General features: G+C 67.0%; 109 protein-coding genes and 1 pseudogene (1 of these 110 only partly in view). 61 read left to right on the top strand and 49 right to left on the bottom strand.

Annotation, left to right across the window (positions count from 1 at the left end; translation table 11 throughout):
• Positions 1-699, bottom strand: partial view of a PLP-dependent aminotransferase family protein gene (locus ABE434_RS00550; RefSeq protein WP_346477395.1) — the 5' portion only. The gene continues 669 nt to the left of window position 1, outside the view; 699 of the gene's 1,368 nt are visible here — the first part of the coding sequence; it begins with the start codon at positions 697-699; its stop codon lies off the left edge, out of view.
• A gap of 190 nt (positions 700-889) precedes the next feature.
• Between ABE434_RS00550 and cyoA the strand changes: the two genes are divergently transcribed.
• Genes cyoA through ABE434_RS00515 form a run of 7 tightly spaced genes read left to right on the top strand, consistent with a single transcriptional unit; the run spans position 890 to position 7,383 of the window.
• The gene (gene cyoA / locus ABE434_RS00545; RefSeq protein WP_346477393.1) at positions 890-1,864 is read left to right on the top strand and encodes a ubiquinol oxidase subunit II; all 975 of its coding nucleotides are present in this window, start codon (positions 890-892) and stop codon (positions 1,862-1,864) included.
• 2 nt (positions 1,865-1,866) lie between these two features.
• Positions 1,867-3,846, top strand: coding sequence for a cytochrome o ubiquinol oxidase subunit I (gene cyoB / locus ABE434_RS00540; protein WP_346477392.1), 1,980 nt, complete (start codon positions 1,867-1,869; stop codon positions 3,844-3,846).
• Positions 3,843-4,481: a cytochrome o ubiquinol oxidase subunit III gene (gene cyoC, locus ABE434_RS00535; protein WP_346477391.1), complete on the top strand. Its 639-nt coding sequence runs from the start codon at positions 3,843-3,845 to the stop codon at positions 4,479-4,481. The genes cyoB and cyoC overlap by 4 nt, the downstream gene beginning before the upstream one ends.
• Positions 4,478-4,801, top strand: a complete 324-nt coding sequence (cyoD, locus tag ABE434_RS00530) for a cytochrome o ubiquinol oxidase subunit IV (protein ID WP_346477390.1) — start codon at positions 4,478-4,480, stop codon at positions 4,799-4,801. The genes cyoC and cyoD overlap by 4 nt, the downstream gene beginning before the upstream one ends.
• Positions 4,798-5,280, top strand: coding sequence for a copper chaperone PCu(A)C (locus ABE434_RS00525; protein ID WP_346477389.1), 483 nt, complete (start codon positions 4,798-4,800; stop codon positions 5,278-5,280). Before cyoD ends, ABE434_RS00525 begins: the two co-directional genes overlap by 4 nt.
• Positions 5,277-5,846, top strand: a complete 570-nt coding sequence (locus tag ABE434_RS00520) for an SCO family protein (protein WP_346477388.1) — start codon at positions 5,277-5,279, stop codon at positions 5,844-5,846. Before ABE434_RS00525 ends, ABE434_RS00520 begins: the two co-directional genes overlap by 4 nt.
• A 37-nt stretch (positions 5,847-5,883) precedes the next feature.
• Positions 5,884-7,383 (top strand): MFS transporter, encoded by a 1,500-nt coding sequence (locus ABE434_RS00515; RefSeq protein ID WP_346477387.1) that lies wholly within the window; start codon positions 5,884-5,886, stop codon positions 7,381-7,383.
• 35 nt (positions 7,384-7,418) lie between these two features.
• On the opposite strand, the gene ABE434_RS00510 is transcribed toward ABE434_RS00515, so the two are convergent.
• Together ABE434_RS00510 and ABE434_RS00505 are read right to left on the bottom strand one after the other, a co-directional pair.
• Positions 7,419-8,252 (bottom strand): methyltransferase domain-containing protein, encoded by an 834-nt coding sequence (locus ABE434_RS00510; RefSeq protein WP_346477386.1) that lies wholly within the window; start codon positions 8,250-8,252, stop codon positions 7,419-7,421.
• Between the two features lie 83 nt (positions 8,253-8,335).
• A complete protein-coding gene (locus tag ABE434_RS00505) occupies positions 8,336-9,676 on the bottom strand; it encodes an Nramp family divalent metal transporter (protein WP_346477686.1) in 1,341 nt (446 codons plus the stop codon).
• Between the two features lie 132 nt (positions 9,677-9,808).
• On the opposite strand from ABE434_RS00505, the gene ABE434_RS00500 reads away from it, so the two are divergent.
• The 6 genes from ABE434_RS00500 (at position 9,809) to cml (ending at position 15,234) form a co-directional block, all read left to right on the top strand.
• Positions 9,809-10,579: a hypothetical protein gene (locus ABE434_RS00500; RefSeq protein WP_346477385.1), complete on the top strand. Its 771-nt coding sequence runs from the start codon at positions 9,809-9,811 to the stop codon at positions 10,577-10,579.
• A 50-nt stretch (positions 10,580-10,629) separates the two neighbouring features.
• Positions 10,630-11,607 (top strand): zinc-binding dehydrogenase, encoded by a 978-nt coding sequence (locus tag ABE434_RS00495; protein WP_346477384.1) that lies wholly within the window; start codon positions 10,630-10,632, stop codon positions 11,605-11,607.
• Positions 11,608-11,725: 118 nt separating this feature from the next.
• Positions 11,726-12,145 carry a cupin domain-containing protein gene (locus tag ABE434_RS00490; RefSeq protein ID WP_346477383.1) on the top strand — a complete coding sequence of 140 codons (420 nt, stop codon included), beginning with the start codon at positions 11,726-11,728 and terminating at the stop codon, positions 12,143-12,145.
• Between the two features lie 77 nt (positions 12,146-12,222).
• A complete protein-coding gene (locus ABE434_RS00485) occupies positions 12,223-12,879 on the top strand; it encodes an SDR family oxidoreductase (protein WP_346477382.1) in 657 nt (218 codons plus the stop codon).
• Between the two features lie 76 nt (positions 12,880-12,955).
• A complete protein-coding gene (locus tag ABE434_RS00480; RefSeq protein ID WP_346477381.1) occupies positions 12,956-13,885 on the top strand; it encodes a M14 family metallocarboxypeptidase in 930 nt (309 codons plus the stop codon).
• A 149-nt stretch (positions 13,886-14,034) separates the two neighbouring features.
• Positions 14,035-15,234: a CmlA/FloR family chloramphenicol efflux MFS transporter gene (cml, locus tag ABE434_RS00475; RefSeq protein WP_346477380.1), complete on the top strand. Its 1,200-nt coding sequence runs from the start codon at positions 14,035-14,037 to the stop codon at positions 15,232-15,234.
• 9 nt (positions 15,235-15,243) lie between these two features.
• Here the strand turns inward: cml and ABE434_RS00470 are convergent, their stop codons facing one another.
• Positions 15,244-16,107: a LysR family transcriptional regulator gene (locus ABE434_RS00470; RefSeq protein WP_346477379.1), complete on the bottom strand. Its 864-nt coding sequence runs from the start codon at positions 16,105-16,107 to the stop codon at positions 15,244-15,246.
• 293 nt (positions 16,108-16,400) lie between these two features.
• On the opposite strand from ABE434_RS00470, the gene ABE434_RS00465 reads away from it, so the two are divergent.
• Together ABE434_RS00465 and ABE434_RS00460 are read left to right on the top strand one after the other, a co-directional pair.
• Entirely contained in the window at positions 16,401-16,772 is a 372-nt protein-coding gene (locus ABE434_RS00465) for a multidrug efflux SMR transporter (protein ID WP_346477378.1), read from the top strand.
• Positions 16,769-17,089 carry a multidrug efflux SMR transporter gene (locus ABE434_RS00460; RefSeq protein WP_346477377.1) on the top strand — a complete coding sequence of 107 codons (321 nt, stop codon included), beginning with the start codon at positions 16,769-16,771 and terminating at the stop codon, positions 17,087-17,089. Before ABE434_RS00465 ends, ABE434_RS00460 begins: the two co-directional genes overlap by 4 nt.
• Positions 17,090-17,095: 6 nt before the next feature.
• Here ABE434_RS00460 and ABE434_RS00455 read toward each other — a convergent pair whose 3' ends face one another.
• The 5 genes from ABE434_RS00455 to ABE434_RS00435 form a co-directional block, all read right to left on the bottom strand.
• Positions 17,096-17,920, bottom strand: coding sequence for an isocitrate lyase/phosphoenolpyruvate mutase family protein (locus ABE434_RS00455; RefSeq protein WP_346477376.1), 825 nt, complete (start codon positions 17,918-17,920; stop codon positions 17,096-17,098).
• Positions 17,921-18,005: 85 nt separating this feature from the next.
• Positions 18,006-18,428 (bottom strand): hypothetical protein, encoded by a 423-nt coding sequence (locus ABE434_RS00450; RefSeq protein ID WP_346477375.1) that lies wholly within the window; start codon positions 18,426-18,428, stop codon positions 18,006-18,008.
• A 112-nt stretch (positions 18,429-18,540) separates the two neighbouring features.
• Positions 18,541-19,689, bottom strand: coding sequence for an MFS transporter (locus ABE434_RS00445; RefSeq protein ID WP_346477374.1), 1,149 nt, complete (start codon positions 19,687-19,689; stop codon positions 18,541-18,543).
• A 12-nt stretch (positions 19,690-19,701) separates the two neighbouring features.
• Complete coding sequence (locus ABE434_RS00440; RefSeq protein WP_346477373.1) at positions 19,702-20,481, bottom strand: DeoR/GlpR family DNA-binding transcription regulator; 780 nt, start codon at positions 20,479-20,481, stop codon at positions 19,702-19,704.
• A 177-nt stretch (positions 20,482-20,658) separates the two neighbouring features.
• The gene (locus ABE434_RS00435) at positions 20,659-21,567 is read right to left on the bottom strand and encodes a LysR family transcriptional regulator (RefSeq protein WP_346477372.1); all 909 of its coding nucleotides are present in this window, start codon (positions 21,565-21,567) and stop codon (positions 20,659-20,661) included.
• Between the two features lie 101 nt (positions 21,568-21,668).
• Here ABE434_RS00435 and ABE434_RS00430 point away from each other — a divergent pair, with 101 nt between their 5' ends.
• From ABE434_RS00430 to ABE434_RS00420, 3 genes are all read left to right on the top strand, one after another.
• Positions 21,669-22,430 carry an SDR family oxidoreductase gene (locus ABE434_RS00430; RefSeq protein WP_346477371.1) on the top strand — a complete coding sequence of 254 codons (762 nt, stop codon included), beginning with the start codon at positions 21,669-21,671 and terminating at the stop codon, positions 22,428-22,430.
• Positions 22,431-22,655: 225 nt separating this feature from the next.
• A complete protein-coding gene (locus ABE434_RS00425; protein ID WP_346477370.1) occupies positions 22,656-22,967 on the top strand; it encodes a DUF3817 domain-containing protein in 312 nt (103 codons plus the stop codon).
• A 367-nt stretch (positions 22,968-23,334) separates the two neighbouring features.
• On the top strand, positions 23,335-26,328 hold the full coding sequence (locus tag ABE434_RS00420) for a TonB-dependent receptor (protein WP_346477369.1): 2,994 nt from the start codon (positions 23,335-23,337) through the stop codon (positions 26,326-26,328).
• Between the two features lie 52 nt (positions 26,329-26,380).
• Here the strand turns inward: ABE434_RS00420 and ABE434_RS00415 are convergent, their stop codons facing one another.
• From ABE434_RS00415 to ABE434_RS00400, 4 genes are all read right to left on the bottom strand, one after another.
• Positions 26,381-26,704 (bottom strand): thioredoxin family protein, encoded by a 324-nt coding sequence (locus ABE434_RS00415; RefSeq protein WP_176988796.1) that lies wholly within the window; start codon positions 26,702-26,704, stop codon positions 26,381-26,383.
• Positions 26,698-27,162, bottom strand: a complete 465-nt coding sequence (locus tag ABE434_RS00410; RefSeq protein ID WP_346477368.1) for a flavodoxin — start codon at positions 27,160-27,162, stop codon at positions 26,698-26,700. Before ABE434_RS00410 ends, ABE434_RS00415 begins: the two co-directional genes overlap by 7 nt.
• 13 nt (positions 27,163-27,175) lie before the next feature.
• Positions 27,176-28,216, bottom strand: a complete 1,041-nt coding sequence (locus tag ABE434_RS00405) for a ribonucleotide-diphosphate reductase subunit beta (RefSeq protein ID WP_346477367.1) — start codon at positions 28,214-28,216, stop codon at positions 27,176-27,178.
• 125 nt (positions 28,217-28,341) lie between these two features.
• A complete protein-coding gene (locus ABE434_RS00400) occupies positions 28,342-30,738 on the bottom strand; it encodes a ribonucleoside-diphosphate reductase subunit alpha (protein WP_346477366.1) in 2,397 nt (798 codons plus the stop codon).
• A gap of 411 nt (positions 30,739-31,149) precedes the next feature.
• Here ABE434_RS00400 and ABE434_RS00395 point away from each other — a divergent pair, with 411 nt between their 5' ends.
• The 7 genes from ABE434_RS00395 to ABE434_RS00365 are packed head-to-tail and all read left to right on the top strand — an operon-like array spanning position 31,150 to position 40,751.
• A complete protein-coding gene (locus ABE434_RS00395; protein WP_346477365.1) occupies positions 31,150-32,349 on the top strand; it encodes an MFS transporter in 1,200 nt (399 codons plus the stop codon).
• Positions 32,346-33,524 (top strand): isochorismate synthase, encoded by a 1,179-nt coding sequence (locus ABE434_RS00390; protein ID WP_346477364.1) that lies wholly within the window; start codon positions 32,346-32,348, stop codon positions 33,522-33,524. Before ABE434_RS00395 ends, ABE434_RS00390 begins: the two co-directional genes overlap by 4 nt.
• 16 nt (positions 33,525-33,540) lie before the next feature.
• The gene (locus ABE434_RS00385; protein WP_346477363.1) at positions 33,541-35,193 is read left to right on the top strand and encodes an AMP-binding protein; all 1,653 of its coding nucleotides are present in this window, start codon (positions 33,541-33,543) and stop codon (positions 35,191-35,193) included.
• Positions 35,193-35,828: an isochorismatase family protein gene (locus ABE434_RS00380; RefSeq protein WP_346477362.1), complete on the top strand. Its 636-nt coding sequence runs from the start codon at positions 35,193-35,195 to the stop codon at positions 35,826-35,828. The genes ABE434_RS00385 and ABE434_RS00380 overlap by 1 nt, the downstream gene beginning before the upstream one ends.
• A complete protein-coding gene (locus ABE434_RS00375; protein ID WP_346477361.1) occupies positions 35,825-36,076 on the top strand; it encodes a phosphopantetheine-binding protein in 252 nt (83 codons plus the stop codon). Before ABE434_RS00380 ends, ABE434_RS00375 begins: the two co-directional genes overlap by 4 nt.
• The gene (locus ABE434_RS00370; protein WP_346477360.1) at positions 36,073-39,984 is read left to right on the top strand and encodes an amino acid adenylation domain-containing protein; all 3,912 of its coding nucleotides are present in this window, start codon (positions 36,073-36,075) and stop codon (positions 39,982-39,984) included. Before ABE434_RS00375 ends, ABE434_RS00370 begins: the two co-directional genes overlap by 4 nt.
• Positions 39,981-40,751, top strand: a complete 771-nt coding sequence (locus tag ABE434_RS00365; RefSeq protein ID WP_346477359.1) for a 2,3-dihydro-2,3-dihydroxybenzoate dehydrogenase — start codon at positions 39,981-39,983, stop codon at positions 40,749-40,751. The genes ABE434_RS00370 and ABE434_RS00365 overlap by 4 nt, the downstream gene beginning before the upstream one ends.
• On the opposite strand, the gene ABE434_RS00360 is transcribed toward ABE434_RS00365, so the two are convergent.
• Positions 40,718-42,097 (bottom strand): hypothetical protein, encoded by a 1,380-nt coding sequence (locus ABE434_RS00360; protein ID WP_346477358.1) that lies wholly within the window; start codon positions 42,095-42,097, stop codon positions 40,718-40,720. The two genes, ABE434_RS00365 and ABE434_RS00360, sit on opposite strands and share 34 nt — an antisense overlap.
• A gap of 374 nt (positions 42,098-42,471) precedes the next feature.
• Between ABE434_RS00360 and ABE434_RS00355 the strand changes: the two genes are divergently transcribed.
• The 7 genes from ABE434_RS00355 (at position 42,472) to ABE434_RS00325 (ending at position 46,499) form a co-directional block, all read left to right on the top strand.
• The gene (locus ABE434_RS00355; RefSeq protein ID WP_346477357.1) at positions 42,472-42,921 is read left to right on the top strand and encodes a pilin; all 450 of its coding nucleotides are present in this window, start codon (positions 42,472-42,474) and stop codon (positions 42,919-42,921) included.
• Between the two features lie 111 nt (positions 42,922-43,032).
• Positions 43,033-43,716: a hypothetical protein gene (locus ABE434_RS00350; protein ID WP_346477356.1), complete on the top strand. Its 684-nt coding sequence runs from the start codon at positions 43,033-43,035 to the stop codon at positions 43,714-43,716.
• Between the two features lie 2 nt (positions 43,717-43,718).
• The gene (locus tag ABE434_RS00345) at positions 43,719-44,264 is read left to right on the top strand and encodes an ATP/GTP-binding protein (protein WP_346477355.1); all 546 of its coding nucleotides are present in this window, start codon (positions 43,719-43,721) and stop codon (positions 44,262-44,264) included.
• A gap of 7 nt (positions 44,265-44,271) precedes the next feature.
• Positions 44,272-44,667, top strand: coding sequence for a roadblock/LC7 domain-containing protein (locus tag ABE434_RS00340; protein WP_346477354.1), 396 nt, complete (start codon positions 44,272-44,274; stop codon positions 44,665-44,667).
• A gap of 95 nt (positions 44,668-44,762) precedes the next feature.
• Positions 44,763-45,089, top strand: a complete 327-nt coding sequence (locus tag ABE434_RS00335; RefSeq protein ID WP_346477685.1) for a hypothetical protein — start codon at positions 44,763-44,765, stop codon at positions 45,087-45,089.
• A 114-nt stretch (positions 45,090-45,203) separates the two neighbouring features.
• Complete coding sequence (locus tag ABE434_RS00330; RefSeq protein ID WP_346477353.1) at positions 45,204-45,674, top strand: pilin; 471 nt, start codon at positions 45,204-45,206, stop codon at positions 45,672-45,674.
• Positions 45,675-45,689: 15 nt separating this feature from the next.
• Positions 45,690-46,499 (top strand): AraC family transcriptional regulator, encoded by an 810-nt coding sequence (locus tag ABE434_RS00325; RefSeq protein ID WP_346477352.1) that lies wholly within the window; start codon positions 45,690-45,692, stop codon positions 46,497-46,499.
• Here ABE434_RS00325 and ABE434_RS00320 read toward each other — a convergent pair.
• Complete coding sequence (locus ABE434_RS00320) at positions 46,496-48,904, bottom strand: ATP-binding protein (RefSeq protein WP_346477351.1); 2,409 nt, start codon at positions 48,902-48,904, stop codon at positions 46,496-46,498. The genes ABE434_RS00325 and ABE434_RS00320 overlap by 4 nt on opposite strands.
• A gap of 190 nt (positions 48,905-49,094) precedes the next feature.
• Here ABE434_RS00320 and ABE434_RS00315 point away from each other — a divergent pair, with 190 nt between their 5' ends.
• Positions 49,095-49,340, top strand: a complete 246-nt coding sequence (locus ABE434_RS00315; RefSeq protein WP_346477350.1) for a hypothetical protein — start codon at positions 49,095-49,097, stop codon at positions 49,338-49,340.
• Between the two features lie 8 nt (positions 49,341-49,348).
• Here the strand turns inward: ABE434_RS00315 and ABE434_RS00310 are convergent, their stop codons facing one another.
• From ABE434_RS00310 to mdcA, 9 genes are all read right to left on the bottom strand, one after another.
• Positions 49,349-50,068: a GntR family transcriptional regulator gene (locus tag ABE434_RS00310; protein WP_346477349.1), complete on the bottom strand. Its 720-nt coding sequence runs from the start codon at positions 50,066-50,068 to the stop codon at positions 49,349-49,351.
• 75 nt (positions 50,069-50,143) lie between these two features.
• A complete protein-coding gene (locus ABE434_RS00305; protein WP_019184589.1) occupies positions 50,144-51,487 on the bottom strand; it encodes an SLC13 family permease in 1,344 nt (447 codons plus the stop codon).
• 87 nt (positions 51,488-51,574) lie between these two features.
• Positions 51,575-52,492, bottom strand: a complete 918-nt coding sequence (mdcH, locus tag ABE434_RS00300) for a malonate decarboxylase subunit epsilon (protein ID WP_346477348.1) — start codon at positions 52,490-52,492, stop codon at positions 51,575-51,577.
• Positions 52,489-53,355, bottom strand: a complete 867-nt coding sequence (mdcB, locus tag ABE434_RS00295; RefSeq protein ID WP_346477347.1) for a triphosphoribosyl-dephospho-CoA synthase MdcB — start codon at positions 53,353-53,355, stop codon at positions 52,489-52,491. Before mdcB ends, mdcH begins: the two co-directional genes overlap by 4 nt.
• Positions 53,352-53,990: a malonate decarboxylase holo-[acyl-carrier-protein] synthase gene (mdcG, locus tag ABE434_RS00290; RefSeq protein WP_346477346.1), complete on the bottom strand. Its 639-nt coding sequence runs from the start codon at positions 53,988-53,990 to the stop codon at positions 53,352-53,354. The genes mdcB and mdcG overlap by 4 nt, the downstream gene beginning before the upstream one ends.
• A 3-nt stretch (positions 53,991-53,993) precedes the next feature.
• Positions 53,994-54,698, bottom strand: coding sequence for a biotin-independent malonate decarboxylase subunit gamma (gene mdcE, locus ABE434_RS00285; RefSeq protein ID WP_346477345.1), 705 nt, complete (start codon positions 54,696-54,698; stop codon positions 53,994-53,996).
• Entirely contained in the window at positions 54,689-55,585 is an 897-nt protein-coding gene (locus ABE434_RS00280) for a biotin-independent malonate decarboxylase subunit beta (RefSeq protein WP_346477344.1), read from the bottom strand. Before ABE434_RS00280 ends, mdcE begins: the two co-directional genes overlap by 10 nt.
• Complete coding sequence (gene mdcC, locus ABE434_RS00275) at positions 55,582-55,902, bottom strand: malonate decarboxylase acyl carrier protein (protein ID WP_346477343.1); 321 nt, start codon at positions 55,900-55,902, stop codon at positions 55,582-55,584. Before mdcC ends, ABE434_RS00280 begins: the two co-directional genes overlap by 4 nt.
• Positions 55,903-55,912: 10 nt before the next feature.
• Entirely contained in the window at positions 55,913-57,556 is a 1,644-nt protein-coding gene (mdcA, locus tag ABE434_RS00270; RefSeq protein ID WP_346477342.1) for a malonate decarboxylase subunit alpha, read from the bottom strand.
• Between the two features lie 142 nt (positions 57,557-57,698).
• On the opposite strand from mdcA, the gene ABE434_RS00265 reads away from it, so the two are divergent.
• Both ABE434_RS00265 and ABE434_RS00260 read left to right on the top strand, forming a co-directional pair.
• Entirely contained in the window at positions 57,699-58,100 is a 402-nt protein-coding gene (locus tag ABE434_RS00265; RefSeq protein ID WP_346477341.1) for a hypothetical protein, read from the top strand.
• A 59-nt stretch (positions 58,101-58,159) separates the two neighbouring features.
• Positions 58,160-58,597, top strand: coding sequence for a hypothetical protein (locus ABE434_RS00260; RefSeq protein ID WP_346477340.1), 438 nt, complete (start codon positions 58,160-58,162; stop codon positions 58,595-58,597).
• A 9-nt stretch (positions 58,598-58,606) separates the two neighbouring features.
• Here ABE434_RS00260 and ABE434_RS00255 read toward each other — a convergent pair whose 3' ends face one another.
• From ABE434_RS00255 to ABE434_RS00240, 4 genes are read right to left on the bottom strand one after another with little or no spacing between them, the layout of a single operon-like run.
• Positions 58,607-59,212: a DUF2894 domain-containing protein gene (locus ABE434_RS00255; protein ID WP_346477339.1), complete on the bottom strand. Its 606-nt coding sequence runs from the start codon at positions 59,210-59,212 to the stop codon at positions 58,607-58,609.
• Positions 59,202-59,849, bottom strand: coding sequence for an OmpA family protein (locus ABE434_RS00250; RefSeq protein WP_346477338.1), 648 nt, complete (start codon positions 59,847-59,849; stop codon positions 59,202-59,204). The genes ABE434_RS00255 and ABE434_RS00250 overlap by 11 nt, the downstream gene beginning before the upstream one ends.
• On the bottom strand, positions 59,846-62,251 hold the full coding sequence (locus ABE434_RS00245) for a DUF802 domain-containing protein (RefSeq protein WP_346477337.1): 2,406 nt from the start codon (positions 62,249-62,251) through the stop codon (positions 59,846-59,848). The genes ABE434_RS00250 and ABE434_RS00245 overlap by 4 nt, the downstream gene beginning before the upstream one ends.
• 10 nt (positions 62,252-62,261) lie before the next feature.
• Entirely contained in the window at positions 62,262-62,939 is a 678-nt protein-coding gene (locus tag ABE434_RS00240; RefSeq protein WP_346477336.1) for a DUF3348 domain-containing protein, read from the bottom strand.
• Positions 62,940-63,163: 224 nt separating this feature from the next.
• On the opposite strand from ABE434_RS00240, the gene ABE434_RS00235 reads away from it, so the two are divergent.
• The 7 genes from ABE434_RS00235 (at position 63,164) to ABE434_RS00205 (ending at position 70,446) form a co-directional block, all read left to right on the top strand.
• Positions 63,164-64,249, top strand: a complete 1,086-nt coding sequence (locus tag ABE434_RS00235) for an alpha/beta hydrolase fold domain-containing protein (protein WP_346477684.1) — start codon at positions 63,164-63,166, stop codon at positions 64,247-64,249.
• Positions 64,250-64,365: 116 nt separating this feature from the next.
• Positions 64,366-64,782 carry a host attachment family protein gene (locus tag ABE434_RS00230; RefSeq protein WP_346477335.1) on the top strand — a complete coding sequence of 139 codons (417 nt, stop codon included), beginning with the start codon at positions 64,366-64,368 and terminating at the stop codon, positions 64,780-64,782.
• Positions 64,783-64,793: 11 nt separating this feature from the next.
• Positions 64,794-65,123 (top strand): thioredoxin family protein, encoded by a 330-nt coding sequence (locus ABE434_RS00225; protein ID WP_346477334.1) that lies wholly within the window; start codon positions 64,794-64,796, stop codon positions 65,121-65,123.
• 288 nt (positions 65,124-65,411) lie between these two features.
• Entirely contained in the window at positions 65,412-66,899 is a 1,488-nt protein-coding gene (proP, locus tag ABE434_RS00220) for a glycine betaine/L-proline transporter ProP (RefSeq protein ID WP_346477333.1), read from the top strand.
• Between the two features lie 190 nt (positions 66,900-67,089).
• Entirely contained in the window at positions 67,090-69,384 is a 2,295-nt protein-coding gene (locus tag ABE434_RS00215; RefSeq protein ID WP_346477332.1) for a GH92 family glycosyl hydrolase, read from the top strand.
• Between the two features lie 93 nt (positions 69,385-69,477).
• The gene (locus tag ABE434_RS00210) at positions 69,478-69,819 is read left to right on the top strand and encodes a type II toxin-antitoxin system prevent-host-death family antitoxin (RefSeq protein WP_346477331.1); all 342 of its coding nucleotides are present in this window, start codon (positions 69,478-69,480) and stop codon (positions 69,817-69,819) included.
• Positions 69,820-69,822: 3 nt separating this feature from the next.
• Entirely contained in the window at positions 69,823-70,446 is a 624-nt protein-coding gene (locus ABE434_RS00205; RefSeq protein WP_179458840.1) for an AAA family ATPase, read from the top strand.
• Positions 70,447-70,449: 3 nt separating this feature from the next.
• On the opposite strand, the gene ABE434_RS00200 is transcribed toward ABE434_RS00205, so the two are convergent.
• Positions 70,450-71,067: a LysE/ArgO family amino acid transporter gene (locus tag ABE434_RS00200; RefSeq protein ID WP_346477683.1), complete on the bottom strand. Its 618-nt coding sequence runs from the start codon at positions 71,065-71,067 to the stop codon at positions 70,450-70,452.
• A gap of 101 nt (positions 71,068-71,168) precedes the next feature.
• Here ABE434_RS00200 and ABE434_RS00195 point away from each other — a divergent pair, with 101 nt between their 5' ends.
• On the top strand, positions 71,169-72,062 hold the full coding sequence (locus ABE434_RS00195; RefSeq protein WP_346477330.1) for a LysR family transcriptional regulator ArgP: 894 nt from the start codon (positions 71,169-71,171) through the stop codon (positions 72,060-72,062).
• 15 nt (positions 72,063-72,077) lie between these two features.
• Here ABE434_RS00195 and ABE434_RS00190 read toward each other — a convergent pair whose 3' ends face one another.
• The 4 genes from ABE434_RS00190 to ABE434_RS00175 form a co-directional block, all read right to left on the bottom strand.
• A complete protein-coding gene (locus ABE434_RS00190; RefSeq protein ID WP_346477329.1) occupies positions 72,078-73,157 on the bottom strand; it encodes a catalase family protein in 1,080 nt (359 codons plus the stop codon).
• Between the two features lie 91 nt (positions 73,158-73,248).
• Positions 73,249-73,746 (bottom strand): ferritin-like domain-containing protein, encoded by a 498-nt coding sequence (locus ABE434_RS00185; protein ID WP_346477328.1) that lies wholly within the window; start codon positions 73,744-73,746, stop codon positions 73,249-73,251.
• A 93-nt stretch (positions 73,747-73,839) separates the two neighbouring features.
• Positions 73,840-74,403 carry a M23 family metallopeptidase gene (locus ABE434_RS00180; protein WP_346477327.1) on the bottom strand — a complete coding sequence of 188 codons (564 nt, stop codon included), beginning with the start codon at positions 74,401-74,403 and terminating at the stop codon, positions 73,840-73,842.
• A gap of 17 nt (positions 74,404-74,420) precedes the next feature.
• Positions 74,421-75,041 carry a DNA-3-methyladenine glycosylase gene (locus ABE434_RS00175; protein ID WP_346477326.1) on the bottom strand — a complete coding sequence of 207 codons (621 nt, stop codon included), beginning with the start codon at positions 75,039-75,041 and terminating at the stop codon, positions 74,421-74,423.
• Between the two features lie 181 nt (positions 75,042-75,222).
• Here ABE434_RS00175 and xth point away from each other — a divergent pair.
• Together xth and ABE434_RS00165 are read left to right on the top strand one after the other, a co-directional pair.
• Positions 75,223-76,005: pseudogene (gene xth, locus ABE434_RS00170) on the top strand (exodeoxyribonuclease III); the annotation flags it as partial.
• Positions 76,006-76,103: 98 nt separating this feature from the next.
• Complete coding sequence (locus tag ABE434_RS00165; protein ID WP_346477325.1) at positions 76,104-76,901, top strand: helix-turn-helix transcriptional regulator; 798 nt, start codon at positions 76,104-76,106, stop codon at positions 76,899-76,901.
• Here the strand turns inward: ABE434_RS00165 and ABE434_RS00160 are convergent.
• Positions 76,858-77,538 carry a hypothetical protein gene (locus tag ABE434_RS00160; RefSeq protein ID WP_346477324.1) on the bottom strand — a complete coding sequence of 227 codons (681 nt, stop codon included), beginning with the start codon at positions 77,536-77,538 and terminating at the stop codon, positions 76,858-76,860. The two genes, ABE434_RS00165 and ABE434_RS00160, sit on opposite strands and share 44 nt — an antisense overlap.
• Positions 77,535-78,758 carry an MFS transporter gene (locus tag ABE434_RS00155; RefSeq protein WP_346477323.1) on the bottom strand — a complete coding sequence of 408 codons (1,224 nt, stop codon included), beginning with the start codon at positions 78,756-78,758 and terminating at the stop codon, positions 77,535-77,537. Before ABE434_RS00155 ends, ABE434_RS00160 begins: the two co-directional genes overlap by 4 nt.
• Positions 78,759-78,990: 232 nt before the next feature.
• Here ABE434_RS00155 and ABE434_RS00150 point away from each other — a divergent pair, with 232 nt between their 5' ends.
• Positions 78,991-80,385, top strand: a complete 1,395-nt coding sequence (locus ABE434_RS00150; protein WP_346477322.1) for a serine hydrolase domain-containing protein — start codon at positions 78,991-78,993, stop codon at positions 80,383-80,385.
• A gap of 10 nt (positions 80,386-80,395) precedes the next feature.
• Here the strand turns inward: ABE434_RS00150 and ABE434_RS00145 are convergent, their stop codons facing one another.
• Both ABE434_RS00145 and pip read right to left on the bottom strand, forming a co-directional pair.
• Positions 80,396-81,148: a sulfite exporter TauE/SafE family protein gene (locus tag ABE434_RS00145; RefSeq protein WP_346477321.1), complete on the bottom strand. Its 753-nt coding sequence runs from the start codon at positions 81,146-81,148 to the stop codon at positions 80,396-80,398.
• A 9-nt stretch (positions 81,149-81,157) separates the two neighbouring features.
• Positions 81,158-82,105 (bottom strand): prolyl aminopeptidase, encoded by a 948-nt coding sequence (gene pip / locus ABE434_RS00140; RefSeq protein WP_346477682.1) that lies wholly within the window; start codon positions 82,103-82,105, stop codon positions 81,158-81,160.
• A gap of 233 nt (positions 82,106-82,338) precedes the next feature.
• Here pip and ABE434_RS00135 point away from each other — a divergent pair, with 233 nt between their 5' ends.
• Together ABE434_RS00135 and ABE434_RS00130 are read left to right on the top strand one after the other, a co-directional pair.
• A complete protein-coding gene (locus tag ABE434_RS00135) occupies positions 82,339-82,797 on the top strand; it encodes a prepilin-type N-terminal cleavage/methylation domain-containing protein (RefSeq protein ID WP_346477320.1) in 459 nt (152 codons plus the stop codon).
• 203 nt (positions 82,798-83,000) lie between these two features.
• Positions 83,001-83,459 (top strand): prepilin-type N-terminal cleavage/methylation domain-containing protein, encoded by a 459-nt coding sequence (locus ABE434_RS00130; protein ID WP_346477319.1) that lies wholly within the window; start codon positions 83,001-83,003, stop codon positions 83,457-83,459.
• A 63-nt stretch (positions 83,460-83,522) separates the two neighbouring features.
• Here ABE434_RS00130 and ABE434_RS00125 read toward each other — a convergent pair whose 3' ends face one another.
• From ABE434_RS00125 to ABE434_RS00115, 3 genes are read right to left on the bottom strand one after another with little or no spacing between them, the layout of a single operon-like run.
• Entirely contained in the window at positions 83,523-83,774 is a 252-nt protein-coding gene (locus tag ABE434_RS00125) for a hypothetical protein (protein ID WP_346477318.1), read from the bottom strand.
• A complete protein-coding gene (locus tag ABE434_RS00120; protein ID WP_346477317.1) occupies positions 83,771-85,117 on the bottom strand; it encodes a TFIIB-type zinc ribbon-containing protein in 1,347 nt (448 codons plus the stop codon). Before ABE434_RS00120 ends, ABE434_RS00125 begins: the two co-directional genes overlap by 4 nt.
• Positions 85,118-85,138: 21 nt before the next feature.
• Entirely contained in the window at positions 85,139-86,278 is a 1,140-nt protein-coding gene (locus tag ABE434_RS00115) for an SPFH domain-containing protein (protein WP_346477316.1), read from the bottom strand.
• 163 nt (positions 86,279-86,441) lie between these two features.
• Between ABE434_RS00115 and ABE434_RS00110 the strand changes: the two genes are divergently transcribed.
• Positions 86,442-87,068, top strand: coding sequence for a sigma-70 family RNA polymerase sigma factor (locus ABE434_RS00110; protein ID WP_346477681.1), 627 nt, complete (start codon positions 86,442-86,444; stop codon positions 87,066-87,068).
• Positions 87,065-87,739: a ChrR family anti-sigma-E factor gene (locus tag ABE434_RS00105; RefSeq protein WP_346477315.1), complete on the top strand. Its 675-nt coding sequence runs from the start codon at positions 87,065-87,067 to the stop codon at positions 87,737-87,739. Before ABE434_RS00110 ends, ABE434_RS00105 begins: the two co-directional genes overlap by 4 nt.
• On the opposite strand, the gene ABE434_RS00100 is transcribed toward ABE434_RS00105, so the two are convergent.
• The 3 genes from ABE434_RS00100 to ABE434_RS00090 form a co-directional block, all read right to left on the bottom strand.
• Positions 87,729-89,456 carry an EAL domain-containing protein gene (locus ABE434_RS00100; RefSeq protein WP_346477314.1) on the bottom strand — a complete coding sequence of 576 codons (1,728 nt, stop codon included), beginning with the start codon at positions 89,454-89,456 and terminating at the stop codon, positions 87,729-87,731. The genes ABE434_RS00105 and ABE434_RS00100 overlap by 11 nt on opposite strands.
• A 125-nt stretch (positions 89,457-89,581) precedes the next feature.
• On the bottom strand, positions 89,582-91,168 hold the full coding sequence (locus tag ABE434_RS00095) for an SDR family oxidoreductase (protein ID WP_346477313.1): 1,587 nt from the start codon (positions 91,166-91,168) through the stop codon (positions 89,582-89,584).
• 171 nt (positions 91,169-91,339) lie between these two features.
• The gene (locus ABE434_RS00090) at positions 91,340-91,591 is read right to left on the bottom strand and encodes a hypothetical protein (RefSeq protein ID WP_346477312.1); all 252 of its coding nucleotides are present in this window, start codon (positions 91,589-91,591) and stop codon (positions 91,340-91,342) included.
• Positions 91,592-91,773: 182 nt separating this feature from the next.
• Here ABE434_RS00090 and ABE434_RS00085 point away from each other — a divergent pair, with 182 nt between their 5' ends.
• Genes ABE434_RS00085 through ABE434_RS00070 form a run of 4 tightly spaced genes read left to right on the top strand, consistent with a single transcriptional unit; the run spans position 91,774 to position 96,668 of the window.
• Positions 91,774-92,319: a sugar dehydrogenase complex small subunit gene (locus ABE434_RS00085; RefSeq protein ID WP_346477311.1), complete on the top strand. Its 546-nt coding sequence runs from the start codon at positions 91,774-91,776 to the stop codon at positions 92,317-92,319.
• A gap of 46 nt (positions 92,320-92,365) precedes the next feature.
• Positions 92,366-94,006, top strand: coding sequence for a GMC family oxidoreductase (locus ABE434_RS00080; protein ID WP_346477310.1), 1,641 nt, complete (start codon positions 92,366-92,368; stop codon positions 94,004-94,006).
• Positions 94,003-95,400, top strand: coding sequence for a cytochrome c (locus tag ABE434_RS00075; protein ID WP_346477309.1), 1,398 nt, complete (start codon positions 94,003-94,005; stop codon positions 95,398-95,400). The genes ABE434_RS00080 and ABE434_RS00075 overlap by 4 nt, the downstream gene beginning before the upstream one ends.
• Positions 95,397-96,668, top strand: coding sequence for a carbohydrate porin (locus ABE434_RS00070; RefSeq protein WP_346477308.1), 1,272 nt, complete (start codon positions 95,397-95,399; stop codon positions 96,666-96,668). Before ABE434_RS00075 ends, ABE434_RS00070 begins: the two co-directional genes overlap by 4 nt.
• A 178-nt stretch (positions 96,669-96,846) precedes the next feature.
• Here ABE434_RS00070 and ABE434_RS00065 read toward each other — a convergent pair whose 3' ends face one another.
• On the bottom strand, positions 96,847-97,332 hold the full coding sequence (locus tag ABE434_RS00065) for a hypothetical protein (RefSeq protein WP_346477307.1): 486 nt from the start codon (positions 97,330-97,332) through the stop codon (positions 96,847-96,849).
• A gap of 464 nt (positions 97,333-97,796) precedes the next feature.
• On the opposite strand from ABE434_RS00065, the gene ABE434_RS00060 reads away from it, so the two are divergent.
• Positions 97,797-98,381, top strand: coding sequence for a hypothetical protein (locus tag ABE434_RS00060; protein ID WP_346477306.1), 585 nt, complete (start codon positions 97,797-97,799; stop codon positions 98,379-98,381).
• Here ABE434_RS00060 and ABE434_RS00055 read toward each other — a convergent pair.
• Complete coding sequence (locus tag ABE434_RS00055) at positions 98,349-98,759, bottom strand: response regulator (RefSeq protein WP_346477305.1); 411 nt, start codon at positions 98,757-98,759, stop codon at positions 98,349-98,351. The genes ABE434_RS00060 and ABE434_RS00055 overlap by 33 nt on opposite strands.
• A 167-nt stretch (positions 98,760-98,926) precedes the next feature.
• On the opposite strand from ABE434_RS00055, the gene ABE434_RS00050 reads away from it, so the two are divergent.
• On the top strand, positions 98,927-99,283 hold the full coding sequence (locus ABE434_RS00050; protein WP_346477304.1) for a YkgJ family cysteine cluster protein: 357 nt from the start codon (positions 98,927-98,929) through the stop codon (positions 99,281-99,283).
• A 29-nt stretch (positions 99,284-99,312) separates the two neighbouring features.
• On the opposite strand, the gene ABE434_RS00045 is transcribed toward ABE434_RS00050, so the two are convergent.
• The 4 genes from ABE434_RS00045 to ABE434_RS00030 are packed head-to-tail and all read right to left on the bottom strand — an operon-like array spanning position 99,313 to position 103,967.
• Entirely contained in the window at positions 99,313-100,425 is a 1,113-nt protein-coding gene (locus tag ABE434_RS00045) for an ABC transporter permease (protein ID WP_346477303.1), read from the bottom strand.
• On the bottom strand, positions 100,422-101,609 hold the full coding sequence (locus ABE434_RS00040; RefSeq protein ID WP_346477302.1) for an ABC transporter permease: 1,188 nt from the start codon (positions 101,607-101,609) through the stop codon (positions 100,422-100,424). The genes ABE434_RS00045 and ABE434_RS00040 overlap by 4 nt, the downstream gene beginning before the upstream one ends.
• The gene (locus tag ABE434_RS00035; RefSeq protein WP_346477301.1) at positions 101,606-102,622 is read right to left on the bottom strand and encodes an efflux RND transporter periplasmic adaptor subunit; all 1,017 of its coding nucleotides are present in this window, start codon (positions 102,620-102,622) and stop codon (positions 101,606-101,608) included. Before ABE434_RS00035 ends, ABE434_RS00040 begins: the two co-directional genes overlap by 4 nt.
• On the bottom strand, positions 102,615-103,967 hold the full coding sequence (locus tag ABE434_RS00030; protein WP_346477680.1) for a TolC family protein: 1,353 nt from the start codon (positions 103,965-103,967) through the stop codon (positions 102,615-102,617). The genes ABE434_RS00035 and ABE434_RS00030 overlap by 8 nt, the downstream gene beginning before the upstream one ends.
• Before the next feature lie 341 nt (positions 103,968-104,308).
• Between ABE434_RS00030 and ABE434_RS00025 the strand changes: the two genes are divergently transcribed.
• The 5 genes from ABE434_RS00025 (at position 104,309) to ABE434_RS00005 (ending at position 112,086) form a co-directional block, all read left to right on the top strand.
• Positions 104,309-105,328 (top strand): alpha/beta hydrolase, encoded by a 1,020-nt coding sequence (locus ABE434_RS00025; RefSeq protein ID WP_346477300.1) that lies wholly within the window; start codon positions 104,309-104,311, stop codon positions 105,326-105,328.
• Positions 105,328-106,947 (top strand): D-aminoacylase, encoded by a 1,620-nt coding sequence (locus tag ABE434_RS00020; RefSeq protein WP_346477299.1) that lies wholly within the window; start codon positions 105,328-105,330, stop codon positions 106,945-106,947. The genes ABE434_RS00025 and ABE434_RS00020 overlap by 1 nt, the downstream gene beginning before the upstream one ends.
• A 37-nt stretch (positions 106,948-106,984) precedes the next feature.
• Entirely contained in the window at positions 106,985-108,427 is a 1,443-nt protein-coding gene (locus tag ABE434_RS00015; RefSeq protein WP_346477298.1) for a serine hydrolase, read from the top strand.
• 184 nt (positions 108,428-108,611) lie between these two features.
• On the top strand, positions 108,612-109,610 hold the full coding sequence (locus ABE434_RS00010; RefSeq protein ID WP_346477297.1) for a dipeptide epimerase: 999 nt from the start codon (positions 108,612-108,614) through the stop codon (positions 109,608-109,610).
• 244 nt (positions 109,611-109,854) lie between these two features.
• The gene (locus ABE434_RS00005; protein ID WP_346477296.1) at positions 109,855-112,086 is read left to right on the top strand and encodes a TonB-dependent receptor; all 2,232 of its coding nucleotides are present in this window, start codon (positions 109,855-109,857) and stop codon (positions 112,084-112,086) included.
• Positions 112,087-112,185 lie beyond the last annotated feature (99 nt).

Below are 112,185 nucleotides of genomic sequence, written 5' to 3'. Positions count from 1 at the left end.
CGCGGTCGGGTTGAGGTAGATCAGCCGTGCGCCCTGCTGCTTCGCGGCGCGCGCCAGCGCGTCCGGACGCATGCCGTGCGCGTCGCACTCGACGACGTGCAGCCGTCGCTCCAGCACCCGCGCGGCGTGCAGCAGTCCCGGATAGACCAGGGGCTCGCAGAGGATCGTGTCGCCGGCGTCGGTCAACGCCAGCAGCAGGGCCGACAGCGCCGCCTGCGCGCCTTCGGTGACGACCACGGTATCGGCATCGACCTTGCCGAGGATCGGCTTGAGCCAGTGCTGGGCCGCCCGGTGATCGGCGCGGCTGCCGCCGCCCACGTGATACGTCATCAGGTTGTCCGCATCGCTGCGGGTCAGCACGGACGACAGGCCACGCCGCAACACGTCGGCAACCTGGCCGCCGCCGGGGCTGGGCGGCAGGTTCATGCTCAGGTCGACCAGCTGGGTGAGCTCCACCTGCGGAGGTGCGACGAACGAGCCGAGCGGGCCGCGCGCATCGATCAGACCGCGCTTGCGTGCCTCGGTGAAGGCGCGGGTGATGGTGGTCAGGTCCACGCCGAGTTCGGCGGCGAGCGCGCGCTGTGCGGGCAGGCGCTCACCGGGGCGCAGCGCACCCGACCAGACCGCACGTTCCAGCGCCTGCACGATGCGCAGGTAGACCGGCCCGTGGCCGTCGGCGATGAGGGGGCTCCATTCCATGCGCGCATGGTACGCGCGGCGCTGGGCCGGGCTGCGACAGTGTGTCGCATCATGTATGGATCATGTCGTTGCCTAACGTACGCGGCTGCGGCGGGCACCCCCCATGCATATCGGTCATGCAGGGGGGTGTTCGCCACTTTTCATGATCCGGGCCGCCCGGCCCGGCACTGCGTTGGAAGGGCCGTCACGCATGAACCCCGCTACACATCCCGCTCGCCGCGCCACCCCGGCCGGTCGAGCCCGCGCCGGACGCTGGTTCGGCCTGGCAGCGCTGCTGCCACTGCTCACAGGGTGCAAGAACCTGGAGCTGTTCAACCCCATGGGCAGCATCGCCGAGCAGGAAATGCAGCTGATCCTGGTCTGCACCGGCCTGATGCTGCTGGTGGTGATCCCGGTGATCATCCTCACGCTGTACTTCGCGTGGCACTACCGCGAATCGAACAAGAGCGCCACGTACGCGCCGACCTGGTCGCATTCCACCGCGATCGAAGTGGTGGTGTGGACGATTCCGTGCCTGATCGTGGTCGTGCTCGGCGTGTTGATCTGGAAGAGCACCCACGCACTGGATCCCTACCGCCCGATCGCGTCGGACAAGCCCGCACTGCGCGTGGAAGTGGTCTCGCTCAACTGGAAATGGCTGTTCATCTACCCGGACCACAACGTGGCCACGGTCAATGAGCTGGTGATGCCGGTCGATACGCCGGTGGCGTTCAAGCTGACCTCCGAGTCGATGATGAATGCCTTCTTCGTGCCGCAGCTGGGCAGCATGGTCTACACCATGCCCGCGATGCAGACCCGCCTGCACCTGATCGGCCATACGCCGGGCACCTATACCGGCATGTCGTCCGCCTACAGCGGTTCGGGCTTCTCGGACATGAAATTCGACGCGCGGGTGATGACCGAGGCGGACTTCACGCAGTGGCTGGCGCAGTCGCGTGGCACCGCCGCGCACCTGGACCAGGCCCGCCTGGCCGAACTGGAGAAGCCGACCCACGGTGCGCCGATGCAGCGCTTCGCCAGCGTGGATACCGGACTGTTCGACAGCATCCTGCGCCGTTACGGCGGCATGCCCGATGACGAGATCTGCCTGCCCGGCGAAGAACCCGGCGCGAAATCCCAACTCGTAAGCCTGGCCGCGTCTGCCAGCCGTACCGCGGAGAACTGATTGTGCTTGGAAAGTTGAACCTCGAAGCGATTCCCTACCACGACCCGATCATCATGTCGGCGCTGGTGGGCTCGCTGCTGCTGGGCGTGGCGATCGTCGCGGCCATCACGTATTACAAGAAGTGGGGCTATATCTGGACCGAGTGGATCACCTCGGTGGACCACAAGAAGATCGGCGTGATGTACATCATCCTGGCCCTGGTCATGCTGGTGCGCGGCTTCGCCGACGCGCTGATGATGCGTGCCCAGCAGGCCATCGCCGCCAATGACAGTGCCGGCTACCTGCCGCCGGAACACTACGACCAGATCTTCACCGCGCATGGCGTGATCATGATCTTCTTCGTGGCCACGCCGCTGATCGTGGGCCTGATGAACATCGTGGTGCCGCTGCAGATCGGCGCGCGCGACGTCGCCTTCCCGTTCGTCAACTCGCTCAGCTTCTGGCTGTCGGCGGTCGGCGCGGTGCTGGTGATGCTGTCGATGTTCGTCGGCGATTTCGCTGCGACCGGCTGGGTCGCCTATCCGCCGCTGTCCGGGATCGAGTACAGCCCCACGGTGGGCGTGGACTACTACATCTGGTCACTGCAGGTCTCCGGCATCGGCACCACGCTGACCGGCCTGAACTTCATCGTCACCATCCTCAAGATGCGTGCACCGGGCATGGACCTGATGAAGATGCCGGTGTTCACCTGGACCGCGCTGATCACCAACATCCTGATCGTGGCGATCTTCCCGGTGCTGACCGCGACCCTGGCGCTGCTGACCATGGACCGCTACTTCGGGATGCATTTCTTCACCAATGACGCCGGCGGCAACGCCATGATGTACGTCAACCTGATCTGGATCTGGGGCCATCCGGAAGTCTACGTGCTGATCCTGCCGTGCTTCGGCGCGTTCTCCGAGATCATCGCCACGTTCTCGGGCAAGCCGCTGTTCGGCTACCGCTCGATGGTCTACGCGACCTCGTCGATCGGCATCCTGTCGTTCTTCGTGTGGCTGCACCACTTCTTCACCATGGGCTCGGGCGCGAACGTGAATGCCTTCTTCGGCATCATGACCTCGATCATCTCGATCCCCACCGGCGTGAAGCTGTTCAACTGGCTGTTCACCATGTACCGCGGCCGGATCCGCTACCACTCCTCGACGTTGTGGACGATCGGCTTCATGGTCACCTTTGCTCTGGGCGGCATGACCGGCGTGATGCTGGCGATCCCGGGTGCGGACTTCGTGCTGCACAACAGCCTGTTCCTGATCGCGCACTTCCATAACGTGATCATCGGTGGCGTGGTGTTCGGCTGCCTGGCCGGCATCAGCTTCTGGTTCCCGAAGGCGTTCGGTTTCACCCTCAACGAGCGCTGGGGCAAGATTTCGTTCTGGTGCTGGCTGGTCGGTTTCTACCTGGCCTTCATGCCGTTGTACGTGCTGGGCTTCAAGGGCATGACCCGCCGCATGAACCACTACGGCGTGGAGGGCTACCAGCCCTGGCTGATCGTGGCCGCGATCGGTGCGCTGGTGATCGCCGCGGGTATCGCCGCGATGTTCATCCAGTTCTACGTCAGCGTGCGTGACCGCAAGGCCAACATGGACCTCACCGGCGACCCGTGGAATGCGCGCAGCCTGGAATGGGCCACGTCCTCGCCGCCGCCGTTCTACAACTTCGCCAAGCTGCCCGCGATCACCTCGCTGGAACAGCACTGGGACGACAAGCAGCATGGCCGGGCCTGGCAGCACCAGGACAGCTACGAGGACATCCACATGCCGCGCAATACTGCAGCGGGCGTGGTGATCTCGGTGTTCAGCCTGGTCCTGTGCTTCGCTCTGGTCTGGCACATGTGGGTGCTGGCCGGCATCGGCCTGATCGGTGTGATCGCCACCTTCGTGCTGCGTTCGTACGACCGTGACGTGGACTATTACGTGCCCGCCGCCGAGGTGAAGCGCATCGAAGACGCGCACTTCGCGCAGATGGAAGGAGTCAAGGCATGAGCGGCGATACCCTGACCGCTGCCACGCAGCACGGGCAGCTCGCGGCCGGTCATCACGACCACGCCGACGAGCACCACGACGACGGCAACAAGACCGTCGTCGGGTTCTGGATGTACCTGATGGGCGACTGCCTGATCTTCGCGGTGCTGTTCGCCACCTTCGGCGTGCTGCTCAACGGCACGGCCGATGGCCCCAGCGGCAAGGAGCTGTTCAAGCTGGGCTTCGTGCTCTCAGAAACGGTGGTGCTGCTGCTCAGCAGCTTCACCTTCGGCCTGGCGATGCTCGGCCTGCAGGCTGGCAGGCGCAACCAGGTGGTGGGCTGGCTGGCCGTGACCGGCGTGCTCGGTGCGGTGTTCATCGGCATGGAGCTGTATGAGTTCGCCGAGCTGATCCATGAAGGCGCCACCCCGGACGTAAGCGCGTATCTGTCGGCGTACTTCACGCTGGTGGCCACGCACGGCCTGCACGTCACCTTCGGCCTGCTGTGGCTGGCCATCATGATCCACCAGGTGCTGAAGTTCGGCCTGGACGGGATCGTGCGCCGCCGCCTGGCCTGCCTGAGCCTGTTCTGGCATTTCCTGGATCTGATCTGGATCTGTGTGTTCACCTTCGTCTACCTGCGGGAGTTCGTATGAGCGGCCACGCCACCCTGAAGGGCTACATCCTCGGCCTGCTGCTGTGCCTGGTGCTGACCGGCGCCTCGTTCGCCGTGGTCATGACCGGGCTGGTACCGCAGCCGCTGCGGCTGACCGCGATCGTGGTGCTGTGCGTGGTGCAGCTGGTCGCGCAGCTGGTGCTGTTCCTGCATATCGGGGCAGGGCGCAGCCAGCGCGAGAACACCGGCATCTTCCTGTGCACCGCCTTCCTGATCGCCATCGTGGTAGCCGGCTCGCTGTGGGTGATGCACAACGCCAACCTCAACATGATGCCGATGCAGATGTCGGGCACGCCATGAGCAGGTCCCGCACGGGCGCCCTGTTGGTCGGGCTGCTGTTGACGAGCCCCCTGATGCCGGTGGTGGCTGCGGCCGCGCCGACCCACGCCGCGGCAACGGTGTCGGTCAGCGATCCGTGGATCCGGCTGCCACCACCGGCGGCGAGCGTGGCGGCCGGCTATGTCCAGCTGCATAACGGTGGCGGGCCGGACCGGCTGCTGTCCGCCTCGTCCGCGGCGTTCGCCGAGGTGCAGATCCATGCCATGCGCATGGACGGTGAAGTGATGCGCATGCAAGCGCTGCCCGATGGCCTGGCCTTGCCGGAAGGCCAGACCGTGGCACTGCACCCCGGCGGCTATCACCTCATGCTGTTGAAGCCCAAGCGGCCGTTGTCGGCCGGGCAGACGGTGCGGATCAGACTCCGGTTCGCCCACGGTGCCGAACAGGCGGTGGACTTCAGCGTGCGCGACGGCTTGGTCGCGCAGGGAGCGGCGAAGTGAGCCGTCGGCTAGCCGCGGGCCTGCTGGCACTGATGCTGCTGGCCGGCTGCGCGGACGGCCAGGCACCGGTAATGGGCCAGGCGGCCTTTGCGGCCGTGACGCTGGAGGGCAGCGACGGCCGCACGCTGACCCTCCGGGATCTGCAGGGCAGGCCGACGCTGCTGTTCTTCGGGTTTACCCATTGCCCCGAGGTGTGCCCGCTGAGCCTGGTCAAGGCGGTGCAGATCAAGCGCCTCCTGGGCCCGGCGGCAGAGCAGCTGCAGGTCGTCTTCGTGACGGTCGACCCGCAGCGCGATACACCGGCGCACCTGCGCGAGTACCTGGCCGCCTTCGATCCGGGCTTCCTCGGCCTGGCCGGTGACGAGGCGGGCACGCGTGCCATCGCCGAAAGCCTGGGCGTGAGCTATCGCCGGGTCGGCGAGGGCGACGCCGCGACCTTCGAGCACACCGCGTCGTGGTTCCTGCTCGGCGCCGATGGACAGCTGCAGGATGTGTACGGCTACGCGATGAGCGAGCAGGCGATCGTGGAGAAGCTGCGCGATCGGCTGGCGGCGGCTGGCACATGAGGCCGTTGACGGCCACGTTCCGAGGGCGGGCACTGCGATGAGCCGTACTGCGCCGCACCGTGCCGACGCCGTGCTGCTGCTCGGCTCGGCCGGCTGCGCGCTCACCGTGCTCGACACCAATGTGGTCGGTGTGGTGCTGCCGACCATCGCGCGCGATCTGTCGGCCTCCTTCGCGGACATCGAGTGGGTGGTCAGTGCCTACGTGCTGTGCTTCGCCGCGTTGCTGCTGCCGGCGGGCACGCTGGCCGACCGCATCGGTCGCCGGCGCCTGTTCCTGATCGGCTTGAGCCTGTTCGCGCTGACCTCGGTGGCCTGCGGCATCGCCGGCACTGCGATGGCCTTGTACCTGGCACGGGCCGGGCAGGGCGCGGCGGCCGCGTTCATGCTGGCACCGGCGCTGTCGTTGATCGGGCATGCGCACCAGACCGGCCCCTCGCGTGCGCGTGCCTGGGCGATCTGGGGTGCGATCATGGGCCTGACCATGGTGCTCGCGCCCTTGATCGGCGGCGCCATCGCCACCTGGTTCGGCTGGCGCTGGGCCTTCCATATCAATCTTCCCCTGTGCCTGCTGCTGGCCGGCCTGGCGTGGGCGTTCGTGCCGGAATCGCGCGATCCGGTCAGCCGCCGCATCGACGTGCCGGGCGTGCTGCTGTTCGCGGGGAGCATGCTGTCGTGGACCTGGGCGCTGATCCGTGGGCCGGTGGAAGGCTGGGGCAGTACCGCGGTGCTGCCGTGGCTGCTGGCCGGGACGGTGCTGGGCGCGGGCTTCATCGTGGTCGAACAGCGCCGCGCACAGCCCATGCTCGACCTGCGCCTGTTCCGCGCGCCGGCGCTGGTGGGCGCAGTGCTGGCGATGTTCGCCTACGCCGCCTGCGTACAGGTGATGGCCTCGTTGCTGCCGCTGCTGCTGCAGAACGCCCGCGGCGACAGCGTGCTGCAGGCCGGCGTGCACATGCTGCCGTTTGCGCTGGCGATGCTGCTGCTGCCGTTCCTCGGTCGCCGCCTCGGCACGCGATGGGCTTCCGGCCAGATCCTGGCGCTCGGCCTGGGCGTGGCCGTGATCGGCAACCTCGGCATCGCCGTGGCGCTGTGGCAGCACAGCAGTGCGGGCCTGCTGCTGGCGATGGCCGTGCTCGGCAGTGGCGGTGGGCTGCTCAATGGCGAAACGCAGAAGGCGATCATGAGCGGGATCCCGCCGGACCGCGCCGGCATGGCCTCGGGCATCAGTACCACCGCGCGTTTCTCCGGCATCCTGATCGGGTTCGCCACGCTCGGCGCGGTGCTGTCCAGCCATGTCCGTGACGCCGCCCGCGGTGCGCTGACCGAGGCCGGGCAGGCATGGACGCCGGCGCTGATCGAGCGCGTGGTGGTGGGCGAGCTGTCCGTGCAGGGCGCGGCCAGCGACAGCCTCACGCGGCTGGCCCGCCATGCGTATGCGGAGGGGGCGGCCTATGCGTTCGTGACGGCCGCCGCGATCGCACTGGTGGCGATGCTGCTGACCAACACGCTGATGGCGAGGCGCTGTTCGCAGGGGTAGAGCGCCGGCGGGTCGCATCCACGCAATGCGTGGATCTACCAGGCGCGGGCGCGCACATCCCAGCAGGCGGCGGTGAACGTCACCGCATCGCCTTCAACGAACGGCGCGAAGGCCTGCAGTACCGCGTCCATCACCTGCGACCGTGCCGCCGCATCGAGTGGCGCATTCCGTAACGCGCTTCCGACCGGTCCCAGCAAGGTCACGTAGGTCGCCAGGTCCGCACGGTCGATCCGGCAGACCACGTCCAGTGGCAGGATCTCGACATCCTCCCAGCCCGCGGCTGTCAGGATCTGCTCGACCTGCGCACGGTCGGCGAACGCGAACTGCCCCGGTCCCCCGGGCTGGCGCGCGGGCAGGGTCAACCACGGTGCGGCCGCGCGCTCGGCCGTGGTCATGAAGGCGTTCTCGTCGGGGCCGCGCCAGGCCAGGGCCTGCAGCACGCCGCCACATTTCGCCGCCCGCTGCAGCTGCACGAAAGCCTGCACGGGATCATCGAAGAACATCACCCCGAAGCGCGACACGATCCGATCCAGGCTTCCCGCTGCGAACGCATGCTGCTGCGCGTCGGCGACGATGAACTCCACGGCCAGCCCGGCACGTTGCGCGCGCTCACGCGCCAGCGCGATCATCGGGGCCGAGATGTCGACCCCGGTAACGTGAGCATCCGGACCCAGCGGCCCGGCAATGGCAAGCGCCACCGCGCCGGTCCCGCAGCCCACATCCAGGACGTGCAGTTCGTCGCCGGGCGGGATCGCCTCGACCAGGTGGGTGGCAAGCGGCGCGAACATCTGGTCGAGAATGCGCTGCGCCTCCACCCACGCCTCACCGGCGGGGCCGTTCCATAGCGCATGCTGCGAGGTGTCGGTCATTGCGGGCTCGATCTGGGATTGCCAGTGGGATGAGGAGCTCGCACTGTGCCACCTCAACCATCGTTGAGGTCAAGGGGGGATGCTCAGCCCCGCCACACATCCACCAGCAGTTTTACGTTCAAGACGATGATCAGGCCGCCGATCAGCCATGACAGCGCGATCAGCCAGCGCGGCGCGACCAGGGCCCCCATCTTGGCCTTGTCCGACACGAACCGCACCAGAGGTACGACCGCGAACGGCAGCTGCATCGACAGCAGCACCTGGCTCAGCACCAGCAACCGCGCGGTGCCTTGCTCGCCGTAGATCGCGGTGACCACCACCACCGGCACGATCGCGATGCCACGGGTGATCAGGCGCCGTGCCCACGGGGCAATCCGCAGCCGCAGGAAACCTTCCATCACGATCTGCCCGGCCAGCGTGGCGGTCACCGTCGAGTTGATCCCCGAGGCGAGCAGGGCGACCGCGAACAGGGTGGAGGCCAGCCCTACGCCGAGCATCGGCGCCAGCAGCTCGTATGCCTGCTCGATCTCCTGCACGTCGGTACGGCCGTGCGCATGGAACACCGCGGCCGCCAGGATCAGGATCGAGGCGTTGATGAAGAGCGCCAGCATCAGGGCGATGGTGCTGTCGGTCACCGCCCAGCGCAGCGCACTGCGGCGCCCGGCATCGGTGCGCGGGTAGGCGCGGGTCTGCACGATGGAGGAGTGCAGGTACAGATTGTGCGGCATCACGGTGGCGCCGATGATGCCGATCGCCAGGTACAGCGCCTTGGGGTCGGTCACCACCTGCGCGTGCGGGATGAAGCCGGCCAGCACGGCCTGCAGCGGGGGGGCGGCGATGAAGATCTGGATCGCGAAGCAGCCGAAGATCACCAGCAGCAGCGCGATCACGAAGGCTTCCAGCGCGCGGAAGCCGCGGTTCATCAACAGCAGCACCAGCACCACGTCCACCGCGGTGATGATCGCGCCGGCCAGCAGCGGGATGCCGAACAACAGCTTCAGCGCGATCGCGGTGCCGATCACCTCGGCCAGGTCGCAGGCGATGATCGCGATCTCGCACAGCAGCCACAGGCCCAGGTTCACCGGCCGCGAATAGTGATCGCGGCACGCCTGCGCCAGATCGCGCCCGGTCGCGATGCCCAGCCGCGCGGACAGCCCCTGCAGCACGATCGCCATCAGATTCGAAAGCAGGATCACCGACAGCAGCAGATAGCCGAACTGCGCGCCGCCGGCGATGTCCGTGGCCCAGTTGCCCGGGTCCATGTAGCCGACCGAGATCATGTAGCCGGGGCCGAGGAAGGCCAGCAGCCGGAACCACCAGTGGCCGCCGCTGGGCACCGCCACGCTGGCGTTCATCTCACCCAGGCTGGGCGTGTGCCCGGCCGAGGAAGGCCAGGCAGGGGAGTTCCCGGGGCGGCGTTGAATGTCCACGGCCGCAATATAGCAGAGGCTATGTTAGTAAGTCTTTGCAATCTGCGGCCTCCGCGATGTGTTGTCTCCCAACGTCTTAACCCTGAACCGCGTATCGTCACCGCTCTTTTCAGCTGGAGTGGATGCATGCGTTGGATCGTGTTGTTGGCCGCATTGGCGATGCCCGTAGTGGCGTGGCTCTCACAGACCGGCATGTTCGGCCCGACCAACGGCGCAGTGTCCGACCAGTATCCGACGCTGCTGGTGGCGGCCGGGTACGCCTTCGCGATCTGGGGCGTGATCTTCCTGTGGGACGTGCTGTTCGGGTTCTGGCAGCTGCGCCTGCGCAAGCCCGACATCACCGGGGTGCGCCCGTGGGCCGCGGCCGGTTTCGCGCTGACCGCCGCCTGGATGCCGGTGTTCTCCAACCAGTGGTTCCTGCCGGCGCTGGCGATCATCTGGGCGGCCTTGATTTGCCTGATCGTGGCCGCCTACCGCGCCTCGCCGATCACCGCCCCGGGCGGTCAACGCGCCTGGGCCGCCTATCCGCTCGGTCTGCATGCGGGCTGGCTGTCGCTGGCCGCCTTCCTCAACACCGCGCAGGTGATCGTCGCCTACCGCTGGCTGCCGACCGACAACATGCTCGGCTGGAGCCTGGTGCTGCTGGTCCTGGCCACGCTGCTGGTGCTGGTGGTCAACCAGCTGCTGCGCGGGCATTTCGCCTATCCGGCAGCCGTGATCTGGGCGCTGGCCGGCATGTACGTCAAGCAGTCCGGTTGGGACCTGCCGGGTGCGGGCAACATCGCCACCCTGGCCCTGGTGCTGATCATCATCGTGGTGATCCAGACCGTGTGGCTGCGCGTACGCGCGTACCGCCAGCCGCGCGCGATCGCCGCCGCGCACCGTCATCGTCGTTGATTCCCGTTGCAGGAGACCCCCATGAACATCGTGAAGAAGGAGCGTTGCTGATGCGCGCTGCGATCCATACCACCTTTGGTGACCCCGCCCAGGTACTGCACGGCGGCGACGTGCCGCAGCCGACCCCGGCGGCCGGCGAGGTGCGCATCCGCACCGTGCTGGCGCCCATCCACAACCACGACCTGTGGACCGTGCGCGGCCAGTACGGCTACAAGCCCGAGCTGCCGGCGATCGGTGGCAGCGAAGGGACCGGCGTGATCGACGCGCTGGGCGAGGGCGTCGAAGGCCTGAAGATCGGCCAGCGCGTCAGCGCCGCCTCGGTGCATGGCACCTGGGCCGCGTCCTTCATCGCGCCGGCACGCATGGTCATTCCGATGCCGGACAGCATCGATGACAACACTGCCGCGCAGCTGATTGCCATGCCGCTGAGTGCGCTGATGTTGCTGGAATTCCTGCAGGTGAAGGAAGGCCAGTGGATCCTCCAGAACGCGGCGAACGGCGCGGTCGGCAAGGCGCTGGCGATGCTGGCCAAGGCGCGCGGCGTGCACTGCATCAACCTGGTGCGGCGCGACGCGGGCGTGGCGGAGATGAGCGGGCTCGGCATCGAGAACACGATCTCCACCGCGCAGTCCGATTGGATGGCGCAGGTGCAGGCCGCGACCGGCGGCGCCTCGATCGCCGCCGCGGTCGACTCGGTCGGCGGGCGCGCGAGCAGCGAGCTGATGACGCTGCTCGGCGATGGCGGCACGCTGGTCTCGTTCGGCTCGATGACCGGCGAGCCGATGCAGCTCAGCTCGGGCGACGTGATCTTCAAGCAGGCCACGGTGAAGGGCTTCTGGGGCAGCAAGGTCAGCCAGGCCATGGCCCCGGAGGACAAGCGTCGGCTGGTCGGCGAACTGCTGCAGCTGGCCGCCCGCGGTGGATTGAGCCTGCCGGTGGACGGCGTGTTCGGGCTGGATGAGGTCGGCGATGCCGCCAAGGCCAGCCTGGAGCCAGGCCGCAACGGCAAGGTGTTGCTGCGCCCCTGATCCATTGATGAACTGGGCTCATGACTGCATGCCGGTTGTGGCGGCTAGTCCCGGTGCGGCCGCGCCCCTACAGTGAGGGGCCGCGGCGAGCTGCGCCGTTCCTTCAGGAGATCGCGCCATGCCCACCGAAACCGCGCCCATCCGCATCACCAGCGCGGGCACCGCCGCCTCGGCGGCTGGTCCGGCGGACTATTTCACCGGCAAGGTGCGCATCGATGCACCGTTCCAGACCGATGCGCCCGCACGGGTCGGCGGAGCCACTGTCACCTTCGAGCCCGGCGCACGCACCGCGTGGCATACCCATCCGCTGGGCCAGACCCTGATCGTCACCGCCGGCGTGGGCAGCGTGCAGGAATGGGGCAAGCCCGCGCGCGACATCCGACCCGGCGACATCGTCTGGATCCCGCCGGGCGTCAAGCACTGGCATGGCGCGAAGGCCGCTACCGCGATGACGCATATCGCGATCGCAGAAGCGGTCGACGGTTCGCCGGTGACGTGGATGGAGCAGGTCAGCGACGCGCAGTACAGCGGCGGCTGAACGCCGGCGCGCGTCGGGACGGTCGTGTCACATCCGCCTGCGTACCCTTGCAGGTCGATTGAAACAGGAGAACCGTCTTGAGCACTGTCTTCATCGTCGGCGCGGCCGGCAAGGTCGGCCGCCATCTGGTCAAGCAGCTGGCCGAGAAACAGCATCGCGTGCTCGCACTGCATCGCCGCGCCGGGCAGGGCGCTGAACTGGAGGCACTGGGCGCTACGCCGGTCACCGGTGATCTCACCAGCACCGACGTGGCTGCACTGGCCGCACAGATGGCCGGCAGTGACGTGGTGGTGTTCACCGCCGGTGCGGGTGGCGCAGGCGTGGAAGTGACCAACGCCATCGATGGCCGCGGCCTGGAACTTGCCGTCGATGCCGCCCGGCAGGCCGGCGTGCGTCGCTTCCTGCTGGTCTCGGCATTCCCGGAAGCGGGCCGCAACAAGGGTATGGGCGAGGGCTTCGAGAATTACATGGCGGTCAAGAAGCGCGCCGATGTGTATCTGGCCGCCACCGATCTGGACTGGGTGATCCTGCGCCCGGGCACCTTGAGCGATGCGCCGGGCACGGGCCACGTCAGCGCCGGCCCGGCGATTGCGTACGGCGATATCCCACGCGCCGATGTGGCTGCCACGCTGGTCGCGCTGGTCGAGCACCCCGAGGTGCGCCGCACGATCATCGAGCTGACCGAAGGCGACCGGCCGGCGGAGGACGCCATCGCGCAGCTTGCCCGGACGTAAGCGGGCAGTCCTGCGCGTCGCGGCGGAAGGCGATGGTAAAATCGCCTTTCCACACCGCAACACAGACGAGCACGACATGAACGACGCCTCCTTCTATCCCATCGGCACCCCCGGCCAGCCTTGGGGCGCAGCGGAGAAGTCGCAGTGGCGTGCCCGCCAGGTGCCGCAACGGCGTTATGCCGATGATGTCCTGCCAGCGGTCGACGCGCTGCGCGATGCGTTCGATGTGAGCCAGTACGGCACGCTGGACTACGCGCCGGACCAGTACCCGCTGTTCGCGGTGCGCAGCCGCGACTGGAATCCGACGCTGCCGACGATGCTGGTCACCGGCGGCATCCATGGCTACGAAACCAGCGGCGTGCAGGGCGCGCTGCAGTTCCTGCAGACCCGCGCAGCGGAGTATGCCGGCCGCGCCAACCTGCTGGTGGTGCCCTGCGTCAGCCCCTGGGGTTACGAGCGCATCCAGCGCTGGAACGCCGATGCGATCGATCCGAACCGCTCGTTCATGGCCAACAGCCCGGCGGCCGAATCCGCGGCGCTGATGGCCCTGGTCGCGCCGCTGCGCGGCAGCATCGCGATGCATATCGACCTGCACGAAACCACCGACACGGATGAGACCGAATTCCGCCCGGCCCTGGCCGCACGCGACGGCAAGCCGTTCGAACCGGGGCTGATTCCCGATGGTTTCTATCTGGTCGATGACAGTGAGAACCCGCAGCCTGCGTTCCAGACCGCGGTCAATGCGGCGGTCGAGCGGGTGACCCATATCGCCCCGGCCGACGACAGGGGCGAGATCATCGGCTCGCCGGTGGTGGCGTCGGGGGTGATCGAGTATCCGCTGGAAAAACTGGGCCTGTGCGCCAGTGTCAGTGGCGCGAGGTATACCACCACCACCGAGGTGTACCCGGACAGCCCGCGTGCCACGCCGCAGCAGTGCAACGACGCCCAGGTGGCAGCGATCTGCGCGGCGATCGATTACGCTATCGCACATCCAGTCGGCCGCTGATCCGGCCTGGGAGTAACTGTATGGGAAACGCCAAGTCCTCGGACGAGTAAGCCGCAACAACCCTGGTCGTTGTTGCGGCGCTCTGTCGAACGGCATTGCCTGATAGGACAGACGCTGCGCTGTGTTCTTCACTGCGCGGAGGTTTACGCATGTCTGCTCGAAATCCTGTCTGGACCCATACCCTGCCTGCAGCGCTTTGGCTGATGGCACCGTTCGATCTCCTGGCCTCGCTGGCGATGGATATCTATCTCCCCGTGGTACCTGAGATGCCGGGGGTGCTCGGCACCACGCCGGCAGTCATCCAGCTCACCCTGAGTGTCTACATGGTGCTGCTGGGCGTGGGGCAACTGTTGTTCGGCCCGCTGGCCGACTGGCTCGGCCGGCGCCCGGTCCTGCTTGGAGGAGGAGCGCTGTTCGCAGTCGCCTCGATTGGCATGGCCGCCTCCTCGGACGTGCCGATGTTCATCACGTTCCGCGTGCTGCAGTCACTGGGCGCCTCGGCGATGCTGGTCGCGACCTTTGCCACCGTGCGCGACGTCTACGCCCATCGTGAAGAAGGGACGACGATCTACGCGGTGTTCAGCGCGATGCTTGCCTTCGTCCCGGCGTTGGGACCGATTCTCGGCGCGTTGCTTGCCGGGGGGTGGGGCTGGCGCGCGATTTTCATCGCTCTGGGGTTGGTTGCGTCACTTGCGCTGGCGAATGCAGCACGTGGCTGGCATGAAACCCGCCCCAGCCGGGCCGATGCGTCGCCGCGACACGTCGGGCGGGTGCTGCGCAGCCTGCGGTTCTGGACCTACACGCTCGGCTTCAGTGCCGCGATGGGCACGTTCTTCGTGTTCTTCTCCACCGCGCCGCGTGTCCTCATCGAGCGCGCGGGCTACGCACCGCTGGCCTTCAGCTTGGCGTTCGCCACGGTGGCGTTGGTGATGGTGGTCACTACCCGTTGGGTCCGTCGTGGCGTGATGCGCTGGGGCGAGGGCGGCTGCCTGGCGCGTGGCATGGGACTGCTGGCCATGGGGGCGGTCCTGCTCGTCGCGGGGCAGTGGCTGGATCGGCCGTCATTCGTAACGTTCATCCTGCCGATGTGGGTGTCGGCCGTCGGCATCGTGGTCACCGTGGCGGTGACCGCCAATGGGGCGTTGAAGGCGTTCGACGACATGGCGGGCCTGGCTGTCGCGGTGTACTTCTGCGTGGAGAGCCTGCTGGTGGGTGTAGCCGGCACCGCGGTGGTGCTGGCGTTGCCCGGGGACACAGCGTGGCCGCTGATCGTATTCCCGCTGGGGATGGCCGTCGTCGTGCTGCTCGCCCTGGCGGCGCTGCAGCGCAGGGAGCATGCAGCGCCCTGAGGGGGCGCGTCAGGGGGCCGGCAGCAGGAATTGATCCAGCAGCCATAGCGCCGCCGGCCCCAGCGGCGTGCCCTTGTGCCACACCGCATCGATGGAGACCAGCCGCGGCCACCCGGGCAGCGGCAGTTCAACCAGCATGCCCCGGCCATAGCGCGTCACCAGCGAGCGCGGCAACGCCGCCCAGCCGAACCCGTCCTCGGCCATCTCCAGCACCATCAGGTAATCCGACGCCGACCAGGTGCGGCCGCGTGCGTGGCCCTCGCGCTCCGCATCGCCGCTCAGGCAGATCTGGCGGTGGCTGGCCAGATGCGATTCGTCGGGCGCAGGCAGCGCCGCCAGCGGGTGGCCGGTGGCGACGAAGATGGCCATGTCCGCGCGCAGGGGCAGGGCACGCACGGCCAGTTCGGACGGGTAGGCCGGCTGATGCGGGATCAGCCCGAGATGGGCGCGCCCCCGTTGCACCACGTCCAACACATCGCTGCCTTCGGCATCCAGCCATTCCAGCTCGATATCCGGGAAGCGCTGCTCGAACCGGCGCAGCAGATGCTGGTCGGGGTTGAGTTGGTAGATATCCGAGAACACCAGGCTCAGGCGCGGTTCGACCTCGTCGGCCAGCCGGATGCTGAGCTGCTCCAGGCGATCGGCGGCGGCGAGGATTTCCTGCGCATGGCCGAGCACTTTGCGGCCGTCTTCGGTCAGGACCGGGTAGCGGCCACTGCGGTCGAACAGGGTGAGGCCCAGGTCGGCCTCCAGCGTGGCGATCGCGGTGCTGATCGTCGATTGGGTCTTCTTCAGGCGGCGGGCGGCGGCGGAGAACGAGCCGAGTGCGGCGGCTTCGACGAAGGCGTGCAGGGATTCGGGGCCGTAGCGCATGGATGTATCGCCTTTGTCGATGGATTCCATCTTTGGAGTGATGGAAAAGGCGATGATAATGGGCGCGTCGTTTGGGTGCCATGGCCCGGCTGGCGTGTACCGACCAACGGTCGGTACCTACCGGTCGGGTGCCGATGCGGTGCCGACGGTGCCGACGGTGCCGCCAGTGCCGACCGGGTGTCGGCAGCCAGGTCACCCGGCCAGCAGCGACGCACGTGCATCCGCCATCCCGGCCGATGCCCCGGTGCCCGGCGTTCCGCCGGTGTGTGCCGGCCGCAATCAAGGAGCTTTCCATGCACACACAGGTGCATTCGCAACCCCGTGCCCGTGGCGGTCTGATCGCCTGGGCCTGCCTGACCGTGGCGATCGTCGCCGAAGTGGTCGGTACCTCGTTCATGGCCGATGCCGCCCGTCATGGCGGCCATCTCGGCTATGTCGTCATGGCCGTCGCCCTGGCCATTTCGTATTGCTTCCTGGCACTGTCGGTGCGCGGCATCGCGGTCGGTGTGGCCTACGCGGTGTGGGAGGGCCTCGGCCTGACCCTGCTCACGCTGGTCGGCATTGTCGTGTTCAAGGACAGCCTCTCGGTGCAGCAGATGATCGGGCTGGTGATGGCGGCGGCCGGCATCGTCTGCGTCACCCTCGGCGAGGAGCACACGTCATGAATCTCACCGCGTTCCTGTTCGTGCTGTGCTCGGCGCTAATCGACATCGCCGCAAACATGATGGTCGCCAAGTCCGATGGCTTCCGTAAGCCGGCGTGGGGTGTTGCCGCGATCGGGCTGGTCTGGATTGCCTTCGCGTTGCTCGGCCAGGCGGTCAAGACCATGGACCTGGCCACGGCCTATGCGATGTGGGGCGCCATCGGGGTGATCGGCACCGCCCTCTGCGGGCGCGTGCTGTTCGGCAACCGCCTGCGCCCGATCGGCTGGGTGGGGATCGCGCTGGTCACGGGTGCGGTGGTGGTGCTGTCTAGCCATTGAGCCTGATCAGCGGAACAACTGATTCAACACCGCCCCGGAGGCCGCGTCGGCGAACCCGTCGAAGCGGCCCTCGTCCATCAGCAACTGCGAGGCGCGCATCATTCCGCCCCAGGCCGTACGCGCCATCGCACCGCCCACGCTGACCCGGCGCACGCCCATGCCGGCGATATCCTGCAGGGTGAAGGGCAGTGCGCTGCCGACCAGCAGGTTGACCGGACGCGGCGCCACCGCAGCCACGACGGCCTCGATCTGTTCGCGGGTGCTGATGCCCGGTGCGTACAGACAGTCCGCGCCGGCGTCGGCATATGCCCGCAGGCGGGTGATCGCATCGTCCAGATCCGGGCGGCCGACGAAGAAGTTCTCGGCGCGGCCGATCAGCAGCACGTCCTCGCCGGATGCGTCGATCGCACGGCGTGCAGCCCGTACCCGTGCGACGGCATCCTCCAGCGTGCGCAGCGGATGGGCGGGATCGGGGCCGGCGTCTTCGATGGAAATGCCCGCCACCCCGGTGGCGATGGCGCGGGTGACGTTGCGGCCGACATCCTCCAGCGTGCCGAAGCCATCGCCGAAATCGGCATTCATGGGGAGCGGGGTCGCGGCGGCCAGGCTGTGCAGATGCGCGAGCGTTTCGTCCAGGGTCAGCGTGCCATCGGCGTGCGCCTGGCTCCACGCATAGCCGGAGCTGGTCGAGGCCAGCGCCTGGAAGCCGAGGCTGTGCAGATAGCGTGCGCTGCCGGCATCCCACGGATTGGGCAGCACGAAGCAGCCGTCCTCATGCAGTGCGCGGAACGCCGCGCGGCGCGGGCGGGGATCGAAGGGCAGGGCCGTCATGGTGCGCATCCGGTGGGCAGTTACCCCCGATGGTAACGCCGCCCGTCGCGACGCCCATGCTGCACCGCGCGGCTGCAGATAAGGCTCAGGTAGTCTGGAAGACGTCCTGCTCCGCTGCGTAACGGGCCTTGCCTTGTGCCACCAGCCGCTGCCAGACCTTGGTCGCGGCCGGCTCACGCGCATTTCCCTCGGGACTGTCCATGGTGGCGGTGTTGGAGCGGACGGGCATGTTCAGTGCGGTGGCGGCATGCAGGATCGCGGCTTCAGCGATCCCCTTCTTTGCATAGTACGGTTCACCCTGATTGTTCATCAGCACGACACGTGCGCTTGGCTCTGATATGTCCACCGTGAGCTCGAACTGGATATCGGTGGAGCCATCCTTCGGCCCGACATGGAACGCGGCATACGGGTGACGGATCAACGGCCCCTGCACGGTGAACTCATGGCCTTGCCCATCGACATCAACGGTGCGGAGCGTGGCGGTCTGCATTGGAATGTCCTTGTTCACTGATGGAACATCAATCTTCCATCGCTGTGTGCGATACACAAGGTGCAAAAGCGACAACAGTCGAATTCGCAGTGTGTTCGCGTTATTTACGACACGGCGCGGAGCTCGGCTCTCAGGCCCGCACCCACCGTGCCGCAAGCCCGATGCAGACCAGCGTCACCGCCACCGCACTGAAGGCGAACACCAGACTACTGGCCTGCGCAACGAAACCGATCAGGGCCGGGCCGGCCAACACGCCTGCATAGCCGAGCGTGGTGATCGCCGGAATGGCCAGGCTTTCCGGCATGACCTTCTGGTTGCCCGCCATCGAGAACAGCGCCGGGACGATGTTCGCGCAGCCGAGGCCGACCAACGCGTACCCGCACAGGGCCAGCGGCATCCAGGTCGCAAACGTCGCCAGGCCGAAGCCCGATGCCGCCACCAGGCTGCCGATCAGGATCGAACGATGGCGCCCGAGCCGGGCCACCACGCCGTCGCCGACCAGCCGGGTCACGGTCATCGCGATGGCGAAGGCCAGATACCCCAGGCCGGCGCGGGAGGGGTCGACCTGCTGCACTTCATGCAGGAACACCGCGCTCCAGTCGAGCACCGAGCCCTCGGCCAGGAACGCCACGAAACACAGCACGCCGATCGCCAGCACCACCCCGTGCGGCACCGCGAACATCGGCGCATCGCTGGGGGCCTTGTCGGTCCGCCAGTACGGCAGCGAGATCGCCAGCAGCGCCGCCATCACGGCCGAGGCCAGCAGGCACACCAGCCACGGCGGCAGATGGACCGTGAGCAGGCCGGTCATCGCGCCGGCACCAACCGCGCCGCCGATGCTGTAGAAGGCGTGGAAGCCGGACATCATCGGCCGGCCGCTGTCGCGCTCGACCATGATCGCCTGCATGTTCATCACGCAATCGCAGGCGCCGACGCCCGCACCGAACACGAACAGCACCGCCCCCAACGTCAGCGGCGAGGGCGCGATGGCCAGCAGGGGCAGGGTGGCGATCACCATCACCAGCGTGGCGATCATCACCGCACGGCAGCCGTGGCGTGCGGCGAGCATCCCGGCGATCGGCATCGCCAGCAGCGAACCGGCGCCCAGGCACAGCAGCACCAGGCCCAGCGAGCCTTCATCCAGGCCCGTGCGGTTCTTGGCGAACGGCACCAGCGGCGCCCAGGCGGCGGTGGCGAAGCCGGGCAGGAAGAAGGCGGCGCGGGTGGCGTGCTGCTGGCCACGGGCGAGGAGGGACGAAGAAGCAGAACGCGTCGACATGGATTCCGGACCTCAGTGCTGCGCGGCGTGCTGGAGGGCGACACCGCGGCGCTCGAACGCCGCGACCTGTGCCGCCGGCGCGTCCGCTTCCACGACCAGCAGGTCGATCTGATCCACATCGCCGATCCGGTGCGCGGCCTGCGCGCCCAGCTTGTCGTTGGTGGCGACGACCACGCAGCGGCTGCTGGCGGCAATCAGGGCGCGCTTGAGTGTCGCCTCCTCGCCATCCACCGCCCAGATGCCCGCCTCGGCATCCACCGCGCAGGTGCCGACAAAGCACACGTCCACGCGCAGCGAACGGATCGCGTCCAGTGCCTGCGCGCCCACGGTCGCGCCGATGCGCGGGTCCATGCGGCCGCCGATCAGCGTGACCTCGATGCCCGGGCGGCTCATCAATGCCAGCGCGATATCCGGGGCGTTGGTCACCACGCGAATGCCCTGATGCTCGGGCAGGCAGGTGGCGATCACCGTATTGGTCGAGCCGGCGTCGAGGAAGACCAGCTCGCCGGGCAACACCTGGGCGGCCGCGATCCGCGCCAGGGCGCGCTTGCGCTCGTGGTCCTTTTCGTGGCGCTCGGCCAACGCCGGGAACGTCGGCGTCGCCGGCAGCGCACCGCCATGCACCTTGCGGCACAGGCCCTGCGCGGCCAGTTCGCGCAGGTCGCGGCGTATCGAGTCTTCCGAGACCTGCAGCTCGACGGCGAGCTGCGCCGACATCACGCGGCCGTGTTCGCGCAGCAGGCGGAGGATGGTCTGTTGGCGTTCGCCCGGCAGGGCGTCCTGGGTGGTCATGGGTAACCTCGGGTCAGGGCGGAGGCGGTTCATCACGTTGCACGAATGTGCAGCTATGTGCGTTGGAGTGCCTGTATGTGGTCCGCACTGTAGCAGAGTCTGCCGATGTGTCTGCTTAAATATGCACGTATATGCCGATATGTGCTGGATCGTTCAGCCGGCGCCCGTGCCTCCCGCTCATGCCATCGGCAACAGCTCCGGCCGGATCACCGCCGCCGCCCAGTCCATGAACGCGGCCACCCGGCGCGGCAGATGACGGCGCTGGGCATACAGCAGCGTGACCGGCATGGGCTCGGCCTTCACTCCGGTGAGAATCTCCACCAGCGTGCCCGCCGCCAGGGCCTGGCGCACGCCCAGCCGTGGCACCTGGATGATGCCCAGCCCGGCCAGCGCCGCCGCGGTGTATCCATCGCCGCTGTTGACCGTCACCGCGCCCCCCATCGGCAGGCTGCGATAGACCTCACCGTCGGGGTACTCGAACCCGGGCGAGCGCTGGCCCAGGGTGCCGACATAGTGGATCAGGGCGTGGCCGGCCAGATCGTCCAGCGTCGTGGGTGTACCGCGCGCGGCCAGATACGCCGGGCTGGCGCAGTTGATGATCGGCAGATGCCCGAGCGGGCGGGCAACCAGCGTGTTGTCATCCAGCGGGCCGACCCGCAGCACGCAGTCGAAGCCTTCGCGGATCAGATCGACCCGGCGGTCGGTACCGCTCAGCTCGATCTCCACCCCCGGATGCCGGGCCAGGAAATCCGGCAGCTGCGGAATCACCAGCTGCCGGGCCAGCCCACTGGACATGTCCACGCGCAGGCGGCCCTTCAACTGGCTGGTATCGATCCGGAACATGCCCTGCAGGTCGTCCATCTCGTGCAGCAGATCGTGCGCGCGCGCCTGGAACTGGGCGCCATCGGCGGTGAGCTGCACCCGGCGCGTGGTCCGGTGCAGCAGCTGCACGCCCACCTCCGCTTCCAGCCGTTGCACGGCGAGGGACACACTGGCCTTGTGCAGGCCGAGGCTGTCGGCCGCGCCGGTGAACGAGCCCAGTTCGGCGACCCGCAGGAAGCAGCGCAGTTGATCGAGGCGATCCATGGATTGTTCGTGAAGTATGGACAGTCAAATCAGCATCCGCTGATTTATGCCGGTCTGCAATGCCAATACGCTGACCTTCCTTATCCAAGCAGGTGACTGACATGCGCAACGCACGCCGAATCGTTCTGATCACCGGCGGCAGCCGTGGCCTCGGCCGCAATGCCGCCCTTGCGCTGGCCGCCGATGGCGCCGACATCGTGCTCACCTACCGCAGCCAGGCCGAGGCAGCCCAGGAGGTGGTCACCCGGATCGAGGCGCTGGGGCGTCGCGCTGCGGCCGTTCCGCTGGACATGGCCGACAGCGCCGGGTTTGCTGCCTTCGCTGGCCAGGTCCGCACCGTGCTGGACGGGTGGGGCGAGACCCACCTGCAGGGTCTGCTCAACAACGCCGGCGAAGGGCTGCACGCGATGATTGCCGACACCACGGTCGCGCAGTTCGACGCGCTGGTCGCCGTGCATCTGAAGGGCCCGTACTTCCTGACGCAGGCGTTGTTGCCGCTGATCGCCGACGGCGGCCGCATCCTCAACGTCTCCAGCGGACTGGCGCGCTTCTCGCTGCCGGGCAGCTCGGCCTACGCGATGATGAAGGGCGGCATCGAAGTGTTCACCCGCTACCTCGCGAAGGAGCTTGGCGCACGTGGCATCAGCGCCAACACACTCGCGCCGGGCGCGATCGAAACCGACTTCGGTGGCGGCCGCGTGCGCGACGATGCGCAGGTCAACGCGATGGTGTCCGCGGTCACCGCGATGGGCCGGCCGGGCAAGCCCGATGACATCGGCCCGGTGGCGGTGGCGTTGTTGTCGCCGCAGACCGCATGGGTCAACGCGCAGCGGGTGGAGGCATCGGGCGGCATGTTTGTCTGAAGGTCTTGCGGCGGCGCTGCGACCGGCCGCGCCGACATCGCGCGTCCAACGGTAGGTCACGACCGTTGGTCGTAGCGCCCTAAACGGTGGGTCACGACCGTTGGTCGCGACGCCCTCATGCATGGCTGAGAATGATTCGCATCACTCGCCGTCACTGGCTATGATGCGGGTCCTTTCCGTTACGACCCCGAGCCCCTCTTGAAGCATGCGTCGCCAATCAGCCCCATGGGCCGCGTATTCGCCACGGTCGCCTTCGTTGAAGCCTTGACCTGGGCCGGCCTGTTGATCGGCATGTATCTCAAGTATCACGCGGCCGATCCGACCCCGGTCGGGGTCAAGATCTTCGGGCCGGTGCACGGCGTGGCCTTCATGGTCTACGTCGTTGCGTCGGTGCTCGCCGCCATCCGTCTGCGCTGGCCATGGTGGGCGGCACTGTTGGCGCTGGTCGCGGCGGTACCGCCGCTGGTCACACTGCCGCTGGAGTGGTGGTTCAAGCGTCGCGGGTTGTTGTCGGCGCCGATCGCACGGAAGAAGTGAAGCGCGCGCGTCCGCAGCATTGATGGGTGGTCATCCAGTGGTTGACCATCTGTCGCCTCGAAGACTGGTTGAACGCGACGCCTGACAACCTGCGCAGAGATGCGGCGACGCAGCAGCGACGCCGGGAGAAATGCGCGACGTCGCAATCGCAATGAGTCTGCCGTCACGGGTGCAGGCTGAAACCAGTGCGATTTCCAAACGACGATCACAGCATCGCATCTATCAATCGAACCATCGCGCGCCTACAGGACAGACAGGTCTACGTTCATGCCCCCTTGACCAGCTTCGGCTGGATACCCATGGAGGCGCATCAATGCACGTTACGTCCGTTATCCCTGATCGTGTTGTCCGCAGGAAAGGCCTGCGCATGCTCCTGCTCACCTCATCCCTGCTGAGCGCGCAGGTATTCGCACAGAGCACAGTAGGTGACATCAGCGGTCTCGCTCCTGAATTCACCGGTGGCGAGGTGCGTGTCCGCAACCTGGACTCGGGTGTGACGCGCGAGAGCTCGATCAGCGCCGACGGCAGGTTCCGTATCGGTGCGCTGGGTGCGGGTCGGTATGAGGTCGAGGCAACCGGCACCAATGGCGCTGCACGCACCCTCGTGGTCACGGTGATTGCGGGCCAGACCACCAGTGCGGACATGGGCCGTGCGGCAACGCTCGATACGGTCAACGTTCGCGCCCAGCTGGGGGCGACGATTGATCTGGGGAGTGTCGAGTCCAGGACGACGTTCACTGCCGAACAACTGAACGCATTGCCCGTCGGTCGCGACATCACCAGCGTCTCTCTGCTCACGCCCGGCACGGTGGCCAGCAGCGGCTACTTCGGGCCCGCCTCGTTCGGCGGCGCGTCGGCCGCCGAGAACAGCTACTACGTCAACGGCTTCAACGTAACCAACCTGTTCGACAGCCTCAGCTTCTCCGAAGTCCCGTTCCAGGCGATTGATCAGCTGGACGTCCAGACGGGCGGCTATGGTGCCCGTTATGGTTTCTCCACCGGAGGCGTAACCAGCGTCAACGTCAAACGCGGTACCAATGAATGGAAGGGCGGCTTCAGCTGGACCACGGCCCCGGATGCGTGGCGGAGCAATGAGCCGGACACCCTGCGCGCAGACGGCACCTTGCTGCGCTCTTACGACAATAACAGCCAGAACAGTGACGTCGCCTCTGCGTGGGTAGGCGGCCCTTTGATCCAGGACAAGCTGTTTGTGTTCGCGTTGGGGAGCATGAGTCGCTCCGAACGCGAAACCTACGGCGGGCGAACGGGCAGCGGGCCGCGGTCGCCCCAGGATCCGACCAAGCCTCGTCCACCCTCGTCGCTCTCAACCACCGCGGAGGAGTACACCTCCAAGGATCCCTACTGGCTGATCAAGCTGGACTGGTATCTCAATGACGACAACCACCTTGAGTACACCGGTTTCGGCAACCGTCGCCGCTACCATTACGACAATTACACGGCTGCCTACGACAGCGATGAGCCGGGCGCTGAAGCCACCAAGAAGGATTACCTGGGCCGGCTCTACCGCGAGCGCGACGGCACGACGCATATCCTGCAATGGACGAGCTATCTCAGTGACGCGCTGACGGCCAGCATCCGCTACGGTCAGATGCGCAACAAGAACGCCGATTACACGATCAGTCCGGATGGGAGGCGTTCGGACTATGACGGCGATATTTCCAGCCCCGATGGCGATTGCCCCTACGTGGTGGATAACGTGCTTGGCAAGCGGGTGGGTTGCGCGGTCACCAGCCAGATCGACATCAAGAATGGGACCAATGAGCGGACCAGTGCCATGGTGGATCTGACGTGGCAACTGGCGGAGCATCGGCTCGGATTCGGCTACAGCAACGATGAGTGGAACTCCCGCCAAGGCACTGCGTACTCCAGTGGTGCCTACTGGCGCCTCTATGAGAATTTCGCCCGGAAGACCAACTTCCGCACTGGTGGCACCATCGGGATCAAACAGCGCTCCTGGTACCTTGAAGATCACTGGCAGGTCAATGATGTCTTCATGCTCTACGCCGGCCTGCGTAACGATTCGTTCGACAACCGGAACAGCGATGGTGTGTCCTTCGTGAAGCAGGACAACATCTGGCAGCCGCGCGGGGGCTTTGCATGGGATGTGATGGGCGACGGCAACAGCAAGCTGTTTGGCTCGCTGGGGCGATACTCACTGCCCATTGCAGCGAATGTGTCGCTGCGCGCAGCGTCGGCATCCTATTACACCGATGAGTTCTTCACCTACGATGGCTATGACCCGGTCACTGGCAAGCCCAACATCACCGGGTCCTACCAGGGGGGCAGCCGGGACAGCGTCATCAACGGCGCAGATGGCTCGGCGCCCGATCCAAAGGCAGTCGCTTCCAAGGGTTTGAAGCCCTACACGCAGGATGAGGCGATCCTGGGCTACGAGCATCGCATCCAGTCCTCGAACCCATGGGTCGATGGCTGGACCCTGGGTGCAAAGGTGACCTACCGACGGATCAACAACGTCATCGACGATACCTGCGATGCGCGCTCCCTGTACAACGCCGCCAAGAATGCCGGCTACGACGTATCCAATTGGGACAGTCCGTGGGAGGTGCCATCGGGCATCCCGGGCTGTTGGATCTACAACCCGGGTGACGACCTGAGGCTGAGGATCGATGTGGATGGCGATGGCAGGCCGGATGACATCACCGTTCCCGGGGAAGAACTGGGTCCGAAGGCCACGCGCAGCTATCGGGCCCTGTCGCTCTCGGCGGACCGGCAGGGTGAGCGCTGGTATGCCAGCGTGAACTACACCTGGGCCAAGCTGCACGGCAACTACGAAGGCTTGGTGAAAAGTACCAATGGGCAGGACGACACCGGCACAACCTCGGACTTCGACTTCAAAGAGTTGATGTACGGTGCGGACGGCTATCTCTTCAATGATCGTCGCCACAGCTTCAAACTGTATGGGTCCTACGACCTGACCGATCAGTGGCAGGTCGGTGCCAATCTGCTCGTTCAGTCCGGCACGCCGATCACCTGCCTGGGCGGCGGCTACGGCACGTTCGGGACCGAGTATGGCTATGCGGGCGTGTTCCACACCTGCAATGCCGACATTGATGAGGTCGTTGGCCTGGGCAGCAGCGGCCGCACGCCCTGGGTCGCCAGCCTCGATCCCACCGTGATCTATCGACCTTCAGCGCTGAAGGGATTGAGTGTTCAGTTCTCGGTGCTGAACCTGTTCAACTCGATCAAGCCCTTGCAGGTGTACGAGACGAAGTACAGCGTCGACTCCACAGGAACCATCACGGACTTCTTCAATCACGAGAAGGCCAAGTACTACACCAATCCGCGGTACGCGCGGCTGCAGTTGCAGTACGACTGGTAACGCCGTTCGGCTCGGCCCTGCCATCGCGCAGGGTCGAGCCGGGCTCGGCCATTTACCCAGCGCCGAGCACGCCAAGAATCTGCTTCGGCGACTGGAATCCCGCCAGCCGCGCGGTTTCGTGACCGTCGCGGACCACCAGCAATGTAGGGGTCTGCCGCAGCCCGAGCTCGCGGAACAATCCCTCTCCAACCGTTTCGAGTCTGACCTTCAGCAGGGTCATGCCAGCGTCTTGAATCGCGCCGGCAACACTTGCCAGCGACATTTCCAGCATCCGGCATCCCGGGCAGTCGTCCTTGTGGAAGTCCACCAGCAGGGCGGGATGTTCGCGCAGGGCGGCGTGGTAATCCTCGGGGGTCTGGGCGTGCAGGGTCAGCATGTCGTCGTGCTCGTGGTGTGGGCCAACACGGTGTCGGTCCAGTGGTGGATGGCGTGGGTATCTTCGGCGCCGTGCGGCATCTGCTCGATCTCCAGCACCGGACAGGACGAGGTGAAGAACCGCGCCAGCCGATGCGCGGCGCCGCAGTAGTACTCCTCGCCCCATTGGGTCTCGCCGGTGCCGAACACCGCCACCGGGAAGGGCAGCGGCAACCCGAAGCGGTCACGCAGCGCGGCCACGCAGTCCTTCATTTCCGCCGGGGTACGCCCGGCGTTGTCGGTCCAGGAACCGAGCAGGCAGAGGGAGGGTGCCGCGTCCGTCAGTACGGCGGCCACGTCGCCGGCATCGACGTCGAGCCAGTCCACGCGATGCCCCAGCGCTTCGCAGCGCGCCCGGATCAGCGTCGCCACCTCCCGGGTGTTGCCGCTCAGCGAGGCGAAAGCCAGCAGGATCTGCATCTGCCCGGGCGCCTTACAGATCGTCGAAGCCATTGTCCGAATTGGTCTTCTTGTAGCTGGCGTTGCGCATCTCGAAGAAGTCCGTCTTGGTCTCGGTGAAGTTGTCGGCATACGCCTTGATCCACGGCATCACGTTGACGTTGGTCTCGCTGTACAGCTTCTCGATGCCGAGCATGCCGGCCATCTTGTTGGCGCGATACTTCACGTAGCGGATCATCTCGTCCACGTCGATGCCGTCGATGCCATCGAGCACTTCACCGGTCCAGCGCGTCTCCAGCTGGATGGCGTGCTCGAAGGCTTCATGCACGTAATCGGTCAGCTGCTCGCCCTGCAGGGCCGGGTTCTCGCCGATGATCGCGCGGATCAGTTCGCTGATGAACTTGGTGTGGGCCAGCTCGTCGCGGTTGATGAAGCTGATGATCTTGCCGGTGCCGGTCATGCGGTTCTGGCGGACCAGGTTGTAGAAGAACGCGAACCCGGAATAGAAATTGATCCCTTCCAGGATCGAGGACTGGATCAGCGCACGGATCAGGGTCTCGGCGGTCTTCTCGCGCATGAAGTCGTCGTAGGACTGCATGATCGGCGCGTTGCGGGCGAGGATGGTCGGGTGGGTGCGGGCGATCTCGAACACGCGGTTCTGGTCGGCCAGGCCGGCGATCGAGGCCAGCACGTAGCTGTAGCTCTCGTTGTGGATCACCTCCTGCTGGCCGATGATCGCGGCGTTGGCGTGCGCGGCGGGATCGGTGATGTACTCGGCGACGTTGTAGATGAAGCGCGTCTGCGGCGAGTCCAGCGTGGCGAGCAGGCCGATGATGGAGTCGTAGGCGTTCTTCTCGCGGGCGTTGAGCTCACCGTACTGGCGCGCGTCGCCCTTCATGTCGACTTCGTCTGGAATCCAGAAGTTGGTCGAGAGCTCCTTGTACGCCCGGTAGAAGGACGGGTAGGGGATGTCGTTCCAGTTGAGGATGCCGCTGGTGCGGCCGTTGATGATGCCGGTGGAGCGGTTGGGGTGGCGCGGTTCGAGGATCTTGATGCGTTCGAGGGGGATGGCCATGGGGTGTCCTTGGCTCTTTGCGATTGCATGGGTTGGCGGGGTTGCCGGCCAGCGGCCGGCACAACCGGTCAAGGGGCTGACGACCAACGGTCGTCGGATACCGGGCTACTGACGACCAACGGTCGTCAGCTACCGCACCATTCGCATTCGGCGATATCGATGTCGTTCGAGCGCACGTAGTAGGTCGTCTTCAGGCCTTCGCGCCAGGCGCTCATGTGCAGCGCGAGCAGGGTGCTGGCGCGGATGGTGCTAGGCACGTAGAGGTTGAAGCTGATCGACTGGTCCACGTGGCGCTGGCGGCGGGCGTTCTGGCGGATGCTGGCGAACTGGTCCACCCGGTACGCGCCTTTCTCGTAGTACGGGTAGGTGTCCAGCGACAGCCCCGGTGCGGCGACCGGGCGTCGGAAGTCCTTCTTTTCTTCGTAGTAGAACGCGCCGTAGACCGGGTCGATCGAGGCCGTGGAGCCGGCGATCTGGGCGGTGCTCATGTTCGGAGCAACCGCCATCAGCCAGCCATTGCGCAGGCCGTTGACCCCCACCTGCGCCGCCAGTTCGCGCCAGGCCGGGCTGTCGTAGCCACGGGCGCGGAAGTACTCGCCGTTCTGCCAGTCGCTGCCGACGAAGGCGCTGTAGCGGCCCTTTTCCTTGGCCAACGTCATGCTGGCCTGGATGGTCAGATAGTTGATGCGCTCGTACAGGCTGTCCGCATAGTCCTCGGCCTGGGTCGAGTTCCACTCGATCTGCTGCAGGGCCAGCAGGTGATGCCAGCCGAACGTGCCCAGGCCGATCGCGCGGTACTTGCGGTTGGTGATGGTCGCCTGCGGCACCGGCAGCTGGTTGAGGTCGATCACGTTGTCCAGCATCCGCACCTGGATCGGCACCAGTCGCTCCAGCACGTCGCTGCTCAGCAGGTCCGGGGCGGCCGTGACCGCGCGGCCCAGGTTGATCGAGGACAGGTTGCACACCACGAAGTCGCCGGCCTGCTTGGTCGTCACGATCTGGTCGCCGCTGATCATCTCCTGGATCATGCGGGTGGGGCTCATGTTCTGCAGGATCTCCGTGCACAGATTGCTGGAGTAGATGCTGCCGGCATGCTTGTTCGGGTTCATCCGGTTCACTTCATCCCGGTAGAACATGAAGGGATTGCCGGTCTCCAGCTGGCTGACCATGATCCGCTTGAACAGGTCGATGGCCTTGATCGTGCGCCGGCTGATGCGCTCGTCGGCGACCACCTCCTCGTACTTCTCGCGGAAGCTGCCTTGGCCGCGCTGCTCATCGTGGAAGTCCTGCAGGTACCAGCCCTTGATCCGCTTCACCTCATACGGATCGAACAGATACCAGTCACCCCGGCGCTCGACCGCCTCCATGAACAGGTCCGGCAGGCACACCGAGGTGAACACATCGTGCGCGCGCAGGCGCTGGTCGCCGTTGTTCAGGCGCAGATCGAGGAAGGCTTCGATGTCGCGGTGCCAGACATCCAGGTACACCGCGATCGCGCCCTTGCGCTGGCCCAGCTGATCCACGCTCACCGCGGTGTTGTTGAGCTGCTTGATCCACGGCACCACGCCGCCGGAGGAATTGGCCACGCCGCGGATCGAAGAACCGGCCGAGCGCACATAGCCCAGGTAGGCGCCCACGCCACCGCCATGCTTGGAGACGCGCGCCACGTCGGTATTGGAGTCGTAGATGCCCTGCAGGCTGTCGTCCACCGTATCGATGAAGCACGACGACAGCTGGCCGCCCACCTTGCCGGCATTGGCAAGCGTCGGCGTCGCCACCGTCATGTACAGGTTGGACAACGCCCAGTACGCCTCGCGCACCAGCAGCATGCGCCGCCGCCGTGAGCGCTCGCCGTGCTCGTGCTCGTGCTGCATCAGGTACAGCGCGATGGTCAGCCAGCGTTCCTGCGGCAGCTCGTACACCGCACGCGAGTGGTCGGTGGCGAGATAGCGGGTGGCGAGCAGATACAGGCCGTTGTAGGCGAACAGGGTGTCGCGCTCGGGCTCGATCATCTGCCCGGCTTCCTCCAGTTCGTCCTTGGAATAGGCCTTGAGGATGTCGATCGAGTACACGTTGCGGTCGGCCAGGCTCTCCTGCAGGCCCACGTAGGAGCCGTACTTCAGCGTGGCGTCGTAGAAGCGGTTCTTGCTGGCGCGCTTGTACAGGCGGCGCAGGTAGAGGCGGGCGGCGAAGTGTTCCCAGTCCGGCGCGGTGAGATCGATCCGCGATTCCGCCTCGCGGATCAGCAGGTCCACCATCTCATCGGCGCTGAGCTGCTGCCGGCGCGCGATCTGCCCGAGCACGCTGCGCAGGTAGTCCGCCACGTCCAGCTGCGGGAACTCGGCGTGCACGCTGTGCACGGTCCGCTCCAGCCGCCCCTGGTCGAACGGCATGCGCCGGTTGCCGCCTTCCTTGGTGATCCACAGCGTTTCATTGACGGTGGCCGCATCAAAGGCGGTATCGGTGGGCGGGGTGAGGGTCGAGGCGACGGTGTCGTCGATGTTCATGCGATCTCCTTGCATGGCGCAGTGCCCAGCAGGCGGCGCGGCAGAGCCGAGCGGCAGCCGGACAGAAGGCGTGTTGGGTGGGCAGGCCCTGCGTGTGCAGGAATACGTCGCCAGAGGCTCACATCGGTGGCGACGGGCCTTGCTTCCAGGCGCCGGTCAGGTGGTACGACGGGGCGTTGAAGAGCAACGCGGCGTCGAGACGGTGCACCGGGCCTGGCGGAAGCGGGGAGCCGATGGACACAACATAGTGGGGTAAGGGTAGATCGTCAACCGAAGATGTAGTGCTTTTTTGTCGCAGGGCACCAAGGTGGACATGAACATCTCATAAGGCCCGCCCTATCAAACGCAAATGCGAGCCGTTATCATTTAATCGATCACAGGGCGGTGATGCGTTGTGGTTCAACTTCTTATTGGCTGTGGTGTTCAATGTCTTCACGTCCTGTCGTTTCCGGTTTGCCCGCCCTCGTCTCCGCTGCCTTGCTCGGCACCATGGCGATGATGGCGTTCGTGTCGGTGATCGGCCCGGTGGTGCGGGTGCTGGGCCTGGCGGAGTGGCACGCCGGCCTGTCGGTCACCGCGGCGGGTGTGTTGTGGATGCTGTCGGCACGCCGCTGGGGCGCACTCAGCGATCGCATCGGCCGCAAGCGCGTGCTGCTGATCGCACTGGCGGCCTATGCCGTGATCTACGTGGCGCTGGCGGTGTTCGTCGATATGGCGCTGACCTCACCGCCGGCGATCTGGCTCTCCGTGCTGGTCCTGGTCGGCACGCGTGCCTTGGTCGGGCTGTTCTACGCCGCCGTGCCGCCGACCGCCGCGGCGATCATTGCCGATCAGGCTGCCCCGGGGCAGCGCGGCAGCGTGATGGCCAAGCTCGGCACCGCCAACGCGCTGGGCATGGTGCTCGGTCCGGCCGCCGCGGGGTGGATCGCCTACCAGAATCTCTCGCTCACGCTGTATGTGGCCGCGTTGTTGCCGTTGCTGTCGCTGCTGATGATCTGGTGGCGGTTGCCGAATACGCCCCCCGTCGCGCCGAGGCATACCGGCCCCAAGCCGACCCTCGGGCTGGGCGATGCACGCCTGCGCCTGCCGCTGCTGGCGGTGTTCGCCGCGATGATCTCGGTGACCATCGCGCAGGTGACGGTCGGCTTCTTCGCGATCGACCGCCTGCGCCTGTCGCCGGCAGACGGTGCGCGTATGGCCGGGCTGGCCCTGACCGCCGTCGGCGTGGGCCTGATCTTCGCGCAGGGGCTGGTGATGAAGCTCAAGGACATCCGCCCGACGCGCTGGATCCTGGTCGGCGCACTGATCTCCGGATTGGGCTTTGCGTCCGTCGCGCTGGTCAGCGTGCCGTGGCAGCTGCTGGCCAGCTATGCGATCGCTGCGTTCGGCATGGGCTTCGTGTTCCCCAATTTCCAGGCGCTGGCCGCCGATTCGGTGGAGGCGCACGAGCAGGGCGCTGCCGCGGGCACGGTCGCGTCGGTGCAGGGCATGGGCATGGTGGTCGGGCCGATGATCGGCACGCTGCTGTACCGCTGGTCGCCGAGCGCGCCGTACCTGCTGGTCGGCGTGGTGCTGCTGATCCTGGCCATCTCCGCAGCGGCGCACCGCGAGCGGGGTGCGGCATGAACGGGATGCTCGCCACCGGTGTGACCGAGGAGATGACCGACACCACCACCATCGACGCCGCCGATGCGCCGTACTTCCTGCTGCGCAGCCCGCAGCAGGCGATGGAAGCGCAGGGTGTGCGCGCGCGGCTGCCATCCGGCGCCACCGCCACGCTGGCCGGGCGCGTCGCCGCGTTCTTCGCCGCGCCGCGCTCCGGCCCGCGCTTGCTGGTGGGCGCGGTGCCGTTCGATCCCGAGCAGGGCGATGCGCTGTATCAGCCGGATCACGTCTCCGGCCAACCCGTGGTGGTCCGTGTGGAAACGCCAACGCTGGTCGGTGATGTGGTCGCTGAGCCGTCTGCGGATGCGTACGCGCAGGCAGTGGCAACGGCCGTCACCGAATTGCAGCGCAGCGACAGTCCGCTGGAAAAAGTCGTGCTGGCGCGCAGCCTGCGTGTCACCACCGCACAGCCGCTGCATCCGCGCGTGCTGGCCGCGCGCCTGGGCAAGGATCCCAGCGTGGCCACCTATGTGGTGCCGGTGCCTGTCGCGGGCGCGGCCGACCCGGCCTGGCTGGTCGGTGCCACCCCGGAGCTGCTGGTCTCCAAGCGCGGTGACCGCGTGCTGTCGCACCCCCTCGCAGGTTCGGCCCGTCGTTCGGCCGATCCCGCCGAAGATGCGCGCGCCGCCGAAACGCTGCTGGCCTCGGCCAAGGATCATGACGAACACCGCCACGTGGTCGAGGCCATCGTCGCCGCGCTCGCCCCGTTGTGCCACCACGTCGAAGCGCAGCCGCGCCCGACGTTGCATGCCACCGCGACCATGTGGCACCTCGGTACCCGCATCCATGGCACGTTGAAGGACGCGTCAGTGTCCTCGGCCGCCCTGGTCGCCTTGCTGCATCCCACTCCGGCGGTGTGCGGTACGCCGCGCCAGCAGGCGCTGGCGCTGATCCGCCAGGCCGAGCCGGTGGCGCGTGGCTTCTATGCCGGCGCCGTCGGCTGGACCGACGCCCAGGGCGATGGCGACTGGTACGTGGCGATCCGCTGCGCACGGGTGCAGGGCACCGAAGTGCGCCTGTATGCCGGTGCCGGCATCGTCGCGGACTCACACCCCGATCTCGAGGTCGCCGAAACGGCTGCCAAGTTCATGGCCCTGCTGACCGCGCTCGGCGTCCATGACGTTCGTTCTTTCTGATGTGCGGGAGCTGTCCATGAACGCATCCTTCTCTTCCTCCCGGGTGCCGTTGCGCCAGGTCTGGCCACCGGCCCTGGTCGCGCGCTACCGTGCTGCCGGGCACTGGCGTGGCGAGACCTTCCCGGGTTTCCTGCGCGAGCGCGCCGAGCGCTTCGCCGGTGACATCGCCGTGGTCGGTGGTGATACGCGCCTGACCTATGCGCAGCTGTGGCAGGAGGCCGGCCGGATCGGCGCCGGCCTGCTGGCCCAGGGACTGGCACCGGGTGACCGGGTGGTGGTCCAGCTCGGCAACGTGCCCGAGTTCGTCACCGTGGTCTGCGGCCTGTTCCGTGCCGGCCTGATTCCCGTGTATGCGCTGCCCGCGCACCGCATCACCGAAGTCACGCATTTCGCGCGCAAGGCCGAAGCCAGTGCGTACATCGCGGCCGCGAGCCATGACGGCTTCGACTACCGCACCCTGGCGCGCGAGCTGCAGTCGCAGGTGCCGGACGTGCAGCACGTCGTCATCGCCGGTGATGCGGCCGGGTTCACCGCGCTCGACACGCTGGCCGGTGACCTCGAACAGCTGCCTCCCGATCCGGACCCGCAGTCGGTCGCGTTCCTGCAGATTTCCGGCGGCAGCACCGGCCTCTCCAAGCTGATCCCGCGCACGCATGACGACTATCTGTATTCGTTCCGCGCCAGCAACGCGATCTGCGGCATCACCCGGGACAGCGTGTATCTGGTCGCGCTGCCGGCCGCGCACAACTTCCCGATGAGCTCGCCGGGGTTCTTCGGCACGCTGTACGCCGGGGGACGCGTGGTGCTCAGCCCCGGTGCGGGCCCGGACGCCGCGTTTCCCTTGATCGCGCGCGAGCGGGTCACCTGTGTCGGCCTGGTGCCGCCGCTGGCGCTGCTGTGGGCCCAGGCCGCCGCGACCACAGCCCACGATCTCTCCAGCCTGCAGGTGGTGCAGGTCGGCGGCGCCAAGCTGGTGCCGGAAGCTGCGCGCCGCGTCATCGCCGGGCTGGGCTGCACCCTGCAGCAGGTGTTCGGCATGGCCGAGGGCCTGGTCAACTACACGCGCCTGCACGACAGCGAGGACCTCATCGTCTCCACCCAGGGTCGCCCGATCAGCGAAGACGACGAGGTGCTGGTGGTTGATGACCAGGGCAACCCGGTCGCAGAGGGCGAAACCGGGCATCTGCTCACCCGCGGCCCGTACACCATCCGCGGCTACCACAACGATCCGGCCGCCAATGCGCGTGCCTTCACCGAAGATGGCTTCTACCGCACCGGCGACATGGTCCAGCGGCTGCCGGGCGGCTATCTGGTGGTGCAGGGCAGGGCCAGCGACCACATCAACCGCGCCGGTGAAAAAATCTCCGCCGAGGAAATCGAAGACCATCTGCTGGCGCACCCGAGTGTGTTCGATGCCGCCGTGGTCTCGATCCCCGATGATTACCTGGGTGAGCGCAGCTGCGCCTTCATCATTGCCCAGGGCGAGCCGACCAGGGCCGCCAGCCTCAAGGCCTGGGTCCGCAGCCGCGGCCTGGCTGCGTTCAAAGTGCCGGACCAGATCGTGTTCGTCGATGCCTTCGGCACCACCGCGGTCGGCAAGATCAGCCGTCGCGAACTGCGTGCCCAGCTGCGCGAACGTTTCATGCAACAGACAGGAGAAACGCGCTGATGGCGCTGCCCAAGATCCAACCGTATCCGCTGCCCACCCAGGCCGAGCTGCCGACCCCGCGTGGCGCCTGGCAACCGGACACCGCGCGCGTGGCGCTGCTGGTGCATGACATGCAGCGCTACTTCCTGGCCGCCTTCGCGCCGGATGCGGCACCGCTGGCCCCGGCTGTCGCCAACATCGCGCGCCTGCTCACGCACTGCCGTGCGCGTGGCATCCCGGTGTTCTACACCGCCCAGCGCGGCAACCAGGACCGGCGTGATCGTGGCCTGCAGGCCGATCTGTGGGGCCCGGGCATGTCCGCCACCGAAGAACACGAAGCCATCATCGAGGCCGTGGCCCCGGTGGAGGGCGACCATGTCCTGGTCAAACACCGTTACAGCGCGTTCCAGCGCAGCAATCTGGAGACGATGATGCGCGCCCGCAACCGCGACCAGTTGCTGGTCACCGGCGTGTACGCGCATATCGGCTGTACCGCCACGGTCGCCGAAGGCTTCCAGCGCGACATCGAGAGTTTCATCGCCGCCGATGCGGTCGCCGATTTCTCGCGGGCCGACCATGACCTGGCCCTGCACTGGATCGCCCGCACCTGTGGCGTGCCGATGACCACCGATCACCTGCTGGAGATGCTGGCATGACCGCACTGACCCTGGAGCGCATGCGCGCCGATGTCGCCGGGATGCTCGGCGAAGCCCCCGAGGACATCCAGGACGACGAGAACCTGATGGACCTGGGGCTGGATTCGATGCGCGTGCTCGGCCTGGTACTGGCCTGGGGCAACACCGGCATCCCGCTGGAATTCAGTCATCTGGCCGAACACGCCACGCTGGGTGGCTGGTGGACCGTGGTGCAGCGTCTGCAGGCCGAGGCGGCGACCAGCGCATGAATGCCCGTGCGGTGCCAGGCGCGGCCGGGCCCATCGTCCGCGGGCTGAGCGAGGCCCAGGCGGGCCTGTGGTATGCCCAGCGACTGGCGCCGGACAATGCCGCGTTCAACACCGCCCACGCCGTCTGGATCGAGGGTGCCCTGGATGTCGCGGCTTTCGTGCGTGCCGCCGATCAGGCCGCGCAGGAAGCGGAGGCGCTGGCACTACGCATCGTCGAAGACGCGCAGGGCGCGCCCGGCCAGTGGATCGAACCGCAGCACACGCCAAGGTTGCAGGTGCTGGATCTGTCCGATCAGCCGGACCCCGCCGCCGCCGCACGCGAGGCCATGCAGCGCGACCGCCTCAGCCCGGTCGATCCCGCCCGCGATCGGCTCAGCCAACAGCGCCTGTTCCTGCTCGGTCCGGCGCGCAGCGTCTGGTACCTGCGCGTGCATCACCTGGCCACCGATGGCTACGGCATGGGCCTGCTCACCGAGCGCGTCTGCGCGCTGTATGCAGGTCATCCGCAGCAGGCTGCGCTGGCGCCGTTGCTGCCCGTGCTGGATGAAGACGCACAGTACCGTGACAGCGAGCGCCGCACCCGCGATGCCGCTTACTGGCGCGAGGCCATGGCCGACGCGGCGGCCGCCACCGGCCTGCAGGCGGGCGTGGCGCCGGCCGCAGCGGATGCGCTGCGCCATGTGCAGCCGATCGATACCACCCTGCGCGAGCGCCTGCACACGGCGGCCGCCGCGATCGGCCAGCCCTGGCCGGACCTGCTGACCGCGCTTGGTGCGGAGTACTGCCGCCGGATCAGTGGTGAAGCGGAGGCGGTGATCGGCGTGCCCTTCATGGGCCGCCTCGGCAGCGTCTCCGCCCGCGTCCCCGCGATGGTGATGAACGTCCTGCCGCTGCGGGTCGCGGCCACGCACGACAGCGTGGATGCGTATGTGCGCGACATCGCGATGCGCCTGATGCGGGGCCGGCGCCATGGTCGCTACCGGGGTGAGCAGCTGCGGCGCGACCTCGGCCTGATCGGCGGCCAGCGTCGCCTGCATGGTCCGCTGGTCAATGTGCAGCCGTTCTATCGGCCGCTGCAGCTGGCCGGCGTCACTGCGGCGCTCGAGGTGCTCTCCACCGGTCCAGTCGATGACGTGACGCTCGGCTTCCGCGGGGATGGCGTGGCCGTGCTCGATCTGGAGATCGAGGCCAATCCCACGCTGTACACCCCCACACAGGCGCAGGCGCATGCCGCGCGCCTGCTGCATTTCGTGTCGGCCGCGCTGGACGTACAGGCCAGCGGCGGCGCGATCACCTCGGTGCCGCTGCGCACGCCCGCCGAAGCGCAGCGCTATCTGCATGACATCAACGCCACGGCGCATCCGGTGCCCGAGCTCAGCCTGGCCGCGCTGATCAGCGCACGGATGGCAGCGACGCCGACGGCCACCGCGGTCGTCTTCGGCGCGCATCAGCTGAGCTTCGCCGAGCTGGAGCAGCGCAGTCGTGCGTTGGCCCTGCAGCTGCAGGCGCAGGGCGTGGGCCGCGAGGCGAGGGTGGTGGTGGCGCTGCCGCGCTCGCTGGAGCTGATCATCGCCCTGGTCGCCGTGCTGCGTGCCGGTGGCGCCTACCTGCCGGTGGACCTGGCCCATCCGGACGAGCGCCTGGCCCGGATCCTGCGCTCGGCGCAGCCGGTCTGCGTGCTGGCGCTGGCAGATGATCGCGCGCGGTTCCCGGGCACACCCGTGCTGGACCCGGCCCAGTGGCAGCGCCACAACGACGCCACACTGACCATCGTGCCGCAGCCGGACGATGCGGCCTATGTCATCTATACCTCCGGCTCCACCGGCGAGCCCAAGGGCGTGCTGATCGAGCACCGCGCCATCGTCAACCGGCTGGAGTGGATGCGCGAGCATTACGCGATCCAGCCGGACGACCGCATCCTGCAGAAAACTCCGGCCACCTTCGATGTCTCGGTGTGGGAGTTCTTCCTGCCGCTGATCAGCGGCGCCACCCTGGTGGTGGCCCCGCCCGAGGCGCATCGCGATCCGCTGGCGCTGGCCGCACTGATCCGCCAGCACGCGATCACCACCCTGCATTTCGTGCCGTCCATGCTGGCCGCGTTCCTGGCCGCCCCGGCTGCGCGCGGGCTGCAGCTGCGCCGCGTGTTCACCAGCGGCGAAGCACTGGATGCCGCACTGCGTGACCGCTTCCATGCCACGGTCCAGGCCGAGCTGCACAATCTCTATGGCCCCACCGAGGCAGCCGTGGATGTCAGCTTCTGGCCGGCCAGCCAGGACGACACTTCCGCGCCGGTGCCGATCGGCCATCCGGTCTGGAATACCCGCCTGTACGTGCTCGATGCCGGCATGCAACCGCTGCCGCCCGGCGTCGCCGGCGATCTGTATCTCGGCGGTGTGCAGCTGGCACGCGGCTATCTGGGGCGCGACGATCTGACCGCCGAGCGCTTCCTGCCCGATCCGTTCGTTGCCGGGGGACGCCTGTATCGCACCGGCGACGTGGCGCGCTGGCGCGAAGACGGGGCAGTGGAGTATCTCGGCCGCAGCGATCACCAGGTCAAGCTGCGCGGACTGCGCATCGAGCTAGGCGAAATCGACGCTGCACTGCGTTCGGCACCGGGCGTCACCCGGGCGGAAGTGCTGCTGCGCGAAGACCGCCCCGGCGAGCCGCGGCTGGTGGCCTACCTCAACGCGGGTGGCCCTGCGCTGGAGACGCTGCGGGGGCATCTGGCCAGTCGGCTGCCGGACTACATGGTGCCCGCTGCCTTCGTGGAACTGGACCACTGGCCGGTCACGTCCAACGGCAAACTGGATCGCGCCGCATTGCCCGCACCGGCGCAGGCGTCCGTCTCGGGCGTTGCGCCGCGCACCGAGACCGAGCAGGCGCTGGCCGCGCTGTTCGCTGAGACGCTGGGGTTGAGCACACCGGTCAGTGCCGATGCCGATTTCTTCGCCCTGGGCGGCGACTCCCTCAGCGCCGTACATCTGCTGCTGGCGATCCAGCAGCGGTGGCGCTGCGAGCTGGGCCTGGGCGCGGTCTTCGCGGCACCGACGGTCGCCGCACTCGCGGCCCGTATCGACGCACCCCCGGCCGCCACCGACCATGGGCTCGCCCCGATGATCCGGCTGGCCAGCGGAGATGCCGCGCTCGCCCCGCTGTATGTGATCCATCCTGCCGGCGGCATCGCCTGGAACTACCGCGACCTGGCCCGCGCACTCTCACCCGCGCGCGAGGTGCAGGGCCTGCAGTCGCCGGTGCTCGATCCGAGCCGGCCGCTGCCGGCGAGCATCGAAGAGCTGGCGGCCGATTACGCGGAGCGCATCCTGGCATTGGGCCGGCCCGGGCCGGTGCATCTGCTCGGATGGTCGGTGGGCGGCATCCTCGCCCAGGCCATGGCGGTGCATCTGCGTGGGCGCGGCCACGAGGTCGGCGTGCTGGCGCTGCTCGATGCCTATCCCAGCGAGTGCTGGCGGGCCGAACCCGAGCCGGACCCGATTGCCGCGCTGCGCGCCCTGCTCGCCATCGCCGGGCATGATCCGGAGGCGCATCCCGAGCTGGACAGCCGCGCCCGCATCCTGGCGTTCCTGCGCCGTGGCGACAGCGCACTGGGCAACCTGCCGGATATCGTCCTCGATGGCGTGGTCCGCGCCGTCACCGGCACCAACCGCCTGATCCGTGCCCATCACCACACGCACTACGACGGCCTGCTGCTGCACGTGCGCGCCGGCCGTGACCATGTTGCCCGCCCGCAGCTGCAGTCCGCCTTGTGGCAGACCCATGCCGCCCGCGTGGAGGCGATCGACCTTCCCTACCTGCACGCCGAACTCACCGGCCGCGATGCCGTGGCGCAGATCGCGCCCTGGCTGGATGCGCATCTTCGGCGGCACGACCTACACAGGACATCAGCATGAAACTGACCGGATTCGACGGCACCATCGCACTGGTCACCGGGGCGGGCGGCGGCATCGGGGCGGCACTGGTCGAGCAGCTGCACGACAGCGGCTGCATCGTGATCGCGACCGACGTGGTAGCGCCCGAGCCTGTGGCCGGGGCAGGGCAGTCGACCGTGCACGCCAGAGCACTGGACGTGACCGACCCGGCCGCGGTGGATGCACTGGTGGCCGAGGTGGAAACCCAGATCGGGCCGATTGGGTTCGGCATCAACGTCGCCGGCGTGGTGCAGACCGGTACCGTTGTCGACACCGACGACACGGAATGGCGCCGGGTGTTCGCGGTCAACGCGGACGGCGTCTTCCACGTCTCCCGTGCGCTGGCGCGGGTGATGTCGCCGCGGCGCAGGGGCGCGATCGTCACGGTCAGCTCCAACGCGGCAGGCGTCCCGCGCCACGGGATGGCCGCCTACGCCGCCTCCAAGGCCGCGTCCACCATGTTCACCCGCTGCCTCGGCCTGGAGCTGGCGCCGCTGGGCATCCGCTGCAACATCGTGGCCCCGGGCTCGACCCTGACCCCCATGCAGACCGGCATGTGGGCGGACGGGCAGGGCGCGCAGCGGGTGATCCAGGGCAGTCCGGAGACGTACAAGGCCGGCATACCGCTGCAGAAGCTGGCGAGCCCGGAGGATATTGCCAACGCCGTGATGTTCCTGCTCTCCGACCAGGCCGGCCACATCGCGATGAGCGATCTCTACGTGGACGGGGGCGCCACGCTGCGCGGCTGAGGATGGCAGTGGCTGTCGCACGGGCTGTAGGAGCCGAAGAGACGTTCCACATCCTCCCTGGCGCGCTCGGCGAGCAGCAGCGCCAGCGCGACGGCGTGGTTCTCCAAGGGCTCCGGAAGCGTCCATCGATCTTCCATCGGCACCAGCAACAGGGATGTCAGGACGTTGAAATCCCTGCCATGCGTGGGGGCCTGCGCGTACCGTTCGATCAGCGTCTGCATCCGCTGATCTGGCGGAAGCGCGCGCAGTGCCACCAGGTCGTGGCTGCTCAGTACCGCAGGAAGACGTACTGCGCACACGGCTGCGACCTTGACGGTGGGGTGCCCGTATGAATTCAGGGAGACCCACTGCTTTGCAAGTGCTTTGCAGCGGGCGGCCAAAGCAATCGGCGCAAGTGTTCTGAGCAGCTCCTCAGGCCCATAACCTTCCCAGGGCAGCGCCTCTGCGTTGGAGTGCATACGCCGACGTTGAACGTCGGGCAGCGCTTCCCAGGTAATCGATGGTGCCAGTCGCGCCTCGTCGATCTCGACAGTGCGGTACGTGGCGAGCTCAAGGAATCGGGCCTTGTCACGGTGAACTGCGCTGTCCAGCACCAGTTGCGCCATGTCCTGCGCAGCCACGCCGCGCATGTCATCGGCGTGGTAGCTGTATCGAGTGAGCTTCAGCGCGTCCCGCTCGGTGTCGGTGAACATCTTGCGCATGACACCGCGCGTGAATGTGAACATTGACAACGGATCTGCGCGCCAGACCCCGCCGCGCGCATCCCATTCCAGGGTCACGGTGCCCTCCATGCGCCTCGTCGGCTGCGAAGCCAACGCCGCCTCCGCTGCGCGGATCTGCATCTCCATTCTTTCGTGGCGCGACAGCCCGGGATGAAATGCGTCCGGTGGAAGTACGACGTCTGCGAGTTCACAGTACACAGCCACATCGCGCGGCGTCCTGTCCCCGGGGTCATCAGCTGACGGCAGGGGGCTGGCAGCCCCGCAGCGGCCGTTGCGCCGCACGGCGTCCAGCCGCTCGATGAACGTCCGCCGCAGCGCCTCGAGGGAAGGTGCATCCGGCGTCCGGTGAACGTCCATGCGCCGCAGTTCCTGGCGCTGGAGGATGATCGATTGGATCTCGTCCAGTCCATCCCTCGCTTCACGCTTTGACTGCTTGTGATATCTGGCGAGCTGCGCGGAACTGTCCGCGTCGGCCAGCATGTACTGGCGCACACTCAGCTCGGCGATATGCTGGAGCAGGGAAGGCGGCTCCGCCGCGGTACCGGGCTGTGTTCGGTTGCCCGCATGCAATGAGAGGCTGGTCGCGGCGACCAGCGCGACCAGCGCCAGGGAGCGAGCTTGCATGCAGCGCATCAGCTTCCGTCAGACATCATCCAGCGCAGTGCAGCAGGCAACGAGCGCTGCCGAGATTGCGGCCTCTCGATCCAGGCGTTGGGTTCGTACGCGCGCCGGACACGCTTTTGGCCTCCATGTTTGCCTCCCGTTCAGCTGCAGCGAGAATTACGCCGCAGTGCAGCACGACGCGGGCTTGAGCGGTTGCAAGATATTCAGTTTCCGTTGCAATGAATTGCAAAGTATTGAATGTAAAGCGCTTTTAAAAGTTCTTGCATGGCCTTGGGCAGGCCGCGGTGGTCTCATGTTCGGCACGTGGACAGCCCCTGACGAAGGGCAGCCCCCAACGCTCCGCGTCGCCACATTTCCGAACATGAAGGATTTCCATGAAACGCACTACCCAGATGCCCAGGGCTTCGGCCCGCCAGGGCGGCTTCACCCTCATTGAACTGATGATCGTCGTGGCGATCATCGCCATCCTGGCCGCCGTCGCGATGCCGCAGTACCAGGATTACGTGGCCAAGGCGCAGACCGCGGCGGCCCTGGCGGAAATCACCCCGGGCAAAGTCGGCGTGGAGACCCTGATGGCCGAAGGCGCGAAGAGCGCTTCGCCGGCCGATCTCGGCCTGCAGAGCGTCACCTCACGCTGCAGCAAGGTCGCCGTGGAGATGGCTGCCGCCGGCGCTGCGTCGCTGACCTGCACGCTGAAGGGCGGCAGTAAAGTGTCCGGCGACCTGGTACTGGCCCGTAATTCCGATGGCGTCTGGACATGCAGCAGCACCATGACTGAGAAAAATCTGTTGCCGTCCATCTGTCGTCCCGCCAGCACCTCCTGACCGAGCGGGTGTTGCGCGCCCGGGGAACCTCTGGCGCGCACGGAGGGCCGTCGCGGCCCGCGCGCCATCCTGCACCGCCACGCGGTGCCGCATCGACCCCACCAGGCCACCATGACCCGCTTTCGTCGCCTTCCTTTCAGCCTCGCTGAGCCTGCTGCGCCTGTATCGGCGCCCGTGGGTTTCGTCGAGCAGTTGAATCACCGCCTGAGTGTAGGGGCGCTGCTGCACGAACGCCTGCAGTTCGCGTCCGTCACCCTGCGCGGAGAAACGCTGTGCTGGCTGGACCTGCGCAACGGTCGCGTGCTCATGGCCGAGCCGGCAGAGCAGATGACCGTGCGGCTGCAGGTCGCGATCTCCGGCCCCTTGTCCGGCCTGTCACTGTCGCCGCTGGATGCGGACGCATTCGAGCGGCAGGCGCAGTACACCCGCGCCGCAGCGCTGCGGCCAACGCTGTGGCAGGCAGGATTGAGTGCCTGCACGGCCAACGCGCCGCTGCCGCCGCTGACCGCACAGAGCAGCCTGCAGCTGCGTCGCTGGCCGGACTTCCGGGTGCTCGCGCACCGTCACGGCGACTTCCGCATCTGCGCCCTGCTGATCAAGCGCGCGATGGACGTGGACGCCTGCGCCGCGGCGTTGAGCGTGCCGCGCGCCGAAGTGCAGTCGTTCTTCAATGCCGCCTATCTCAGCGGCTATGCCTACCTGGTGCAGACCCAGACCCAGCCGGTGCTGCGCCAGAGCAACGGTCGCGGCCTGGTCCAACTGTGGCGGGACGTTCGCGCCCGCTGGAGCGCTTGATGATGCGTGAGTACAAGATTGTGGTGCTGGGGCCGATGGGCGCAGGCAAGTCGACCCTGGTGCAGGCCCTGGCCCAGGGCCGCGCGGTCAGCACCGAGGTGTGCAATACCGATCCGAGCATCGACAAGCCGCTGACCACGGTCGCCATGGATTACGGCGACATCGACCTGCCCGGCGGCAACCGGCTGCGTCTGTATGGCACACCGGGACAGATCCGCTTTGCCTTCCTGTGGCCGATTCTGCTGGAGGGGGCGAGCGGGGCGATCCTGCTGGTCGACGCCAGCGCGGGTGACCCGGCGGCACAGGTCCGTGCGCATCTGGACGCGCTGGAGCAGTACAGCGCGCACCTGCCGGTGGTGATCTGCCTGACCCGGTTGGACTCGGCCTCGTCCGCGCAGGTTGCGGCATGCGAGGTGTGGTTGCACGCCTATCCCGAACCCCTCCCGGCACTGCCACTGGATCCGCGCGATCCACAGCAGGTGCTGACCGTCATGGATGTACTGATGAGCCAGATCGAATGCCTGACCTTGGTGGAAGACGATGCATAGCGCCGACGTGACTCCGCTGCGTTGCGCGGCCAACCCGCTGTTGGATCCGCATCTGTCCGGCCTGGTGGCTGCGGTGGATGGCGTGTCCGGCGTGGTGGTGGCCAGCCTGGACGGCTTCGCGCTGGCCCAGGTCGGGCGTGCCGATGGTACCGCCGAACGCCTGGCCGCCATGACCAGCTCGATGCTGGGGCTGGCCAATGCGCTCGGCCGTGAGCTGGATATCGGCGTGCTGGACACCCTCCTGCTCGATGCCGAACACGGCAAGGTGCTGATGCTCACCATCCCCGCGCAACCCACGCGGCTGCTGATGACGGCCTGCAACCAGGACTGTGTGATGGGCCAGATCCTCTGGCATGCCAAGCAATGCGTACGCGCCATCGCTGCCGCGATGGACACCCCATGACGACCGGCCTGCGCGCCGCGCGTCCCGAAACCAATGACTGACTTTCTGAAGACACGACAATGAACAATTCAATCGAAACATCGCTCGCGGCCCTGATGCAGATCAACGGCGCCCAAGCCGTGGCCCTGGTCGACTACGAGAGCGGCATGCTGCTCGGCGAAGCCGGTTCCGGCGTGGACATGGAGCTGGCCGCGGCCGGCAACACCGAGGTCCTGCGCGCCAAGATGAAGACGGCCGAGACGCTGAAGCTCAATGACACCATCGAGGATGTCCTGATCACGCTGGGCCGCGCCTACCACGTGCTGCGCCCGGTGGCCGCGCGCAAGGGCCTGTTCTTCTACGTCGTGCTCGATCGCCAGAAGGCCAACCTGGCCCTGGCCCGCCGCATGGTGCTGGATGTGGAAGGCGCGCTCTCGCTGTAACACCGGGGCGTACGCGCCCTGCAACGCCTGGGGATGGGGTAGCCGTGTTCGCCGGGGAAGGGCGGGCACGGCGTTTTGCTGCCCGACGCGTGGAACTGACAGGAGAAGCGGAACATGACACATCGCACCAGATCACGACGTAAACCGGGCGTCCGCCTCCACGCCAGTGCAGGCGTCACCCTGATCGAGCTGATCATCGGCGTCGGCATCCTGGCCACCCTCCTGGCCATCGCAATTCCGTACTATCAGAACTATGCAACGCGGGCACGCATCACCGCGATGCTCGCCGAAGTGTCCACTGCAAAACCCGCTGCGGAACTGCTGGTGATGGAGGGCGTGCACGGGCCGACCATCCAGGATCCGGCCGCGATCGGTCTTTCTGGCCCCACCCATCTCTGCCCGACGCTCAGGGTGACCGTCACCGCATCGTCCGGACGGGCGACGATCTTCTGTGAGGCCGGGTTCTGGGAGCATATCCAACTGGTCTACGACGCTGAAACTGGCTGGACCTGCAAGACGCTTTCCTACAACGACCGTCCTCGCAACCGCTGGGCGCCTGAGGGCTGCAGCCCCGTCTTCGGTTGAGGATGGCCGCCCATCATGGATGATCCAACACGCTTGCTTACCTCTGGCGCGACGGGGTGCGTGCGCCTTCCTGGTGCCGGCTCGGGCGGCGCGCCCAAAGGCATCACCAGTGCCTGGATGCAGTTGCGTGGCAGCGCGACGGTGCGGTGCCGGGAAGGAACCTTCCTGCTCGGACGAGGCGACTGGATTCTGCTCGATCGCCAGTCAGAGCCACGCGTGGAGAACGATCGGCGGGGCATCTGCATGGGCCTGCACCTCGCATCGGATAGCCTTGCCGCGCTCGGGGAGGGGGCAAATCCCCTCTATCCCGGCCGTGGGCGGATGTGCCGGGCGGAGATGCAGATCGCTGTGCGCCTGTGGCGCCGTACGGGCGTGATGCCGGACGGCAGAGTTGCTGTGCGTGATGATCTGCACCCACTGTTGCTCCTGATGGCCGATCTCCAGCGCTGCATCACCGACGGCGCGGATCGCTGCCCGGGGCGATCACACGCGCAACGGGCCGGGTTGATGGCGAGCCTGCAGCGCGCCCGGCTCTACCTGGAAGGTCATCCGCAGGTCGACCACAGCGTCGACGACCCGGCCGGGTTCGCTGGACTGCCCGCGCGTTACTTTTCCCGTGTGTTTCAGACCGTGTATGGCGTGTCGCCGCTGTCGTTTGCAGGGCGTGTGCGGCTGGACCACGCTGTGCGGCAGCTGCGGGAGGGAGGGATGACCCTTGATCAGGTCGCCGTGATCTGTGGCTTCAAGCATCGCGGGACGTTGGTACCTGCGTTGCGTGCGCATCTTGGGCTGGGGCGGATGGAGAGGATTGGGGATCATCTCTAGCCCCTCTGTTCGCCATGCTCCTCCCCATCATCGGCCGGGCTCCGGCTCAGCGAAGCCACCAATGCCCAGATCTTCGCGTCGGCAGGGTGGCCATTGATGGCATGCACTTTCAGGCACTGCTGCAGCTCGCACAGTGCCGCCACTGCCTCGACGTCGGCCACCATGGAAGCGGCGCCCTGCATGCGATGCGCCATCGCCAGCGCGCCACGCCAGTTCTGGACGCGCAGCGAAACTTCCAGCCCGCTGCGGTCGGTGCGCATCTGTTTGTGATAGATGTCCATCATGCTTGCGCCTTCCTCGACCGGCGCGATGGCGGCTCTGGCCGCGGGCGCAGGACACCCGGTTGCCGCGTCAAAGGCACTCCAGTCGATCGGCTTGCCGAGATAGACCTCCACCCCGGCATGCGCATACGCGGTCCGATCGATCGCCTCCGGGGAGGCCGAGATGGACAGGATGCGCGCGGGAGGCCAATCCTGGCATCGCTCGATGGCCCGGATCTCCAGCGCGACGTCGCCGCCGTCGGCATCCAGAAGGTCACCGTCCACGGTGATGATGCCGAACGGGCCCTGCTGTTTCATGGTCCGGAACGCGGCGGCGCCCGAACTGGCGATTAAAGCGTCCAGGCCAAGGCCGCAGAGACGACGGACCATGATCCTGGCGATGGCAGGCTGATCCTCGATGACCAGCGCACGGGCGATGGCCGGGGCCGCGACCGGCTCGACCGGTGCCGCGATGAAGGCCTCCTCTGCGCCGAGTTGGGCCCGCAGGATGGCCACGAACGTGGCCCCCATACGCGGCTCGCTGCAGACAACGACATCCCCTCCGTGTGCGCGCGCGATCCGCCGGCACAGTGACAGCCCGATGCCGGCGCCGTGCTTCAGGCGGCCGATCCGCGTCGCACTGAAGGGCTCGAAGATGTGGGCAAGGTCTTCCGTGGGAATGCCTGGACCGACATCCGTCACGCTCAGCCGAATGGCACCGGCCTGGCCGACGCCGCCGAGGAAACGCAACTGGATCGTCACATCGCCGTGATCGCTGAACTTGATCGCGTTGGAGATGAGATTGCTGGCGATATGATGCAGTGCGCGCGCATCACACAACGCCTGTCGGGTGTCCGTGCCTTCCATCTGCAGGATGAGGCGCAAGCCCTTGCAGCGCGCCAGCGGACACATCGCGGAGAGGCATTCTTCCACCACCTCATTGGCGTTCTTCAGAAAGGCGGCATCCGCGCGCTCGGGCTTGTTGCGGAACATGAACTCCAGTGCATTGGTCAGGGTGTGCTTGAGCGCATCGGCGGCCGAGCGGGCCGAGCGCAGCAGCCGGTCGCGCTCATCGGCGTCGGCTTCGGCCTCCAGCAGGTCGATGGCGGAAATGACGGAGGCCGCACCATTGCGCATTTCGTGATTGACCAGGGTGAGAATCCTCGCCGCGCTGGCCTGCCGAGCCGCCAGTGCCCGGGCGTTGCGCTGGGCTCGGGCCACCGCCAGCAGGAAAGCGAGGAGGGCAAGGCAAAGCACGGTCACGTGCACGCGGTAGTGGGACAGTACCGCGCGCAGCGTAGGTGGAGAGCGGTACAGCGCGTTCAACCAGCGCTCCAGGATGTCCTGCCGGGTATCCAGCGGCAGCGAGAGGAAGGTCTGATGGGCCATGTCCATTTCGCCCGCGCGATGCGGCAGCGATGCCACGCGCATCTCCACCGGCGGCGCGTCGGGTACTGCCTGCACGGCCAGGCGATCGTCGAACCGTTTTCGGGTCAGCGGGGCCAGGACCGCGTCCACCCCCAGCGCGGCATCGATGGCGCCCCGATCCACGGCGTCGAGCATTTCGTCCACGTTGGCCATCTGGTAGATGTCGATGTCGGGAAAGTTCTGGGCCAGAAAGGCCCGGTACTCGCCGTTGCCGATCACCCCGACCCGCATCCCGCTCATCGACCAGAGCGCCCGCGGTGCCGCGGACCGGCGGGTGACCATGACGGTGCTGCCGGTGTAGAACGAAGGCGACAATGCCACCGAGGCGGGCAGCATCGCTGCCGTGGACGGCAGTGAAAAGGCCAGCCCATCGACCTGTGCGTGCTCAAGCAGCAGCGCCGCGCGCTCGATGGACGGCGCGCGCACCAGCTTCAGCTTGAGCCCGGACAGCGCCTGCACCGCTTCCAGGTAGGCGCTGGCGCCGCCGTTGGCGGAGTCGCCCGAGAGCCCGTGCTGACTGGCCAGTTGGGGTCCGATCGCCAGAAGGTAGGGCACGCGCTGCGTTGTGGTGGGCCACAGGGCCAGCCACAGGAGGGTGCTGCCGAGGGCGAGCGCGGTTGCCAGCCACGCCACCCGCCGTACATGTTTTCGGTCGAGGATCGATAGATACATGCGCGCTAGAAGTACACGCGGCAACGCAATGCGGGTATGCAACAAGTACGAAATCTATCGTGGCAGGCGAGAACTGAGGCACAGAACATCTTTTGTCCCGCAAACAGGCGAGACGACGGCGTGCCATGGGTCGCGCTGCGGACGTGACGCACTCTCACCATCGTCACGATGATTCCACGCCTTGCTGCCTGGGCGATCCCTAAGCTGGAGCTCCCGTCGCGAAGTTCGCCTGCCCATGACCACAGCACTGCATGACCTCGACGCACTCGAGCCCATCGATATCGAGGGACTGAAAGCACAGGGCGTGCCTCCGGTCGCCCAGTACCTGGTGGACCAGGAAAAGTTCGTCCTGCTCGGTGGCAAGCGCGGCATCTATCGCCTGGCCGGAGCGGATACGGTGTGCTACTTCACCAGCCTGGATCAGATCCGGCTGCATCTGCTGGGGCAATCGTTGACCCGGCTGACGGTGGAGCTTGCGTAGCGGTCAGCTCAGATACCACCATGCCGCGGCAGCGGCGCAGGCACGTTCAACTGCCCGCCCGCCGCCACATAGGCCGCCAAGGCTTCGCCCTGGCTGAGCAGATGCCGGTTCATCATCTGCTCGGCGGCTTCGGCATCGCGGTTGCGGATGCACTCCATCAGGGCACGATGCTCGGCCAGTGACTGCGCCATGCGGCCCGGGGTCAGCAGCTGACGGCCGCGATGCATCTTCAGGATGCGGTGCAGATCGTGGGTGACGCGGATCAGCCATGGGTTGCCGGCGTGCGTCTGCAGGCTCTCGTGGATCAGGTAGTTGTTGCGGTAGTACTCGGCCAGATCGCCCGCGGCGGCGGCCGCTTCCATCGCATCGTGCAGGGCCTGCAGCTGCACCACGCCCTCATCGTCGATGCGCTTGACCGCCTCATGCACGCAGCGGCCTTCCAGCATCGCCATCACCGGGAACAGCTGGTTGAGGTCTTCCAGGGTGAGGCGGGTGACGCGGCTGCCACGGCCGGCGTCCAACTGGACCAGCCCCTCGGCCGCCAGCAGCTTCAGGCTCTCGCGCAGCGGGGTACGGCTGATCCCCAGCTCTTCGGCAAGCATCGGCTCGTCGATCCATTCGCCCGGTGGCAGCTCGTAGTCGTAGATCTTCTGGCGCAGCCGCTCGGCCACTTCTTCGTAGAGCGGTACGCGTTTCTTCGACAGGCGGGGACCAGGGGCCAGGGGCATGGCAGGGCTTCATGGGCAGATGTAGAGCATTCTACCGGCTCATGGCGGGCCTGCCGGTGCAGGCCCGCCATCGGCTCACATCCAGCCCGGCACCACGAACAGCAGCCACGCCAGCAGCGGGCCAAAGGCCACCACCAGGCCGCTGTAGACCAGGAAGCGGCGGAACAGCGCCTCGCGCTCTTCCTTCGCGGCCGAGGCCACGACCAGCGCACCGTTGGTCGAGAACGGGCTCACGTCCACCACGGTGGAGGAGATCGCCAGCGCGCAGATCACGCCGGCCGCGCTCAGGTGCCCCTGCATCAGGAACGGCACGGCCAGCGGAATGGTGGCGCCCAGTACCGCGGCGGAGGATGCGAACGCCGAGACGATGCCACCGACATAGCAGACCAGCAGCGCGCCCAGCAGCGGAATGCCGATCGCCCCCACGCCATGCCCGATGTAATCCACCGCGCCGGCCTGCTGCAGCACGGCCACGTAGGTGACCACGCCGCTGATCAGCAGCACGGTCGACCAGCTGATGCCATCCACCGCACCCTTCTGCGAGTTCGGCGAGAGCAGGGCGAGCACCACCGCGACGGTGATCGAGACCAGGCCGACGTTGAGGTTGTAGACCAGTGCGGCGATACCCAGGCCCAGCAGGCCGATCAGGGTGAACACGCGCTCGCGGTTGATGCGCACGTCGTCCAGCGCATCCGGATCATTGGAGAGCGTGCCGCCACCGGCCGAGACCAGGGCGCCATGGCCTTCGATCGCGAACTGGCGCGAGGACGCCTGGCTGCCGGCCACCAGTGGCTCGGTCGCGGTCGGCGCGCGGCGCATCAGGGCCAGCCCACCAAAGGCGAAGAAGCAGATGATGCCCATCAGCAGGTTGAAGCCCAGGCTGGTCAGGAACACGGCCATTTCCGTGACTTCCAGCCCGGCTTTCTGCACGACCTGGTTGGTGATGCCGCCATAGACGCTGATCGGCGAGAAGCCGCCGGCCTGCGCGCCATGGATCACCAGCAGGCCCATCATCAACGGATTGATCTTGTACTGCTTGGCGAAGCGCAGCGCGACCGGACCGATGATCGCCACCGCGGCCGGGCCGAGCGCGCCGAACGCGGTGAGCACCGCGGTGACCACGAACATCACCCATGGAATGGCCACGATGTGACCGCGCACGGCCTTGACCGCCCAATGCACGAGCAGATCGATGGTGCCGTTCTTCTGCGCGATGGCGAACAGGTAGGTGATGCCGACCAGGGTCAGGAACAGGTCGCCCGGGAAACCGGCCAACACCTCCTTGCCCTCCATGCCGACGAACAGGCCGCCGATGATGAAGGCCAGCGCGAAGGCCACGGCACCCATGTTGATGGGCAGCGCGGTGGCCACGATGAACATGATCACCAAGCCGATGATCGTTGCGATTTGCGGACTCATGCGCCCTCCCGAGACACTTGATACGCGTGCAGCATGATGGCGACCCGCCATCGAGGGTTACGGGGTGCAGCGGTTACCGGTGGCCCCTCATGCGCGTGCGCATGCGCGGTCCACCCACTCCAGGACGCCCTCCAGCGTCTGGAAATCCTCGACGGAACGCGCTTCCAGCTGCGGATGCAGTTCGCGGACCCGCCGGCTGAGCGCCGCGCCCGGGCCCAGCTCCAGGAAGACGCGCCCACCGCGCTCGACGGCCTGCTGCACTACCGCCTGCCATTGCACCGGCTGGGCGATCTGCGCCGACAACGTCGCCACGACACGGCTTACGTCGCTGACCAGGCGGCCATCGATGCCGGCCAGCAGGCGCAGCCGGGGTGCGTGCAGTGGGAGTGCGCGCAAGGGCTTCTCAAAGCCCTGCGCCGCTGCGGCCAGCAACGGGGTATGCGCGGGCACGTCCACCGGCAGCGGGACGGTCCGTGCGCCGTGGGCCGCCACGTCGGCGGCGACGGCCTCCAGCGCAGGGCGCAGGCCGCCGAGGACCACGTGGTCGGGCCCATTGACGATGGCGAGGAATACACCGTGGGTCGCGCACACGCGGGCGATGCGAGGCTCGTCCAGCCCGATCACCGCCAGCAGGCCGGCATCGGCCGGCGCTGCGGCGTCCATCAACCGGGCGCGCTCGCGCGACAACGCCAGACAGGTCGCCGTGTCGAAACTGCCCGCCACCGCGTGCGCGGCCAACTCGCCGGCGCTGTAGCCGGCCACGGCGGTGATGGGCGGCAGCTGCGCCTGCAATGCCGCCCAATGTGCGAGCGCTGCGGCGCATACCAGCGGCTGGGCCACTGCGTTGTGGAAACGCGATGGGTCGGCTGCCCTCTGTTCGACCGGTGCGCCGAGCAGCGTGCTGGCCAGATCGAGCACCGGCTGCGCCTGGGCGTTCCCGCGCACCCGCTTGAACATATCCGGATGCTGGCCGCCTTGACCGGGGCAGAGCAGGACCAGGCTCATGCGCGCTCCTGCAGGTGCAGGAACCATGCGCAGGCCAGCAGATCGGCGCTGCCGCCCGGGCTGAGCCGACGTGCTTCGAACGCGTCGCATACCCGGCCGAGGCGTGCCCGCCAGCCGGGTTCCAGCGCGCCGCCCTCGGCGAGGAAGCGGCGTGCCTGCTGCTGGGCAAAGGCCAGCCCGCGTTCGCCGCCGCGATGCAGGAGGTTGAGGTCGGTGGTGACCGCAACGAGCGACATCAGCGTCTGCACCATTGCGGCCTGCCGGTCAGCGGTGGCGCGCAAGGCGGCCTGCAGGGTGGGCAGGGCAACATCGCCCAGCAGCGGGAATCCCTGCGCCGCCTGTTCGCGCACGCCGGGCACGCCATGCCGCTGGCGGGCGCGCTGGCCGGGGCTGGCGCTGTTCAACGGTGCGGTGAGCAGCTCGGAGGCCCAGTACCTGCGTACCGCGTGGCAGACCGCTGCACCCCGGGGCGCAGCCTGCTCGACATGACGCAGACGCGCGGACGCGGCGACCAGCAGGCCGAGACTGAAGATCGCGCCGCGATGGGTGTTGATGCCACCCGTCGCCCGCAGCATGGCGGTTTCCGCCTCGATGCCGAGCATGCGCAGATGGTCGAACGGCGCGTTGTGCGCACCGGCGGCGGCGACCGCCACGAAGTAGCCACGCAGCGCGAACAGGCTGCGCAGGAAGGTGGCCGCGTCCATGTCATCGTGGCTGCCGCGGCTCCACGGTGTGACCAACCCCGGTTTGGGGGCGCAGGCGAGCTCGGCATGCAGGCTGGTGATCGCCCTCCGCGCCAGCCGATGCGCAGCCGCGGTGGGGGAGGGCGGTGGCAACGGGGCGGGGCGCGGCACGGCGTTCACGCGGCCACCGGCTGCGTGTGCAGGGCGTCGCGCGTGGACAACCCGCAGGCGTCGTCCGATTTGACGAGGAGGCGGGCGGCATCGCCGGCGTACTCGCGCCAGCTCACGCAACGCCCGCCGGGGAAGCGCAGCTCGCCATCGATACGCAGACCCTGCTCGCGTTCCCAGCGGCGCATGCGCTCGGTGAGCGTCGCGGCGTGCGCGTGATCGGTGATCTCCCAGAGCAGGTCCAGATCGGAGCCGGCGTGCAGATACGGCAGGCCGGTCAGGCTCTGCCAGGCGAAGCTCCCGAACACGCGGGGCGGTGGGATGTGCTCGGACAGGTCGGCCAGCAACGGTCGCAGCGCATCCCGCCAGGGGGCGGCCAGTGCTTCGGCGACCTCGGCCAGCAACGGCGGCGGTGCGGTGCGCTGCACGTGGGCACGTTCGATCCGCAGGGACAGCCGCTGGCGCTGCTCGGCCAAGGGCAAGGGCACGCCCAGCCGCAGCTGATCGCCGTCAGTGACCGGGTCGCGTCGCGCCACGACAAAGGGCAGGCGCGCTTGGGCCCACGCCCGCAGGCGCGCATCCGCGCCCGGGGTCAGCACCTGCCACGGTGCCTGCGGAGCGAGCCAGACCAGGTCGTGACGGCGCATGCTTCAGGCCTCGCCTGCGGCCACGGCAGCGGCGACATCGCGCGCCAACAGGCGGCCACCACGCTCGGCGCCACGCGCGCGACGTGGGTCGCCGGTGACCGGAGCGTGGAGCGCATCGACCAGTGCCTGCGCGAGGTCGCCCTCCCAGACGGCCTCCACGGCGCCCATGCGGACGTAGTTCTCCACGCCCGGCGCGAACACCGGCGAGCGCTGGCTCAGGGCCTGCAGTTTCTCCAGCGGTTGTTTAGTGACGCGGGCCATGGCGCGCAGATCCATCACCCGCACCTGCGCTTCAGGCAGGGCGAAGATGCGATCGGCCATCAGCCCGAACGACAGGAAGCCGCCGCTCACGGATTCACCGTAGACCAGGCTGACCAGCGGCGCACCGCGGCGGCGGGCCAGATCCAGCGTGCGGGCCAGGTGCGCGAAGTAGCTGTTGATGCCGAGCATCTCATCGCGCCGCGCCAGACGCTGGCCGGCCGTGTCCACCAGCATCACGATCGGCCGCTGCGGGTGCGCGCGGGTGCTGGCGAGCACCGTGGCTGCCAGCGCGAGTGCGTGGTCGACGCCCACCTCCAGCTTGTTGGCGGTGCCGATGATGGTGACTTCGCCGGCAGCGGTGGTGGCCGTACCGCCCAGCACATCGTCATCGCGGGTGACCGCATGGCCGAGCGGGAACAGGGCATCCAGCAGCGGGGTCAGTTCCATGGCAGGCTCCGATCCTTGACGGCGTCAAGGAAGTCAGCGGTGTCCAGCAGGGGCAGCTGCCCGGCATCGGCGATGCCCTGCAGCGTCCAGACCTGCAGGCCGTCGCGGCAGCCGCCATAGGCCTGCAGCCGCGCGCCCAGCTGGGCGTGTGCCTGATCGAGTGCCTGCAACGGGTCTTCGGTCTCTGTGTGGGCGTCGATGAGTGACAGTGCTGCCTCGGCAAACGCGTCGATGCGGTCGGGCACCAACTGCACGGCATCGCCGATCAGATAGCGGTGCTTGCCGCCGGTGACGCGCCACACCAGGGCGCGGTCGCGCGAGTCGAACTCTTCCACGCCGCGCACGGTCTCGATCACTTCCGGGCCGGACAGCGAGAGCCGCCCCTCCTCGGACATCACCACTGCGGTACAGCAGCGGGCCACGATGCCCATGCCGCCAAACGCGCCGTTGCCACTGCCGATCAGCGCGAAAACGGGCACGCCGGCGGCGCGCGTGGCCAACACGGCGCGCATGATCTCGGAGATCGCGATCAGGCCGGCATTGGCTTCATGCAGACGCACGCCGCCACTGTCGAGCAGCAGCAATACCGCCTCCGGACGTACCTCGGCGGCACGTTCCAGCAGGCCGGTAAGCTTGGCACCGTGTACTTCGCCGACGCCGCCGCCTATGAACTGTCCCTGCTGCGCGGCGATCAGGACGGTGCGGCCATCCAGGGTCCCGGCACCGACCACGATGCCGTCGTCGAACGCGCCGGGCTGATCGAGCTGGGCCAGGTGCGGGCTGATGATGCGCCGGCCGGGGCCGACGAATTCGCGGAAGGGGCCGCCATCAAGCAGACCCCGGATGCGTTCCCGCGCGTCGGCTTCGTAAAAGCTGTGACTGCTCACGGCGCGTCTCCTTCCTGCAGCGTTTCCAGTGCCTGCTGCAGGCGGAGGCTGACCACCGCCGGCGTGGCACCGGCATCGTTGATCGACAGCCGCACGTTGCGCAGCGGGTAACGCGCGGCGAAGTCGGCCAGCACGGCCTGCCAGATCGTGTCGAAGCCGGTGGCCGAGGTGATCACCTCAATCTCCATCGCGCCATCCAGCGGCGTGGGTTCGATCAGGACTTCCAGATTGCCCGAGGCGACCACGCCGACCAGCGCGTGGTGATCGCGCTCGGTGAGATCGTGCTGCCCGGGAAAGCGATAACGCAGGGTTTCCATGGCGTGCCCCTTACCAGTTGCGGAAGCGTTTGGGCGGGTTGTACAACCCGCCGGACCAACGCACGAGATCCTTGACCGAGCGCGCGGCGAGCAGGTCGCGGCTGGCATCGCGGGTGCGGATGCCGAGGTCGTCGGGGCGGCGGATGATGCCGCGGTCGCGCAGGTTCTCCACCATCGCGCGGTCGCGGCCCAGGCCGACGGCGGTGTAGCCGGCCACGCCGCGGATCGCCTGTTCGCGCTCCTCCGGGCTGCGGCACAGCAGCAGATTCGCGATGCCTTCTTCGGTCAGCACGTGGGTGACGTCATCGCCGTAGATCATCACCGGCGGCAGCGGCATCTTGGCGCGCTCGGCCAGGTCCCAGGCATCGAGGCGATCCACGAAGGCCGGCGCCATGTGTTCGCGGAAGGTTTCCACCATCTGCACGACCAGCTTGCGTCCGCGCGGCATCTGCCCGGGCAGGGCAGCCTCCTGGCCTGCTTTAAGCCAGGCCGGGCTGGCGTGGCGACGGCCGCGTGCATCCGAGCCCATGTTCGGCGCGCCGCCGAAGCCGGCGATGCGGTCGCGGGTGGCGGTGGAACTGTTGCCCTGCAGATCGATCTGCAGCGTGGAGCCAATGAACATGTCGCACGCATAGAGACCGGCGGTCTGCGAGAACGCGCGGTTGGAGCGCATGCTGCCGTCGCTGCCGGTGAAGAAGACATCGGAGCGCGCCTCGATGTACCGCTCCATGCCCAGCTCGGAGCCGAACGAATGCACGGACTGCACGAAGCCGGACTCGATTGCCGGGATCAGCGCCGGATGCGGATTGAGCGCCCAATGCGTCCCGATCTTGCCTTTGAGACCCAGCGACTCGGCATAGGTAGGCAGCAGCAGCTCGATCGCCGCGGTATCGAAGCCGATGCCGTGGTTGAGGCGCTGCACCCCGTATTCGGCGTAAATGCCCTTGATGGCCATCATCGCCATCAACACCTGGATCTCAGAGATCTGGGCCGGGTCGCGGGTGAACAACGGCTCGATGTAGTTCGGGCGCGGCGCCTCGGTGACGAAGTTGACCCAATCGGCCGGAATATCCACGCGGGGGAGGGTGTCGACGATCTCGTTGACCTGGGCGATCACGATGCCGCCACGGAACGCGGTGGCTTCGACGATCACGGGGGTGTCTTCGGTATTGGGGCCGGTATAGAGATTGCCGTGGCGGTCGGCGGCCTGGGCGGCGATCAGGGCAACCTGCGGGGTGAGATCGATGAAGTAGCGGCCGAACAGCTCGAGGTACGTGTGGATGGCCCCGATCTCGATTCGACCCTCGGCGACCAGATTGGCCAGCCGGCCGCTCTGCGGACCCGAGAAGGAGAAGTCCAGGCGCTGGGCGATGCCGCGCTCGAAGACGTCCAGGTGTGAGGGCAGGGAGAGCACGGATTGGACCATGTGCAGGCCGTGGACCTGCGCGGGATCGAGCTGGGCCAGGCACTCGGCGAGGAAATCGGCCTGCTTCTGGTTGTTGCCTTCCAGGCAGACCCGGTCGCCGGGTTCGAGCACGGTATGCAGGAGCCGGGGCACCTCGGCATGCGGCACCAAGCGCCCAAGCCCGGCATCTGTGGCCCGCTGCAGCCTTGCCTGGCGGCGGTTCGCCAGCGTGTTCCAGTCTCGAGCCATCTGCCGCCTCTTCATAATTACGCTGTAATTACACGCTACCACCGTGGATTCTGGTCGGCAAGAGGGGGGCGTGGAGCGCAATGCTGGGCAGACGTATTCAGGTAGAGTGGCGCGAGAACGGGATGAACGGGGGTTTCAATCCATGTGGCGACAACTTGGGGCTTTGCTTCTGGTGCTGGCATTGGTATTCGGGGCCGCGTACTTCCTGGGCATCTCAGTGGTGGCTCGAAGTAATTTTGCATTCGACACGAGCGACGTGCTGTCCTCGGCTGCCGGCATGTGGTTCGCGCTGTTTGGCGGGCTGATCGCAAGGCAGTACCGGTTCGCGATCATCGTCGGCGTGCTGTACGTCTGTCTCTGGGGAATGGCGACTTACTTCGTCAACGCGGGAACCCAGGCAGGCTTCCTGCCAATCTTCCGCATCAATGCGCCGAACATCGTGGCCTCCGTCCTGAGTGGCATGGCAGGCGCATGCGTTGGCGTGTTTGTTCGACGTGGTCCACGGCGCGCCGAAGCGGAGGTTCATTTGAACCATGACATTTGACGATGCAGTGCCCGCTCCTAAGCATGCTCCGCGATCATGAACCCAAGGAGTGAGGTCTGATGGACCATTTTTCGGATGAGTGGTTTCGGTCCGAATGGAGAAAGCTCCGCTTCTACTATGAGGTCGACCATGCCGCCAAGCAGTGGACAATCACGGGGGAAGGGGGCGGGCTGGAGGCCTTTGTTGCCGCTGTTCGCCTCTATGCTTCCGATCCAGGCAATGACTGGATTTCATGCCACTGCAATCTGGGTCCGTATGACTATCTTGAGATTGGCACATGGACATCACCAGTCATCGATAGCCATTGGATCGCAGGCCCCCTGAGCGATCTGATGAGTCTCGCCGACCATATTCAGGCGTGGCTGGAGGGTGCGCAGGTGGGCGAGTCACTCCTTGCGAGAGAGCTCTTCAGTCCCTCGTCGCCTTATGACCTGAGCTTGCACTTGATCGGCGCTGGTTTTGATCCCTCATCCCTGGATTCTGCGCTCACAGGTTGATGAGAAACCTCAGTTTGCTGCCTTGCCCAAACGCGGCCGCCGCGGCTTCGCCCCCCGCGGCACAACCTTCGGCGTCGCCACCAGCACGCCCCACTGGTGCAGGTGCTCCATGCCCGACAGCGCATCCAGGTACGCCATGAAATGCGTCAGGTAGCCGGGTGAGGTCTCTTTCATCAGCGTCAGGGCGCGATGGACCAGTACACCGGAGTTCAACGGCCCCCCATTGGTGGGCATCTGGGCCAGTGATTGCTTGAGCTGGCTGGCATTGCGAAGGCTGGCCCACGTCGCACGGACCTCGCCCAGCACCGGCAATTCCGGATACGCAGCACTGTGCTGCCCGGTCAATTCCTTGACCAGCGCCTGCAGACCGGTGCGACCCGATGACAGGCCCGGCGCAGATGTCAGCGATGCCGACGCCTCGGCAACCCGCTCAGCGTAACCTGCGACCAACGCGTCCAGCTTCCGTTGCAACAGCGCCCGCACCTCACCTTCATGCCTCTGTGCGCGGGCATGCAACGCCTCGATCACCGCAAAGCGCGTGCGGTCCAGGTCGTCGAGCTTGTCCGCTCGCCAACGCTGGAGAATCTCAGCGGTTGCGACAGGGTTACGGGGCATCCGCGGCCTTGCTCGCCTTGGGTTTCGGGATCGGGGCGATTTCGACGCGGCGGTTCCTGGCGCGGCCATCCTCGTCGGCGTTGGAACTCACAGGCTGCTCCGAGCCAAACGCCGCGGCAAACACCGCATCCGACGGCACGCCCTCGGCGATCAGGGTGCGGGTCACGGTCAACGCACGCTCTGCGGAAAGCTCCCAGTTGTCGGCGAAGCGCCAGTTGCCGTCACGCACCTGCTGGTCGTCGGTGAAGCCGCTGACCATGAGGATTTCCTCGCGCGAGGCCAGGTAGCCCTTCAGCGGCCCGGCCAGGCTCTTGAGGACGTCGACGCCCTCGGGCTGCAGCGTGTCGGAGTTCAGGGCGAACAGCACATTGCCGCGGATGCCGATGCGGCCATCCACCAGCGTCACGCGCCCGGCCGCGAGCGGGCCGGCGAGTGCCTGCTCCAGCGTCTGGCGACGCTGCACTTCGGCCCGGCGCTGCTTGACCTCCTCATCCAGCCGGTTGGTCAGCTCCAACTGCAGCGCGACGACGCCGACCAGGATCAGTACGAACGCACCGAGCAGCACCGACATCAGGTCGCCGAAGGCGGCCCAGATCGGCGCGCCTCCGTCGGCCTCGACTTCGATCTCGTCGCTCATGCCGAGCCGGCTCCGGCCTTGCTGCTGCGGCGGCCGGCCAGCTGCTGCAGCTCATCGATGATCTGCTTCTGCGAGAGCACGCTGAGGTCGATGACCTCGCGCGCCTGGGCCACGTAATAGGCAAGCTGCTCGTCACTGCGGGCCAGCGAGCCGTCCAGCGAGGCGGCGATCTGGGCCAGGCGCTCGTTGAGACCGTCGCTGGCCGTCCCGAAGGACTGCACGGCGCTGCCGAGCGCATCGGCCAGACTCGCGACTTCCACCGCGCTGCCGGTGACCTGCGCGGCTACGCTGCCCAGCTTGCCGGTCTCGGCTTCGATGTGATCGGTGAAGCGCGTGCCGACCCGGTCCAGCAGCTCGGCCGAGGTCGATACCAGTGCATCGACGGCGACGCGCTGTTCGTTGGCGGCGTGGTTGACCGCATCCAGCAGAGTCTCCACGGTCGCCAGCAGGCGGCTGCGTTCTTCCAGGGTGGCGGTGTCGCGGACCAGGCTGTCGGACAGTTTGCTGCGCAGCTCGGCCACGACATCGGCCGCGGCCTTGGGCGCCTCCGAAGCGGCTTGGACCAGGCGCGCGATCTCGCTGATCGTCTCGCTGGCGTGCGCCTGGGCCTGCTGGGTGATGTCGTTGGCGGTGCGGGCGAGGGTGTCGCAGATCTCTTGCTGACGACGGGCCACGCTGTCGCCGGTCTGCTGCCAGCGCTCGCCGAGGCTGGCGCTCATGCCGGTGAAGGCCTCGGTCCACGCGCTCAGACGCTGCTGATCGCGCGTTTCCAGGGCGTCCTGGAGCTGGGCATGGGACTGCTGCATCGCGTCGCCCAGCGAAGCGGCCTGCGCCTGCAGCGTCGCCGCGGCGGCATCCAGGGCCTGTTGATGACGCTCGCTCAGTGCCGTTGCGGCCGCATCCTGGCGCGCCAGCGCGTGCTGCCATGCCTCGGCGATCTGGGCGGTGGTGGCGTCCAGGCGGCTGCCGACCGAGTCGATCAGGCCGGTGGCGCGGGCGTCGTGCGTTTCGGTGAAGCTGGACAGCGCGCTGCGCAGGTCGGCGGTCAGCGCGGCATGGGTCTGCTGCTGCGCGGCCTGGGCATCCTGCCAGCGCGTCGCGGTCGTGTTGAGTTCGGCCGAGACCGCCTCAAGCAAGGCGCTGGAGCGCTCGCCATGCTGTTCGGCGAACTTGGCCAGCGCGTTGCGCAGCTCGGTCGCCATGGCTTCATTCGTCTGCTGCTGTGCGGACTGGGCCGCCTGCCAACCGTCAGCGGTGCTGACCAGCTTCGCGGAGACCGCGTCGAGCAGGCCCAGCGCGCGTTGATCGTGCTGCGCGGCGAATCCGTCCAGCGCGGCGCGCAGGTCGGCGGTCAATGCGGTGTTGGTCTGCTGCTGGCTGTCGAGCGCGGCCTGCCAGGAGGCGGCGGTGGCGACGCGGCTGGCGTCGAAACCTTCGGTCAGACCGGCCAGCTGGCGCTGCACTGCCTCGGTCACCGTCTCGTGCATGGCGGCGTTGGCGCGGGCGATGCCGGCCAGGGTGGTGTCCATCACCGGTTGCAAGGCCGCGCCAACCGCGCGTGCGCTTTCGGCGACGCTGTCCTTGAGTGACTGCTCGATCGCGGCGGTCAGGCGCGCGTATTCTTCGTCGGCCTTGGCATGGAAGTTCTGCTGGTTGGTCAGCAGCCGCTCGCCCGAGGCGCTGCTCTGCTGCTCGATCGCGGCCGTCATGGCCTGCAGCCGATCCACCAGCGCGGGCATGAGCTCGGCCTGCTGCTGCAGCAGCCGGAAGGCTTCATTGCGCTGCCAGGACTGCGAGTGGGTGTGCAGGGTGGTCGCGATCTCCACGTCGAGCCGCTGCACCGCCTCCAGGCGCTCACGCCGGCACAGGGCCGAGAGCAGGCCGAGCATGGCGGAGGTGGCGACACCGGCGATCGATGTGCCGAACGCTACCGCGAGGCCTTCCACCGGCGCGCCCAGCGAACCACGGATGGCCTGCAGGTCGGTCGCGCTCTCCAGTGCCAGGCCGGTGCCGCGCAGGGTGGCCATCATGCCGAGCAGGGTGCCGAGCATGCCCAGCAGCACCAGCAGGCCGACCAGGTACGGCGTCAGCACCGGACCCGGCAGGGCGACCCGTTCGCCTTCCACGCGCAGCCGCACCGCGTTGCGCAGGCTGGGATGCAGCTGGCCGAGCCAGGCGGCGAGCCCTGCGCCTGCCGTACCCGCACTGGCGCTGGCCGACGCAAGCGAGGCGGTCGCCTGCCGGTAGCGATCCAGCTCGAGGCCACCTGCGAGGTAGCAGACAGCGATCAGCAGGGCGACCGCGAAGCCGACCGGATTGGTGCTGGCATACCCTGCCCCGATCCAGCACACCGCCACAAGGCCAAGCAGGAAAACAACGTAGTGAAGACTGGTTCTGAACATGACGTCCCGGTTAGTGGGTGCGAAGCGCTGCAAGCAGGCCTTCGATCGGTTGAAAACGGATATCCAGCTCGGCCAGCAGCAGGCTCTGCATGTCGCGGCGGAACACCTCGCGCCAGGCATCATCGCTGCCGGCATCGCGCAGGCGTTCGAAATGCACCCCGAGCAGCACCGGCACCTTGGCCAGCAGGCTGTGCTCGCGCGCGCTCAGGGTCTGCTCCATCAGCGCATCGACTTCGGCGAGCCTGGCCATCTCGGGCGAGGCGCGGGTCAACATGTCGCGCAGACGGCCACGCAGACGGCTGGTGGCACCGAGCATCGAGCGCTGCAGGGTGATGTAGCGCTCGCGGAACACGGTGTAATCGCTGGACGCTTCGACACCGCCGGCGTCGACCACCCGGCGAGGCGGCCTGGCAGGCTCAGGTTCCTGAACAATGCTGGCCTCCAGCGTCGCGCGGATCCGCTGGACCTCGGCGTCCTCGTCGGCGTCGAAATCCGGGCCTTCCACCGCCGGCGGGAGCCGGCCATCGAGTGCCTTGGACAACGTAACCGCCCGCGTCCAGTCCACCCACTCGCTGAGCCGGTCGGACAGGGCAGGGCCCGTCGAGGACAGGTTGCTTTCGGCGAGGCGGGCCAGCAGCCGGATGAAGGCCGGGCCCAGGACAGGCGTCCGTTGCGCGGTTTTGGCCATTGTTCCGGTTAAAACGATGAATTTTACACCGTAATGACCGCCTGTCGCCGGGGAACCGGGTTCAGTCTCGGCCATGCGCCCCCTGGCCGGGGCGCATGGCGAACCGGATGAGTCGATAGGATTCCAGCCCGGCTGCATAGCGTCTGCGGCGAGGCAACGATTATTCTGTGACCCGATCTCACAGGGGAGTGCAGAAGATGGGGTGGACCGGGAAGATCGCGCCGATGGCGCTGTGGTTGGCCGCCAACGGGACCGTCATGGCGGCCACGCCCGCACCTTCAGCCACGGAGGGCGTGCGGAACGTCCCCGGATTTGCCTTACCGCTCTCGCCCTATCTAAGCCTTGAAGCACAGGCGGCGATGCGCAGCGCCGTGGTCAACGGCGATCCCGTCGCAAAGATGGACAACGCCACCGTGCTCAAAGAATTAGCGGCGATCCGCCAGGGCGCGGACGCATGGGCCTACGGAGAAATCCAGGCGCTGCGCGAGCGCTATCCGGTGGAGCTGCACCACGAGCGCTGGAACGGCGTGCCGGTGGTGCGGGTCGAGCCACGCAGTGCACCCGCCGACCCGGCGCAGCGGCGCCTGCTGATCGAGCTGCATGGCGGCGCCTTCGTGTTCGGGCGTGCCGACAGTCTCGGCCTGCTCGAGGCGATCCCGGTGGCGGCGATGACCGGTGCCACGGTGGTGGCGGTGGAATATCGGCAGGGGCCCGAGCACCAGTTCCCGGCCGCCAGCGAAGATGTCGCGGCGGTATATCGTGCCGCGCTGGAGAAAATGCCCGCGCAGCACATCGGCCTGTTCGGCTGCTCGGCCGGTGGCGTGCTGACCGGCGAATCGCTGGCGTGGTTCGACAAGGAAAAGCTGCCGATGCCGGCTGCGGCCGGGTTGTTCTGCGCCGGCGGCGATGCCCGTTACGGCGGCGACTCGCGCTATGTCGCCGCGGCGGTCACCGATGCCCTGCTGCCGCATGCCGATGGCACGCTGCCGATCATGGAAGACCTGTACTACGGCAAGGTCGATTTCCGGGATCCGCTGGTGTCGCCGGTGTTTTCCGATGCGGTGTTGGCCCGGTTTCCGCCCACGCTGTTCATCACCGCCACCCGCGCGGCGGAAATGAGCAACGTCGCCTACACCCATTCCCGGCTGGTGGACCTTGGCCGCGCGTCGGACCTGCACGTCTGGGACGGCCTGGGCCACGCCTTCCACCTGGACGCGCGCTTGCCGGAAAGCCAGCAGGCCTACCGGGTGATGGCGCGTTTCTTCGCCAGGCACCTGCAGATGCCGCTGCCGGCATCCCCGGGGGAGTAGGGCGCACAGGGCCTGCATACGCTGTGCATACATCCGTATGCACGGTGCTTACATGCCGTTGCCTACGGTGGAACCCGAGTGCACCCGCGCTCGGTTTTCCCCATAAGGAGTAGATGATGAGTCAGCAGATTCCCGAAGGTACCCTGGTCGTTGTAGCCGATGGCGGCTCGGCCCGCGTGTTCACCAACGTCGGCACCGCGCACAAGCTGCAACTCAAGCAGGAGGGGGAACTGCAGCTGCAGGCCGTCAGCGATACCGGCGCGTCCGGGCAGGGGCCGTCCGGCTCGGTGCCGCAGGATATGAGCATCTCCCAGCTCAACGAGGCGACCTTCGCCAAGCAGGTGGCCGCGCAGTTGAACGAAGATGCGCTGAAGAACCGCTACGCACACCTGATCCTGATCGCCGATCCGCAGACCCTGGGCCGTATCCGTCCGCTGCTGCACAAGGAAACCCAAGAGCGCCTGATCAAGGATCTGGCCAAGGACTACACCAACGCGCCGCTGGAGGATATCCAGCGCGCTCTTTCCTCCTGAGGGAAGCGCCCATGGCCTTCGTTCGTGAGTACAGCCCTGCCGAGATCACCCGCAGCGAGCTCGATGCAGGCAGCGGCTGGGTGCTGCTGGAATTCGGCACGGGCTGGTGTGGCCACTGCAGCGCCGCGCAACCGCTGCTGCAGAAGTTCCTCGGTGGCTATGACACCACGCATCTGAAGGTGGAAGACGGGAAGGGGCGGCCACTCGGCCGCTCCTTCGCGGTGAAGCTGTGGCCGACCGTGATCCTGCTACGGGACGGCCAGGAAATCGCGCGGGCCGTACGGCCGCAGGAGAGGGAAGATCTTGCACCCTTGATCGATGCGCTGGAGCGCGATCCGTAAGTCATTGCATGCATTGAAACAGCTTGAAACACGCTGTTCCATGCCGTCCGCAGGCAGGGTGGGAGGATCGATAGCGCCGTTTGTAGTAACATGGCCCGCTTGATCACCCCCGGGCCATTGCCCGCTTCCTGGTCATCCATCCCGCAGCGTCGCTGAGTCCACGCGGCCGTCCGGGATCGTCTGTTGCAACCCCTCGTCGCGCATCGCGCTGTGTCATCAGAGGCGGTATTTCCTGTGCCGTGCGCGGGACCTCGGGCGCCGCGATGGCCTGCTTCCAGGAGAAAGCAGATGCAGGACCTGCATGCCGCACATGCCCATTTCGGCTGGTTCAAACGCCGCCGCCAGATGCACGTCGACGAAGTCACCGTCGTTGACCGTCCGATGTTGAAGAAGGCCGTCGGCGCCGCCGCGCTCGGCAACGCGATGGAATGGTTCGATTTCGGTGTCTACGGTTACCTCGCCGTGACCCTCGGCCAGGTGTTCTTCCCCGACAGCAGCCCGACCGCGCAGCTGATCGCGACCTTCGCGACCTTCACCGTCGCCTTCCTGGTGCGCCCGCTGGGCGGCCTGGTATTCGGGCCGCTGGGCGACAAGTACGGCCGCCAGAAAGTGCTTGCCTTCACCATGATCCTGATGGCCGCCGGCACCTTCAGCATCGGCCTGATCCCCTCCTATGACCGCATCGGAATATGGGCGCCGGCACTGCTGCTGCTCGCCCGCATCGTGCAGGGCTTCTCCACCGGTGGCGAGTACGGCGGCGCGGCCACCTTCATTGCCGAGTATTCGACCGACCGCAATCGCGGCCTGATGGGCAGCTGGCTGGAGTTCGGCACGCTGGGCGGCTACATCGCCGGTGCCGGCACCGTCACCGCGCTGCACATGGCCCTGAGCGGCACCCAGATGCTGGACTGGGGCTGGCGCATTCCGTTCCTGGTGGCCGGCCCGCTGGGCCTGCTCGGCCTGTACATGCGCATGAAGCTGGAAGAAACCCCGGCCTTCCGCGCCTATGCCGAAGAAGCCGAAAAGCGCGACCACGAACGTCCCGGCCTGGGCGCATTGTTCCGCGTGCATTGGGCGCAGCTGCTGATCTGCGTCGGCCTGGTGCTCGTGTTCAACGTCACCGATTACATGCTGCTCACCTACATGCCAAGCTATCTCAGCGTCACGATGGGTTATGCCGAGAGCAAGGGCCTGCTGTTGATCATCATCGTGATGCTGGTGATGATGCCGCTCAATGTGCTGGGCGGGTTGTTCAGCGATCGCCTGGGCCGCCGCCCGATGATCATCGGTGCCTGCATCGCGCTGTTCCTGCTGGCGATCCCGTGCCTGAAGCTGGTTGGCAGTGGCAATGACTGGCTGATCTTCCTCGGGCTGATGCTGCTCGGCGTGGCGCTGGTGTGTTTCACCAGTTCGATGCCGTCCACGCTGCCGGCGCTGTTCTATACGCCGGTGCGCTACAGCGCGCTGTCGATCGCCTTCAATGTCTCGGTGTCGCTGTTCGGTGGCACCACGCCGTTGGTGACCGCCTGGCTGGTGGAGCGCACCGGCGATCCGCTGGTGCCGGCGTACTACCTGATGGGCGCGGCGGTGATCGGCGTGATCACCATGCTGTTCGTGCGTGAGACGGCCGGGATGCCGCTGCGTGGTTCGCCGCCGGCGGTGGCCAGCGAAGCCGAAGCCCGTGCGCTGATGCGGAGCGACGAGCCGGTCACGGTGGATGCGACCCAGCCGACGCTGCCGGTGGCCGCCGTGCCGGAGGACGCGCGTCCGGCGTGACGCCGGTCTGCGTCCGTCATCGACGGAACGGCAATGGCGCCGGCCGATCGGCCCGGCGCCGGCGACACCCGCACCGCAACATGTCAGCCCGATCGGCCAGTGCTAGGATCAACCTCACCTGAATCGATCTAAATTCAACGCCATGACAAAAACGGGGACGGTGCGGTGGTTGGGGCTCGCGGTAGGGGCGATGTTGGTGGCCGGCACGGCCACGGCGGCACCGTCGAAGCTCGGCGAACGTGCCTATGCGGCGGTCGATCCGTTCATCGGCACGGCCGGGGAGGGGCACACCTATCCCGGCGCGACCGTCCCGTTCGGGATGGTGCAGCTCAGCCCGGACACCCGCATCCAGCCGCGCGAGAAGGCGTATGGCTGGGCGGCGGGCTACCGGCATGACGACACCAGCATCGTCGGCTTCTCGCACACGCACTTCTCCGGCAGCGGCCATTCCGATCTGGGCGATGTGCTGCTGATGCCGGTGCGTACCGATGCCAGCCTGGAGCGGGGCGATCCGGACAAACCCGGCAGCGGCTATACCTCGCGCTTCCGCCACGACGACGAGCGCGCCGAACCAGGCTACTACGCCGTCACCCTGGATGATCCGAAGGTGCGCGCCGAGCTGACCACCAGCACCCGCGTCGGCGTGCATCGCTATACCTATCCGACCAACCAGCCCGCACGCGTGCTGCTGGACCTGCGCACCAGCCTCTACGACTACCCGGGCAAGATCATGTGGTCGCGCCTGCGCGCCCGCGAGGACGGCACCATCACCGGCTTCCGCGAGACCCGCGGCTGGGCACCGGGCCGGCAGCTGTATTTCGCGATGCGCTTCTCGCGGCCGCTGACCGGTCACGCATTCCACAACACCGAGACCGACATCGCCTACAAGGGCTTCCCGCCGCCGGGTCACCAGAGCCCGGCCCAGCGTGCGCAGATTGAAGGGCGCCAGCTGGTCGGCACCTTCGATTTCGGCACGCTGGACACGCCGCTGGTGGTGACGGTGGCGATTTCGTCGGTCAGCGAGGCCGGTGCGATCGCCAACCTGGAGAGTGAAGTGCCGGGCTTCGATTTCGACCGTGTCCGTGCCGAGGCAAAGACGCAGTGGACGCAGGCACTGTCGGTGCTGGATATCGACGGCCCCGAGCACGACCGTCGCAGCGCCTACACCGCGCTGTACCACAGCCTGCTCGGGCCGACCGTGTTCATGGACAGCGATGGCCAGTACCGCGGCTCGGACAATGCCGTGCACCGCGCCGAGGGCTATACCAACTACTCGACGTTCTCGCTGTGGGACACCTACCGCGCCCTGCATCCGCTGCTGACCCTGGTGCAGCCGGAGAAGCGCAACAGCGATTTCATCAATTCGCTGCTCGCGCACCAGCACAACAGCGCCTACGGGATGCTGCCGGTATGGGCGTTCCACGGCCAGGAAACCTGGTGCATGATCGGCTACCACGCCGTGCCGGTGATCGCCGATGCCTACCTCAAGGGCATCCGCGGGTTCGATGAGAACAAGGCGTTGGCGGCGATGGTGGCCACCGCGAATTACGGCCCGTACGACGGCATCGCGCAGTACCGCGAGCTGGGCTGGGTGCCGATCGATGAAGAAGGCGAGGCCGCCAGCAAGACGCTGGAATATGCCTTCGACGACTGGACCATCGCGCGCATGGCCAAGGCGATGGGCAACACCCAGGTCGCCGGTGAGTTCGAGAAGCGCGCCACGAACTGGCGCAATGCCTATGACAAGGACACCGGTTTCATGCGGGCGCGCAAGCGCGATGGCAGCTTCCGCACGCCGTTCGATCCGAGCGCCAGCGGCTACGGCACGGATTACACCGAAGGCAACGCCTGGCAGTACTCCTGGTATGTGCCGCACGACGTGGCCGGCCTGGCCGCCGCGCACGGGGGCAGCGACGCTCTGCTGGCCCGTCTGGACCAGGTGTTCGAGGCCAAGGTCGACCCCGCGATCTTCGAGCACATGGAAGACATCACCGGCCTAATCGGCTGGTACGCGCACGGCAACGAGCCCAGCCACCACGTGGCCTACCTGTATGCCCATGCCGGCCAGCCGTGGCGCACCCAGGCCCGCCTGAAACAGATCATGGACACCCAGTACGCCGACCGCCCCGACGGCCTGGCCGGCAATGACGACCTGGGCCAGATGTCGGCGTGGTACGTGTTCACCGCGCTGGGCTTCTACCCGGTGGCACCGGGCAGTGGCGAATACATCATCGGCCGCCCGTTCCTGCCCAAGGCGGCGCTGCACCTGCCGAACGGCAAGACCTTCACCATCGTCACCGACGGGCTGGGCAAGGGCCACGACTACGTCGGCTCGGTGACGCTCAATGGCCAGCCGCTGCAGCGCACCTTCCTGCGCCACGAGGAAATCCTGGCCGGTGGCGAGCTGCGCTTCACCCTCCAGGCCGAGCCAAACAAGGCCTGGCCGGGGCAGGGCGCGGAGCAGCCGTACTCGATGTCCCGCTGACCGGCTGCCGGGGCGCCCTTCTGGCCAAAATGGGATTTATGTCCAATTTGGCCAGAAGGGGTATAGTAGGGCCATCCCGTCCTGGAGCGTGCCATGACCCTGCCACTGGATCTGCCCGGCCTTGAAAAGGCTACGGCGTCGTCGGTGAAAACCCGCGGCTGGCCCAGCCTGATGCGGACCGTCCGCGAGAAACAGGCCCTGGTGATCACCAACCACAATCACCCCGAAGCGGTGATCGTGGACATCAAGACCTACCAGGAGCTGCTGGCCAAGGCCGCCGGTGGCGATGCCGATGAGCGGCTGGGCGAGCTGGAACGCCTGCGCGCCGCGTTCGATACCACGCTGGCGAACCTGGGCCGCGATGGCGGGCTGGGCAAGGTGCTGGGTCAGCCGATCCGCCGTGGCCGCAAGGTCGCCCTCGGCAGCCCCCTCTGACCGATGGGGCGCATTCTGGTACTGGCTGGCGTCAATGGCGCCGGCAAGAGTTCGCTGCTGGGCATGTGGCTGGAAGAAGAAGGCCTGACCTGGTTCAACCCGGATACGTTCACCCGCCGCCTGGTGGAGACGGGGTGGTCGCTGGGCGAGGCCAACGCTGCGGCCTGGAATGAAGGCGCGCGCCGGCTGCGGCAGGCGATCGACGAGGGCACCGACTTCGCGTTCGAAACCACGCTGGGCGGCAACACCATCCCGCGCCTGCTGCGTGAGGCGTGCGAACAGCACGACGTGGCGATCTGGTTCTGCGGCCTGCAGAGCGTGGAGCTGCACATGGAACGCGTCGCCGCGCGGGTCAGTCGCGGTGGGCACGATATTCCCGCCGACAAGATCCGCGCCCGCTACGACTCCTCCCGCGAGAACCTGCTGGCCCTGTTGCCGCATCTGGCGGAACTGCACGTCTACGACAACAGCGCCCCGGCCGACGCCGATGGCGCCGAACCGCTGCCGGTGCTGCAGCTGGATCGCAACGGGCTGCACTATCCGGCCTCGGCGATCGAGCTGCTGCAGACCCCGGACTGGGCGAAGCCCATCGTGATGCGGGCCATGGAGCTGCATACCCCTGCGTAAGTGTTACTGCAGGGGCCTGAGCAGCAACAGCACGCTCAGCGTAAGCATAAAGACCGCGATGCCCGCGTCCAGCCAGCGCCACCCCCTGGCATGCGCGAACCACGGTTGCAGCCAGCGCGCCCCGACGCCGAGCAGGGTGAACCACGACACGCTGGCCAGGCACGCGCCTGCCGCGAACAACCACCGGGCATCGCCCGGGTAGCGGGTCGAGAGGCTGCCGAGCAGCACCATCGTGTCCAGGTACACGTGCGGATTGAGGAAGGTGAATGCCAGGCAGACCAGCAGCGTGCGCTGCCATCCCGCCTGCATGTCAGCCGCTGCATCAAGCCCGCCACCGCCGGACCAGGCCCGGCGCGCTGCCATCAGGCCGTATACCGCGAGAAAGGCCGCCCCACCGAAGCGCAGGACCTCGAGCAGCAATGGGAAACGCGCCACGGCTGCGCCGATGCCGGCCACCCCCAGCAGGATCAGCACGATGTCGCCGGCCGCACAGACCGCGACGACCAGCGCGACGTGCTGCTGTTTCAGGCCCTGGCGGAGCACGAAGGCGTTCTGGGCGCCGATGGCGATGATGAGACCGGCACCGGTGAAAAAGCCGGCGAGGGCGGCAGCTGGCTGCATGGGGAAATCCACGGAAGGGGCGTGCAGGGTGGCCGCAGGAGGGGGATAAGCCCAGCTACATTTCCTGTGGCACGATAAGCATTCCTGATGCCGAGACCGCCATGAGCCTGCTCCATCCCCAACTCGCCGCGTTCTCGGCCGTCCTGGAGGAGGGCAGCTTCGAGGCCGCCGCGCGGCGGCTCAACCTCACCCAGTCCGCGATCTCCCAGCGGATCAAGGCGCTGGAGGACCGTCTCGGCCAGGTACTGATCGTGCGCCAGGCACCGTGCCGCCCCACACCCGCCGGGGAACAGCTGCTGCGCCGCGTGCGTCCGATGCAGACGCTGGAAGAAGAGGTGCTCGCCGACTTCCTGCCGGATGCGGAGGTGCAGCATCGCAACGTCTGCCTGGCGGTCAACGACGACTCGCTGGAAACGTGGTTTCTACCCGCGTTGGCCGCGTTGCATGCTGCACATGGCTACACCTTCGACCTGCGCGTGGACGATCAGGACCACACGCTGGATCTGCTCCGGGACGGCTCGGCACTGGGCGCGGTGACGGCGGATGCCAAGGCCCTGCAGGGGTGCAATGTCCACCCGCTGGGCACGATGCGCTATCTGGCGATCGCGGCGCCGGCATTCAAAGCGACGTATTTCGGTGCAGGCGTGAGCGCGGCCTCCCTGACCTCCGCCCCGATGATCGTCTTCAACCGCAAGGACCGGCTGCAGGCGCGGTATCTCCGCACCGTCACGCGCGCGACGCTGTCCCCGCCGGTGCACTACCTGCCTACGTCGACGGGCTTTGTCGAGGCTGCGGCACTTGGGCTGGGCTGGTGCCTGGTGCCCGAATCACTCGCCTCCACTGCGCTGCAGAGAAACGCGGTGGTCGAGCTTGATCCAGCGCGCTGGATCGACGTGCCACTGTACTGGCAGCACGCGGCGATCCGCTCGACCACGCTACAGCGCATCACGGCTGCGATGCGAGACGCGGCAAGCAAAGTACTTCGCGATCCGTAATGCGGCCGACCTGTCTCAGCCCACCGGCTCGTGGATCGGGCAGCCATTGAAACGCGAGCGGAACTGACGCGAGGCAGCCATCACCACGCGGCGCGCCCGGTTCAGGCCACCGAGCGGACGATGCTCGGCCAGCGCGTGCCACGGCGCGAACGCGAGCGCATCCTCGACGCCAGGCGAGCTGTCAGGCTGCCAGGCCTCCTGCTGTGCCACGCTCAGGCGTGCGACCGGCAGGAACGGGCTGTCCGCCTCGGGCCAGACAACCGACGCATCTTCGATCGGCATGCGCTCCACATCGCGGCACAGCTGCACGCGTAGCTCCCATTCGACTGGATTGGGCAGGTCGGTGAAGAAGGCCACCACCGCGTCGCGCTGCGCGTCTTCGTCCGAACCGATTCTGTCGCCGGTCAGTGCGAGCAGGGCAGGTGAGACCGGCGCCAACGAAAACTTGGCCATGTACGGACCGTAGAGAAACGGCACCTGGCTGAAGAAGGTCTCCCCCAGCGGATGGTGCTGCGGCTCGCCGCCCATGCCCTTGAGCAGGGCGCTCTGGCCACCGACTGCCTCGAGTGCCGCTTCCGCACCCCGCAGCGTGGCCGAGATCATCCGCTTGGTGCGCGGCATCCGCTCGGTGGTCGCGGCAAGCAGCTTGGCCGAACGCAGGAAGCCGGCCACCCCGGGCGTATTGAACGCGGGGCCGTTGACCATGAGGAAGTCCTGCGTGTGCTGCTCCTCGGCGCCCTCCGCACGCGCGCCCTCCACGCCGATCACTTTGAGCGCCATCGCGCGCGGGGTGGAGACCGAATCGGGGAGCTGCTCGGCCGGCGGCGAGGACAGCCGCACCCGCGCGTCGTAGCTGCCGGGCCGCGCAAACAGGCCGTGGCGCAGCTCCGCAGGCAGTTCATCCAGCACGCGCAGCCGGCCCCGTAGCAGGCCTTGACCCTTGGCGTGCACCGCGCGGTGCGCGTGGCCTTCCTGTTCGGCCACCGTCAGTGCCATGCGTGCGAACACTTCGGTCAGCTCACGGATGTGGGTGGCCTCGTCCGCATCGGCGTGCTCAAGCGAGGCGTGATAAAGGACGGGTGGGCGCAGCGTCATGGAGGCTCCTGTGTGATCAAGGTGGACATCGAAGAGGGGAACGTGCTGCGCGGGGAGACAGGCTCCCCGCGCAACGGGACACTTGCTGGATTCAGGCCGCAGCGGCCTTGGCATTGCCACCACCGGACAAGGCCAGCAGGGTCAGCTTCTCGTCCGTGTCTTTCTCTTCCTTGAGCGTTTCCAGTAGCAGCGGTACGGCCGCCTTATAGCCCAGCTGTTTGGCCAGCGCGGCGATGGTGCCGTAGGAGGCGATTTCGTAATGCTCCACCTTCTGCGCGCCACCGATCAGCGCTGCGTCGCGCACCGGGCCTTCCTCGATGCTGTCGATCGCGTCCTTGCCTTCTTCGACCAACCCTTCCATCGCGGCGCACTTGATGCGCTTGAGCCGGATGCCCAGCAGTTCCACCACCTGGTCGATGCGCTCGATCTGGCCCTGGGTTTCCTCCAGATGCGTGGTGAACGCGGCGGCCAGGTCGGGATTGGAGGCGGCGCGCGCCAGCCTGGGCAACGCCTTGGTCAGCTGCTTTTCTGCGCTGTAGATATCCGAGAGCTCGTGGATGAACAGGTCTTCTGCGGTCTTGATCGCCATGGGAGGTACTGCCGGTGGGTGTCGAGTCACCGACGCTAGGCGCGTGGGTGTTAGGCCGGTGCGCTTTGTTGTGAAGGGGGCCTGCACGCGCGCTCAGGGCGCGTCCGGCCATGCCTTGAGCAGGGGCAGCGGATCGTAAGCGCCGTCGGCACCGTAGATGCCCCAGTGCAGATGCGGTGGCGTGCCCTTCGCGTTGCCGGTATCGCCGACGTAGCCCAGCACGGCGCCTTGTTCGATGACATCGCCGCGCGCCAGGCCCTCGCGCCAGTCGTCCAGGTGTGCGTAGTAATAGCGCTCGCGCGCCGGGCCCATCACCCACACCTGGCGCCCACCCAGGCCACTCTCACGGATATCCGCGACGATGCCGGGTGTCGCGCTGCGCACTTCGGTGCCACGTTTGGCGAAGATGTCCACACCGGCATGCGTACGATCGCGTCCGCGCGGTGCGCCGAAGGTATCGGCCACCTGGCGTGCCGAAACACCGGCCACGGGCACGGGCAGGGCGGTTGGGGCTGGCATCTGCGACAGGCGCCAGAGCGCGCGGGGCGATTCCGCGATCGGGCTGTTCCAGAGCACGCCGGCCACCACGATGCACACGACGAGGACGAGCAAGCGGAGCAGCCAGCGCCGCAGTCGGCGTGCAGGCGAAGAGCGCACGGGCGGCGTCGCGGGACTCACGAGACGGGCTCCCGCGACTTTTTCGCAGCCATGCGTCCCGACACATGCAGATGCTCCGGCACATGCCAGCGCCACGGAAACTCGATCGCCTTGCTGATGCCGATCCGAGGCCCGACCACCGGCGCCTCTGGCGGCGCCATTCCATCGGACACAATGCGGATGCCACGGTCATTGCGCACCAGATCCGCACCATCCAGCGCCTTGGTGATGCCCATCGCCTGCGACAACCGCCCCGGGCCACTGGCCAGATCGCGATCGCGCTGGATGGCCGGACGCGCTTCGCGGATCAGCTCCAGCCCCGCCACCGGCTCGAGTGCCCGCAGCAGCACGCCCCAGCCCTGGCCGACCTCACCGCAGACCGCATTCGACCCCCAGTGCATGCCGTAGCTGAAATAGACGTAGAGGTGTCCGGCCTCACCGAACATCGTGGCGGTGCGCGCGGTCATCCCGCGGTACGAATGCGCCGCAGGATCCTGGTCACCGGCGTACGCCTCCACCTCGACGATGCGCCCGGCCCGACCGTCATCGCGCACCAGCAGCTTGTTCAGCAGCTCGGGCGCCACGTCGGTGGGGTGCCGCTGGTAGAAGCGTCGCGGCAGAACGGTCCACTTCTTCATGCCAATCCGCGCAATGGATACACCTTTGCCAGTCCGAAACGATTCCTTACTGTGACGCGCCGCGGGTCAATACGCGATCAACGCGCCATCATCGTCACGCGATGCTCGCCCGGCATTCGCAGCAGGTTGATCGTCGCGGGGCAATCCTCGGCTTCGTATCCGCCGCCACGAAGCACGCGCCATGCCCGCCAGAAAACGCCTGAAGATCGCGACCTTCAACGTCAATGGCGTGCTGACCCGGCTGCCGCATCTGCTCGCGTGGCTGGAGCGCGAACAACCGGATATCGTCGCCCTGCAGGAACTCAAGGCCACCCAGGAGGCATTCCCGGAGGCCGCCATCCGCGATGCAGGCTACGGATGTATCTGGCAGGGCCAGCGCGCCTGGAACGGGGTTGCGCTGCTGGCGCGCGGCCAGGACCCGATCGAAAGCCGGCGTGGCCTGCCCGGCGATCCAAAGGACGACCAGAGCCGCTATCTGGAAGCCGCCGCGCACGGCGTGATCGTGGGCGGCCTGTACCTGCCCAATGGCAATCCGCAGCCCGGTCCGAAGTTCGACTACAAGCTGAAGTGGATGCAGCGCCTGCACAAGCACGCCAAGAGCCTGGTCGCGCTGCCGCATCCCGCCGCACTGATCGGCGATTTCAACGTCGTGCCCACCGATGCGGACATCTACGATCCCAAGTCGTGGCGCAAGGATGCGCTGCTGCAGCCCGAGGTGCGCGAGGCGTACCAGGCGCTGCTCGGGCAGGGCTGGACCGACAGCCTGCGCGCGGTCCACGGTGACGCAGAGATCTTCACTTTCTGGGACTACTTCCGCGAGCACTTCACCCGCGACCGCGGCCTGCGGATCGACCACCTGCTGCTCAATCCCGTACTCGCGCCCAACCTGAAAGACGCGGGCGTGGACAGCTGGGTGCGCGCCCTTGAAAAGCCCAGCGACCACGCGCCCACCTGGATCGAGGTGCTGGCGCCCACAAAACCCCGATAGCGGCCCGGCGCCCATACCGAAAACGCGCCTGAGACGGTACAGTCGTCTGGCAGGCTGTTTTGAAGGGTATTGCCATGCCATATCGAAGAAGGGACATCGCCCCGGGCGTCGGCGAGGGCAAGCGACTGCCGGCCGGCCCGGAGACACCGGTGTTCTGCCGTGCGCGCGAGTATCCGGCCGGCACGATCATCGCGCTGCATCACCACCCGGACCGCCACCAACTGGTCTACGCCGAATCCGGCGTGCTGGTGGTGCAGGCCGGGGCGGGGCGCTGGGTGGTGCCCAGCACGCGCGCGATCTGGATTCCGGCCGGCATGGGACACAAGGTCAGCTGCATCGGCGCGGTCGGCATGCGCAGCCTGTACATCCTGCCGCAGGCGATTGCCCAGCCGCCGGCCGGCGCATCGACGGTCTCGGTGACGCCGTTGCTGGCCGCACTGATCCACGCCGCGATGGACGTACCGTCTCCGTATCAGGCCGAGTCACGCGACGGGCGGCTGATGCAGTTGATCCTGGATGAGCTGCGGATGCTGCCGGTGCTGCCGCTGCACCTGCCGCAGCCGACCGACCCGCGCCTGCGGGTGATCGGACAGCAACTGGAATCCACCCCGGAGGATCCGTCCACGCTGCAGGACTGGGCCACCCGGCTGGGCGTGGACGTGAAAACCATCCAGCGCCTGTGCGCGCGCGAACTGGGCATGACCTTCGGGCAATGGCGCCAACAGGCGCGCCTGCTGCGTGCGCTGGAGCAGTTGGCGCACGGTGACAAGGTGATCGACGTGGCGCTCTCGCTGGGCTATGCCAGTCCGAGCGCGTTTACTGCGATGTTCAAGAAGCGCTTCGGGCAGCTGCCGAGTCAGTTTTTTCACTGAAGGCGGCCTCAGGAATCCTCTCCAGGAACAGCTGGAGACCTTGCTGGAAGGCGGCGGGCTCCATCGCCTCGGACCGCTTTGGAATCCAGTGGGCCTTGCCGCGGCGATGCAGCGCGGCGCAGGCGATGCGATGGAAGTGCTCGGTTTCGGCCGCGTGCACGATCCCGGTCCAGGCCAACGTCACCGGGTGCTGGGGGTCGCGGCCCAGGCGGAAGCCGTGGTCATCGAAGCGGAGCACGTAGTTGCCTTCCTGCGACGCCAGACGTGTGCGCAAGGTGATCTCGGCCAAGCGCAGGCTGAGCGCACCCAGACGGCCGGCGCGCGTGCCTGCACGCATCTCGATGCGCCGGTGGAGGGGCGCGAGGAGGCGATCGGCAAGACGCCACAGCGGCAGCGCGAGCAGTGCAAGCACGATCGCGGTGACCATCGTGGTGGGTGTCGCATCGCGTTGCAGCAGCAGATGCGCGCTGGCCACAGGAAACGGCAGCAACAGCAGAAGCTTGAGTGCACCGGGCTGCCCGCGCGCGACAGCATCCAGCAACGCCGCGTCCTTTCGGGCCTCATGCGCCAAGGCCTCGGCCACGCGCAGCCGGGTCATCGCCGGGGTGAGGGTGTAGTGCAGTTCGACAGGGGTCACGGCATTCTGGTCTTCGGCAGGAACGCGGTCGCCAGCCCGAGCAGCGGCAGGTAAGAGGTGAAGTGGTAGACCCACACCAGGCCGTGCACGTCGGCCAGATTGCCCAGTCCGGCCGCGCCGATACCGCCGATGCCGAACATCAGGCCGAACATCAGCCCCGAGACCATGCCCACGCGCCCCGGCACCGCTTCCTGCGCATACACCACCAGCGCAGCGAACGCCGAGGACATCACCAGCCCGATCACCACCGCCAGCACCGCCGTGCCCATCAGGTTGGCATAGGGCAGGGCGATCGCGAACGGGGCGACGCCCAGGAAGGAAATCCAGATCACCGCTTTCCGCCCGATCCGGTCCCCGACCGGGCCCCCGATGAAGGTGCCCAGCGCGACCGAGGCCAGGAAGATGAAGAGGTAGATCTGGCTCTGCTGCACGCTCAGGCCGAAGCGCTCGATCAGGTAGAAGGTGAAGTAGTTGGTGAACGAGGCGATGTAGACGAACTTCGCGAACATCAGCACCGCGATGACCGCGATCGCTTGGATCACCTTGCCCCGGCTCAACCCGATGCCGTGGCTTTTGGCCAAGCCCTTCATCTTGGCCTGGCCGTGCTGGATGGTCCAACCCGTCAGGCGGAACAGCACGGTGATGGCCAGTGCCGCGGCGAGCATGAACCAGGCGATCGCCCGCTGCCCGTGCGGAATCACGATCGCCGCCGCCAGCAGCGGGCCGATCGCCGAGCCGGTGTTGCCGCCGACCTGGAAGGTGGACTGCGCGGTACCGAAGCGACCGCCCGAGGCCATCCGCGCCACGCGCGAGGCCTCCGGATGGAAGGTGGCCGACCCGATGCCGACCACGGCCGCGGCGACAAGGAGCATTTCGTAACGGGTCGCCGTCGCCATCAGGGCGATGCCGACGAAGGTCGCGATCATGCCGGACGGCAGCAGATAGGGCAGCGGCCGTTTGTCGGTGTACATGCCCACCCAGGGCTGCAGCAGCGAGGCGGTGACCTGGTAGACCAGCGCGATGATGCCGATCTGCCCGAAGGTCAGCGAGAACTGGGCCTTGAACATCGGATAGACCGCCGGCAACACTGCCTGGATCATGTCGTTGAGCAGGTGCGCGAAGGCAGCGGCGCCGACGATGCGGATCGCGAAGCCCTGGTTCGGCGCGGGGGCTGTCGGCTCGGTGGGGACGAGGGGTGGGGCAGTGGTTTCAGGGGTCATGGGGGCACGATCTGGAACGGAGGATACCCACGGTGTTGGGCCGGGCAGCTGGCACCGTGGCGCGAAAACAGGACGCCAAGCGTAGGACGGGCGTAGTATCCCGTCTCTCGCGATATGGGCGGATGTCGTCGCGTTTAGGACATGACCTTGGGTCGCGGCAACGCCCCCGCTCCCATGCATAATCGAGGCTGGTGCCGGAGGTGGCTCGCTCGTTCGCAGGAGGCAGGAAAGGATGTTGCCGATCAGAATGCTCACCGTGGCGCTGCTGCTCTTCAGCGGCACCACCTGGGCGAAAGTGCCTGCCGAGCCCGTGCAGGCCGAACAGATATTCACCCGCTGGCTGGCCGCTTACAACGCAGGTGACAGCCAAGAATTGCAGGCGGTGTTGTCGACCTACGGGATCGACCACACCGCGCAGCGGTATCTGGACATTCGCGAGACTTTCGGCCCGTTCGATGTGCTGACCAGAACCGTGGACACGCCCGATGCCATTGCGGCCATCGTGCGCGGAGCATCGAGCGATCGCGGGGTGCTGATCACCGTGGCCGTCGATCCGGCGAACAGGCCGCGCCTGAAGACGCTGCAGCTGGAGGGAGTTGATATACCCGACGCCTTCAAGCCCGCCCGGCTTGAGATGCCTGCGCTTCTCGCGCAGAGCCGCGCGCGACTGGTCGCCCTGCAGGCACAGGGCAAGCTGTCCGGCAGTTTCCTGCTGGCGAAGGACGGCAAGGTGCTGATGGCATGGCAGGGCGGCCTGGCCGATCGCGAGCAGGGTGTATCGGTCGATGCCGCCACGAAACTCAGATTGGCCTCGTTGAACAAGATGTTCACCGCGGTGGCGATCCTGCAGCTGGCGGAGGCGGGCAAACTCTCGCTGGACGACACCATCGCACGGCACCTCAAGGGCTACCCCAATCAGGCTGTTGCCACTGCCGTCACCATCAGGCAGTTGCTCAACCACACCAGTGGCCTGGGCGAGATTTTCGACGAGGCCTTCGAAACACGGAAAGCGTCGCTCAAGACGCTGTCCGATTATTGGGGCGTCTATGGCACCGCGGCACCGGCCTTCACGCCCGGAACGCAGGACCAGTACTCCAACTACGGCTACATCCTGCTCGGCTCGATCATCGAGGCTGCATCGGGGCAGTCGTACGACGCCTATGTTGAACAGCACATCCTTGATCCAGCGGGCATGACATCGACGGGATCGGCGGCCGAGGCGACCTTGGTTCCAGGCCGCGCGGTACCCTACACGCTGAGCGACGGCCAGTGGGTGCGGGAGACCAAGACGCTGCCGTTGCGTGGCACCTCGGCAGGCGGGGGTTACAGCACGGCCGGCGATCTGCTCCGGTTCGCCGAGGCACTGCGCAGTGGCCGGCTAATCCCGCCCGCGGCATTGCAGGCTGCCACTTCGCCGCAGAACACCAAAGGCTGGTACGGCTATGGATTCATGGTGAGCGGCGAGGGCGGGCAACGCCAGTACGGCCACGAGGGCGGGGCGCCCGGCGCGAATGCCGCACTCATCGTGCTGCCCAGCCAGGGCTACGTAGTGATCGGATTGAGCAATGTCGATCCGGATGCGATGGAGAACGTGGTCAACTTCGTCGGCAATCGTCTGCCGCTGTAACGCGGCCGGCTCAGCGCCAGCCCAGCAGCACCGGCAGCGACGACGCCAGCAACGCAATCCCGGAGACCGTCAGCAGGCTGAGCACGATCTGCCGGAACCGCAGGTCGCTGATGCCGATGTACAGGCGCGTGCCCAGCAGGGTCGGAATCAACATGGCCGGTGCGACGATGGCGAACATCGGCAGCATCTCGCGGGTGACGATGCCGGTGCCCACGTAGGTGCCCATGGTCACCAGCAGCATCGACAGGTTGAAGTTCTGCACGATGGAGCGCTGCACATCGCGCTCGTAGCCGCGCAGCGTGCGCCACAGCGTCGGCAGGGTGCCGGTGAAGCCACCGAGCCCGCCCATGATGCCGCCGGCAAACCCGACCACGCCATCCGCCGCGCGCCCGCCCGCGGTGACCCGCGGCAGCTGGCGTGACAGCAGCATGGCGGGACACCACAGCACCAGCAGGGTGCCCAGGATCGCCTTGAGCCAGTTCATGTCGAGCATTGGCAGCAGGTAGACGCCCAGCGGAATCCCTACCAGTCCACCCAGAACGAAGGGCAGCAGGGTCTTCAGATTGAAACCGCGGCGCACGGTGAACGCCGCCAGCAGTTGGCCGGTCAGGGCACCGAACACCGAGAGGGTAGCCGCGAGCTTGGGATCCAGCACCCACGCCCAGAAGGAGAGCGCCACCAGCCCAAAGGCGAAGCCCGAGAGCCCCTGCACAAATCCCGCCACGATGGCGCCCAGCGCCACCACCAGGTAGATCGAATCCACGACGTTTCCTTACTGACGGTCGGCGAAGGCATCCGTCGCGCGCACCAGGGCGTCGGCGGTGGCCGGCTCCATCGCGCTGTGACCGGACAGCACCATCTGCAGCGAGGCCTCGGGCCAGGCGCAGGCCAGGTCCCAAGCACTGCGGGCCGGGCAGATGATGTCGTAGCGACCCTGCACGATCACGCCCGGCAGATGCCGGATGCGGTCGATATCACGCAGCAGCTGCCCATGATCGAGGAAGGCACGGTTGCGGAAGTAGTGGGCCTCGATGCGCGCCTTGGCCAGCGTGTGCAGCGGATCATCACCGGACACTGCATCGACGTCATGCACCAGGGTGGCGGCGTGGTCTTCCCAGCCGAGCCAGGCCTGCGCCGCGGCGATGCGGGTCGCTTGGTCGGGGCTGTCCAGCCGGCGCCAGTAGGCCTCGATCATGTCGCCACGTTCCGCCTCGGGGATATGCGTCTCGTAGCGCGCCCAGCGCTCCGGGAACACCCAGCGCGCACCGCCATCGGCCTCGGCGAACCAGCGGTTTTCCTCGGCACGGCCGAGATACACGCCACGCACGATCACGCCCGTAGCGCAGTCCGGATGGGCCTGCGCATAAGCCAGCGCCAACGTGGATCCCCACGAGCCACCGAACACCAGCCAGCGCTCGATGCCGAGCAGGCTGCGGATGATCTCGACATCGGCCACCAGATGTTGGGTGGTGTTGTCGCGCAGCTCACCGAACGGCGTGGAGCGGCCGCTGCCGCGCTGGTCGATCAGGACGATCCGGTAGCGCGCCGGGTCAAAGAAGCGTCGGTGGAGCGGCGACACGCCTGCACCCGGGCCACCGTGCAGGAACACGACCGGAATGCCCTCTGCGTTGCCACATTCCTCCACATGCAGCGTATGCAGCGCATCGACTGCGACGCGGTGCTGTGCGTAGGGCGTGATAGGCGGGTACAGGGTGCGCATGGTGCGGATCTCGGCGGCAGTTGGGCTCAGGATAGCCATCGCGGCCGTTTCCGTCATGCCTGGTCGTCGTTACGACAGCGCGTGCGAACGATCTGGGGGGCTTTGCAACAAATCCTAAAAATGCGGCGAATCCGGCGTTTTAGCAATTCTTGCATGGTGCAGTGCGTGACGCGGTGGTCTTCTTGGCGCACCCGGCCAGATGCGCCCGGGCGTAGACCCAAAGCGAGTAGACCATGAGCAACCGCACGACCGCACGCATACGGCAGCACGCACATGCCTCAGGTTTCACTGTCATCGAACTGATGATCACGCTCGCGATCATGGCCATTCTTGCTGCGATCGCGCTGACCAAGTACCACGATCACGTGGATCGCGCCCGCCTCACTGCGATGGTGTCCGAAATCTCCGCCGGCAAGGTTGGGATGGAAATGCTGCTGATGGACGGCCCGCTCAGCGCGATCATCCCGCCCGCAGAGGTGGGCCTTCAGCCTTCAACCGAGCTGTGCACCACAGTGAAGGCCGTGGCGTGGCTGGACAATCCCGTGGCAAGGCTGACGTGTGTTTCGGAGCACGGCGAGGTACAGCTGTGGTACTCGACCACGGATGGGTGGGCCTGCCATGCCTACATCAGGATACGGGACTGGGCCCCGACAGGCTGCGAATCATGGGGTTACTTCCGCCCCGATCCATGACCTGGCGGCGCGAAGCGCACCGATGGTCACGTCGGCACCGCAGCGGGGGATTTGAAATCCACCAGGCTGGTCTTGCAACAAATCGTAAAAGTGCGGCGAATCCCGCGTTTTAGCAGTTCTTGCATGGTGCAGTGCGTGACGCAGTGGTTTTCTTGGCGCACCCGGCCAGATGCGCCCGGGCGCAGACCACAAGCGAGCAGACCATGAACAAACGCACCACTCCCCGCGTACGACCGCATACGCACGCCGCCGGTTTCACCTTGATCGAACTGATGATCACGGTGGTCATCCTGGCCTCCCTCGCTGCGATCGCCTACCCCGAGTATCGGGAACGCGTCGACCGCGCCCGGCTCACTGCGATGGTGTCCGAAATCTCCGCCGGCAAGGTTGGGATGGAAACCTTGCTTTTGGACGGGCCGCTCAACCGGGTTATCCCTCCTGCAGAGGTGGGCCTCAAGCCTTCAACCGAGTTGTGCACCAGAGTGAAGGCGGTGGCCTGGCCCGATGATCCGATGGCCACGCTGAACTGCGTTTCGCAATTCGGGGAAGTCCAGTTGTGGTACACCACCACGGATGGGTGGGCGTGCTACGCCTATATTAGGGTGCGGGACTGGGTCCCGGAAAACTGCAAGCTGGCAGGCATTCTTCGTCCCGATCCCTGACCTTCAGCTACGCAGCGCAGGTCATCGTGGATGATGGCCTGGAGGCAGGAGGCGGCACCCACATCACCCGCCGTCGCGTGACACCCTCTGCCGGTAGGCGTGCACATTGTCCCCTCGGATCCGCCGTTCCTGCGTACCCGTCACGGTATCGACCTTGCGGTCCGCGCCCGTCACCGGCTTGGCGTCGATGGTCGTTTCATGCTCGAAGGCATGCGACTTGTCCGTGTTGCGGTAGTACCGGTACAACGCCCAGTACAACGCCGTCGCACCGGCCGGGCCGGCGGCAAGCAGCCAGAGTCCACTGTCATCGCTCATGAGGCAGCTACCAGGAAGAAGAGAACGAGGGCTTCAATGATCGTGCCGGTGGTGAGCGCCGCCAGCAGCAGCTTCCACTGCTGCACGGGCACGCTGCCCATGGTTTCACCGGTGCGGCCATTCACCGCGATGTAGTGCAGCATGCCGCCGTTGCGGCCAGGCTGGTGATATGAGTAAAGCCACACGGGCAGGTACATCGATACCCAACGGGTGCCGTGCACATCCACGCGCTCGCGCTCCCAGCGCACACCGCGGTCGTAGCGGCGCACAGAGCCCTCGACCTGCGCGCGGGCGATCGACAGCAGCTGATCTTCCAGGCGCGGCCGCAGCTTCTCCACGTCGAGATTGCGCTTTTCCGAGGTGAAGCCCGCCAGATAGGAGGCGTTCCACTTCAGCGCGTTCTTGGTATCGAACGGCAGGATCGCGTTGATGATGTTGTTGGTGTTGGCCTGCGTATCCAGGTTGCCGCGTTCGGACGAGGATTCCATGGTGAGATCGTCCACGGTGAAATCCACCTGGCGATCCACCTGGTAGACATCGGCGTCGTAGTAGGTCTGCTTGTTCTTCTCGGTGCCGCGCGTGTACTGCCGGGTCTGGATTTCGCCCTTGCCGGACACGCTGGCGCTGACGTTGCTGTCCACGATCATGTAGGGCAGATAGACGCCGGTGACGTTCTCCGGCGTGAACTGGTCCTTGAACGCCTTGAGCGCGAACAGGCGGCGCTTGTCCACGAACTGGCGGATGCGGGCGACCGCATCGTCCTTGCTGATATGGAACGGCAGCACCGCATCGGGCACCGCGCCATTGGAAATCTGCTCGTTGACCCCGAACACATGGCGGCACCAGTGGCAGCGTGCCGTCATCGTGCTCTCGGTGTTGATGGTGACTTCGGCACCGCAGCCGGTGCATTTGAAGCTCATCAGGCTGGCGGTATCGGCCTCGATGTCGCGCGCACCCGAGGCGACGACCGTGCCGCGCAGCTCGCCGATGCCTTCGCCGAACCCGAAGGCCTCCTCCACGCGGTCGCCATGCCATTCGTGACGGCAGAACTGGCAGACCAGCACGTCGCTGCCCAGCTTGAGGCGGATATCGCTGGAGCCGCATTTCGGGCAGCGGTTGAGGCCGTCCTTGAGCTCGGCCGCCGAGGTGTCCAGCGCGACCGGGTCGGGCGCCTGCACCTCATCGCGGATGGGCTGGGGCAGGGTCTCCGGGTCCAGCGGAAAACTGCCGGGCAGGGGCGGCACGTCCCGGGGCGAGCCCGGGCCGGTGACCGGTGCTGCCGGGGAAGGCGGCAACGGCGGCGGAACCGCCGGGATCGGCGGTGGGATCTTGGGGTCGGACATGGTGTCGGTGCGCTCGGTGTCTTACAGCCCCAGCGCCTTGGCCTTGAGCGTGTCGTAATCGTCCTGGGTGATCAGGCCGAGGTCGAGCATCTCCTTGGCCTTCTTCAGCTTGGCGACCGGATCGTCCGCTGCCGGAGCGACCGGCTGCTGCATGCCACCGACCCCGAGCATGCCCGAGGCCATGCCCACGCCGACCAGGCCCGCCGCGCCGCCGTTCTCACCGGCCGACTGGATGCCTTGGGCGACGCTGGCCTGCAGATTGGAATTGCCGCGCGCGCCGGCCAGGGCATCGGCGCGCTGCACGGTCTTGAGCAGCTCGCGGGTGTTGGCGTCGTACTCGATCGAGACGATGGCGGTCTTGACGATGGCCAGGCCACGATCGGACTTCCACTGGTAGCCCTGCTCGACGGCAGCGGACAGGCTCTGCGCGAAGCCCAGCGAATCCTGCTGCAGCTTGGTGATGCGGTTGCCCTTGCCGGGATCGTTCGTATACAGGCTGAAGGCCGGGGCCAGCGAGCCGACCACTTCATTGAACAGCTGGCTGGCGGCGGCGTTGTCCAGATCGGTGAAATCGAACACCTGGCCCGGCTGCAGGTAGCTGGCCGGCACGAAATTCTTCACGAACAGGATCGGATCGACGATCTTCAGCGTGTACGAGCCGCGCGTGACCGCGCCGACCTGGGTGCCGAGGAAGCCGTCGTCCCAGTAGATCTCGGACTGCGTACCGAAGCGGTTGTCCGGCAGTTCCTTCAGAGAAACGAAGAAGGCCGCCTGCTGCGACCCCGGCTGGCCGCCGAACTTGAAGCGTTCCCAGCTCTGCTTGATCAACGGGCTGACGAAGCCGTCGCCGGCGAAGATCGACTGCGAATTGGCATCGTCCGAGCGCCACTCGTAGCCGCCCGGTTCTGCGACGAAGCCGGTGATCGCACCGTCCTGGAACAGCAGCAGGCCGTAACCCTCAGGCACCACGATCTTCGAGCCGTTGGTGATGATGTTCGAGGAGGCGCTGGTGTTCGACCCGCGGCCGGCATTGGTGCCGCGCGGCACGGCCGCGAACAGCGCTGCCGTGGAGGGCAGGCCCGTCGGCACGGTGTAGAAGTCCTTCCACTGGTCGGCCAGAACGCCACCGACTGCCCCTGCCACTGCCTGACGAAGACCCATGACCCGCTCCCTGTGATTCGTGGCCGGACACCGTGCCCGCCATGCTCGGCTGACTATATCAGCAGCCAGGGGGGCGGCAGGAGGCGCTTGCATCCAATCCGCCCCGTTGTCCGTAGAAGCAGCCATGAACCCCAAGTCGCCGATCGCCCGGAACTGGCCTACGATGGACGCCGACCCCTCTGCTGCAAGGTTGACGCCTTTCGAGGCGGCCCGGATGAGTGCCATTCCCGCGCAACATACTGCGGAGCTGAAGACCTGGGCTGCGGATGTGGCCGCGGTGGCGGGCGCGCGTGACCGTGAGTGTTTCATGCGCATCTACGACCACTTCATGCCGCGCCTGTGCCGGTACCTCAGTGGACTGGGAGCGCCTCAGGCAGTGGCGGAGGATCTCGCCCAGGAGGTGCTGCTGAAACTGTGGAACCGCGCCGATCTCTACGACCCGTCCCGAAGCGGGCTGGGCACCTGGCTGTACCGGATCGCCCGCAATCTGCATATCGACCGCGTGCGGCGGGAACACATCTGGGTGCATGCCCACGAGGTGGTCGAGCAGGCTGCCGAGCAGGATGACGGGCGGGGCTCCCTGGCCGAGCTGCACACCGAGCAGGTCCGGCTCAAGCAACGGCTGGACGAGCTTTCCGCCACACAGGCACGGCTGATCCGGATGTCGTACTTCGAAGCAAAGACCCATGCCGAGATCGCGGAAGAATTGAACATGCCCCTGGGAACAGTCAAATCGCACATCCGGCGAGCGTTCCTTCAACTGCAGTCGCTGATGGGAGAGAAGCGGTGAATCCTCGCCACCACCTGGATCCGGCCACCGTGCTCGCGTTTGCGACCGGCACGCTGGCAGCGGAGATGTCCGTGGTTGCTGCCGCGCACCTGGAGTCCTGCCCCCAGTGCCGGGAGCAGCTACGCTCGGCCGAGCGCCTGGGCGGGATGCTGCTCGAGCAGCAAGGGTCGCCGCCAGCGGAAGAAGATCGGCAGGCGGCGCTGCGGGAGGCAATGCTGGGCAGGCTGGATGCAGCGGCCGCGCCCGCGGTGGCGCGGGTCGAGGTCGAGCGCAGCCGGGTGGGCACGCACGATCCGGATCGGCTGCCCTCCGCGCTTGCACCGCATTTCGGGACCTCCTACCGCTCGCTCAAATGGCGGTGGATGGCGCCGGGCGTGCACTGCATCCGCGCCCCGGACCTGCCGTCGCTGATCATGCTGAAGATCGCGCCCGGTAAATGCCTGCCCATGCACAGCCATGGCAACAGCGAGCTGACCCAGATCCTCCGCGGTGCCTATGACGATTCGCTGGGGCATTTCGCACCAGGCGATGTGGCCGATCTGGACAGTGAGGTCGAGCATCAGCCGGTGACCACGCCAGGCGTGGCGTGCATCTGCGTTTCAGCGCTGGATGCGCCGCTGGTCTTCAGTGGCTGGTTCGCCCGCAAGCTGCAGCAGGTGTTCAAACTCTGAAAATGCCCGCGCCCTCTTCGAACACCTGCCTCACCGCGGCCGGGGACGTGGGCCGCGCAAGCAGATAGCCTTGGACTTCGTCGATCCCCATGTCGGCCAGAACGTCCATCTGCGCTTCCTGCTCGACCCCTTCGGCCACCGTCAGATAGCCAAGCTCATGGGCCAGATGATGGATGGCGGACACCTTGGCGCGTGCGCGCCGATTGTCGGCGATGCCATCGATCAGCGACTTGTCCAGCTTTACGGTGTGGATAGGGAGGTCTGACAGGTAGCTGAAGTTGCTGTAGCCACTGCCAAAGTCATCAATCGCCACCTTGATGCCAGCCTCCGCCATCGCCGCGATGTGGTCGATCGCCGGTGACCCCGGACGCAGCCATTCGCCCTCGGTGATCTCCAGTTCGATCATCGAGAACGGCAGCGCCCTGTGCTCGAGCTTGCTGCGGATGTCATGCCATGCCGAGGCGTTGGACAGATAACTGCTGGACAGATTGATCGAGACCGGAATGTCCTGTCCCTGGGCGCGCCACGCTTGGACCTGATCCAGCGCCGTGTCCAGCACCCAGGTGGTCACCTCGTCCATCAGTGCGGTCCGCTCGAAGACCGGAATGAACTCACCCGGGTTGATCGGCCCCAGGGTGGGGTGGCTCCAGCGGATCAAGGCTTCTGCCGAGACCGGGCGCCGACCGTCGAGGGTGAAACGGGGCTGGTAGTCGAGATGGAAGTCACCGTTCTGCAGCCCGCGCTCGGCATCCGAGGCCAGCCGGTAGGCGCGGTGCATCCGTTCGTCGCGTTGTTCGGAGTACCAGCAAAGCGCCTGGCGAGCGTCGAACGCGCCCTGCATGCTGACCAGCAGTCGTCGCAGCACGTCGTGACTGTCCTGCTCATCCGCATCGACGGCACAGATGCCGGCATGGAAGCGGGGGGACATCGGTACCGCGGCAGCCATCAACGGGCGCAGCATTCGCGTCCTCAGCTCCAGGACCAGGCTCTCGACATGGCCTGCTGTCGGCATGTCGACCACGAACGCGAACCGGGTTACCCCAACGTGGTACACCGTTGCGACGTCCTCCAGCGCGGTGCGCAGACGGACGCCGGCACGCCGGATCAGTGCTTCCAACGGGCGCAGCCCCAGCACTTGGCCCACCTGGTTGGCGCGCGGAATATCCAGCACGTCCACCGCCACGGCGTAAGCCCTTCCATCCGCACAGCGCGAGAGAATGCCCGGCAGATCCGCATGAAACTGGTGCCGGCTGGGCAGGCCACTGACCGGATCGAGGTTGCCGGAGAGGTTGCGCAGCTCCAGTTGTGCGATCACCAGCTCCGCCAAGGTGGCCAACTGTTCCTGATCGCGCGGGTCAAAGGTGCGCGGACGAGTGTCCATGACGCACAGCGCACCGATGGCGACGCCATTCTTGGCTACCAGCGGCGCGCCCGCATAGAAACGCAGGTGGGGACTGTGGGTCACCAGCGGGTTGTCCCGGAAACGAGCGTCCTGCTCGAGATCCGGGACGACCAGGACACCGTCGGCGGTGACGGCGTGGGCGCAGATCGACGAACGGATATCGGTCTGCGCCATGGGCAGACCGATCCGGGAAAGGAAGCGCTGCTTCACATCCCCCAGGACCGAGACGAACGCCACCGGCGCGTTGAAGGTATAACCAACAAGCGCGGTGAGCCGGTCCAGCGCAGGCAGCGACGCCACGCTGTCGACCTGCATGGCGCTCAGCACCGCGCGTCTTTCATCCAGGGGGGAGGGTGGGGGACTCATGTCGTATCGGAGGGGGGCGGGGGCCAGCGGCCTTCTGTCCACTCCATACGCGCCAAACGCCGTTCCGGATGCAGTTACCAGTCCGTGGGCGCGTAATCCTTCAGGAACTGACCCCAGACAGGCTCGCCGGTGTTGATGCCGTGGATGATCGGATCGACGATGCGCGCGGCGCCATCGACGATATCCAGCGGCGGGTGGAAGCGCTCTTCCTTGACCTTCTTGGCCGCGATATCCGCCGGATCCTCGTCGGTCACCCAGCCGGTGTCGACGCTGTTCATGTGGATGCCGTCGTTCTGGTAATCGGCCGCCGAGGTGCGCGTCATCATGTTCAGCGCGGCCTTGGCCATGTTGGTATGCGGGTGGCGGGTGGTCTTGAAGTTGCGGTAGAACTGCCCCTCCATCGCCGAGACGTTGACGATGTGCTTGTCGCGTCCCGGCGTGCGCAGCATCAGCGGCTTCAGGCGCGCATTGATGATGAACGGCGCAATGGCGTTGACCAGCTGGGTTTCCAGCAGTTCCACCGACGGCACTTCGGCCATCAGCATGCGCCAGGAGTTTCGGCCGCGCAGATCGACCTGCTGCAGGTCCTGATCCAGGCGACCGTCCGGGAACAGGTGCTGCTGGGCCACCAGCTCATCGTCCAGCAGCGGCACCTGGGACAGCTCGGCCGCACGGGTCAGGCCATTGGCGGCGTTGAAGTCGCGGCCCTGGACCACCGGCAGCGCGGCCGAGCCGGTGGTACCGAGCAGCTCGGCGCTGCGCAGGCCCTCGTAATCGCCGATCAACCTGCGCAGCGTATCGGGCACCTCCTGCAGCGGAGCGGTTTCACCGGCCATCATGTGCGCGTAGAACTGCGGCGGGCGACGCACGGTCTGGCAGGCGTTGTTGATGATGAAATCCAGGTGCGACCGCGTGGCCAGCAGCTCGTTGCAGAAGGCTTCCACGCTCGGCGTGTGGCGCAGGTCCAAGCCGTAGACCTGCAGGCGGTGGCCCCATTCGGCGAAATCCGGCTCTTCGGCGTACCGCGCGGCCGAGTCACGCGGGAAGCGCGTGGTCACGATCAGTTCCGCACCGGCACGCAGCAGCTTCAGGCCGGCCTGGTAGCCGATCTTGACCCGCCCGCCGGTCAGCAGCGCGACGCGACCGGTGAGGTCGGCGGTCTCGGTGCGCTTGAAGAAGTTCAGCTCGGCGCAGGCCGGGCACATCTGGTCGTAGAAGTGATGCAGCTGGGTGAACTTCTGCTTGCAGACATAGCAGTGGCGCAGCTCCGGCGAATGCACCGGCTCAGGCGTGGCGTCGGCATGCTCACCGTTGGAGGCATCGTGCAGGCCGGCGGCGTGCGGCGGGAAATAGTTCGGGGTGCTGAACACCGGCTTGCGGCGCAGGGCGCGGATGCCGGTCTGCTCCAGCAGCGCCTCGGCCTTGGCCACCTTCTCCTGATGACGCGCCTTGGCCTGCTGCTTCAGCTTTGCCCGGCGGGCCTTGGGCTCGGGGTGGTAGACCTTGGCGACGACCTGGTGCAGGCGCACGCGGTCGGCTTCCGGCAGCGTATCGAGCACGCTGCGGTCGGCTTCGATGGCCTCCAGCAGGTCCAGCGCGGTGCGCAGGCGGTCGGTCAGGGGCAGGTCGTCATCGGCAAGGGGCAGGGCGGTGGTATTCAATTCGGATCCGGAAAAGCAGCAGGAAGGCAGGCATGGACGGCCGCGCAATGGCCGCCTGGGCGGGCATTCGCCGGCAGGCCGGGGCAGACGGTGGGCGGTATTGTCCCTGATCCTGGGATTTGATGCCGGATCGGATGTTCAGCGGCCTGAAACTCAGGCTCTCATGACGGGTCAGGGCTTCGGCGGGGTCGCGTGCTTCGGCTCCGCGGAGGTCTCAGTGCCATGGCCGGAGTCCTGCTCTTCGGAGGCGGCCGTGCCACTGCCGCCCCCGGGCACGTTGCGGGCGGACGCGTCGTCCGCAGGCGCGGTAGCCGCTGCAGGCTGCTCGATCGCATCGGCATGCTTGCCCTGCTCGGTATGCTCGCCCTGGCTGCAGGCCGACAGCGCGAGCGTCGCGACGGCACTCAACAACACGATTCGCATGACGATTCTCCGGCAGTGATGACGAACCCGGGTTGTAGCGCCGACCCCGTTGGCGATGCGTGATCACCCCGATGATCACTCTGTGATGACAACCGCATGGAGTACCCTTGCCGCCGTCGACGCTTAGCCGTTCCGTGGTCTACGGGCGGGGAGCCGGCGTGTTACGGAGCAGAGTTCACATCATGAGTATTCCCGAGGGATTGGACGAGAATCGGCGGGCGCACGGCCTCACACGAAGAGGCTTCCTGCTTGCGGTCGGTTCGGCTTCCCTGCTCGCGGCCTGCGGTGACAGAGCGCCCCCGGCGGCAACCCCTGCTGCGACGACCCCTGCGGCCAAGGCCGATACCGCCTTTCTCGGCCTCTCCCATGCCCTGACCGGCAAGACCGATCTGGATCCGGCCACGGCCGACCGGATCGAAAAGGCGTTCGCCCAACTTCAGCCCGAGCTGCATGCGCAGTTCCCCGCCCTGGTTACGTTGGCGGGGCAGGTGAGCGGTGCCACGGCGCTCGTCGCCGCCGCCGGCGAGGCCAGGCCCGCGGCGCTGGCGATCATTACCGCGTGGTACACCGGCACCGTGGGCAAGGGCGTGCATGCCGTGACCGTCTCCTATCGCGATGCGCTGATGCAGCGCTGCGTGGACGACGGTCTCTCCCCGCCGACCTACGTCCAGGGCGGACCCGCCTGGTGGATCGCCGCGCCGCCGGCCCCGATTCGAACCCACGCATAAGCCTGCGCGGTCCTCTTACACCTTTCGTAGCTCTGGAATCCCTCTCATGAAAGCTCCGGTTTTCCGTGATGGCGACGCCGATGCCGACGTCGTGATCGTCGGTTCGGGCGTCGTCGGTGCGTTGATCGCCCATCAGCTGGTGCGTGCCGGCAAATCCGTCCTGGTCCTGGAGGCCGGCCCGCGCTTGAACCGTTCCGATGTGGTCGAGAACTGGCGCAACGCCAGCTTCGAACGGCGCATCGGCAGCGACTTCCAGGGGCCGTATCCGCAATCGAAGTTCGCGACGGCACCCCTGTATTTTCCCGCCAACGATTACGTCGGCCTGACCGGCCCCGATGCCAGCAGCTTCCACCAGGGCTTCATCAAGGCCGTCGGTGGCACCACCTGGCACTGGGCGGCCTCCTGCTGGCGCCATCTGCCCGTCGACTTCAAAATGCAGTCCGCCTACGGCGTCGGGCGGGATTGGCCGATCAGCTACGAGGACATCGAGCCGTATTACTGCCGCGCCGAAGAGGCCATGGGTGTCTCCGGGCCGAACGATCCGGCGCAGCAGAGCCCATCGGAACGCTCCAAGCCCTACCTGGCCGACATGATTCCCTGGGGCAACGGTGACAAGGTATTCGCCGAGGTGGTCAATCCGCACGGCTACAACCTGGTGCCGATCCCGCAGGGGCGCATGATCAAGCCCTGGAACGATCGCCCCGCGTGCTGTGGCAACAACAACTGCCAGCCGATCTGCCCGATCGGGGCGATGTACAACGGCGTCCATACCGTCGAGGCCGCCGAGGCACTGGGCGCCAAGGTGCTGGCCGAAGCCGTGGCGTACAGAATCGACACCGACGCACAGAACCGGGTCACCGCCATCCACTGGTATGACAGCGACAAGGTCAGCCACAAGGCCACCGGCCGCAGTTTCGTGATTGCCTGCAATGCGCTGGAGACGCCGCGCCTGCTGCTGCTCGCGGCCAACGAACAGAACCCGAACGGCATCGCCAATTCGTCCGACCAGGTCGGGCGCAACATGCTGGACCACTCCGGCTTCCACTGCTCGTTCATTGCCGATCGGCCGATCTGGCTGGGGCGCGGGCCGGCGCAGTCCAGCTGCATGGTCGGGCCGCGCGACGGCGCGTTCCGCTCGGAGTACTCGGCCACCAAGATCATCCTCAACAACATCAGCCGCGTGGCGATCGCCACCGACCAGGCGCTGAAGATGGGGCTGGCCGGTGAGGCGCTGGACGCCGAAATCCGCCGCCGCGCGATCTACGGGGTGGACCTGTCGATCAGCCTCGAGCCGCTGCCCGACCCGACCAACCGGCTGACGCTGTCCAAGACCCGGGTCGACGGCCACGGCCTGGCCTGCCCGGACATCCATTACTCGCTGGGCGATTACGCGCGCAAGGGGTACGACAGATCTTGCGAGCAGCTGCGGCACATCGGCACGCTGTTCAATGCGGAAGAGTTCGTGATCACCACGGCGCTCAACGCCAACAACCACATCATGGGCTCGACCATCATGGGCGCCGATCCGCGTGACTCGGTGGTCGACGGCGATTGCCGCGCGCATGATCACCCGAACCTGTGGCTGCCGGGCGGCAGCGCGATGGTCTCGGCCAGCGTGGTCAACAGTACCCTGACCATGGCCGCGCTGGCCCTGCGCGCGGCCGATGCCATCGAGCGTGCGGCATGAAGACCCTCCTGCTCATCACGATGACTTTCCTGGGTGGCCTCAGCCAGACCGTGCGCGCCGACGATACGGTGGAGCGCGGGCGCTACCTGTCCGTGGCGGCGGATTGCGTGGCCTGCCATACCAGCCCGAAGCAGGGCAAACCGTATGCGGGCGGCTACGCGATCGCCTCGCCGCTGGGCGAGATCTGGGCCAGCAACATCACCCCGTCCAAGAGCCACGGCATCGGCACTTACAGCGAAGACGATTTTGCCAAGGCGGTCCGCGAGGGCGTGCGCAAGGATGGTGCCCATCTGTATCCGGCGATGCCGTACACCTCGTATGCCAAGCTGACCGACGAGGACATCCACGCGCTGTACGTGTACTTCATGCAGGCGGTGGCGCCAGTTGATGAGGAGGCCCACGCGACCGAACTGCCATTCCCCTTCAGCGTCCGCTCGTCCATGGCGGTGTGGAACCTGCTTTTCCTCGACAAGAAACCCTTCCAGCCCGATCCCGCAAAAGACGCGCAGTGGAATCGCGGCGCGTATCTGGTGGAAGGGCTGGCGCACTGCTCGAGCTGCCACAGTCCGCGCGGATTGATGATGCAGGAAGTAGGCGGCAAGGCGTTCGCCGGTGGCTCGCTGGGCGACTGGTATGCGCCGAACATCACCTCGCACCCGATCAGTGGCATCGGCGGCTGGACCGATGACGAGCTCGCCCAGTACCTGAAAACCGGCCGCGTGGCCGGCAAGGGACAGGCGGGCGGCGGCATGGCCGAGGCGGTGACCAACAGCCTCTCCAAACTGCGCGATGAGGACATCCGTGCCATCGTGACCTACCTGCGCACCGTGCCGGCGGTGGCGGACAAGGACGCCACCCGTGCTGCCTTTGCCTGGGGCGATGCCACCCGGACACCGAGCGAGCAGCCGGTGCGTGGCACGGACGCCCCCCTCGCGTCCGGTGCGGTGCTGTACTCCGGCCTCTGCGCGAGCTGCCACGGTTCGCGAGGCGAGGGCAGCCAGGACGGCTACTACCCGTCGCTGATCCACAACAGCACCGTGGGCATGGCCCGTCCACAGAATCTCGTGGCCACCATCATCGGCGGCATCGACCGCGAAGTGGATGGCGAGCACGTGCTGATGCCGCATTTCTCGGAAGGCTCGTTCGTCCAGGCCCTGAGCGATGCCGACGTCGCGGCCGTCGCGAGCTACGTGCGGACGAGCTTCGGCCCCGGCGACCAGGTCACGGAAGCCCAGGTCGCGCTGATCCGCGACGGCGGCGAGAAGCCACTGCTGGCCAAGATCGCACGCCTGTGGCTGCCGCTGCTCATCCTGGGGCTTGCGGCCTTCATAGGGGTGATCCTGCTGCTGCGACGCGCCTGGAAAAAACGCACGCAGCGGAGGGCCTCGGCATGAAGCGCACGTCTCTCCTGGCCGGCCTCGCGCTGGCGGCAGTCGCGGCCAGCGTGCCGGTGTGGGCGGCCGACCCGGACGCGCCCAAAGCCAAACCCGTCGACACCATTGCCCAGACGCCGCTCAGTGCCGACTGGGCCGCCCGGATCTGGCTGCAGGACCGCGGCGTGACGCCGAGCGCGCGCATCGTGATCGCCACGGGCGTCAACAGCGATGGCTACAAAGGGACCGACTGGTCCACCGCCGAGCACGTCGATGTTGGCGCCCTGATCGATACCGGCAAGGCCTTCGGCTTCGACGGCACGATGCGCGTGGTGCTCTCCGACCGCTTCGGCAATGCGGTCAATGACCGTTCGACCGGCTCCTATGTGCAGAACCAGGCCTTCTATGGCCAGGGGCAGAACCTGCGCTTCAACGAGCTCTCCTACGAGCGTTGGCTGCTGGACAAGCGGCTGAGCCTGAAGGGTGGGTTCTACTCGATGGGCAACGACTTCGGCGGCTTGCCGTACACCTGCAATTTCAACAACAACGGCCAATGCGGCCATCCGCTGGGACCGATCTACAGCTCCGGCTGGCTGGACAATCCGACCGGCCAGTGGGGCCTGCGGGTGAAGTGGGCCGATCCCTCGGGCTGGTACGCGCAGACCGGCATCTACGATGTCGTTCCGATGCGCAAACAGGCCAACAGTGGGTTCCGCGTGTCCGATCGTGGCAAGACCGGCCTGTTCCTGCCCGTGGAAGTGGGCTACAGCCACGGCAACACCGGAGAGCTTTACGGCGGCACCTACAAGGTCGGGTATTACCTGGACACGTCCAATGCCGACGACATCGGCAATCCGGCCGCACCGCGCGCGTCCCATCGCAGCGGCTCGTACATCCAGCTGGCGCAGCGCGTCCTGAAACCCGAGGGTGACACGGTGCGCGGACTGTCGGTGTTCGGGGTGGCGACACGTGCGGATGCCAGGACCGGCCTGATGCGGTACTCGTGGGAAGCCGGGCTGAGCTGGCGCGGCGTGGTGGCATCGCGCGAGGATGATGTCCTCAGCCTGGCATGGACCCGGCTTGACATTTCCGATCGGCTTGCCCAATACCAGCGCATCACCGGCAAGGACGTGCAGAGCAACGAGCAGTTCGTTGAACTGAACTATGGCGTGCAGGTCACGCCGTGGCTGATCCTGCGGCCCGCGGTGCAGTACGTCGCGCGCCCCGGAGCGTATGACAGCCGTCCGGACAGCTGGGTGTTCACGCTGCAGGCGCAGGCGACGCTGTAAGCGGAGTTCAATAACCCACGACGGAGCTTTCTCATCATTCCAGCTGATGAGAAAGCCCCGAGAGCCGGATACGTGGCGTCCAGCAGCGCTAAACCTGCCAGCTTCCAACCTGCGCAGAAGGGACGGTTGATCAAGGCGCAATAACGTGAAATAGGCAACTGAAAGACCGATCAAAATCTCACTTTTTGACGTGTATGGTCAACATGATTTCGCAGCCTGGAATCGCCCCAGGGCCAGTGTCTGAGTTATCGATCTTGATGATGGACGTGCGTACCCCTGGCTTGACAGAGGCAACGTGATCTGTGCCCTCAGTGGTGCCGCAGAAGGTCTGGTTGTCCGGCAAACCTGCTCGCGCCTCAACTCCTCCCTTCTTATGCGCAACCGTGGTTCGAACGCCACCCACACGCTTGAAACCAATGGCGCCGTTTGAGAGCAGGAATGGAGTGAACTCGAGCTCATAGAAGGCATTCTCGCGCTGCCCCCTGACTGTGAAAGGCTCCCGGTCCGAACGGCCTTTCTCATGGTTCTCGCCAATGAGTTTGCCTGAACTAAAAACCTCCACGTCCACGTCATAGACGTGAGGCGCAGGTATAGCATCCGTCGCCGCGACTGTTGGGGCCAAGGCAATACCGCCGGTGATAAGTAACGCCTTCAATAGCTTCATTTGACGACTCCATGGGTGCTCAAGAGAATATAGAAACATGGCGGGGCTATTAGACATCAAGCTGGAGGGTGCCAAAGCCCCCATTGCCGCTTCTCCGCCTCGATTCCACTACGGCGCTACTGCACTAAGTCAAGGGTCTTTATTTGTTCGCGCGGCCAGTACAGGCATTTTCATACCACTCAGACTTACAACCAGGCAAGGTCAAAACCACACTTCCGTGACGCAAGTCCGGTAAGCACGAGCCCATTTTGTTCAACAAAAGATTGGAGTCGCGCTGACATCACAACGCGAACTCAACGCCCTGCTTGTGCTTCAGCGCCGAAGGTGGCCACACATTAGCGATGCTGGCGTTATTGGATTCTTGAGCGCTGCTCTCCTCCGGTAGTCGCCGGTACACTGTGCACCGATCTTGCCGGCCCTGACGGCATGCAAGGGTCGCATTTCACAGCAAGGACTCGCCCTCATTGATCTCTCAAACCATGACACGTAGCGCGCTAGTGGCAGCAATCGCGCTGGCCGCGCCGCTTGCCGTGCTGGCATCAAATACCGTCCAAGGATCCGTTCCCACCCAGAACGACATCGATCAATCACTAGCGCTCGTCAACTGCAAGGCTGATCGCAAAGCCTTCCGGACGCTCGCGTTCACCATGCGCGACGTTCAAGACAGCGGGGAAGCGAAGGCGGGCTGGCAACCGATCGTCACCGAAGGTGAGGCCGATGGCATGCCGCCGGGCGGCATGATGGGCGTCATCGCGGAAATGCGGCTTCCTGCCCCTGTGCGGGTCTTCGGACATGAGACCACCCGGTTGATCCTGTCGCGCATGTCCATCGTCGCGGCGTTCGATGATCCGGACGTTGCCAGGGAACTCACCGGGACGCTGGAACTGGAGGGCCGGGGGGCAGAAGCGCCGCCGGGCGGGATGCGAGTGGTCCATTCCGCGCCCGAGGAGCACGGTGATGGCATCGAGGTCATCGCGCTGGTAGCGGATCGGATCGAGAGCGATCCGTCCCCCATCTCAGTCGCCGGCTGCCTTTACACCACCCGATGACGCCGGCCGCCTGGCCAGTGCCTCCTCGACGCGCTGCTGCAGCACCTTGACGTCGAACGGCTTGCTCACGAACGGCACCTGTTGATGCGCGCGTGGCACGACCTGGTAATACACCGCCGAGGCAAACAGGAAGGGCGTTCCCAGGGCCGCAAGGCGGTCTGCCACCGGAAAGACCGGCCCGTCCCGGAGCTCGACATCCAGAATGGCGGCATCGAAGCGCTGGTGGGCGATGATGCTGAGCGCATCGCTCACGGAATAGGCGGGAATCGCCGTATGACCCGACTCGTTCAGCACTTCGATGAACAGCCGGGAGAGCTCCATCTCGTCTTCGACGACCAGTACGGTACGACCAGCAGAAACGACAGCAGAACGGTTCATGGGGGTGGGGGCGGAAAAGGTGACAGGTATGGTCTGCCTTCGGGTGTCAACGACGGGCCAAGGCCGTTTTCCTGTTTGTTGACACGGATCCAGCCGGCGCCCGATGCGTGCCCCGGGCGCCACGGTTGTAAAATGACCTCCCGTTGATGCCACCGAGGCCCATCCCGATGCCCTACACCAACCGCGACGCGATACAGCGGTTGCGCGAGCAGATTCCCTCGTTCCGCTGCGTGGTGGGATGCCACGACTGCTGTGGCCCGGTCACCGCCTCCAGCGAGGAAGTGGCGCGCCTGCCGGTCAAGAGCGATGCCGAGCATGCCGCGGCGCTGGCCGAGCTGAGCTGCCCGTATCTGGGCAGGAACGGCTGCGAGGTCTACGAAGAGCGGCCGTTGATCTGCCGCATGTTCGGCACCACGCCGACGCTTCGCTGCCCCAATGGCCAGCGGCCGGTGTACATGCTGGATGAGGCCGTCGAGAAGGAGATCCATCAGTTCCTGCGCAGTACCCGGCAGGTGTTGATCTAGCCGGCAGCGGAACCGGGCGCGCCCCCCCGTTAGTTTGATCTGCGTGCGCCGAGGCGCCACACCGCCAGGCCGCCGTACACGACCAGCAGCGCCACCAGCGTCCACAGTTCGTGGCTGACTTCGCCCAGGCTCGCATCCATCTGGTTCAGGCGCACCATCAGGTTGATGCCCGGCGTGGTGGGCAGCAGGTGGGCCAGCGCGACCAGCGCAGGCGGCGAGGTGACCGCCGGCCAGGACAGGTTGGCCAGGAAGAACAGCGGGATCGAGCAGGCGATGACCACCTGGAACGCTCGCTCGCGGGTGGCGAAGAAGCTGCCGACGAACAGCCCGAACGCCACGGTGGCGGCGATGAACAAGGTGCCGCCCAGCAACTGGCCGATGGGATTGCCGCCGCGCGGATAGTCCTGCACCCAGGCGGTGAATCCCGCGTAGTAGAGCAGCCCGAGCAGGCCTATCGTACCGAAGCCCACCGCCATGCCGGCCAGCGTCGGCAGGTCGAAGCGCAGGCGGCGCCCCAGCGCCAGTCGACGGGCGCCAAGCAGCACGCCGATGCCCATGAGCAGGGTCTGGTGCACGATCAGTTCGGCCACGCCGGGCACGATGGCACTGCCGTAGCCCTCCTGGGTGTTGAACAGCGGGCGCTGCACCAGGGTGATCGGCGGCGCCTGTGGCGCACCCATGAACGCCGCCTGCGATACCGCCGCCTCGCGGGCGAAGGCGGTCAGGGCATCGGCCACGCCGCCGAGCACCCAGCTGGCGCGGCCCAGGTATGCCCCGTTGCCCATCAGCACCAGGTAGCCATGGCCACCGCGCAGGATGTCGCGTTCGAGGTTGGCCGGGATCAGCAGGATGCCCTCGGCCCGGCCGGCCTCCATCGCGTCGCGCGCCTGGTCGACGCTGGCCGGCTGGTCGACGATGCGGACCGTGCGCAGGGCATCGACCCGACGCAGCAGTTCCCGGCTGGTGGCGCTCTGGTCATGGTCGACCACCACGATGGGCAGGTTGCTGGCCACCTGATGACGGTAGGCGGCGGGGTAGAAGAACGAGTAGAGCACCACCGCGCCCACCATCAGCACCACCGCATAGCGGTCGGTAAGGACCGTGCGCAGGGTCAAGCGCAGGCTGGCGGCGAAACGGTTCATGCGCCGGCCTCGTTCTGCGCCGCCGGCGGTAGCGGATCGGGGCTGCGGGCGGCGGCGATCAAGCGCCAGCCACCGATGCCGCCGGCCACGAGCACCATCAGCAGCAAGGTGCCCAACGGCCACAGCGAGACGCTCCAGGGCGCGCCGACGAATTGCTGCTGGGTCTGCACCTTGACGTAAGCGGTGAGCGGCAGCAGCACGTTCCAGATCCGGGTGAACAACGGCGCGTCCACCACCGGGAAGGTGGCGCCCGAGAATGCCAGGGCCGTGCCGATGCTCAGGCCGATCGCGGAGAGGGACGTGCCCATGTCGCGGGTGAGCCCGACAAACAGCAGCGCCACCGCCGCACAGGCCAGATAGAACAGCGGCTGGGCCAGCATCAGCAGCAGCGCACTGCCGGCGATGCCGTCGCCGCGGAGCAGGGCCAGGTAGAGCACGCCCAGCGCACCGTAGAGCGAGAACAGCGCGACATACGGCGCGATCTTGCCGGCGATGGCCGCCCACGGCGCGGCGCCCAGCCAGTCGCGCAGGTGACCGTCACGGACTTCACGGCCGAGGCTGGCCGCCACGGCAAGCGCGAGCCCCAGCGACAGGACCGCAGGGAACAGCAACGGCAGCAGGAACAGCTCATAGCTGCGTGCCGGGTTGTGCAGGATGTCCGATTGCACCGCGATCGGCGGCGCGCGCAGCGTGGCCGGGCCCACCTGTTTGGCGATGCGCTCGCCCAGCAGCCGCGCATTCCAGGCGCTGACCGCTTCAACGATATCGCGCACGGCCGACTGGCCGGTGGTGAGGTAGGTGGCGTTGTAGTACGCAAACACCGTTCCCTGGCGGCCGCGCAGCGCATTACGCGTCGCATCGCGCGGCACCAGGACCACCGCGAATACCTCCAGCCGGCGTATCTGTGATTGCGCATCGGCCAGGCTGGACGGCTGGCTGGCCACGCGCACGCCGGGGCTGGCATCGAGCATCCGCGTCAGCTGGCGGCTCTCGGCACTGCGATCGAGGTCGACCACCGCGATCGGAATATCACGCATCACCGAGGCGGCGAACAGCCAGGCCATCACACCCAGCATCAGCGCCGGGAGCAGGGTGACCAGCAGCAGATCGGCGCGGTCCCGACGCAGGTGGTGCAGTTCCCGCTGCAGCGAGGCGGTCATGCCCGCCCACACCGGACGGTTCATCCCTGCGGCCACGCGAACAGCACGCTCATCCCCGGTCGGAAGCCTTCGATACGGGCGACCGGGCGCAGCCGGATCTCGAAGCTGCGCACGTCATAGCCGGAGGATTGTCGGGTCGCGCGCCAGGTGGCGTAGTCGCCGGCCGGATTGATGAAGTACACCTCGAACCCGGCATCGCGATCCAGCGCGGGCACGCTGCCGCGCAGCCGGCTGCCCACCTTCAGGCCGCGCATCTGCGACTCACGCAGGTTCACCGAGACCCACATGTGATCGATGTCGACCAGGGTGAACACCGGGTAGCCGGCGGGCACCAGCTCACCGATGTCGGACATGCGTTTGTTGATCTCGCCCGCCACCGGTGCGCGGCCGTTGACCTCGTCGCGGGCGGCGTTGACCTCGGCCACCGCGCCTTGTGCCTGGCGCACCTGGCCCTGCGCGGCGCGCTTGTCCTGGTCGCGGGCACCCGCCAGCGCCTGGTCGTACTGCGCACGCGCCGCATTGGACAGCTCGCGCGAACTGCGCGCCTGGGCCAGGGCTTCGTCACGTTTCTGCCGCGTCATCACCCCTTCGTTGAACAGGTTCTGCACCCGCTGATAGGTGGCATCGGCGAGGGTGGCACCGGCCTCGGCGCGTTTCCAGTTGGCCTGCGCGGCGCGGATGTCCTCGCTGCGGGCGCCTTCGTCGGCCTTGTCGGCCACGGCGCGCGCCGCGTCCAGCGCGCCATGCGCCTGTTCTTCCTTGGCGGCGACTTCCGGGCTGTCCAGCACGAACAGCACCTGGCCGGCCTTGACCCGGTCGCCCTCGCGCACCTTCAGTTCGGCCAGCCGCGCGGTGATCTTGGCGGCGACGTTGACGGTGTCGGCGTCGGCCATGCCCTGCAGCTGCTCGGCCGGGGTACGCCAGGCCAGCCACAGGCCGACCACCACCACGATCGCCAGCACCAGCACGATGAGGATGCCGAGCTTGCGCTTCTTCGGCGGCGGCGCGTCGGCCGGTGCCTGCAATGTGTCATTCATGCGCGATCACCTCGTCGCCGCGGCGGCGGAATTCTTCATATCGATCCATCTGTCCACTGATCTCCAGCAGCTGTGCCAGTGCCACGTCATACTGATAGGCCGCCTGCGCGCGTTCGACCTGCGCGCCGCCCAGCCCCAGGCGTGCATCGATCACGTCCAGCGAGGTCGCCTGGCCTTCGCGGAACGCCAGCTCCTGCAGGCGCAGGTTCTCACGGTTCTGTTCGATGCTGCTGTCCAGCAGCAGGTACTGCTGGCGGGCGGTATCCAGTTCGTACCAGGCCTTGCGGACGCCGAGCGTCACCTGGTTCTCGGCCTCGCGCAGGCCGGCTTCGGCCTGCTCCTGCTGCGCACGGGCGGCGCTGATCTGCGCGGGACGCGAACTGGGCGACAGGAAGGTGTACTTGAGGCCGATGCCGAACGCCCAGTCCGGATCGGTCAGCATTTCATCGCGACGACGGAAATCGTACTGGCCGAACAGGAAGACGGTGGGCTTGAGCTTGGCCTGCTGCACCCGAACGCCTTGCTCGGCCTGCGCAACCAGGGCACGCAGCCGCGCGATCTGGGGCTGCCGGGCCTGCGCGTCGCGTTCGAACGTGGGCAGCGCCCCGATCGGCGCCCGGTGCACGAACAGGGGCGACAGCGGCCGGACCTCGCCACCACTGCGGAGCAGGGTGGCCAGCGCCGCCTTCAGGGTCTGGAGATCATTGAGCGATTTCTGGTACTCGCGCTCGGCCTTGTCGCGGGCCACGTTGGCCTGCAGGCGCTGGGCGCGGGTGGCAAAGCCCTCGCGCTCCAGTTTCAGGGCATCGTCGAGGTGACGCTGCAGGCCGTCGCGCACGTCACGGCGCACGTCGACCGCCTGTTCCGCCAGGCGCTGGCCGAAATAGGCCTGGGCCAACTGCACGCTCAAGGATTGCCGTTGCGATTCGCGCTCGGCGCTGGCCTGGTCGGTGGCACCGGCCGCAGCCTGCTGCGCGGCCGGGATCAGGCCGCCGGTGTACAGCGGCAGCACCGCGGTCACCACCGGACGGGTCCGCCAATCGCGCTCGGTGAACTGCAGCGGCGAGTCGATACCGAAGGCCTCGGCGACGGGGGCCAGCGAGCCGAGGGGCAGGGTCAGGGTCTTCTGGAACTGCAGGCGACGCACTTCCCCGGTGATCTCCGGCAGCCGCAGCAGGCGGGTGGCGTCCTGCAGGTCCTGCTTGTTGCGCACCGAGGCATCCGCCGCGGCGAGGGCATCGGACACCTGTTCCAGCCGCTGCTGGGATTGCTGCCAGTCCAGGGCGGGAATGGCGGCGTCGCCCGGTGCGACCTGGGCGAAGGCAACAGCACTGCAGAGCAGCAGGGGGAGACTGGTAAGTCCTTTTAAAGCGCGCGTTGGCGGCCAGTGCCGGCTCACGAGGGGGCAGCTCCGTGGGGTGTGACGGCAAGAGGGTAGTGTGCGTCGCGTGAAGTGCGGGTCTTCACAACGGTGACCGCGGTAACGGCGCTCGTGGCGCGCTGCAGATTGACAATTCTCCTATTAGGACGTTTATATCCTATCCGGGACGCTTCGCTGCCGTCGCGGCCCATCCGTTCGTAACGCCTTCCGCCGATCACAACCGCGGTGTGGCACGCGCTTCAGTACGCCATTCAAGAGAGCACGACATGACAGCAGTAAAGGGTTGGCGGCGGTTTTGGCGATGGGTGAAGTGGTTCCTGCTGGGTCTGCTCGCGCTCGTGATCCTTCTCACCCTGATCGGGGTGGTGTACGAGGCGCTGGCGCGCCGCAGCGCGGCGACCGACCATCCGCTGCGGGGCCAGATGGTGGATATCGGCGGGCGCCAGATGCATATCGAGTGCCGCGGCAGCGGCTCGCCGACCGTGATCTTCGAATCCGGCCTCGGCACCGGCGGCACGATGGATTGGACGCGGGTACACGACCGGATCGCCGGCTTCACCCGTGCCTGCGCCTACGATCGCGCCGGCATCATGCGCAGCGATGCCAAGGACACCCCGCAGCGTGCGTCGGCCGTGGCCGATGACCTGCATGCCCTGTTGAAAGGCGCCGGCATCACCGATCCGCTGGTACTGGTCGGTCACTCCATCGGCGGGCCGTACATCCGGACCTATGTCGGGCGTTACGGCGGGCAGGTGGCCGGCCTGGTGATGGTCGACCCCTCCCACCCCGACCAGATCGCCCGGCTCGGCAGCGTGGTGAGCATCGATGTACATCCGAAGAAGGTGTCGCTGTTGATGCACACCGCGACGGCGCTGTCGCGGACGGGCCTGGTGCGCTTCCTGTTCTCGCGCGCCGATCATGGCCCGCGTCCGAAGGATGAGGCCGCGGAGATCACCGCCTTCTCCAGCGCCTCGGTCACCGGCGCGACCGCCGAACTCGACGGCTTCGACAGCACCATGGACGATGCCCGCGCGGTCACGTCGTTTGGCGACCGCCCGGTGATCGTGTTGACCGCGTTGAAACCGTTCAAGCCCGATGAGCTGGAGAAGATGGGTCTGTCGGCTGAGGAGGGCGCCCGGTTCAAGCAGGAATGGCGCACGCTGCATGCCGAGCAGGCCGCCCTGTCCAGCCGCGGGCAGCAACAGATCGTGAGCGACTCGGGCCACTACATCCAGATCGATCAGCCGGATCGCGTGGTCGCTGCGGTCCGCGAGGTGGTGGATGACGTTCGCGCTGACGGGCGTACCGACAAGGAGATGAAATGATGAAGCGCACCCTGCTCTGGGCGGGCCTGTCCATGCTGCTGGCCACCCACGTGGCGGCCGCCGACCATGACCTGGTGATCCGTGGTGGCCGCGTGCTCGACGGCGCCGGCAATCCGTGGGTCCGCGCCGATGTGGCGATCAAGGACGGCCGGGTGGTCCAGGTCGGCCAGGTCCCCGGACACGGCACCCGCGAGATCGACGCCACCGGGCGCTATGTCTCACCCGGCTTCATCGACATGATGGACCAGTCCGGTGCGGCGCTGCTCAAGGACGGCGCCGCGGAAAACAAACTGCGCATGGGCGTGACCACGCTGATCGGCGGCGAGGGTGGCCCGCCGGTGCCTGCATCCGGGATGCCCGGCTACTTCAAGCAGCTGGAAACGCAGGGTATTGCCGTCAACTTCGGCACCTACTACTCCTCGACCCAGGCCCGCGTGCATGTGATGGGTGATGCCGCGGGCGCGCCCACGCGCAAGCAGCTCGATGCCATGGGCGAGCAGGTCAAGATCGCGATGGAGGCCGGCGCGTTCGGCATCTCCAGTGCGCTGATCTATGCGCCCAGCAGCTTCCAGAGCACCTCGGACCTGATCTCGCTGGCCAAGGTCGCCGCCCAATGCGACGGCTTCTATGCAACGCATATGCGTGACGAGAGCGAGGGCGTGGTCAAGGCGATCGAGGAAGCCATCGAGATCGGCGAGAAGGGCGGGGTCAAGGTGGAGATCTTCCACCTCAAGGCGGCCTACGCGCCGGAGTGGGGCAAGCTGATGCCGCAGGCGCTGGCGACGATCAATGCCGCACGCGACCGCGGCGTCGATGTCGCCGCCGATCTGTATCCCTACACCGCCGGTGGCACCGGCCTGGAAATCATCGCGCCCAGCTGGGTCTGGGCCGACGGTCTCGAGAAAGGCATTGAACGCGTGCGTGACCCCAAGGTGCGCGAGCGGATGAAGAAAGAGGTCGCGGCGGGGTCGATGCCCGGCTGGTCGAATCTGGTGCATGCCTCGGGCGGCTTCGAGAATGTGCGTCTGGCCAACAGCTTCAGCGACAAATATCGGCGGTTCCACGGCAAGACGCTGGCCGAGATCGGCAAGGAACTGAATCTCGATCCCGCGGACGCGGCCTGGGACATCGCGCTCGAAGGGTTGCCCAATCGCGCGGTTGCGCTGTACTTCATGATCAGCGAACAGGACGTGCAGCTCGCGCTGCGCCAACCGTGGGTCAGCATCGGTAGTGATGCCGCGGCGGCGGTGAACTACGGCAGCGACGGCGCCATCGGCCTGCCGCACCCGCGCGCCTATGGCACCTTCCCGCGCATCCTCGCCGAGTATGTGAAGCGACAGCACGTGCTGACGTTGGAGGATGCGGTGCGCAAGATGACCAGCTGGCCGGCGCAGCGGATGGGGCTGAGCGATCGCGGGTTGATCCGCGAGGGCATGCGCGCGGACATCGTGCTGTTCGATCTGGACACACTGGATGATGTAGCGAGCTGGGACGCACCTGCTGGCGCGCCGACCGGCATCGAGACCGTGATCGTCAACGGCGTGGTCAGCTTCGAGGGCGGCAAGCACACCGGTGCCAGGGCCGGCTCGGCGCTGCGCCATCAATGCCGCACGCGCTGAAAAACGTGCGCGCCCCAACACACACAGGACACACCTCATGATCCGACATTCCACCGGTGGGAGCCTTCTCGCCCTGGCGCTGGCCACGTCTGCGCCGGCATTCGCTGCCGCGCCCCCGATTGCCAGCGCGGATGACCTGGGCACGGCCGTCTCGGCGCAGATCGCCTGCGCGGGCATTTTCGTGGCCAACCGCGCCGAGGCCGACGTGCTGCGTGATGACATCCACGCGTTGGCGCCCTTCACCAAGGCGGTGACGCTGTCGGTGGACCGCAGGGCGGGTACCGTCACCGCCTCCGCGCCCGGCACGCCCACCCGCACGGCACTGCATCGCCCGGCGGTCGGCTGCACGCTGACCACTGGCGACGTGCCGCTCACCGCACTGAAGGCCCAGACGGCCCGGCTCAAACCGCTGTCGCCGCTCTCTGCACGCCCGTGGCCGCAGGGCGACCAGCCCGTGCCGGCACTGCAGGCCGCCGCTGAAACGCACCTCGACCGCGCCGCACTCGATGCAGCGGTGCAGGCCGCTTTCGATGAGCAGAACGTGGACGGTTACCCGGACACCCGCGCGATCCTGGTCGTGCAGGGTGGGGCGATCGTCGCCGAACGCTATGCGCCCGGCTTCGACCAGAACACCCGCATGCTGGGCTGGTCGGCGACCAAGAGCTTCATGGGCACGCTGGTCGGCCTGCTGGTCGATGATGGCGTGCTCAAGCTGGATGAGCCTGCGCCCGTGCCGGAGTGGAAGGGTGCAAGCGATCCGCGTGGCGCCATCACGCTGCGCCAGCTGCTGACGATGTCGAGCGGGCTGGCGTTCGTCGAAAGTTACAAGCCGGGCAATGACTCGATCAAGATGCTCTTCGAGGCAGGCGACATGGGCGCACTGGCGGCTGCTTCGCCGCTGGAGCACGCCCCTGGGACGTTCTGGAGCTATTCGTCGGGCACGACCAACCTGCTGTCGCGGATCGTCTTCGAGGCGACCGGCGGCACCCTGGAAGGCATGACCCGTTTCGCGCAGCAGCGGCTGTTCGAGCCCGCCGGCATGCGCAGCGCGCTGATCGAACCGGACGAATCCGGTGTACTGGTCGGCAGTTCCTACGGCTATGCAACGGCGCGCGACTGGGCACGCTACGGGCTGCTGCACCTGAACCACGGCCAGGCCGGCGGGAAGCGGCTGCTGTCGCAGGAATGGCTCGACTTCGCGCTGACGCCCACCCCTGCATCGCCGCGGCCCTCCTACGGCGCGCAGCTGTGGCTGAACCGCGCAGAGGCCACGGAAGCGGGGCGCAAGGTGCTGCAGGATGTGCCACCCGATGCGTTCATGGCGATGGGCCACAACCACCAGATCGTGGCCGTGATCCCCTCGCAGGATGCCGTGATCGTGCGTCTGGGCTGGACCCCGGAAGGGCAGAAGTTCGACTGGAACAAGCATCTGTCGCGGATCGCGGCGGCGCTCGCCCCGGCCGTCGCACCGACGAAGTAGCCGGAAGCGGGGAGAAGAAGGAGGGCGCCCACAGCGGCGCCCATTGACAGTTCTCTTTATAGAGAACTACTGTCTCAATGTGAGAATTACTCACCTTCAGGCAGGGAAACGAGATGTGCTCGATCAAGCTGTTGGCGACGCCCCCGATCACCCGTGACCGTGCCGCCGACGGGGTGAACGTCTGATGGCCCGCCTGAAACTCGGTATCGCGGTCGACGCCCTGCGTCTCGCAGCCCCCTTCCGCATCGCCAGTCACGTGTTCGACTCCCGGCTGGCGTGCCTGGTCACCCTGGATGACGGCACGCACGTCGGCCGCGGTGAGGCGACCGGGGTCTACTACCTGGGCGAAGACATCGAGACCATGCGCGTGCAGCTGGAAGCGGCGCGCGACGCGATCGAAGCCCATCCGACACGCGAGGAGCTGCGCGCGATCCTGCCCGCCGGCGGCGCACGCAACGCGGTCGATGCCGCGCTGTGGGAACTGGAATCCAAGCAGACCGGCACACCCGTCTGGGCGCTGGCCGGGCTCGCTGCGCCACGGCCGCTGCCGACGACATTCACGGTGGGTGCCGACGACCCCGCAGCCATGGCGGCGGCCGCGGTTGCGTATCGGCAGGCGCGCTCCATCAAGGTCAAATTGACCGGTGACCTGGACCTCGACATCGCGCGCGTCGCCGCCATCCGTGCGGTGCGCCCGGATGTCTGGCTGGGCGTGGACGCCAACCAGGGCTATCAGATCGGCGATCTCGACCGCCTGGTGACGGCCATGCTGGCAGCCGATGTGTCGCTGATCGAACAGCCACTGGCGCGCGGGCGCGAAGCCGATCTCGATGGATTCGTGTCGCCCATCCCGCTCGCCGCGGACGAGAGCGCGCTCACCCTCGCGGACGTGGAAGGACTGAAGGGCCGCTTCAAGGTATTCAACATCAAGCTCGATAAATGCGGCGGCCTGACCGAAGCCCTGTTGATCGCGGCCGCGGCGCGCGAGGCGGAGCTGGGCGTGATGGTCGGTTGCATGGTCTGCAGCAGCCTGGGGGCCGCGCCGGGCTTCGTGGTCGGGCAGCTCTGTGATCTCGTCGACCTGGACGGTCCGACCTTCCTCAAGCAGGACCGTACCCCGGGAGTTGTCTATCGCGACGGCACGATCTGGTGCGACGACGCGGTCTGGGGCGCCGGGAGCTGAGGCGCGGGGCGCGCCTGGCGCACGAAATGATGTCAATGCTGCGACGCAGGATTGACAGTTCTCTGAACAGGACTATTGTGTCCTACATGGGCTTGTAAGTAGCCATTCATCCCAGGAGCGTCATTGCCAGGCCGGCACCACCCCAGCACTACGGGGTGCCCTGACTGCCGCATTCCGTGCCCATTGCCGTGGGCGTCCAGCTTCGCTACCGAGGTCTCATCACATGAGTCACTGTTCGCTCCGAATGAACGCGTTGTCGCTGGCCTGCACTGCAGGCATCCTGGCCCTGGGCTGCAGCGCCACGGCACTGGCACAGGTCGCCGCCGAGAACCCCAACCGCGACGAGGTACATACCCTGGGCACCGTGACCGCGACCGCGCAGAAACGCGTGGAAGTGGTGACCGATATCCCGATGTCCATCAGCGTCATCAGCGAAGAGCAGCTCGACCGCCTCCAGGTCAACAACATGAACGACCTGGCCGGACTGGTCCCCGGCCTGCAGATCACCAGCCTCGGCGCGCCGGGCCGTTCGACGATCTCGATCCGCGGCATCACCCCGATGGGCAACACCGCCTCGACCTCGATCTATGTCGACGATGTGCCGCTGACCGCCAACGGCTCGCTGTCCGGTGCCACCTCCGGCATGTTCGATCTGCTGCCTTACGACGTGCAGAACGTGGAAGTGCTGCGCGGGCCGCAGGGCACGCTGTACGGTGCCAGTGCCCTGGGCGGCGTGGTCAAGTACGTGACCAAGCGGCCGGACCTCGAGGACTTCTCGGGCCGCGTCGGCGCCACGATGCGCGTTGTCGACGATGGCGGCCGGGTCGGCCATTCCGAGCGTGCCGCCGTCAACGTGCCGCTGGTGGAGGGTCAGCTGGCCCTGCGCGCCAGCTACGCCGAGCAGACCAGCCCGGGCTGGATCGACAACAGCGTCCTGCATCGCCGCGACACCAACGATGTGTACCAGAACGCCGGCCGCCTTTCGCTGTTGTGGAAGGCGTCGGACACGGTGGATGTCCTGCTCACCGCGATGCGCCAGGAGAACAAGGGCGACAATTTCGCGACGGTCGCACTGGACCCGGCCACCTTCAAACCGAAGCTGCCCGGCTACGCCAATGAATACCTGTTCCTGCAGCCCAGCACGATCAAGTACGACGTGTACGGCCTGACGGTGGACTGGGATCTCGGCTGGGCCGATTTCACCTCTGCCAGCAGCTGGATGAAATCCAACTCGTGGCGCCTTCAGGACCAGTCGGTGGAGTACATCCCGTTGCTCGGCCAGAAGCCGGGCGTCGGGCCGGTGATGGCCTATGCTGGCCTGGACACGGATATCGAACTGAAGAAGTGGACCCAGGAACTGCGCCTGACCTCCAAGGGCGACAGCCGCCTGGAGTGGCAGCTCGGCGCGTTCTACACCGATGAGGATGCCACCTACACCGAGCGTGGCAGTGCATTGAGCCCGGCGTTCATCCCGGTGCTCGATCTGTTCACCGCCTCGGTGTTGACCACCTATAAAGAAAAGGCCCTGTTCGGCAACGCCACCTGGAAATTCACCGACCGCTTCGATCTGGCCTTGGGCGTGCGCCATGCGCGCAATGACCAGGAGTTCCGCCAGACGCTCGGCGGTCCGCTGGGCGGCGACGGGGTGCAGCGCATCACCGAATCCTCGGAAAGCGTGACCACCTGGAGCGCCAGTCCGCGGCTGTTCCTGGGCGAAGACACCATGGCCTACGTGCGCGTGGCCACCGGCTATCGCGCCGGCAGCCCGAACCCCATCCTGCCGGCCGCCCCCGATGTGCCGTCGCAGGTGAAGTCGGACACGCTGATCAACTACGAAGCCGGCCTCAAGACCCACTTCTGGGATCGGCGGGCGCTGGTGGAAGTGGCGGCGTTCCGGATCGACTGGGATGACATCCGCCTGAACCTGCTCACGCCCCAGGGCATCTCCTATGGCGTCAATGGTGGCGAAGCGCGCAGCCAGGGCGTTGAATTCACCGGCGCGCTGATGCCGGTCGACGGCCTGCGCCTGAGCAGCAGCCTGACCTACACCGATGCCAAGTTGACCGCGCCGATTCCGCCGGCCCGCCCGGGCGGCCCCAACCAGGCCGAATCCGGTGCACAGCTGCCGCAGGTGCCCGAATGGGCAGGCAGCCTGCAGGCCGACTACCAGTTCCCGACGAGTGGCGAGTGGGGCTGGAGCGTCGGTGGCGCGCTGCGCTATTACGGCGAGCGCGCGGCCTCGGTGGCGTCGACGCAGTCCTTCGATCTGCCCAGCTACACCACGGTCGACCTGACCGCGGAAGTGAGCAGCCAGAACACGACCGTGCGCTTCTTCATCACCAACCTCACCAACAAGGACATCTACGTGGCGGCAGGCAGGACGATTCCTGCGGCAGGCGCGCAGGAGTACCGGCGCTGGAATGCGGTGATGATGCAGCCGCGCACGGTGGGTGTGTCGCTCGATTACAGCTTCTGATCGAGCGGGGCAGGGCGGGGGGGGGGGGGGGGGGGCGGGGGGGGGGCCCCCCCCCCCCCCCCCCCCCAACACACCACCCGAACACCACGCCGCACCGCC

Origin of the sequence: Stenotrophomonas sp. TWI1183 (genome assembly GCF_039673115.1) — a bacterium.
Classification (GTDB): Bacteria; Pseudomonadota; Gammaproteobacteria; order Xanthomonadales; family Xanthomonadaceae; genus Stenotrophomonas; species Stenotrophomonas maltophilia_AA.
The sequence above is the reverse complement of the archived record's forward strand: the minus strand, read 5'-3'. Positions and strand labels throughout refer to the sequence as shown.

Bases quoted from the DNA above. Each gene is read 5' to 3' on its own strand.
- ABE434_RS00080 (WP_346477310.1), top strand. From the start codon at position 92,366: ATGAAAGCTCCGGTTTTCCGTGATGGCGACGCCGATGCCGACGTCGTG.
- ABE434_RS00435 (WP_346477372.1), bottom strand. From the start codon at position 21,567: ATGGATCGCCTCGATCAACTGCGCTGCTTCCTGCGGGTCGCCGAACTG.
- ABE434_RS00355 (WP_346477357.1), top strand. From the start codon at position 42,472: ATGAAACGCACTACCCAGATGCCCAGGGCTTCGGCCCGCCAGGGCGGC.
- ABE434_RS00155 (WP_346477323.1), bottom strand. From the start codon at position 78,758: ATGACCCCTGAAACCACTGCCCCACCCCTCGTCCCCACCGAGCCGACA.
- ABE434_RS00525 (WP_346477389.1), top strand. From the start codon at position 4,798: ATGAGCAGGTCCCGCACGGGCGCCCTGTTGGTCGGGCTGCTGTTGACG.
- ABE434_RS00390 (WP_346477364.1), top strand. From the start codon at position 32,346: ATGAACGGGATGCTCGCCACCGGTGTGACCGAGGAGATGACCGACACC.
- ABE434_RS00350 (WP_346477356.1), top strand. From the start codon at position 43,033: ATGACCCGCTTTCGTCGCCTTCCTTTCAGCCTCGCTGAGCCTGCTGCG.
- ABE434_RS00175 (WP_346477326.1), bottom strand. From the start codon at position 75,041: ATGAAGAAGTGGACCGTTCTGCCGCGACGCTTCTACCAGCGGCACCCC.
- ABE434_RS00325 (WP_346477352.1), top strand. From the start codon at position 45,690: ATGGATGATCCAACACGCTTGCTTACCTCTGGCGCGACGGGGTGCGTG.
- ABE434_RS00150 (WP_346477322.1), top strand. From the start codon at position 78,991: ATGTTGCCGATCAGAATGCTCACCGTGGCGCTGCTGCTCTTCAGCGGC.
- cyoD (WP_346477390.1), top strand. From the start codon at position 4,478: ATGAGCGGCCACGCCACCCTGAAGGGCTACATCCTCGGCCTGCTGCTG.
- ABE434_RS00495 (WP_346477384.1), top strand. From the start codon at position 10,630: ATGCGCGCTGCGATCCATACCACCTTTGGTGACCCCGCCCAGGTACTG.
- ABE434_RS00265 (WP_346477341.1), top strand. From the start codon at position 57,699: ATGTGGCGACAACTTGGGGCTTTGCTTCTGGTGCTGGCATTGGTATTC.
- ABE434_RS00100 (WP_346477314.1), bottom strand. From the start codon at position 89,456: ATGCAGGTCGACAGCGTGGCGTCGCTGCCTGCGCTGGACCGGCTCACC.
- ABE434_RS00470 (WP_346477379.1), bottom strand. From the start codon at position 16,107: ATGCGCTACGGCCCCGAATCCCTGCACGCCTTCGTCGAAGCCGCCGCA.
- ABE434_RS00020 (WP_346477299.1), top strand. From the start codon at position 105,328: ATGAAGCGCACCCTGCTCTGGGCGGGCCTGTCCATGCTGCTGGCCACC.
- ABE434_RS00465 (WP_346477378.1), top strand. From the start codon at position 16,401: ATGCACACACAGGTGCATTCGCAACCCCGTGCCCGTGGCGGTCTGATC.
- mdcE (WP_346477345.1), bottom strand. From the start codon at position 54,698: ATGGAACTGACCCCGCTGCTGGATGCCCTGTTCCCGCTCGGCCATGCG.
- ABE434_RS00400 (WP_346477366.1), bottom strand. From the start codon at position 30,738: ATGCAAGGAGATCGCATGAACATCGACGACACCGTCGCCTCGACCCTC.
- ABE434_RS00370 (WP_346477360.1), top strand. From the start codon at position 36,073: ATGAATGCCCGTGCGGTGCCAGGCGCGGCCGGGCCCATCGTCCGCGGG.
- ABE434_RS00010 (WP_346477297.1), top strand. From the start codon at position 108,612: ATGGCCCGCCTGAAACTCGGTATCGCGGTCGACGCCCTGCGTCTCGCA.
- ABE434_RS00460 (WP_346477377.1), top strand. From the start codon at position 16,769: ATGAATCTCACCGCGTTCCTGTTCGTGCTGTGCTCGGCGCTAATCGAC.
- ABE434_RS00245 (WP_346477337.1), bottom strand. From the start codon at position 62,251: ATGTTCAGAACCAGTCTTCACTACGTTGTTTTCCTGCTTGGCCTTGTG.
- ABE434_RS00135 (WP_346477320.1), top strand. From the start codon at position 82,339: ATGAGCAACCGCACGACCGCACGCATACGGCAGCACGCACATGCCTCA.
- ABE434_RS00130 (WP_346477319.1), top strand. From the start codon at position 83,001: ATGAACAAACGCACCACTCCCCGCGTACGACCGCATACGCACGCCGCC.
- ABE434_RS00190 (WP_346477329.1), bottom strand. From the start codon at position 73,157: ATGACGCTGCGCCCACCCGTCCTTTATCACGCCTCGCTTGAGCACGCC.
- ABE434_RS00380 (WP_346477362.1), top strand. From the start codon at position 35,193: ATGGCGCTGCCCAAGATCCAACCGTATCCGCTGCCCACCCAGGCCGAG.
- ABE434_RS00260 (WP_346477340.1), top strand. From the start codon at position 58,160: ATGGACCATTTTTCGGATGAGTGGTTTCGGTCCGAATGGAGAAAGCTC.
- ABE434_RS00510 (WP_346477386.1), bottom strand. From the start codon at position 8,252: ATGACCGACACCTCGCAGCATGCGCTATGGAACGGCCCCGCCGGTGAG.
- ABE434_RS00335 (WP_346477685.1), top strand. From the start codon at position 44,763: ATGCAGATCAACGGCGCCCAAGCCGTGGCCCTGGTCGACTACGAGAGC.
- ABE434_RS00395 (WP_346477365.1), top strand. From the start codon at position 31,150: ATGTCTTCACGTCCTGTCGTTTCCGGTTTGCCCGCCCTCGTCTCCGCT.
- ABE434_RS00240 (WP_346477336.1), bottom strand. From the start codon at position 62,939: ATGGCCAAAACCGCGCAACGGACGCCTGTCCTGGGCCCGGCCTTCATC.
- ABE434_RS00125 (WP_346477318.1), bottom strand. From the start codon at position 83,774: ATGAGCGATGACAGTGGACTCTGGCTGCTTGCCGCCGGCCCGGCCGGT.
- ABE434_RS00075 (WP_346477309.1), top strand. From the start codon at position 94,003: ATGAAGACCCTCCTGCTCATCACGATGACTTTCCTGGGTGGCCTCAGC.
- ABE434_RS00045 (WP_346477303.1), bottom strand. From the start codon at position 100,425: ATGAACCGTTTCGCCGCCAGCCTGCGCTTGACCCTGCGCACGGTCCTT.
- ABE434_RS00315 (WP_346477350.1), top strand. From the start codon at position 49,095: ATGACCACAGCACTGCATGACCTCGACGCACTCGAGCCCATCGATATC.
- ABE434_RS00430 (WP_346477371.1), top strand. From the start codon at position 21,669: ATGCGCAACGCACGCCGAATCGTTCTGATCACCGGCGGCAGCCGTGGC.
- ABE434_RS00405 (WP_346477367.1), bottom strand. From the start codon at position 28,216: ATGGCCATCCCCCTCGAACGCATCAAGATCCTCGAACCGCGCCACCCC.
- mdcA (WP_346477342.1), bottom strand. From the start codon at position 57,556: ATGGCTCGAGACTGGAACACGCTGGCGAACCGCCGCCAGGCAAGGCTG.
- ABE434_RS00500 (WP_346477385.1), top strand. From the start codon at position 9,809: ATGCGTTGGATCGTGTTGTTGGCCGCATTGGCGATGCCCGTAGTGGCG.
- ABE434_RS00015 (WP_346477298.1), top strand. From the start codon at position 106,985: ATGATCCGACATTCCACCGGTGGGAGCCTTCTCGCCCTGGCGCTGGCC.
- ABE434_RS00035 (WP_346477301.1), bottom strand. From the start codon at position 102,622: ATGAATGACACATTGCAGGCACCGGCCGACGCGCCGCCGCCGAAGAAG.
- cyoC (WP_346477391.1), top strand. From the start codon at position 3,843: ATGAGCGGCGATACCCTGACCGCTGCCACGCAGCACGGGCAGCTCGCG.
- ABE434_RS00420 (WP_346477369.1), top strand. From the start codon at position 23,335: ATGCTCCTGCTCACCTCATCCCTGCTGAGCGCGCAGGTATTCGCACAG.
- cyoA (WP_346477393.1), top strand. From the start codon at position 890: ATGAACCCCGCTACACATCCCGCTCGCCGCGCCACCCCGGCCGGTCGA.
- ABE434_RS00200 (WP_346477683.1), bottom strand. From the start codon at position 71,067: ATGCAGCCAGCTGCCGCCCTCGCCGGCTTTTTCACCGGTGCCGGTCTC.
- cml (WP_346477380.1), top strand. From the start codon at position 14,035: ATGTCTGCTCGAAATCCTGTCTGGACCCATACCCTGCCTGCAGCGCTT.
- mdcG (WP_346477346.1), bottom strand. From the start codon at position 53,990: ATGCGCCGTCACGACCTGGTCTGGCTCGCTCCGCAGGCACCGTGGCAG.
- ABE434_RS00070 (WP_346477308.1), top strand. From the start codon at position 95,397: ATGAAGCGCACGTCTCTCCTGGCCGGCCTCGCGCTGGCGGCAGTCGCG.
- ABE434_RS00250 (WP_346477338.1), bottom strand. From the start codon at position 59,849: ATGAGCGACGAGATCGAAGTCGAGGCCGACGGAGGCGCGCCGATCTGG.
- ABE434_RS00005 (WP_346477296.1), top strand. From the start codon at position 109,855: ATGAACGCGTTGTCGCTGGCCTGCACTGCAGGCATCCTGGCCCTGGGC.
- ABE434_RS00115 (WP_346477316.1), bottom strand. From the start codon at position 86,278: ATGGGTCTTCGTCAGGCAGTGGCAGGGGCAGTCGGTGGCGTTCTGGCC.
- ABE434_RS00185 (WP_346477328.1), bottom strand. From the start codon at position 73,746: ATGGCGATCAAGACCGCAGAAGACCTGTTCATCCACGAGCTCTCGGAT.
- proP (WP_346477333.1), top strand. From the start codon at position 65,412: ATGCAGGACCTGCATGCCGCACATGCCCATTTCGGCTGGTTCAAACGC.
- ABE434_RS00440 (WP_346477373.1), bottom strand. From the start codon at position 20,481: ATGACCACCCAGGACGCCCTGCCGGGCGAACGCCAACAGACCATCCTC.
- ABE434_RS00480 (WP_346477381.1), top strand. From the start codon at position 12,956: ATGAACGACGCCTCCTTCTATCCCATCGGCACCCCCGGCCAGCCTTGG.
- mdcC (WP_346477343.1), bottom strand. From the start codon at position 55,902: ATGGAAACCCTGCGTTATCGCTTTCCCGGGCAGCACGATCTCACCGAG.
- ABE434_RS00515 (WP_346477387.1), top strand. From the start codon at position 5,884: ATGAGCCGTACTGCGCCGCACCGTGCCGACGCCGTGCTGCTGCTCGGC.
- ABE434_RS00225 (WP_346477334.1), top strand. From the start codon at position 64,794: ATGGCCTTCGTTCGTGAGTACAGCCCTGCCGAGATCACCCGCAGCGAG.
- ABE434_RS00090 (WP_346477312.1), bottom strand. From the start codon at position 91,591: ATGCGAATCGTGTTGTTGAGTGCCGTCGCGACGCTCGCGCTGTCGGCC.
- ABE434_RS00255 (WP_346477339.1), bottom strand. From the start codon at position 59,212: ATGCCCCGTAACCCTGTCGCAACCGCTGAGATTCTCCAGCGTTGGCGA.
- ABE434_RS00165 (WP_346477325.1), top strand. From the start codon at position 76,104: ATGCCATATCGAAGAAGGGACATCGCCCCGGGCGTCGGCGAGGGCAAG.
- ABE434_RS00120 (WP_346477317.1), bottom strand. From the start codon at position 85,117: ATGTCCGACCCCAAGATCCCACCGCCGATCCCGGCGGTTCCGCCGCCG.
- ABE434_RS00345 (WP_346477355.1), top strand. From the start codon at position 43,719: ATGCGTGAGTACAAGATTGTGGTGCTGGGGCCGATGGGCGCAGGCAAG.
- ABE434_RS00230 (WP_346477335.1), top strand. From the start codon at position 64,366: ATGAGTCAGCAGATTCCCGAAGGTACCCTGGTCGTTGTAGCCGATGGC.
- ABE434_RS00195 (WP_346477330.1), top strand. From the start codon at position 71,169: ATGAGCCTGCTCCATCCCCAACTCGCCGCGTTCTCGGCCGTCCTGGAG.
- ABE434_RS00415 (WP_176988796.1), bottom strand. From the start codon at position 26,704: ATGCTGACCCTGCACGCCCAGACCCCCGAGGATTACCACGCCGCCCTG.
- ABE434_RS00040 (WP_346477302.1), bottom strand. From the start codon at position 101,609: ATGAACCGTCCGGTGTGGGCGGGCATGACCGCCTCGCTGCAGCGGGAA.
- pip (WP_346477682.1), bottom strand. From the start codon at position 82,105: ATGCGCACCCTGTACCCGCCTATCACGCCCTACGCACAGCACCGCGTC.
- ABE434_RS00210 (WP_346477331.1), top strand. From the start codon at position 69,478: ATGACCCTGCCACTGGATCTGCCCGGCCTTGAAAAGGCTACGGCGTCG.
- ABE434_RS00235 (WP_346477684.1), top strand. From the start codon at position 63,164: ATGGCGCTGTGGTTGGCCGCCAACGGGACCGTCATGGCGGCCACGCCC.
- ABE434_RS00065 (WP_346477307.1), bottom strand. From the start codon at position 97,332: ATGAAGCTATTGAAGGCGTTACTTATCACCGGCGGTATTGCCTTGGCC.
- ABE434_RS00410 (WP_346477368.1), bottom strand. From the start codon at position 27,162: ATGCAGATCCTGCTGGCTTTCGCCTCGCTGAGCGGCAACACCCGGGAG.
- ABE434_RS00490 (WP_346477383.1), top strand. From the start codon at position 11,726: ATGCCCACCGAAACCGCGCCCATCCGCATCACCAGCGCGGGCACCGCC.
- ABE434_RS00360 (WP_346477358.1), bottom strand. From the start codon at position 42,097: ATGCAAGCTCGCTCCCTGGCGCTGGTCGCGCTGGTCGCCGCGACCAGC.
- ABE434_RS00110 (WP_346477681.1), top strand. From the start codon at position 86,442: ATGGACGCCGACCCCTCTGCTGCAAGGTTGACGCCTTTCGAGGCGGCC.
- ABE434_RS00445 (WP_346477374.1), bottom strand. From the start codon at position 19,689: ATGTCGACGCGTTCTGCTTCTTCGTCCCTCCTCGCCCGTGGCCAGCAG.
- ABE434_RS00205 (WP_179458840.1), top strand. From the start codon at position 69,823: ATGGGGCGCATTCTGGTACTGGCTGGCGTCAATGGCGCCGGCAAGAGT.
- ABE434_RS00085 (WP_346477311.1), top strand. From the start codon at position 91,774: ATGAGTATTCCCGAGGGATTGGACGAGAATCGGCGGGCGCACGGCCTC.
- ABE434_RS00425 (WP_346477370.1), top strand. From the start codon at position 22,656: ATGGGCCGCGTATTCGCCACGGTCGCCTTCGTTGAAGCCTTGACCTGG.
- ABE434_RS00455 (WP_346477376.1), bottom strand. From the start codon at position 17,920: ATGACGGCCCTGCCCTTCGATCCCCGCCCGCGCCGCGCGGCGTTCCGC.
- ABE434_RS00375 (WP_346477361.1), top strand. From the start codon at position 35,825: ATGACCGCACTGACCCTGGAGCGCATGCGCGCCGATGTCGCCGGGATG.
- ABE434_RS00055 (WP_346477305.1), bottom strand. From the start codon at position 98,759: ATGAACCGTTCTGCTGTCGTTTCTGCTGGTCGTACCGTACTGGTCGTC.
- ABE434_RS00305 (WP_019184589.1), bottom strand. From the start codon at position 51,487: ATGAGTCCGCAAATCGCAACGATCATCGGCTTGGTGATCATGTTCATC.
- ABE434_RS00385 (WP_346477363.1), top strand. From the start codon at position 33,541: ATGAACGCATCCTTCTCTTCCTCCCGGGTGCCGTTGCGCCAGGTCTGG.
- ABE434_RS00310 (WP_346477349.1), bottom strand. From the start codon at position 50,068: ATGCCCCTGGCCCCTGGTCCCCGCCTGTCGAAGAAACGCGTACCGCTC.
- mdcH (WP_346477348.1), bottom strand. From the start codon at position 52,492: ATGAGCCTGGTCCTGCTCTGCCCCGGTCAAGGCGGCCAGCATCCGGAT.
- ABE434_RS00215 (WP_346477332.1), top strand. From the start codon at position 67,090: ATGTTGGTGGCCGGCACGGCCACGGCGGCACCGTCGAAGCTCGGCGAA.
- ABE434_RS00365 (WP_346477359.1), top strand. From the start codon at position 39,981: ATGAAACTGACCGGATTCGACGGCACCATCGCACTGGTCACCGGGGCG.
- ABE434_RS00330 (WP_346477353.1), top strand. From the start codon at position 45,204: ATGACACATCGCACCAGATCACGACGTAAACCGGGCGTCCGCCTCCAC.
- ABE434_RS00050 (WP_346477304.1), top strand. From the start codon at position 98,927: ATGCCCTACACCAACCGCGACGCGATACAGCGGTTGCGCGAGCAGATT.